96 protein-coding genes and 2 pseudogenes (1 of these 98 running past the window's edge) are annotated in these 115,343 nt (G+C 67.0%); 55 read left to right on the forward strand and 43 right to left on the reverse strand.

Annotated features, from left to right (window positions below; translation table 11 throughout):
- Positions 1-167 precede the first annotated feature (167 nt).
- The 3 genes from VL15_RS17500 to VL15_RS17510 are packed head-to-tail and all read left to right on the forward strand — an operon-like array spanning position 168 to position 3,167.
- Positions 168-1,406 (forward strand): ABC transporter substrate-binding protein, encoded by a 1,239-nt coding sequence (locus tag VL15_RS17500; RefSeq protein WP_048247173.1) that lies wholly within the window; start codon positions 168-170, stop codon positions 1,404-1,406.
- A gap of 34 nt (positions 1,407-1,440) precedes the next feature.
- A complete protein-coding gene (locus VL15_RS17505) occupies positions 1,441-2,310 on the forward strand; it encodes a carbohydrate ABC transporter permease (protein ID WP_048247175.1) in 870 nt (289 codons plus the stop codon).
- Complete coding sequence (locus tag VL15_RS17510; RefSeq protein ID WP_048247177.1) at positions 2,307-3,167, forward strand: carbohydrate ABC transporter permease; 861 nt, start codon at positions 2,307-2,309, stop codon at positions 3,165-3,167. The genes VL15_RS17505 and VL15_RS17510 overlap by 4 nt, the downstream gene beginning before the upstream one ends.
- Before the next feature lie 30 nt (positions 3,168-3,197).
- Here VL15_RS17510 and VL15_RS17515 read toward each other — a convergent pair whose 3' ends face one another.
- Entirely contained in the window at positions 3,198-4,220 is a 1,023-nt protein-coding gene (locus VL15_RS17515) for a LacI family DNA-binding transcriptional regulator (RefSeq protein WP_048247179.1), read from the reverse strand.
- A 6-nt stretch (positions 4,221-4,226) separates the two neighbouring features.
- Between VL15_RS17515 and VL15_RS17520 the strand changes: the two genes are divergently transcribed.
- Positions 4,227-5,147 (forward strand): phosphatidylinositol-specific phospholipase C, encoded by a 921-nt coding sequence (locus VL15_RS17520; protein ID WP_155420247.1) that lies wholly within the window; start codon positions 4,227-4,229, stop codon positions 5,145-5,147.
- On the opposite strand, the gene VL15_RS17525 is transcribed toward VL15_RS17520, so the two are convergent.
- The 3 genes from VL15_RS17525 to VL15_RS17535 all read right to left on the reverse strand — a co-directional run bounded on the left by VL15_RS17525 (position 5,144) and on the right by VL15_RS17535 (position 7,171).
- On the reverse strand, positions 5,144-6,100 hold the full coding sequence (locus VL15_RS17525; protein WP_048247181.1) for an alpha/beta hydrolase family protein: 957 nt from the start codon (positions 6,098-6,100) through the stop codon (positions 5,144-5,146). The genes VL15_RS17520 and VL15_RS17525 overlap by 4 nt on opposite strands.
- Before the next feature lie 81 nt (positions 6,101-6,181).
- Positions 6,182-6,520: a hypothetical protein gene (locus VL15_RS17530; RefSeq protein ID WP_048247183.1), complete on the reverse strand. Its 339-nt coding sequence runs from the start codon at positions 6,518-6,520 to the stop codon at positions 6,182-6,184.
- Between the two features lie 39 nt (positions 6,521-6,559).
- Complete coding sequence (locus tag VL15_RS17535; RefSeq protein WP_048247185.1) at positions 6,560-7,171, reverse strand: LysE family translocator; 612 nt, start codon at positions 7,169-7,171, stop codon at positions 6,560-6,562.
- An 87-nt stretch (positions 7,172-7,258) separates the two neighbouring features.
- On the opposite strand from VL15_RS17535, the gene VL15_RS17540 reads away from it, so the two are divergent.
- Entirely contained in the window at positions 7,259-7,786 is a 528-nt protein-coding gene (locus VL15_RS17540) for a GNAT family N-acetyltransferase (RefSeq protein WP_048247187.1), read from the forward strand.
- A gap of 18 nt (positions 7,787-7,804) precedes the next feature.
- Here the strand turns inward: VL15_RS17540 and VL15_RS17545 are convergent, their stop codons facing one another.
- The 3 genes from VL15_RS17545 to VL15_RS17555 all read right to left on the reverse strand — a co-directional run bounded on the left by VL15_RS17545 (position 7,805) and on the right by VL15_RS17555 (position 9,834).
- Positions 7,805-8,866 (reverse strand): alkene reductase, encoded by a 1,062-nt coding sequence (locus tag VL15_RS17545; RefSeq protein WP_048247188.1) that lies wholly within the window; start codon positions 8,864-8,866, stop codon positions 7,805-7,807.
- Between the two features lie 82 nt (positions 8,867-8,948).
- Positions 8,949-9,257 (reverse strand): ArsR/SmtB family transcription factor, encoded by a 309-nt coding sequence (locus VL15_RS17550; RefSeq protein ID WP_048247190.1) that lies wholly within the window; start codon positions 9,255-9,257, stop codon positions 8,949-8,951.
- 235 nt (positions 9,258-9,492) lie between these two features.
- On the reverse strand, positions 9,493-9,834 hold the full coding sequence (locus tag VL15_RS17555; RefSeq protein ID WP_048247192.1) for a hypothetical protein: 342 nt from the start codon (positions 9,832-9,834) through the stop codon (positions 9,493-9,495).
- Between the two features lie 220 nt (positions 9,835-10,054).
- On the opposite strand from VL15_RS17555, the gene VL15_RS17560 reads away from it, so the two are divergent.
- The 3 genes from VL15_RS17560 to VL15_RS17570 are packed head-to-tail and all read left to right on the forward strand — an operon-like array spanning position 10,055 to position 13,014.
- Positions 10,055-10,873, forward strand: a complete 819-nt coding sequence (locus VL15_RS17560) for a MipA/OmpV family protein (RefSeq protein ID WP_048247194.1) — start codon at positions 10,055-10,057, stop codon at positions 10,871-10,873.
- A 10-nt stretch (positions 10,874-10,883) separates the two neighbouring features.
- A complete protein-coding gene (locus VL15_RS17565) occupies positions 10,884-11,615 on the forward strand; it encodes a response regulator transcription factor (protein ID WP_048247196.1) in 732 nt (243 codons plus the stop codon).
- Between the two features lie 43 nt (positions 11,616-11,658).
- Complete coding sequence (locus VL15_RS17570; RefSeq protein ID WP_048247198.1) at positions 11,659-13,014, forward strand: sensor histidine kinase; 1,356 nt, start codon at positions 11,659-11,661, stop codon at positions 13,012-13,014.
- Between the two features lie 15 nt (positions 13,015-13,029).
- Here the strand turns inward: VL15_RS17570 and VL15_RS39090 are convergent, their stop codons facing one another.
- Together VL15_RS39090 and VL15_RS17580 are read right to left on the reverse strand one after the other, a co-directional pair.
- Positions 13,030-13,353: a YdhR family protein gene (locus VL15_RS39090; protein ID WP_053077668.1), complete on the reverse strand. Its 324-nt coding sequence runs from the start codon at positions 13,351-13,353 to the stop codon at positions 13,030-13,032.
- A 50-nt stretch (positions 13,354-13,403) separates the two neighbouring features.
- The gene (locus tag VL15_RS17580; protein WP_048247200.1) at positions 13,404-13,946 is read right to left on the reverse strand and encodes a carboxymuconolactone decarboxylase family protein; all 543 of its coding nucleotides are present in this window, start codon (positions 13,944-13,946) and stop codon (positions 13,404-13,406) included.
- Positions 13,947-14,149: 203 nt separating this feature from the next.
- Between VL15_RS17580 and VL15_RS17585 the strand changes: the two genes are divergently transcribed.
- The 5 genes and pseudogenes from VL15_RS17585 to VL15_RS17605 all read left to right on the forward strand — a co-directional run.
- A complete protein-coding gene (locus tag VL15_RS17585) occupies positions 14,150-14,461 on the forward strand; it encodes a winged helix-turn-helix transcriptional regulator (protein ID WP_230684477.1) in 312 nt (103 codons plus the stop codon).
- Between the two features lie 83 nt (positions 14,462-14,544).
- On the forward strand, positions 14,545-15,237 hold the full coding sequence (locus tag VL15_RS17590) for an HAD family hydrolase (RefSeq protein WP_048247202.1): 693 nt from the start codon (positions 14,545-14,547) through the stop codon (positions 15,235-15,237).
- A 52-nt stretch (positions 15,238-15,289) separates the two neighbouring features.
- On the forward strand, positions 15,290-16,642 hold the full coding sequence (locus tag VL15_RS17595; RefSeq protein WP_196319599.1) for an MFS transporter: 1,353 nt from the start codon (positions 15,290-15,292) through the stop codon (positions 16,640-16,642).
- Between the two features lie 109 nt (positions 16,643-16,751).
- Positions 16,752-17,897 carry an alpha/beta fold hydrolase gene (locus VL15_RS17600; protein ID WP_048247204.1) on the forward strand — a complete coding sequence of 382 codons (1,146 nt, stop codon included), beginning with the start codon at positions 16,752-16,754 and terminating at the stop codon, positions 17,895-17,897.
- Positions 17,898-18,019: 122 nt separating this feature from the next.
- A pseudogene (locus tag VL15_RS17605) lies at positions 18,020-18,988 on the forward strand (D-2-hydroxyacid dehydrogenase family protein); the annotation flags it as partial.
- 274 nt (positions 18,989-19,262) lie between these two features.
- On the opposite strand, the gene VL15_RS17610 reads toward VL15_RS17605, so the two are convergent.
- The 4 genes from VL15_RS17610 to VL15_RS17625 all read right to left on the reverse strand — a co-directional run bounded on the left by VL15_RS17610 (position 19,263) and on the right by VL15_RS17625 (position 22,374).
- The gene (locus VL15_RS17610; protein ID WP_048247208.1) at positions 19,263-20,402 is read right to left on the reverse strand and encodes a patatin-like phospholipase family protein; all 1,140 of its coding nucleotides are present in this window, start codon (positions 20,400-20,402) and stop codon (positions 19,263-19,265) included.
- Positions 20,403-20,510: 108 nt separating this feature from the next.
- Complete coding sequence (locus VL15_RS17615) at positions 20,511-20,972, reverse strand: cupin domain-containing protein (protein ID WP_048247209.1); 462 nt, start codon at positions 20,970-20,972, stop codon at positions 20,511-20,513.
- Between the two features lie 94 nt (positions 20,973-21,066).
- Entirely contained in the window at positions 21,067-21,408 is a 342-nt protein-coding gene (locus VL15_RS17620; protein WP_048247211.1) for a plastocyanin/azurin family copper-binding protein, read from the reverse strand.
- A 21-nt stretch (positions 21,409-21,429) separates the two neighbouring features.
- Positions 21,430-22,374, reverse strand: coding sequence for a metallophosphoesterase family protein (locus VL15_RS17625; protein WP_048247213.1), 945 nt, complete (start codon positions 22,372-22,374; stop codon positions 21,430-21,432).
- 257 nt (positions 22,375-22,631) lie between these two features.
- Here VL15_RS17625 and VL15_RS17630 point away from each other — a divergent pair, with 257 nt between their 5' ends.
- From VL15_RS17630 to VL15_RS17640, 3 genes are all read left to right on the forward strand, one after another.
- Positions 22,632-24,221, forward strand: a complete 1,590-nt coding sequence (locus VL15_RS17630; protein WP_048247216.1) for an inorganic phosphate transporter — start codon at positions 22,632-22,634, stop codon at positions 24,219-24,221.
- Positions 24,222-24,301: 80 nt separating this feature from the next.
- Positions 24,302-26,056 carry an ABC transporter permease gene (locus tag VL15_RS17635; RefSeq protein WP_048247219.1) on the forward strand — a complete coding sequence of 585 codons (1,755 nt, stop codon included), beginning with the start codon at positions 24,302-24,304 and terminating at the stop codon, positions 26,054-26,056.
- Between the two features lie 11 nt (positions 26,057-26,067).
- Positions 26,068-27,405 (forward strand): AAA-associated domain-containing protein, encoded by a 1,338-nt coding sequence (locus VL15_RS17640; RefSeq protein WP_048247221.1) that lies wholly within the window; start codon positions 26,068-26,070, stop codon positions 27,403-27,405.
- 27 nt (positions 27,406-27,432) lie between these two features.
- Here the strand turns inward: VL15_RS17640 and VL15_RS17645 are convergent, their stop codons facing one another.
- Positions 27,433-28,311, reverse strand: a complete 879-nt coding sequence (locus VL15_RS17645; protein ID WP_048247222.1) for a MurR/RpiR family transcriptional regulator — start codon at positions 28,309-28,311, stop codon at positions 27,433-27,435.
- 360 nt (positions 28,312-28,671) lie between these two features.
- On the opposite strand from VL15_RS17645, the gene ggt reads away from it, so the two are divergent.
- Complete coding sequence (gene ggt, locus VL15_RS17650) at positions 28,672-30,423, forward strand: gamma-glutamyltransferase (RefSeq protein WP_048247224.1); 1,752 nt, start codon at positions 28,672-28,674, stop codon at positions 30,421-30,423.
- Positions 30,424-30,583: 160 nt separating this feature from the next.
- Entirely contained in the window at positions 30,584-31,912 is a 1,329-nt protein-coding gene (locus VL15_RS17655; RefSeq protein ID WP_048247225.1) for a dicarboxylate/amino acid:cation symporter, read from the forward strand.
- A gap of 2 nt (positions 31,913-31,914) precedes the next feature.
- Here the strand turns inward: VL15_RS17655 and VL15_RS17660 are convergent, their stop codons facing one another.
- Both VL15_RS17660 and VL15_RS17665 read right to left on the reverse strand, forming a co-directional pair.
- Positions 31,915-32,304, reverse strand: a complete 390-nt coding sequence (locus tag VL15_RS17660; RefSeq protein ID WP_048247228.1) for a DUF3331 domain-containing protein — start codon at positions 32,302-32,304, stop codon at positions 31,915-31,917.
- Positions 32,305-32,348: 44 nt separating this feature from the next.
- A complete protein-coding gene (locus VL15_RS17665) occupies positions 32,349-33,641 on the reverse strand; it encodes an NAD(P)/FAD-dependent oxidoreductase (protein ID WP_048247229.1) in 1,293 nt (430 codons plus the stop codon).
- 148 nt (positions 33,642-33,789) lie between these two features.
- Here VL15_RS17665 and VL15_RS17670 point away from each other — a divergent pair, with 148 nt between their 5' ends.
- Entirely contained in the window at positions 33,790-34,443 is a 654-nt protein-coding gene (locus tag VL15_RS17670; RefSeq protein ID WP_048247230.1) for a TetR/AcrR family transcriptional regulator, read from the forward strand.
- Between the two features lie 21 nt (positions 34,444-34,464).
- Here the strand turns inward: VL15_RS17670 and soxR are convergent, their stop codons facing one another.
- Positions 34,465-34,944: a redox-sensitive transcriptional activator SoxR gene (soxR, locus tag VL15_RS17675; protein ID WP_034180419.1), complete on the reverse strand. Its 480-nt coding sequence runs from the start codon at positions 34,942-34,944 to the stop codon at positions 34,465-34,467.
- Between the two features lie 80 nt (positions 34,945-35,024).
- Here soxR and VL15_RS17680 point away from each other — a divergent pair, with 80 nt between their 5' ends.
- The 6 genes from VL15_RS17680 to VL15_RS17705 all read left to right on the forward strand — a co-directional run bounded on the left by VL15_RS17680 (position 35,025) and on the right by VL15_RS17705 (position 44,117).
- Entirely contained in the window at positions 35,025-36,251 is a 1,227-nt protein-coding gene (locus tag VL15_RS17680) for an efflux RND transporter periplasmic adaptor subunit (protein WP_048247231.1), read from the forward strand.
- A gap of 13 nt (positions 36,252-36,264) precedes the next feature.
- Complete coding sequence (locus VL15_RS17685) at positions 36,265-39,438, forward strand: efflux RND transporter permease subunit (RefSeq protein WP_048247232.1); 3,174 nt, start codon at positions 36,265-36,267, stop codon at positions 39,436-39,438.
- On the forward strand, positions 39,435-40,946 hold the full coding sequence (locus VL15_RS17690) for an efflux transporter outer membrane subunit (protein ID WP_048247234.1): 1,512 nt from the start codon (positions 39,435-39,437) through the stop codon (positions 40,944-40,946). Before VL15_RS17685 ends, VL15_RS17690 begins: the two co-directional genes overlap by 4 nt.
- Positions 40,947-41,104: 158 nt before the next feature.
- Positions 41,105-41,560 carry a MarR family winged helix-turn-helix transcriptional regulator gene (locus VL15_RS17695; RefSeq protein ID WP_048247236.1) on the forward strand — a complete coding sequence of 152 codons (456 nt, stop codon included), beginning with the start codon at positions 41,105-41,107 and terminating at the stop codon, positions 41,558-41,560.
- A gap of 189 nt (positions 41,561-41,749) precedes the next feature.
- Positions 41,750-42,397: a glutathione S-transferase family protein gene (locus VL15_RS17700; RefSeq protein WP_048247240.1), complete on the forward strand. Its 648-nt coding sequence runs from the start codon at positions 41,750-41,752 to the stop codon at positions 42,395-42,397.
- A 202-nt stretch (positions 42,398-42,599) separates the two neighbouring features.
- A complete protein-coding gene (locus tag VL15_RS17705; protein ID WP_048247242.1) occupies positions 42,600-44,117 on the forward strand; it encodes a purine-cytosine permease family protein in 1,518 nt (505 codons plus the stop codon).
- Between the two features lie 115 nt (positions 44,118-44,232).
- On the opposite strand, the gene VL15_RS17710 is transcribed toward VL15_RS17705, so the two are convergent.
- From VL15_RS17710 to VL15_RS17720, 3 genes are all read right to left on the reverse strand, one after another.
- The gene (locus tag VL15_RS17710) at positions 44,233-44,988 is read right to left on the reverse strand and encodes a glucose 1-dehydrogenase (RefSeq protein WP_048247244.1); all 756 of its coding nucleotides are present in this window, start codon (positions 44,986-44,988) and stop codon (positions 44,233-44,235) included.
- A 43-nt stretch (positions 44,989-45,031) separates the two neighbouring features.
- Complete coding sequence (locus tag VL15_RS17715; protein WP_048247542.1) at positions 45,032-45,568, reverse strand: VOC family protein; 537 nt, start codon at positions 45,566-45,568, stop codon at positions 45,032-45,034.
- Between the two features lie 182 nt (positions 45,569-45,750).
- A complete protein-coding gene (locus VL15_RS17720; RefSeq protein WP_048247246.1) occupies positions 45,751-46,668 on the reverse strand; it encodes a LysR family transcriptional regulator in 918 nt (305 codons plus the stop codon).
- Positions 46,669-46,986: 318 nt separating this feature from the next.
- On the opposite strand from VL15_RS17720, the gene VL15_RS17725 reads away from it, so the two are divergent.
- From VL15_RS17725 to VL15_RS17740, 4 genes are all read left to right on the forward strand, one after another.
- A complete protein-coding gene (locus VL15_RS17725) occupies positions 46,987-48,303 on the forward strand; it encodes a citrate-proton symporter (RefSeq protein WP_048247248.1) in 1,317 nt (438 codons plus the stop codon).
- Positions 48,304-48,451: 148 nt separating this feature from the next.
- Positions 48,452-49,276: a hypothetical protein gene (locus tag VL15_RS17730; protein WP_048247249.1), complete on the forward strand. Its 825-nt coding sequence runs from the start codon at positions 48,452-48,454 to the stop codon at positions 49,274-49,276.
- Between the two features lie 200 nt (positions 49,277-49,476).
- Positions 49,477-50,727, forward strand: a complete 1,251-nt coding sequence (locus tag VL15_RS17735; protein ID WP_048247251.1) for an MFS transporter — start codon at positions 49,477-49,479, stop codon at positions 50,725-50,727.
- A gap of 175 nt (positions 50,728-50,902) precedes the next feature.
- Positions 50,903-51,514, forward strand: a complete 612-nt coding sequence (locus VL15_RS17740; protein ID WP_048247253.1) for a cysteine hydrolase family protein — start codon at positions 50,903-50,905, stop codon at positions 51,512-51,514.
- A gap of 19 nt (positions 51,515-51,533) precedes the next feature.
- Here the strand turns inward: VL15_RS17740 and VL15_RS17745 are convergent, their stop codons facing one another.
- The 3 genes from VL15_RS17745 to VL15_RS17755 form a co-directional block, all read right to left on the reverse strand.
- The gene (locus tag VL15_RS17745; protein WP_048247255.1) at positions 51,534-53,159 is read right to left on the reverse strand and encodes an amidohydrolase; all 1,626 of its coding nucleotides are present in this window, start codon (positions 53,157-53,159) and stop codon (positions 51,534-51,536) included.
- Positions 53,160-53,574: 415 nt separating this feature from the next.
- Positions 53,575-54,390, reverse strand: a complete 816-nt coding sequence (locus VL15_RS17750; RefSeq protein ID WP_155420249.1) for a helix-turn-helix transcriptional regulator — start codon at positions 54,388-54,390, stop codon at positions 53,575-53,577.
- A 229-nt stretch (positions 54,391-54,619) separates the two neighbouring features.
- Positions 54,620-55,096, reverse strand: coding sequence for a nuclear transport factor 2 family protein (locus tag VL15_RS17755; RefSeq protein WP_048247259.1), 477 nt, complete (start codon positions 55,094-55,096; stop codon positions 54,620-54,622).
- 333 nt (positions 55,097-55,429) lie between these two features.
- Here VL15_RS17755 and VL15_RS17760 point away from each other — a divergent pair, with 333 nt between their 5' ends.
- Positions 55,430-55,816, forward strand: a complete 387-nt coding sequence (locus tag VL15_RS17760; RefSeq protein ID WP_048247261.1) for a winged helix-turn-helix transcriptional regulator — start codon at positions 55,430-55,432, stop codon at positions 55,814-55,816.
- A gap of 503 nt (positions 55,817-56,319) precedes the next feature.
- Here VL15_RS17760 and VL15_RS17765 read toward each other — a convergent pair.
- Positions 56,320-56,691 carry a YXWGXW repeat-containing protein gene (locus VL15_RS17765; RefSeq protein WP_048247262.1) on the reverse strand — a complete coding sequence of 124 codons (372 nt, stop codon included), beginning with the start codon at positions 56,689-56,691 and terminating at the stop codon, positions 56,320-56,322.
- A 606-nt stretch (positions 56,692-57,297) separates the two neighbouring features.
- On the opposite strand from VL15_RS17765, the gene VL15_RS17770 reads away from it, so the two are divergent.
- On the forward strand, positions 57,298-58,416 hold the full coding sequence (locus tag VL15_RS17770; protein WP_048247264.1) for a porin: 1,119 nt from the start codon (positions 57,298-57,300) through the stop codon (positions 58,414-58,416).
- Between the two features lie 179 nt (positions 58,417-58,595).
- On the opposite strand, the gene VL15_RS17775 is transcribed toward VL15_RS17770, so the two are convergent.
- Positions 58,596-58,994 (reverse strand): GreA/GreB family elongation factor, encoded by a 399-nt coding sequence (locus VL15_RS17775; protein ID WP_048247266.1) that lies wholly within the window; start codon positions 58,992-58,994, stop codon positions 58,596-58,598.
- Between the two features lie 512 nt (positions 58,995-59,506).
- Between VL15_RS17775 and VL15_RS17780 the strand changes: the two genes are divergently transcribed.
- Positions 59,507-59,836: a DUF4148 domain-containing protein gene (locus VL15_RS17780; RefSeq protein WP_048247268.1), complete on the forward strand. Its 330-nt coding sequence runs from the start codon at positions 59,507-59,509 to the stop codon at positions 59,834-59,836.
- 154 nt (positions 59,837-59,990) lie between these two features.
- Here the strand turns inward: VL15_RS17780 and VL15_RS17785 are convergent, their stop codons facing one another.
- Positions 59,991-60,452: a CBS domain-containing protein gene (locus VL15_RS17785; RefSeq protein WP_048247270.1), complete on the reverse strand. Its 462-nt coding sequence runs from the start codon at positions 60,450-60,452 to the stop codon at positions 59,991-59,993.
- 168 nt (positions 60,453-60,620) lie between these two features.
- On the opposite strand from VL15_RS17785, the gene ribA reads away from it, so the two are divergent.
- Complete coding sequence (ribA, locus tag VL15_RS17790; RefSeq protein ID WP_048247273.1) at positions 60,621-61,271, forward strand: GTP cyclohydrolase II; 651 nt, start codon at positions 60,621-60,623, stop codon at positions 61,269-61,271.
- A gap of 151 nt (positions 61,272-61,422) precedes the next feature.
- Positions 61,423-61,989 (forward strand): GNAT family N-acetyltransferase, encoded by a 567-nt coding sequence (locus VL15_RS17795; protein ID WP_048247275.1) that lies wholly within the window; start codon positions 61,423-61,425, stop codon positions 61,987-61,989.
- Between the two features lie 21 nt (positions 61,990-62,010).
- On the opposite strand, the gene VL15_RS17800 is transcribed toward VL15_RS17795, so the two are convergent.
- From VL15_RS17800 to VL15_RS17815, 4 genes are all read right to left on the reverse strand, one after another.
- Positions 62,011-62,397 (reverse strand): VOC family protein, encoded by a 387-nt coding sequence (locus VL15_RS17800; protein WP_048247277.1) that lies wholly within the window; start codon positions 62,395-62,397, stop codon positions 62,011-62,013.
- A gap of 292 nt (positions 62,398-62,689) precedes the next feature.
- Complete coding sequence (locus VL15_RS17805) at positions 62,690-63,454, reverse strand: hypothetical protein (RefSeq protein ID WP_048247279.1); 765 nt, start codon at positions 63,452-63,454, stop codon at positions 62,690-62,692.
- 51 nt (positions 63,455-63,505) lie between these two features.
- Complete coding sequence (locus VL15_RS17810; RefSeq protein ID WP_048247281.1) at positions 63,506-64,114, reverse strand: acyl-homoserine-lactone synthase; 609 nt, start codon at positions 64,112-64,114, stop codon at positions 63,506-63,508.
- Positions 64,115-64,324: 210 nt separating this feature from the next.
- Positions 64,325-64,768, reverse strand: coding sequence for a DUF4902 domain-containing protein (locus tag VL15_RS17815; protein ID WP_048247283.1), 444 nt, complete (start codon positions 64,766-64,768; stop codon positions 64,325-64,327).
- A 73-nt stretch (positions 64,769-64,841) separates the two neighbouring features.
- On the opposite strand from VL15_RS17815, the pseudogene VL15_RS17820 reads away from it, so the two are divergent.
- Positions 64,842-65,559 (forward strand): annotated as a pseudogene (locus tag VL15_RS17820) (autoinducer binding domain-containing protein).
- A 45-nt stretch (positions 65,560-65,604) separates the two neighbouring features.
- Here the strand turns inward: VL15_RS17820 and VL15_RS17825 are convergent.
- The 6 genes from VL15_RS17825 to VL15_RS17850 all read right to left on the reverse strand — a co-directional run bounded on the left by VL15_RS17825 (position 65,605) and on the right by VL15_RS17850 (position 72,725).
- Positions 65,605-66,312: an MgtC/SapB family protein gene (locus VL15_RS17825; protein WP_048247285.1), complete on the reverse strand. Its 708-nt coding sequence runs from the start codon at positions 66,310-66,312 to the stop codon at positions 65,605-65,607.
- Between the two features lie 307 nt (positions 66,313-66,619).
- Positions 66,620-68,164, reverse strand: coding sequence for a TolC family protein (locus tag VL15_RS17830; RefSeq protein ID WP_048247287.1), 1,545 nt, complete (start codon positions 68,162-68,164; stop codon positions 66,620-66,622).
- Entirely contained in the window at positions 68,151-70,193 is a 2,043-nt protein-coding gene (locus VL15_RS17835) for an FUSC family protein (RefSeq protein ID WP_048247289.1), read from the reverse strand. Before VL15_RS17835 ends, VL15_RS17830 begins: the two co-directional genes overlap by 14 nt.
- Positions 70,174-71,223 carry a multidrug transporter subunit MdtN gene (mdtN, locus tag VL15_RS17840; protein WP_048247291.1) on the reverse strand — a complete coding sequence of 350 codons (1,050 nt, stop codon included), beginning with the start codon at positions 71,221-71,223 and terminating at the stop codon, positions 70,174-70,176. Before mdtN ends, VL15_RS17835 begins: the two co-directional genes overlap by 20 nt.
- Positions 71,220-71,513 carry a hypothetical protein gene (locus VL15_RS17845; RefSeq protein ID WP_048247293.1) on the reverse strand — a complete coding sequence of 98 codons (294 nt, stop codon included), beginning with the start codon at positions 71,511-71,513 and terminating at the stop codon, positions 71,220-71,222. Before VL15_RS17845 ends, mdtN begins: the two co-directional genes overlap by 4 nt.
- A gap of 309 nt (positions 71,514-71,822) precedes the next feature.
- A complete protein-coding gene (locus tag VL15_RS17850; RefSeq protein WP_048247295.1) occupies positions 71,823-72,725 on the reverse strand; it encodes a LysR substrate-binding domain-containing protein in 903 nt (300 codons plus the stop codon).
- Between the two features lie 188 nt (positions 72,726-72,913).
- Here VL15_RS17850 and VL15_RS17855 point away from each other — a divergent pair, with 188 nt between their 5' ends.
- Complete coding sequence (locus VL15_RS17855; protein ID WP_048247297.1) at positions 72,914-74,062, forward strand: metallophosphoesterase; 1,149 nt, start codon at positions 72,914-72,916, stop codon at positions 74,060-74,062.
- Between the two features lie 10 nt (positions 74,063-74,072).
- Here VL15_RS17855 and VL15_RS17860 read toward each other — a convergent pair whose 3' ends face one another.
- Positions 74,073-74,660: a malonic semialdehyde reductase gene (locus tag VL15_RS17860; RefSeq protein ID WP_048247298.1), complete on the reverse strand. Its 588-nt coding sequence runs from the start codon at positions 74,658-74,660 to the stop codon at positions 74,073-74,075.
- Positions 74,661-74,896: 236 nt separating this feature from the next.
- On the opposite strand from VL15_RS17860, the gene VL15_RS17865 reads away from it, so the two are divergent.
- The 8 genes from VL15_RS17865 (at position 74,897) to VL15_RS17900 (ending at position 97,377) form a co-directional block, all read left to right on the forward strand.
- Positions 74,897-75,493, forward strand: a complete 597-nt coding sequence (locus VL15_RS17865) for an alpha-ketoglutarate-dependent dioxygenase AlkB family protein (RefSeq protein ID WP_048247300.1) — start codon at positions 74,897-74,899, stop codon at positions 75,491-75,493.
- A gap of 302 nt (positions 75,494-75,795) precedes the next feature.
- Complete coding sequence (locus tag VL15_RS17870) at positions 75,796-76,002, forward strand: hypothetical protein (protein ID WP_048247302.1); 207 nt, start codon at positions 75,796-75,798, stop codon at positions 76,000-76,002.
- A gap of 320 nt (positions 76,003-76,322) precedes the next feature.
- A complete protein-coding gene (gene gspI, locus VL15_RS17875) occupies positions 76,323-76,754 on the forward strand; it encodes a type II secretion system minor pseudopilin GspI (RefSeq protein ID WP_048247304.1) in 432 nt (143 codons plus the stop codon).
- Entirely contained in the window at positions 76,738-77,400 is a 663-nt protein-coding gene (locus tag VL15_RS17880; protein ID WP_048247306.1) for a PulJ/GspJ family protein, read from the forward strand. Before gspI ends, VL15_RS17880 begins: the two co-directional genes overlap by 17 nt.
- 188 nt (positions 77,401-77,588) lie before the next feature.
- The gene (locus VL15_RS17885) at positions 77,589-79,811 is read left to right on the forward strand and encodes a tetratricopeptide repeat protein (protein WP_048247308.1); all 2,223 of its coding nucleotides are present in this window, start codon (positions 77,589-77,591) and stop codon (positions 79,809-79,811) included.
- A 42-nt stretch (positions 79,812-79,853) separates the two neighbouring features.
- Entirely contained in the window at positions 79,854-82,097 is a 2,244-nt protein-coding gene (locus VL15_RS17890; RefSeq protein WP_048247310.1) for a tetratricopeptide repeat protein, read from the forward strand.
- On the forward strand, positions 82,094-84,334 hold the full coding sequence (locus tag VL15_RS17895; RefSeq protein ID WP_048247312.1) for a tetratricopeptide repeat protein: 2,241 nt from the start codon (positions 82,094-82,096) through the stop codon (positions 84,332-84,334). The genes VL15_RS17890 and VL15_RS17895 overlap by 4 nt, the downstream gene beginning before the upstream one ends.
- Before the next feature lie 311 nt (positions 84,335-84,645).
- The gene (locus VL15_RS17900; protein WP_048247545.1) at positions 84,646-97,377 is read left to right on the forward strand and encodes a filamentous haemagglutinin family protein; all 12,732 of its coding nucleotides are present in this window, start codon (positions 84,646-84,648) and stop codon (positions 97,375-97,377) included.
- A gap of 127 nt (positions 97,378-97,504) precedes the next feature.
- Here the strand turns inward: VL15_RS17900 and VL15_RS17905 are convergent, their stop codons facing one another.
- Together VL15_RS17905 and VL15_RS17910 are read right to left on the reverse strand one after the other, a co-directional pair.
- A complete protein-coding gene (locus tag VL15_RS17905) occupies positions 97,505-98,836 on the reverse strand; it encodes a substrate-binding domain-containing protein (RefSeq protein WP_048247547.1) in 1,332 nt (443 codons plus the stop codon).
- A gap of 162 nt (positions 98,837-98,998) precedes the next feature.
- Entirely contained in the window at positions 98,999-100,330 is a 1,332-nt protein-coding gene (locus VL15_RS17910) for a substrate-binding domain-containing protein (protein ID WP_048247314.1), read from the reverse strand.
- 642 nt (positions 100,331-100,972) lie between these two features.
- Here VL15_RS17910 and gspF point away from each other — a divergent pair.
- On the forward strand, positions 100,973-102,190 hold the full coding sequence (gene gspF, locus VL15_RS17915) for a type II secretion system inner membrane protein GspF (RefSeq protein ID WP_048247316.1): 1,218 nt from the start codon (positions 100,973-100,975) through the stop codon (positions 102,188-102,190).
- Positions 102,191-102,198: 8 nt separating this feature from the next.
- Here the strand turns inward: gspF and VL15_RS17920 are convergent, their stop codons facing one another.
- Entirely contained in the window at positions 102,199-102,645 is a 447-nt protein-coding gene (locus VL15_RS17920; RefSeq protein WP_048247318.1) for a type II secretion system protein N, read from the reverse strand.
- Positions 102,646-102,709: 64 nt separating this feature from the next.
- Here VL15_RS17920 and gspG point away from each other — a divergent pair, with 64 nt between their 5' ends.
- The 8 genes from gspG (at position 102,710) to VL15_RS17960 (ending at position 108,605) form a co-directional block, all read left to right on the forward strand.
- On the forward strand, positions 102,710-103,189 hold the full coding sequence (gene gspG / locus VL15_RS17925; protein WP_048247549.1) for a type II secretion system major pseudopilin GspG: 480 nt from the start codon (positions 102,710-102,712) through the stop codon (positions 103,187-103,189).
- A gap of 4 nt (positions 103,190-103,193) precedes the next feature.
- Positions 103,194-103,697 (forward strand): GspH/FimT family pseudopilin, encoded by a 504-nt coding sequence (locus VL15_RS17930; RefSeq protein WP_048247320.1) that lies wholly within the window; start codon positions 103,194-103,196, stop codon positions 103,695-103,697.
- Positions 103,698-103,725: 28 nt separating this feature from the next.
- On the forward strand, positions 103,726-105,135 hold the full coding sequence (gspL, locus tag VL15_RS17935; protein ID WP_048247322.1) for a type II secretion system protein GspL: 1,410 nt from the start codon (positions 103,726-103,728) through the stop codon (positions 105,133-105,135).
- Positions 105,099-105,611 (forward strand): type II secretion system protein GspM, encoded by a 513-nt coding sequence (gene gspM / locus VL15_RS17940; RefSeq protein WP_048247324.1) that lies wholly within the window; start codon positions 105,099-105,101, stop codon positions 105,609-105,611. The genes gspL and gspM overlap by 37 nt, the downstream gene beginning before the upstream one ends.
- Positions 105,612-105,775: 164 nt before the next feature.
- Positions 105,776-106,522: a secretin and TonB N-terminal domain-containing protein gene (locus VL15_RS17945; protein WP_048247327.1), complete on the forward strand. Its 747-nt coding sequence runs from the start codon at positions 105,776-105,778 to the stop codon at positions 106,520-106,522.
- 6 nt (positions 106,523-106,528) lie between these two features.
- The gene (locus VL15_RS17950) at positions 106,529-107,080 is read left to right on the forward strand and encodes an RNA polymerase sigma factor (protein WP_048247329.1); all 552 of its coding nucleotides are present in this window, start codon (positions 106,529-106,531) and stop codon (positions 107,078-107,080) included.
- A gap of 11 nt (positions 107,081-107,091) precedes the next feature.
- On the forward strand, positions 107,092-108,087 hold the full coding sequence (locus VL15_RS17955) for a FecR family protein (RefSeq protein ID WP_048247331.1): 996 nt from the start codon (positions 107,092-107,094) through the stop codon (positions 108,085-108,087).
- Between the two features lie 257 nt (positions 108,088-108,344).
- Positions 108,345-108,605 carry a FecR/PupR family sigma factor regulator gene (locus VL15_RS17960; RefSeq protein ID WP_226800344.1) on the forward strand — a complete coding sequence of 87 codons (261 nt, stop codon included), beginning with the start codon at positions 108,345-108,347 and terminating at the stop codon, positions 108,603-108,605.
- 214 nt (positions 108,606-108,819) lie between these two features.
- On the opposite strand, the gene VL15_RS17965 is transcribed toward VL15_RS17960, so the two are convergent.
- The gene (locus VL15_RS17965) at positions 108,820-109,644 is read right to left on the reverse strand and encodes a hypothetical protein (RefSeq protein WP_048247551.1); all 825 of its coding nucleotides are present in this window, start codon (positions 109,642-109,644) and stop codon (positions 108,820-108,822) included.
- Between the two features lie 164 nt (positions 109,645-109,808).
- On the opposite strand from VL15_RS17965, the gene VL15_RS17970 reads away from it, so the two are divergent.
- A complete protein-coding gene (locus VL15_RS17970; protein ID WP_048247335.1) occupies positions 109,809-111,458 on the forward strand; it encodes a type II toxin-antitoxin system Phd/YefM family antitoxin in 1,650 nt (549 codons plus the stop codon).
- A 311-nt stretch (positions 111,459-111,769) separates the two neighbouring features.
- On the opposite strand, the gene gspK is transcribed toward VL15_RS17970, so the two are convergent.
- The gene (gspK, locus tag VL15_RS17975; RefSeq protein WP_048247337.1) at positions 111,770-112,765 is read right to left on the reverse strand and encodes a type II secretion system minor pseudopilin GspK; all 996 of its coding nucleotides are present in this window, start codon (positions 112,763-112,765) and stop codon (positions 111,770-111,772) included.
- 33 nt (positions 112,766-112,798) lie between these two features.
- On the reverse strand, positions 112,799-113,365 hold the full coding sequence (locus VL15_RS17980; RefSeq protein WP_048247339.1) for a hypothetical protein: 567 nt from the start codon (positions 113,363-113,365) through the stop codon (positions 112,799-112,801).
- 804 nt (positions 113,366-114,169) lie between these two features.
- Here VL15_RS17980 and VL15_RS17985 point away from each other — a divergent pair.
- Positions 114,170-115,343, forward strand: the 5' portion of a protein-coding gene (locus VL15_RS17985) for a ShlB/FhaC/HecB family hemolysin secretion/activation protein (RefSeq protein WP_230684478.1). 470 nt of this gene lie beyond the right edge of the window; the window shows 1,174 of its 1,644 coding nt (coding positions 1-1,174); its start codon is at positions 114,170-114,172; its stop codon lies off the right edge, out of view.

The raw sequence follows: 115,343 nt of genomic DNA on the forward strand, positions 1-115,343 counted from the left end.
GGGCGGGGCGGCCGGGCACGGCGGCGGCCTGTTCCGCCGTGTGCCATAAATTCTTAACGATCGGCGTGAACAATGGCGTACGCTTCAGGCAGCCAGAAGCGTCGCCCGCGTTGCACACGTGTGCAACGCCTGGCCGTCCCGCCACCACGCCGAACGAGAGAGACCTCATGACCCTGCTGAGCCGCCTGCGCGCGCTGTCCGCCGTCCTTGCGCTGTCCTTCGCCGCCACGCACGCCGTTGCCGCGGATCTCGTCATCACGGGCCGCGACGACATTTACGGCAAGGGGCTGGCCGACGCCGTCGCCGGCTTCAACAAACTGCACCCCGGCACCGAGATCGAGCTGCTCAAGCTGCCGAACGCGAACCTGTACCAGAAGCTGAAGCTGTCGATGCGCGAAGGCACCGGCGCGTACGACCTCGTGATGATGGACGACACCTGGGCGCCCGAGTTCATCGGCAACGGCTGGCTGAAGCCGCTGCCCGCGTCGCTCGTGGACGCCGACCTCGTGCCGTCCGCCGTCGCGCTCGGCCGCAACGCGGCCGGCGCGCTGTACGCGCTGCCGATCGTCGGCAACGTCGAGATGTTCGCGTACCGCAAGGACCTGCTCGCGAAGTACAAGCTGCAGCCGCCGCGCAATTGGGACGACGTGCTGAAGATCGCGCAGACCGTCGGCGGCGCGGACAAGAGCGTGTCGGGCGTGGTGTTTCGCGGCACCAAGGGCAACCCGGTCGTGACGGGCTTCCTGCCGATCCTGTGGGCCTACGGCGGCGACGTGTTCGACCATGCCGGCAACGTGACGATCGATTCGCGCGAGGCGCAGGCCGCGCTGAAGACCTTTCTCGCGCTGAAGGCATCCGCGCCGAAGGACGTCGACGTGTACGGCGCGGCGGAAGTGCGCGATGCGCTGCAGCGCGGCACGGCCGCGCAGTCGATCGAAGTGTGGCCCGCGTGGGTGCCGGCGCTCGACGATCCGAAGCAGTCGCGCGTGGTCGGGCAGATCGCGCTGCAGCCGCCGCCCGGGCAGACCGCAGGGCCGGCGCCGATGCTCGGCATCTGGCAGATGGGCATTCCGAAGGATGCGCCGCACGCGAAGCTCGCGCAGGACTTCCTGGCGTACCTGACCAACCGCGACACGCAGACGCGCCTCGCCGCGATCGGCATTCCGCCGACCCGCCGCAGCGTGTTCGCCGATCCGGCGCTGGTACGTCAGTACCGCTGGTATCCCGATCAGCTGAAGGCACTCGAAGCCGGCCGGGCGCGGCCGCGCGTGAAGGACTGGCAGCAGGTCGAGAGCATTCTCGGCGACCAGCTGCAGCTCGCGCTGACCGGGCAGTCGGCGCCGGACGCCGCGCTGCGCCAGGCGCAGCAGAAGATCGCGCAGGCGATGGCCACGGCCGGCAAGTGACGGCCCGCCTCGACTCGCAGCCCGGAACCCGCGCATGAAAGCCCTCGGCCGCAGTCTGCCGTTCGTCGCGCTGCTCGGGCCCGCGCTGCTGGTGCTCGCCGCGCTCGCGCTGTATCCGGTCGCGCAGGTGCTGATCGACTCGTTCTGCCAGGTCGACTATGCGGCCGGCCGCCGTGCGTTCGCGGGGCTCGCGAACTATCGCGCGGTGCTCGGCGACGACGCGTTCACCGCCGGCTTCGGCAACACGCTGCGCTTCACGATCGTGGCCTCGCTCGCCGAGGTCGCGCTCGGCTTCGGCCTCGCGCTGCTGTTCGTGCGCGCGTTTCCGGGGCGACGTATCGCGCTGCCGCTCGCGATCCTGCCGATGATGCTGTCGACGCTCGTGTGCTCGGCGATCTGGCGCAACTGGCTCAACTTCGACGGCTTCCTGAACGCGCTGCTCGCGACGTTCGGCATCGAAGGCGTGCGCTGGCTGTCCGATCCGCATCTCGCACTGTGGTCGCTTGCGCTCGTCGACGTGTGGCAGTGGACGCCGATGGCGTTCCTGATCGTGCTGGCCGGGCTGCAGTCGATTCCCGGCGAACTGTACGAAGCCGCGCGCACCGACGGCGCGAGCGAGTGGCAGTGCCTGCGCGACATCACGCTGCCGCTCGCGGCGCCGCAGATCGGCCTCGCGCTGCTGCTGCGCTCGATCGACACGTTCAAGCTGTTCGACAAGGTCTATGCGCTGACGGGCGGCGGCCCCGGCAACGCAACGCAGACGCTGTCGACCTATATCTACGACACGGGCTTCCGCTTCTTCAACGTCGGGCCGGCGAGTGCCGCGTCGGTGCTGATGCTTGCGGCGTCCGCGCTGCTGGTCTCGGGGTATGTATGGCAGACGGTTCGCAAACGGCGCGCATGACGGCGCAACCCGCGGGCATCTCGCGCGCGCGAACGGGCGCAGCATTCGGTCGTGCGATGCCGTGGGCGCTGCGTGTTGCCGCGCTCGCGCTGTTGCTGCTGCCGTGCCTGTGGATGGCCGGCGCGGCCTTCATGCCGACGCTCGAGCGCCTCGATCATCCGTTGCGGATCTGGCCGGCCGCGCCGACTTTCGAGCATTTCGCGTCGGTATGGTCCAACGGCATCGGCGCGCCGCTTTTCAATTCGCTGCTGGTCGGGTTCGGCACGACGCTGCTCGCGTTGGCGCTTGCGTTTCCGGCCGCGTACGCGCTCGTGCGGCTGCGGTTTCCGGCGCGGCTCGACCTGCTGTTCCTGGTGCTGGTGCTGGCGTTGAAGCTGATGCCGCCGATCACGATCGCGGTGCCGCTGTTCGCGCTCGCGAAGCGCTTGCACCTGCTCGATTCGACGCTCGGCCTGATGCTCGCGTATCAGATCTACGCGTTGCCGATGGCGATCTGGATGCTGCTCGCGTTCGTGCGCGACGTGCCCGTCGAGTATGAAGAAGCGGCCTGCATCGATGGTGCGGGGCTCGCGCGGCGGCTCGTGCAGATCGTGCTGCCGCTGTGCGCGCCGGGGCTGATCGCGACCGCGATCTTCGTGTTCATCGCCGCGTGGAACGAATTCCTGATCGCGCTGCTGTTCGTGTCGACGCCGAGCCGCTTCACGCTGCCGCTCGCGATCGCCGGCTACGTGACGGAGAACGGCATCGACTGGGGCGACCTGATGAGCGCGGGCCTGATGGCGTCGCTGCCCACGCTGGCCGTGGCCGGTTATGTGCAGCGCTACCTGTTGCGCGGATTCGCGGGCGGGTTGAAGTGACGCGGCAACGCCGCGCCCGATTTCACCGTGTCATGCGCAGCTATGCCGCACCACCTGCGTGACCGGCACGACGCGCGTGCGCGACGGGCCGTCGAACGTCTGCATCCGGTCGGCGAGCAGGTCGATCGCCGCGTGTGCGAGGCCGCGCGTGTCCTGCCGGAGCGTCGTCAGCCGATACGCGTCGTATTCGGCGGCCGGGATGTCGTCGAAGCCGATCACGCGCAGGTCGTCCGGCACGCGCAACCCGAATTCGCTGCGCGCGACGTCGATCACGCCGAGCGCGAGCAGGTCGGACGAACAGAACACGCCGTCAGGTCGCTCGCCGGCCGCGAACAGCTGCCGCGCGGCGTCGATCCCGCTTGCATGCGTGTCGGACGGCGTGTCGAGCACCCGCGCGAGCGTCGCGTCGAACGCGTCGCCGCGCCCGATTGCCTGCTCGAACGCCGTGGCGCGCGACTGCGCACTGTAGCTCGCGCCGCGCGGCCCGACGAACGCGAGCCGGCGCGCGCCGGCCCGCACGAGCCGCTGCGCCGCATGGACGGCGCCCGCCGCGTTGTCGCTGACGACGACATCCGCGCCGGGCAGGTTCGCCTCGCGGTTGATCATCACGACGGGAATCCGATGTTCGAGATACTGTTGCGCCACCGACAGCGGCGGCGACGCGGACGTCATCACGAGGCCCGCGATCCGGTAGCTGAGCAGCTGTTCGAGCGATTGCCGGACCTGGCGCGGATCTTCCGCATTGGTCACGAGCGGCGTGAGCCCGCGCTGTCCGAGCGTGGCCATCAGGTCCGACAGCAGCCGCGCGCGGAACGGGTTCTCGAAACCGGCCGTCACGACACCGATCATGCTGCTGCGCTGCGTGATCATGTCGCGCGCGATCAGGTTGACCTGGTAGCCCAGCGCGCGCGCGGCGACCATCACGCGCTCGCGCGTTTGCGGCGCGATGCTCGCGGTCGGCGAGAACGCGCGCGACACCGCGGAGCGCGATACACCGGCGCGCGCCGCGACATCCGACGCCGTCACCCACGGTTTTCTTTCCTTGTCATTCATTGATTGATGATCCCTTCGAGCCACGAAACGTGCACGCCGCTCGCCGACTGGATGTCGGCGCTCGACGATGCGCGGCTGCTGCATACGCTGACCCTACCGGGCAGCCATGACACCTGTGCGTATACGGTCGACGACCGGCTCGTGCGCACGCAGCGCGCGCCGCTCGATGCGCAGCTCGCTCATGGTGTGCGGCTGCTCGATATTCGCTGCCGGCACGTGCGCGACGCATTCGACATCCATCACGGCGGCGTCGCGCTCGGCATGACCTTCGACGACGTGCTGGCAACCTGCACAAGCTTTCTCGATGCGCATCCGCGCGAATGCATCGTGATGTCGGTGAAGGACGAGTGGCCGGCGCACGCGTGCACGCGCGGTTTCGACGCGACGTTCGACGCGCATCGCGCGCGGCACCCGCAGCTGCGCTGGCATGCCGGCGGTACGCTGCCCGCGCTCGCCGACGTGCGCGGCGCGGTCGTGCTGCTGCGGCGCTTTCGCAGCGGCCGGCCGCTCGGCATCGACCTTACTGCGTGGCCCGACAACGCGACGTTCACGATCGATCATCCCGATGGTGCGTTCGTGATCCAGGACGAGTATCGCGTGCCCGTTGCCGCGTCGATCGGCTGGAAGTGGCGCGCGATCGACACACTGCTGACGCACCTGCCATTGCTGCACAGCGGCCGCTGGGCGCTCAATTTCTGCAGCGGGACCGGGATGGGCGCGAATCCGTCGGTGGTCGCGCATGGCGACGGCCGGGTACAGGGCATTCATGCGCGGCTGGCCGAACGATTGCGCGAGCAGCGCGGCCAGTACGGCGCGATGTTGCTCGATTTCTGCGATGACGACGACTGGGCGCTGGTGCGCGCGCTGATCGCGTGCAACGACCATGCTCCGGCGTCAGGTGTCTGGCGCAAGGCGTTTCGCTGTTAGCGGAGATTCGCGCTGAAGAACGCGAGCGCCTTTGCGTCGAATGCCTGGTGAAAGGCGACGCGATCGAATTCGCCGGCGTCGACGCACACGCGCGGCGCCTTTTGTTTCAATGCGTCGGAGCAGGGTGCGACGAACGCGAAATGGGCGGCATGCCGAACGACGTGGAATTCCGGGCGCTGCGGCAACAGGCCGGCCAGCGCGGGGAGGGTGGCCGGCTCGACGCCGTCGCCGCCTTCCTCAGACGCCCAGAGCTGGATCGGGGCATGAACGTCCTTTACCGTGTCGGCGGTCGGGAATTCGTCGAGCGGATCGGCCAGCACGTAGGCCTTGATGCGCGGGTCGTGCGTCGGCGGTGGGAGGACAAGGTCGCGGTCGCGAATCTGCCGGCAGATCAGCAAGGTCGCGTCCGTGCACGCGACCTGCGCATGCACGTAATCCGGATTGCCGCCGGCCAGCACCAGGCCGGTATAGCCGCCGCGCGAGAAGCCGAAGAAGCCGATCCGTGCGGGATCGATTCGGGCGGCGTCGGATGCATTGGCCAGCATGTAGTCGACCAGGCGCTTGATGTCGACGGGGCGTTCGACGAACTCCTGAATGTCGGCCGCGTGGCTCATGTCGGAGAACGTGTCGCCCGGATGATTGATCGCGGCGACGACGAAGCCCGCGTCGGCGAGCGTTTCCGGGAGATCGTGGTGGTCGAGGAACGTGCCGCCATGACCGTGCGAGATCACGACGAGCGGCAGCTTGTCGCCGGCGGTCGGGCAATCGCGCTTCCCTTTCAGCTCGTAAGGGCCAATCGTGAGGGCCTGCGCGGCGTCCGCGCAGGGTGTCCACACGATGGCCTTCAGCTCGGGGCCGCCGGCATCGGCCGGAATCCGGACGAACTTGACGCCGGCCGCGTGCGCGACGGTGACGGACAGGCAGAGCAGGACAGCCGATAACCAGGTTTTCACGGTGAATCCCTCCGGGGCAATGATCGGATTGCCGTTGCGGATCGCCGGCCGGGTGTCGGCGCGATTGCACGGATACGGCGATCAGCGTGCGTCGCCGATCGTGATGCAGAAATGGAGCCGGTCGGTCGTTTCGGGGTACTCGTCACGCCACGCCTGTGCGTCGGACACCATCGTGCGGCGGCAGAACGCGGCGGCTTCTTCGAGCGGCAAGTCTTCAAGACTTACGGTGCCCTGCGGCGCACTGCCGTGTCCGACCCGTCCGTCGGCAGTCAGCACCCAGCCTTCCCACCCGTAGATCGGAATGCGATGACGCACGCAATGATCGATGCATTCGAGCGCGGCGTCGAGCGGAAGCACGATCTCGCGATGGGAAATCGATTGTGCGGCGAGTGCGGCAGGAATGTTCCCGAGTTGCGACATGACAGGTGGCAGGCGGTGGTGTGGCGCGCGACCGGCGGGCTAGCGCGTCGCGATCGCCACCGCCGCACCGGCCATCGCCGCCGCACTCGTGCGGTTCGCGATCCGCTTCGCGCGGGCCGACGTCAGGAAGGCCCGTGCCCGCGACGCGAGCAGCGACCAGACGCAGTCGGTGGCGATCAGGATCGCGAGCATCGTGCCGACCAGCTCGGCCCAGGCCGTCACGCCGACGTGCGTGAGGTCGACGATGGTCGGCAGCAGCGCGAGATAGAACACCATGATCTTCGGATTGCCGAGTGTGACCAGCATGCCTGCGACGAACATGCGCCACGGCGACTGGCCGCGCGGCAGGTCGTCCGCACGCGTGTCGGTCGGGGCGGTCCACATCTTCCACGCGAGGAACAGCAGATACGCGACGCCGAGCAGCTTCAGCACGATCAGGCCTGCCGCGAACGTGCGTGCGAACGCGGACAACCCGGCGACCGCGAGCGTGAGCCACAGTGCTTCGCCGAGCCACATGGCCGCGAGGAACGGCAGCACGTCTCGCACGCCGTTCGTCAGCACGCGCGAAACGAGCGCGGCGACGCTCGGGCCGGGCGTGCCGGAGGTGACGAGCAGGGCGAAGGCGAAGACGGCGAGCGCGGACAGCGTCATGACGGACCTCGGGGGTGGGGCGTTCGAAACGTATGAGGTTTCGATTATAGTGACGGCCGTTCCAGACTGCCTGCCTGAATTGCCTTCATGTCAGCATCGATCCTGATTCGCCCCGCCACGCGGGAAGACGCGGCCGCGATGGCCGCCGTGGAAGTCGCCGCCGCGCAGCGGTTTCGCGAGATCGGCATGACCGATATCGCCGATGCCGAGCCGACCGATGCGGCCGACGTGCTCGCGCGCATCGACGGCGGTCGCGCGTATGTCGCGGTCGACTCGCAGGGCGCGTGCGTCGGCTTTGCGTTCTACCGGCTGCTCGATTCGCAGCGGCTTTATCTGGAGGAACTGGATGTCGCGCCGTCGCATGCCGGACAGCGGATCGGCGCGCGCCTGATCGAACAGGTGACCGCGCGCGCGGCGCAGGAACACATCGCACAGGTCGTGCTGTCGACGTTCCGCGATGCGCCGTGGAATGCGCCGTACTACGCGCGCCTCGGTTTCCGGATCGTCGACGATGCCGCGCTCGACGACACACTGCGCGCGATTCGCGCGCACCACGTCGAGCGCGGGCTCGACGAGACGCAGCGCGTGTTCATGCGCGCTGACGTGCGCGCCTGAACACGTGCTGCCCGGCCGTCAGGCCGCGTCGCTCAGCGCCGGGTAGTCGGTATAGCCCGTTTCGCCTTCCGCGTAGAACGTTTCCGGCACCGGCTTGTTGAGCGGCGCGCCGAGTTCGAGGCGGCGCGGCAGGTCGGGGTTCGCGATGAACAGCTTGCCCCATGCGATCGCGTCGGCGTTGCCGTCCGCGAGTGCGGCCTGCGCGGTGTCGAGCGTGAACTGCTCGTTCGCGATCAGCGGGCCGCCGAACGCTTCCTTCAGGCGCGGGCTCAAATGGTCGCCCGAATACGATTCGCGCGTGAAGATGAACGCGATCTTGCGGCGGCCGAGTTCGCGCGCGACATAACCGAACGTCGCTGCAGGATCCGAATCGCCCATCGTGTGCGCGTCGCCGCGCGGCGCGAGGTGCACGCCGACGCGGCCGGCGCCCCACACGTCGATCGCCGCGTCGACCACTTCGAGCAGCAGGCGCGCGCGGTTCTCGATCGGGCCGCCGTACGCGTCGGTGCGGCGATTGGTGCTGTCCTGCAGGAACTGGTCGAGCAGGTAGCCGTTCGCGCCGTGGATCTCGACGCCGTCGAAGCCGGCCGCCTTCGCGTTCTCGGCACCCTTGCGGTACGCGGCGACGATGCCCGGAATCTCGTCGAGTTCGAGCGCGCGCGGCGTCACGAACGGACGCTGCGGACGCACGAGGCTCACGTTGCCGCCCGCGGCGATCGCGCTCGGCGCGACCGGCAGGTCGCCGTTCAGGAACATCGGATCGGAGATCCGGCCCACGTGCCACAGTTGCAGCACGATGCGCCCGCCGGCCGCGTGCACGGCCTGCGTCACGCGCTTCCAGCCCTCGACCTGCTCGTCGGACCAGATGCCGGGCGTGTCCGCGTAGCCGACACCCTGCGGCGTGACCGACGTCGCTTCGGTAATGATCAGGCCGGCCGATGCGCGCTCGGCGTAATAACGCGCCATCAGTGCGTTCGGCACGCGCGTCGAGCCCGCGCGGGAGCGGGTGAGCGGCGCCATCACGATGCGGTTCGGCAGGGTCAGGTCGCCGAGGGTAACGGGGTCGAACAGCGTGGGCATGGCAGATAACCTCTTCACGAAAGGCGGGCGCGCCGTCGCGTCATGTGCAACGCGCGCCCGCATGGCCGATACGGCCGGTTGATTAGAGATCGCGGCGCAAAGCGTCGTGAAATGCGTTGATGACGGCCTCGTTGCGCCGGAAGAACGCCCACTGGCCGATCCGTGTCGACGTGACGAGCCCCGCGCGCTCCAGCGTCGCGAGGTGCGCGGAGACGGTCGACTGCGACAGCCCGCAGCGTGCGTCGATCTGGCCCGCGCAGACGCCCTGTTCGTGCGGCAGCGTCTGTGCCGGAAAGTACTCGCCCGGCGTTTTCAGCCAGACGAGGATCTCCCGGCGCACGGGGTTCGAGAGCGCTTTCAGGATCGCGTCGATGTCGAGTTCGGTCGGCATGGATGGAGCAGGTGTTTCGGTCGGGCAGACGGGTATCGTCGATGGGCGAATCTTATATCGTGATTCGACGATATGTTGGAAAGCACTGCTGGCTATGGGGTTGATAGGGTGGTGGTCCTGCCCTCGTTTCGGTTGGCACCGAAGTCGAGCGGGTTGGCGGCTATCTTCCGCGAGAGCGGCTCAGCTTTGCGACGCGCCGGGAGGTCGATGACACCGCGGATACCTGCCGTCGACCTCATTCGCCGCAGCGCAGGCCTCGCAGTTCGAGATGCAACTGGACGAGCCATGCGCGAGGGCAATCACGGGCGATCAGCGCCGCGAACGGGCCTGTCGGCGTGAGCCGGATTTTCCGCGCCTGCAAGGCCGAACGGAACGCCCGCCGTGCGCACCAGCGCAGCCACAGCATCACGAGCGCCGCAAGCACGACAACGCCGGCCCGATACGATGGTTCGAACGTACCGCCGCCGAACTGTCCCGGCAGCAGGGCAATGCCGAAACACGGAACCATGGCAATTGCCGACGAGATGGAAAGCAACACGACATGTGCACGCAATGCTTCCGAGATGCTGCCTTTCATGAAATGAGATCCAGCTGCCCGATGACCCCCGGCTCATGTTGGGCGCCCATGACTTACCCGGCACTTACCGGTTCTTCACGAAACTGTCATGGGGCGGCGACGCGACGGTCATCGCGACGTCGGGGCCCCTGGTTGTCGTGGTCCGTGGTGTTTCGAGTAAGTAACGAGTAAGTCGCCGTGACCTACAGTCGACCCCGCCTCATCCATTTCAGGAGCGACTGTGAAGAAGATTATTCGCCGCGGAAACCCGCTCGTGCTGGCCGTCGCCTCGGCCTGCCTGTATTCGGGCGCTGCCTGGGCGGACGGCGCGAGTGCGGATCCGCCGAGTGTGGACGACTCGGGTTTTACCGTGCTGAGCAATGCCACGAACGTGACCCGCTGGGGCCTCGGAGCCGGGGCCGGCATCGAGGAGGCGCCCTATAAAGGCTACGGCACCCGGTTCACGCCGATTCCGCTGATCTTCTTCGAGAACAAATGGGTGCATGCGTTCGGCACGTCGCTCGACCTCAAGATCGGCAACTGGAATGGCGTGAGCGTCTCGCTGCGCGGCCAGTACGCACTCGGCGACGGATACAAGCAGTCCGATGCACCGATCCTCAACGGCATGCAGGACCGCCACGGCGCGTTCTGGTATGGTCCGGCGCTCTCCTGGCGTACCGCATTCGGCACGCTCTCCGGCGACTTTCTTGCCGGCGGCAACAAGGGCGAAAGGGCCAGCATCGACTTCGGCAAGTCGTTCGAGTACGGTCGATTTTCGATCGAGCCGCACGTCGGCGCCGAGTGGCTCAGCAGCAAGTACGTCGACTACTATTACGGCGTGCGACCGTCGGAAGTGCGCGCGGGGCGTCCGGCCTATTCGGGTAAGTCGACGTTCGACGTGTCGGTGGGCGCGCGCGTCGACTACAAGTTCACGCGTCATCAGGCCGTGATTCTCGACGTCGGCGCGTCGCGTTCGGGAAGCGGCATCACCGACAGTCCGCTGGTGGGGAAGCGGTTCACCCCGCAAGCGAGGATCGGCTACCTTTATCAATTCAATTGAGCGCTGCATCATGTCGCGAATTGCACTGATCGAAGACCACGAGCGTCTCGCAGGCTTGGTTCGCAAGGCACTGACGGAAGCGGGTATCGAGGCCGATCACTTCCAGAGCGTCTCCGAGGCGCGCTACGGCGTGAGCCGTGCCGATTACGCGGTGCTGATCATCGACCGCGGGTTGCCGGACGGGGACGGGCTCGCATTGCTGCGCGAATTGCGCGCCACGGGCCAGATGACGCCCTGCCTGATGCTGACGGCTCGCGATGCGCTGCACGATCGGGTCGACGGTCTCGAAAGCGGCGCCGACGACTACGTGACCAAGCCGTTTGCGATGAGCGAACTGGTCGCACGGGTGCGCACGCTGATGCGTCGGCCGCCGGCGCTCGAGGAGCTGGTGCCGTCGTTCGCCGACGTCACGGTGGATCCTCGGCAGCGTGTGATGCGCAGCAGCACAAGGTCGGTACGGCTGGCCCCGGCCGAATTGCAGATCATGCTCTGTCTCGCGAAGGCGGCCGGCGCGACGGTTCGGCATGCCACGCTCGAACATGCCGCGTGGGGTTTGGGTGACGCCGTGACGCCCAATGCGCTTGAAGTGACGGTACACCGGTTACGCAAGAAGCTGGCGGCGATGGGTACGGCCGCGCAGCTCGTGAATATTCGCGGGGCGGGTTTCGCGCTGTACCTGCCGCCGGCGTCGACGGATTCGCAGGAGTCTGTCGATTCGTCCCGGCGTCAGCCGAACCGCTGACCGGCCGACCGCGTCGTTCGCGGCCAACCCATACGATCTCATCATGTTCGATCACTGGATCCGAAGTCTGTCCGCACGGCTGTGGCTGACCAGCGTGGCAGCGCTCGCGCTCAGTCTGACGCTGCTGGCCAGCGTCGTCATCTATGCGTTCGACCACTTTCCCGAACAGACGCTCGCGCGGCACGAACAGATCGAAGGCGTTACGGACGTCGCAAACGGGATCGTCTTCGACGCAGCCGGACATCCGGTCTCGGTCCGGCTGTCGGACGAGCGGGCATGGCTGTTCTCGGTGGTGCGCACGGAGCTCATGTACCGTGTGCTCGACGGCCAGGGCCATGTGCTGCTCGCATCCGAGGGCGTGCGGGATGGCGCCCCCTGGGTGAACGACGAGTGGCCACGGCCTGTCGGCGAGACGGTTGGCGCGACGATCGGCGGCAAGGCGTTCGATGTCGTGGCGCTGCCGGTCCGGCATGGGGATTCGATGTATTACGCGCAGACCGCGATGAGCAAGCGCCTCGTCGACGTGATGATCGGCGTGAAGGTCAAGCAGATTCCGGCGATCGTCAAGGTAACGATTCTGGTGGCGACGATCATCTTCGGGCTGACGCTCACGATCACCGTGTATCGGGTACTCAAGCCGCTGAGAGAAGCGTCGAATGCCGCGGCATCGATCACGCCGCGCAACCTGACGACACGGCTGTCGCTGCGCGGTATCCCGAGCGAGATCAAGCCACTGATCAATGCCTTCAACGATGCGCTTGCCCGACTGGAAAACGGTTTTGCCGTGCAGCAGCAGTTTCTCGCGTCGGCCGCGCACGAGTTGCAGACGCCCCTCACGTTGATCCGCGGTCAGATCGAACTGCAGCCCGGGATCGACGACAAGGAGTTGCTGTTTCGCGAGATCGACCTGATGGCCCGGCAGGTCCGGCAGTTGCTGCATCTTGCGGAGGTCAGCGAATCGCAGAACTACACCTTCGAGGCGGTGAACTGTGCCGAGGTGATGCAGGACGTCGTGTCGTATCTGGAACGGAAGGCTGACAAGAAGGGCGTCGAGATTCGACTCGACGTTGCCGTTGCACCGGCATCGATCTGGGCAGACAGGGGGGCGCTGTTTATCCTGCTCAAGAATATCGTCGAGAACGCGATCAATATCTCGCCGCCCGATAGCGTCGTATCGCTGATTGTGGACAACGTTTCAATTCAGGTTCGCGACGAAGGGCCGGGCATCAGGCAGGAATACCTTCCGTTCCTCTTCAAGCGGTTCTGGCGCGCACCCGATACCAGGCACGACGGTGCAGGCCTCGGGCTGGCCATCTGCAAGGAGATCGCGCTCGCTCATGAATGGCGGCTGACGGTAAGCAGCTTGTTGCCGGGTACGAGTTTTGTCGTCTGGCTTTAGTACCCTAAAGGCAATTCAGTCCGTCTTCCCGACGATCTCGTACCGCCCCTGCGTCGCATCGACATGCGCGAGCGTATCGAGCACGCGTATCACGGGCGGGTGGCCGTATACGCGTTCGACCATCGCCTTGTACTCGGCGCCGTGCCAGCGCGCCGCGGCTTCACGCGTGCGCCACACGTACACGCCGCCACCTTCGTGCGTTTCCGCGTCGTGGAAGTACCACTTGTGCAGCAGGTCCGGGTTCTGCGCCCATTTCGCCGCGGTACTTTCATAGCGCGCCTGCAGCGTGGCGACATCGACGTCGGGTTGCAGCTTGAAGAAGACAATTTCGGTAATCACGGCACATTCTCCATGGGCACATCGCAGGAATGAAACGCTCGCAGCGTCGCTCACGCCGGAAAGCGTGCGGCATGTTCTTCGAGCGGCAGACGCAGCGCGTTCGTGAGATAGCTGACCGTCCGGTAGAAGCCCGCGAGCATCAGCAGTTCGAGCAACGCCTCGTCGCTGAAGTGCGCACGCAACGCATCCCACAGGTCGTCGTCGATGTCGCAGCGCTCGTGAAGCACATCGCACATCCGCACGAGCAACCGTTCTTCACCGGTCCAGCAATCGTCCTGCGCGGAACCGCGTGCCAGCGACAGGATCTGCGCATCGCTGAATCCGGCCGACTGCGAGAACACCGCAACATGTACACCCCATTCGTATTCGGACCGGCAAAGCGCGGTGGTGCGGTCGATGACGATTTCGCGCTGCCGGATGTCGAGATGGCCTTTGTCCAGCAGGCCCGCCGCAAAGAATTTCGTGAACAGGCGCGCATCGCGCGCCAGCGTGGTGAAGAGGTGCAACGGTGGCCGCCCCCGCATGATCCGGTCGATCGAAGCCGCGATGTCGGGCGCGAATGGCGGCGATGCGCAGGCAATACGCTGAGTCATGCGAACTCCGGTGCGTGAGCGATGTATGCGTGATAGCGTAGGCATCATGCTTTAAAAAGTAAAGCAATGAGGTGATCACGAAAACCTCGCTTCGCCATCACGGCGACGCATTGACACTGCCTGATTCTTGCTTTAAAAAGTAAAGCATGACCACACCAAGAATCGGACAACGCGTTCGCGGATCGAAGACGGGACGACCCATCATGGTCGTGCTGGATCTGCTCGGGCGGCGCACCGCGCTGCGCATCCTGTGGGAACTGCGCGGGCCGCCGCTCACGTTTCGCGCGCTGCAGGAGGCCTGCGAAACGAATGCGCGCCTGCTCAACACGCGGCTGGCCGAGCTTAAGGCGTCGGGCCTGGTCGAGCATGGCGACGGCGGCTACGGCATGACCGCCGAAGGCCGTCGGCTGGAAGCGGCACTTCAGCCGTTGCTGGGGTGGGCGAGGCAGTGGGCAAAGCGCGATCCGGACGGTTTCGACGCGGCCGATCGCGAGCAATCGGGTCAGGAGCGCTGACCGGTCGGCAGACGGGCGCGCGTTGCAACATCATTCCGGTTCATGCGTCATGCGTGAGCCACTTTTGTTTGCGGAGTCCTTTCATGTCTGTTCGAGCCGTCATATTCGATTTCGATCTGACGCTGGCGGATTCGTCCGCCGCGATCATCGAATGCACGGAGTACGCGCTGCATCAGCTTGACGCCGCCGGCGCGACGCCTGCGCAGATCGGCGTCGTGATCGGCTTGCCGCTGCACGAAATGTTCCGTTCGTTGACCGGTGAAACCGACCCGGCGCGGGCCGATGCATTCGCGCGGCACTTCGTGGCGCGCGCCGACGAGATCATGGTGCACGGCACCCGCATCTATCCCGAAGTACCGCCGCTGCTCGCGCGTCTGCGCGAACAGGGTCTCGCGGTCGCGATCGTGTCGTCGAAGTTTCGTTACCGGATCGACGCGATCCTCGCATTGAACGGATTGCAATCACTGGTCGACGTGCTGATCGGCGGGGAAGACGTACAGCGTCACAAGCCGGATCCGGAAGGGCTCGTGCTGGCACTGGCGCGGCTTGGCGTGCCGGCCGGCGCGGCGATCTACGTCGGCGATCATGCGGTGGACGCGCAGGCGGCCGAGCGCGCCGGCATGCCGTTCGTCGGCGCGGTGAGCGGCATGACGTCGTTCGATGCATGGGCGCGCGCGGGCAAGCAGGCCGTGAACACGCATATCGGCGAGCTGGCCGAGATCGTGCAGCGGATACAGCACAACACGGCCGACGCGCCGGATCGGCGTGACGCCTGACGGCGCGCACCGCGCCTCCTCCTGAATCGGGAATCGCACGATGCCGCGCCACGTGAACCATCTCCGCTGGAAGATCGTCGCCTTTCTGGTCGCGCCGCTGACCTTCGTGATGACGCTCGATCGCGCGGCGATGGCCGTGGCCGCACCGACGATCCAGGGCGAACTCGGCCTGTCGATCGTCGATATGTCGATGATCCTGACGGTCTACTTCTGGGCCTATGCGATCGGACAGATTCCGGCCGGGCGCGCGGCCGAACGCTTCGGATCGCGCAGGGTGCTGTTCGGCACGAGCACGCTGTGGTCGCTGATGATGATCGTCACGCCGTTCGGCGGGTCGTTCGCCTGGCTGTTCGGCTGCCGGCTGGTGCTCGGCGCCGCGCAGTCGGCCGACTGGTCGAGCAGCGTCGTCGCGCTCAAGCGCTGGTTTCCGACCGGCGAACGCGCGAAAGGCAACGCGGTGCTGCTCGCGGGGCTGTATCTGGGCCCGATCGTGTCGGCGCCGCTCACCGCATGGACCATCGTGCGGTTCGGCTGGCATGCGGTCTTTTACGGGTTCGGCGCGCTCGGCCTGCTGCTCGGCGCGATCTGGTGGCTCGGCTATCGCGATGCGCCGGCGTCGCACCCGCTCATCACGCAGGCCGAGGCCGACACCATCGCGGCCGATCAGCCGCCCGACCACGTGGCCGAGTCGGGCTCGCTTGTGCGCTGCCTGCGGTTGTGGCGTTTCTGGATCTTCGGCATCCAGTACTTCCTGCTCGTGCTGATCCAGAGCTTCTACACGACCTGGCTGCCGACCTACCTGATGCGCGCGCGCGGATTGTCGCTGAAGGCGATGGGGCTGTACGCGTCGCTGCCGTGGGTGGCCGTGTTCGCGGCGGTGTTCGTCGCGGGAACCGTCAGCGACCGGCTGCTCCGGAAAACGGGCTCGATCTACTGGGCCCGCACGCCGGTCGCGATCGCCGGATTCGTCGTGAGCGCGCTCGCGCTGGTCGCGGCGTCGCGCGCGGACGCGATGGCGGCGGTCATCGGGCTGCTGTGCCTGTCGTTTGCGGCGGTCGGGTTCGCGCAGGTGGTCGTGTGGTCGGCCGCGCAGGATCTCGGGCGGCCGTTCGCCGGCGTGATGTCGGGCTGGACGAACGTGTGGGGCGCGCTGTCGAACGTCGCGGGCCCGATGACGCTCGCGCTGGTCGTCAAGGTCACCGGCAACTGGGGCAGCGGGATGATCGTGATCGGGGCCGCGGCGGCCTGCGGCGCGGTGTTGTGGCTGTTCGTGCACCCCGAGCGGCCGTTGCTTGCCGTGGCGACGGACGGCTTGCCGCCGCCGGAGGGTGGCGCGAACGCGCCGCGCGGCGACGGGCGAGCATCCCGCGCCGATGCCGGGCGGGTGTCCGAACCGGCCGGCTGAACCGTGTTCCGCAACCGGTCGGCAGCGCGCGACGGATTCTGCGACCATCGCCGTTAAAGTCATATCAGCCACCAGGTCAGCCACCAGGTCAGCCACCAGGTCCGCCACCATGCCGCTCATTTCCGTCGCTCTTGCCCGAATCCGGTCCTCCCGCATGCTGTCATGCGCCATTCCTCTCTTGGTAGCCTGCGCCACGGCCGGCGTGCTGGGCGGCGCGCGTCCGGCCGAAGCCGCCACACAGCGCGAACGTCTCGAAGCGCCGGTCAAGGCCGTTGCCGACCAGCGCGTGGCCGTCGAGACGCCGCAGGGCAGCGCGGTGCTGCCCGTCTATGCCGACCATCCGCTCGACCAGCCCGCGCCCGACGTCACGCGCGTCTTCATCGTGATTCACGGCACGCTGCGCAATGCGGACGCGTATTACGCATCCGGGCTCAAGGTCGTCGAGAAGGCCGGCGCGGCCGGCAAGGGCACGATGGTCGTCGCGCCCCAGTTCCTGACGCGCGCCGATACGCGCGCATTCTCGTTGCCGGCCCAAACGCTCGCGTGGACGCAGGAAGGGTGGAAGGGCGGCGAGCCGGCCCGCCAGCCGGGCCCGATCAGTTCGTTCGCCGCGCTCGACGCGTTGCTCGCGCATTTCGCCGATCGCAGCCTGTACCCCGCGCTGTCGACGGTGGTCGTGATCGGCCATTCGGCCGGCGCGCAGTTGCTGCAGCGTTACGCGGTGGCCGGGCACGGCGGCGACGCGCTGGCGCGCGCCGGTCTTGCCGTGCGCTATGTGGTCGCGAATCCGTCGAGCTACCTGTATTTCGACGACGAACGGCCGGACGGCCAGGTGCTCGCGGGCGGCGCGTGTCCGAGCGCGACGGAATGGAAATACGGCTTGAAGTCGGCGCCGCCCTACGTTGCGTCGCAGGACGTGGGTGATCTCGAAGCGCGCTACGTCGCGCGCAACGTCGTGTACCTGCTCGGCCAGGCCGACACGAACCCGTACACGCATTTCATCGACCGCTCGTGCGCGGCGATGGCGCAAGGCCCGTACCGGCTCGCGCGCGGGCTCGCTTACTTCGATTACCTGAAGAAGCGGCACCCGGCCGGTCTTGCGCAGCAGGTCGTCGAAGTGCCGGGCATCGGGCACGACAATCTGGGCATGTTCACCTCCGCTTGCGGGCTGGCCGTGCTGTTCGACCAGGCGTTGCCGCAATCGTGTCCGGTTGTCGCCGGCACGGCGCCGGTCGTGCGCGCGGCGGGGCAGTGAGCGTGTGCCATCCGTGGTGGCGCCACTGGATCGATCAGAAAAATGCAGGAATCGGCAAGATAAATTCATTTCCCGATTGATCGCTCGCGGTTCAGGATGACGGCGTTGCCAGGAGCGCCCCCATGAACATCACGATCCTCGACGATTATTTCGACACGCTGCGCACGCTGCCGAGCTTCCGCAAGCTGGACGGGCACGCGGTCACGATCTGGAACGATCACGTGCAGGACGTCGACGCACTGGCCGAACGCCTGCGCGACACGGAAGTACTGGTGCTGATCCGCGAGCGCGCGCAGATTCGCGCGCCGCTGATCGCGCGGTTGCCGAAGTTGCGGCTGATCAGTCAGCGCAGCGTCTATCCTCACATCGACATCGATGCGTGCACCGCCCAAGGCGTGATCGTGTCGTCGAACCAGCATGCAGGGACACCTTCCTATGCGGCCGCCGAGCTGACGTGGGGCCTTGTGCTTGCGGCGATGCGTCAGATTCCGCAGCAGATGCATGCGCTGCAAACCGGCCACTGGCAGATCGGCGTCGGACGCACGCTGCGCGGGCGCACGCTGGGCATTTACGGTTATGGCCGGATCGGCGCGGAAGTCGCGCGATACGGCGCCGCGTTCGGTATGAACGTGCTGGTCTGGGCGCGCGAAGCGTCGTTGCAGCGGGCGCGCGACGACGGCTGGGAGACCGCACTGGACAAGCGATCGTTCTTCGAAACATGCGACGTGCTTTCGCTGCACATGCGGCTCGTGCCGGCCACGCGCGGCATCGTGACGGCAGAGGATCTGGGCCGGATGAAACCCGACGCGCTGCTCGTGAACACGAGCCGCGCGGGCCTCGTCGCACCGGGCGCGCTCGAAGCGGCCTTGCAGGCCGGCCGGCCCGGCATGGCGGCGGTGGACGTCTACGACACGGAGCCGCTGCGCGACCCTTGGCATCCGTTACTGCGTTTGCCGAATGTCGTGTGTACGCCGCATATCGGCTACGTGACCGAGGACGAATACGAGACGCAGTTCTCCGATGTGTTCGACCAGATCGTGTCCTATGCGGCCGGGGAGCCGATCCATGTGGTCAACCCGGACGTGCTCGCGCGCGAAGCGGCGTCGATCGAGCCGTTGATCCTCGATTTGCTCGAATGGATCGGGCCCGGCGCGCGGCCGTACGACGAGGTGATCGATGCATGGCGCACGTCGTGCCCGCGCCTGCCGGTGTGGGAGGAAGCCTGCGCGCGCGGCTACGTGATCCGGCACCATGCGCCCGGCGGCGTGGCCCAGGTCGAGGTGAGCACGGCCGGCCGCGCGCGCCTTCAGGCCGATCGCGCGTGATCGCGCCGAGGCGATCGGAGCACGGCTGCGGCGCCGCGCGTCATGCCGGTTTCTCGGCGACGGGCGGTGCGTCCGGGTCGAATACCGTCAGGCCTTCCGTCGGATCCGTCGGCTGGCCCCACGGACGGGCCGCGATGGCCCGTTTCGCGGCCTCGTAGCCGGCTTGCCGGCGGGCTGCGATGCCGCCCGGCGTGAAATCGATGTCCTTCAACTGATTGTCGCCGGCGAGGCGCGGCGCCGCGAGCTTGATCAGGTGCATCGTGGTCTCGCATCCCCACGCGGCGAGCCGGCGCACGGCCGGCGACGCGCGTTCGGCTTCCGGCACGTGCCGGGCCAGTTCGCGGATCACGTGGCGTAGGCGGTGGATCTGCTGCTGGCGCGCGATGTGACTGTCGGTGCGGCTCGCGTACTGGATGTCCTTCTGCCGTTCCGACACCTGCCAGATGCTCTCGGGCTCGGGGCCGGCCGGATTCCACATCTGCACCGAGAAGATGATCGAGCTGCGGCGCGGATTGTCGTCGAGTACGACCTCGACCGGCGTATTCGAATACACGCCGCCATCCCAGTACGGCTCGCCGTCGATCCGGATCGCCGGGAACGCGGGCGGCAGCGCGCCCGAACTCATGATGTGGTCGATCCCCAGCTGCGTATCGCGCGAATCGAAATAGCGCATCGCGCCCGTGCACGCATTGACCGCGCTGACGGTCAGGCGCGGGTGGCCCGCGTTCAGCAGGCCGGGCTCGATCAGTGATACGAGCGTGTCGCGTAGCGGCGCGATCCGGTAATACGACGCGCGATCGACGCCGAGGCGGACCATCGGCCCGAACCACGACGCCGGATTGGGCTGGAAGAACCCCGCGATGCCGCCGCCGATGATCATCATCTCGGCCAGCGTCCGGTCCCAGCCGGGCAGCAGCGCCGGGACGTCGAAACGGGTCCGTTCGGTCACGCGCTGCCAGAACGCCAGCAGCTTCTCGTAGCGCTGTTCCGGCGGGTTCCCGGCGATCAGCGCCGCGTTGATCGCGCCGATCGACGTGCCGACCACCCAGTCGGGCCGGATGCCAGCTTCGTCCATCGCCTGAAAGACGCCGAGCTGGAACGCACCCAGTGCGCCGCCGCCCTGGAGCACGAGCACGACTTGCCCGGGGAGGTCCATTCGTGCCGGCTGGCTCGCGGTCATGGCTTGCCTCGCTGCGTGTGACGGTGGGTCGGATCCGAACAGTTCGATTCAGTGTAGGCGATCGGCGGCGCGGCAATGCCCGCTGCGCCACGCGCGCGAGGATGTGCGTCAGGCGTCCGGGTACGGCGTGCCGTCCTTGTGCAGGAACCGGCCGTCGCGGCTCGGGCTCATCATGTCGATGTCCGGGCAGGTGATCACGTCGTCCGGCGAGCGCGAGCCGACCTCGAGATAGATGGCGACCGCATCGGACCGGTTGACCAGGTGATGGCCGTTGCCCGAGCCTTTCGGAAACGCCGCGCAGTCGCCCGCGCGCAGCACGGTCTCGCCGCCGTCCTCGATCATCACGAGTTCGCCTTCGAGCACGTAGACGAATTCGTCTTCGTCGGAATGCCAGTGGCGCTGGCTCGACCAGCCGCCCGGCGGCACGCGCATCAGGTTGACGCCGAAATCGCGCAGCCCGCCGGCGTCGCCGAGGCGCTGGCGGATGCGCTGCGCGCACGGCGCGTCGAATGGCTTCGGATAGCCGCTGCCCGGGCGTTCGGGCACGGCGCTGACGTCGATCCTGGGCATGGGCGGCTCCGTCTGCCACGTGGGCGAATGGGACGGGGCTCATTGTAGGCGGCCGCCGCCCGCCGTTCGTCCGCGCGTTTCGTGGGAGGCCGCGTCATTCGACGGTGATCGTCTCCTTCATGTACGGATGAATCCCGCAGAACACTTTGTAGACGCCCGGCTTGTCGAAGCGGAACGAGTACGTGTCGCCCTGGTCGAGCGCCGACGAATGAAAGATACCGGCGTCGTTGACGACGGTGTGCGGCTCCCCGTCGAGGTTCTTCCACGTGATCGTCGTGCCGGCCTTGATCGTGGTCGACATCGGCGAAAACATGAAATTGTGGATCGTCACGAGTGGGCCGGCCGGGCCCTGTGCGAACGCGGCGAGCGGGGTGCCGGCGGCGGCCGCGCACAGGATCAGCGCCGCGATGATTTTCGGTTGCTTGAAACGGGTCATGTCGGTCTCCTTGCGTATGGGTCAGGCGAGCGTCGCGTCATGCAGCGACGATGCGGTGGGGTGGCCCGCGAATTCGACGGTCGTCACGCCGAGCATCGACGGCAGCCGGTCGCGCGGTACCGTGAGCGGCACGGGGCCCGGGCCGTTGCCGGCCGTCGGCTGCGGGAACGCGGTCGAGCGCGCGGTATGGAACGTGATGTTGCCCTCGACTTTCGACACGATCTGGTGGATATGCCCGTTCAGCACGGTGACCGAGCCGAAGCGGCGCAGCAGCGCCATCGTCTGCGGCGCGTCGCCGGTGCCCCAGCCCCACGGTTCGTAGATGGTCCACATCGGCATGTGCGAGAACACGACGATCGGCGTGCTCGACGAGCGGCCCTTGAGATCCTGCTCGAGCCACGCGAGCTGATCGTCGCCGAAGCTGCCGAGCCCGTTCGGCTTGAAATGCATCACGTTGACGAGGCCGATGAAGTGCACGCCCGCATGATCGAAGCTGTAATAACCGCGGTTGTCCGACGCCTTGCCGAAGCGGCCGAAATATTCGGCGCCCGAACCGTCGGTGACGTCGTGCTCGCCGGGCACCGTGTGCAGTTCCGGCACGCGCAGCGCCGACAGCAGTTGCGACGCGTGGTCGAATTCCTCGGGCTTGGACAGGTGCGTGATGTCGCCGGTATGGATGGCCAGCGCGGGCATCGCGGGCATCTGGTTGACGAGATCGATCGTCTGCCGCAGCGTGGCCGACACGTCGGGATTGGCTTCCTTGTTGAAGCCGATGTGCGTGTCGCTGATCTGCACGAACAGCGGCCGGCCCGCACCGGCCGGGAGTGCGTCGCCGGTCTGCGCGAGCGCGAGGTCGAACGGCGTCAGGATGCCGCCCGACAGCGTAAACAGCGTGCCGAGGCCGCCGAAGGCCATGCATTGCAGGGCCTTGCGGCGCGACGGGCGGGTGGGATTCGATGAAGACATGGGAGCCTCGCAATCGTATGACGAAACGGGACGGCCGGATCGTCCTGGAATAAACCGGCGCCTTCGCGTGCCATACCGGCGCGACGACGGTTTTATTCCCGCGATCCGCAAATTCGCGCAGGGGAGCTGGGAGCCCGCGAGGCGGCCGTCCGGATGCCGGGCGATGACTTGTTAATGTCCTGTAAGTGACACGTCACATTTGCGTCACGACCGCCCGATAGCCTGCGACACCGAGTCACCTATCCGGAGCCACCTTCATGCCGAATCTCGCGGCAACGGAAACCAGCGGCGCGGCCAGTCACCGCACGCGCACCCTCAGCTTCGCTCTGTTTTTTCTGATCATTGCCTGCGGCATCGTCTATATCGCGATCCACCTGAGCGCGGATCTCAGCCCGGTCAAGGAAAGTTCGGTCCTGCCGTTCGTACTGCTCGTCGTTGCGCTGCTGATCGCGCTCGGCTTCGAGTTCGTGAACGGCTTTCACGACACCGCGAACGCGGTCGCGACCGTCATCTACACGCATTCGCTCGACCCGCACCTGGCAGTCGTCTGGTCGGGCCTGTGGAACCTGTTCGGCGTGCTCGTCTCGAGCGGCGCCGTCGCGTTCGGCATCCTGCAGTTGCTGCCCGTCGAGTTGATCCTGCAGGTCGGCAGCGGCTCGGGCTTCGCGATGGTGTTCTCGCTGCTGATCGCGGCCGTCACGTGGAACCTCGCGACCTGGTATTTCGGGTTGCCGTCGTCGAGCTCGCATACGCTCGTCGGGTCGATCATCGGCGTCGGCCTGATGAACCAGATCGTCAGCGGCCCGTCGGGCACGAGCGGTGTCGACTGGAACCAGGCGCTCGGCGTTGGCAAGGCGCTGCTGTTCTCGCCGCTGATCGGCTTCGTGCTGTCCGCGCTGGTGCTCCTGCTGCTGAAGGCGCTCGTGCGCGTGCCGGCGCTGTACCAGGAGCCGAAGGGCAACAAGCCGCCGCCGTTCTGGATCCGCCTGCTGCTGATCCTCACCTGCACGGGCGTGTCGTTCGCGCACGGCTCGAACGACGGGCAGAAGGGCATGGGCCTGATCATGCTGATCCTGATCGGCGTGATGCCGACCGCGTATGCACTGAACAAGGCCGTGACGCCGGACCAGGCGAGCACGTTCGTCGCGGTCGCGCGCCACGCGTCGACGACGCTCGGCAAGTACATGGACCCCGCGGTGCAGTCCGCCGACCCGCGCGCCGACGTCGAGGCATACGTGCGCACGCACAAGCTGACGCCCGTGACGCTCCCCGCGCTGGGCAAGCTCACCGACACGATCGCCGACCAGGTCGCGCAGGCCGGCGGCATCTCGAGCGTGCCGCAGAACCTCGTCGACAACGTGCGCAACAACATGTACGTCGCGTCCGAGGCGATCCGCCTGATGGAGAAGGCGAAGGCGCCGGCATTCTCGGTCGAGGACGCGAGCGTGCTCGACGCGCTCAAGAAGCAGATGGACCGCGCGACCAAATTCATCCCGACCTGGGTGAAGGTCGCGGTCGCGATCGCGCTTGGCCTCGGCACGATGGTCGGCTGGAAGCGGATCGTCGTGACGGTCGGCGAGAAGATCGGCAAGTCGCATCTCACGTACGGGCAGGGCGCGTCGGCCGAGGCCGTCGCGATGCTGACGATCGGGATGGCCGACGCATACGGGCTGCCGGTATCGACGACGCACGTGCTCGCGTCGGGCGTGGCCGGCACGATGACGGCGAGCGGTGCGGGCCTGCGCTGGGACACGGTGCGCAATCTCGTGCTCGCGTGGGTGCTGACGCTGCCGGCATCGATCGCACTGTCGGCCGGCCTGTACTGGGCACTGCACGGGCTCTTTTGACCCGAGCCTGCTGATGTAACGCCGGCCGCGCGGCACGCGGCCGACCCCATCGAATTTCAATCCGATACAAGACGCTACCGATGGATATCAGTTTCTTCAATCCGAACCGGACCGCGAACGCGTCCGCGTGGCGCGTGCTCCCCAATCGCTGGGATGCCATCGCGTTTCCGCTGATCATCTGCCTGCTGGCAATGGCGATCGTCGGCTTCCATCAGACGATGGCGCCGATCGGTGTGCTGCAGACGCAGAAGATCACGCTCGATCCGTCGAACCTGCCCGAATACGCGTTGCGTACCACGCTGCGGATGCTCGCCGCGATGGTCGCGTCGCTCGTGTTCACGCTCGTCTACGGCACGCTCGCGGCCAAGAGCCGCCGCGCGGGCATGGTGCTGATCCCGATCCTCGACATCCTGCAGTCGGTGCCGGTGCTCGGCTACATCTCGTTCACCGTCACGTTCTTCCTCGCGCTGTTTCCGGGCCGCGTGCTCGGTGCCGAACTGGCCGCGATCTTCGCGATCTTCACGAGCCAGGCGTGGAACATGACGTTCAGCTTCTACCAGTCGCTGCGCACGGTGCCGCGCGATCTGCACGAAGTGTCGCGCGGTTTTCACCTGACGTCGTGGCAGCGCTTCTGGAAGCTCGAGGTGCCGTTCTCGATGCCGGGCCTGATCTGGAACATGATGATGTCGATGTCGGGCGGCTGGTTCTTCGTCGTCGCGTCGGAGGCGATTACCGTCGGCAACCAGACGATCACGCTGCCGGGGATCGGCGCGTATCTCGCGCAGGCCATCTCCGACAAGAACCTCGGCGCGGTCGGCTGGGTGATCGTCGCGATGACGGTCGTGATCCTCGCGTACGACCAGTTCCTGTTTCGTCCGCTCGTCGCGTGGGCCGACAAGTTCCGGATGGAAAACACGGCGTCCGGCGATGCGCCGCAGTCCTGGCTGCTCGACATGATGCGCCGCACGCACCTGATCCACCAGTTGCTGGTGCCGGCCGGCTGGCTGCTGTCGCAGGCGGCCCGCGTGCCGCTGCGCGTGCCGTCGTTCAAGGGCGTTGGCGCGCGCGTCGCACTGAGCCGCCGTTCGTCGCGGATCGGCGACATCATCTGGGGCGCGCTCGTGATCCTGCTGACGGCGTACGTCGTGTGGCGCGTCGTCACCTTCGTGTCGACCGGCGTGACGATGGCCGAGGTCGGCCACGTGCTCGTGCTCGGGCTCATCACGCTGCTGCGCGTGATGTTCCTGATCCTGATCGCATCGGTCATCTGGGTGCCGATCGGCGTGTGGATCGGGCTGCGCCCGGCGCTCGCCGAAAAGGTCCAGCCGATCGCGCAGTTCCTGGCCGCGTTCCCGGCCAACCTGCTGTTCCCGGTGTTCGTGATCGTGATCGTGCGCTTCCACCTGAACGCCGATATCTGGCTGTCGCCGCTGATCGTGCTCGGCACGCAGTGGTACATCCTGTTCAACGTGATCGCGGGGGCGATGTCCTATCCGAACGACTACAAGGAAGTCACGAAGAACTTCCGGATTCGCGGCCGGCAGTGGTGGCGGCAGGCGATCCTGCCCGGCATCTTCCCGTACTACGTGACCGGCGCGATCACCGCATCGGGCGGCGCGTGGAACGCGAGCATCGTGTCCGAGTTCGTGCAGTGGGGCGACACGAAGGTCGTTGCGCACGGCCTCGGCGCGTACATCGCGCAGACGACCGCCGCCGGCGACTTCCCGAAGATCATCCTGGGCATCGCCGTGATGTCCCTGTTCGTCACCCTGTTCAACCGTCTGCTGTGGCGTCCGATGTACGCCTATGCGGAAGCCCGGCTCCGTCTCGATTGAGAGTTCACGCGATGCAAAATTCGACCGTTATCAACGCCCCTGTCCAGACGTCCCAGCCGCCGCGCCTCGGCGACGAAATCCTGCGCGTCGATCACGTCTGCCGCGGCTTCAACAAGTCGCAGGGCGAGCTGCTCGTGCTCGACGACGCGAACCTGTCGCTGCGCGAAGGCGAGATCGTCGGGCTGCTCGGCCGCTCGGGCTCGGGCAAGTCCACGCTGCTGCGAATCATCGCCGGCCTGATCGAACCGACCGGCGGTGAAGTGACCTATCTCGGCAAGCCGCTGAGCGGCCCGGCCGAAGGCGTCGCGATGGTGTTCCAGACCTTCGCGCTGTTCCCGTGGCTCACCGTGCTGCAGAACGTGGAAGCCGGTCTCGAAGCGCTCGGCGTCGGCGCACGCGAGCGGCGCGAGCGGGCGCTCGCAGCCATCGACCTGATCGGCCTCGACGGTTTCGAAAACGCGTATCCGCGCGAGCTGTCGGGCGGCATGCGCCAGCGCGTGGGCTTTGCGCGTGCGCTGGTCGTCGATCCGACGATCCTGCTGATGGACGAACCGTTCTCGGCGCTCGACGTGCTGACGGCCGAGACGCTGCGTACCGACCTGCTCGATCTGTGGACGCAGGGCCGGATGCCGATCAAGTCGGTGCTGATCGTCACGCACAACATCGAGGAAGCCGTGTTCATGTGCGACCGGATCCTCGTGCTGTCGTCGAACCCGGGCCGCGTGATCGCGGAGATCAAGGTGCCGTTCAAGCATCCGCGCAACCGGCTCGACACGGATTTCCGCAAGCTGGTCGACGACATCTACGCGAAGATGACCGCGCGTCAGACCAATGAAGCGACGAAGAAGGGGCTTGAACCCGGCAGCTGGCTGCCGCGCGTGTCGACCAACCTGATGGCCGGCCTGATCGAAACGCTCGCGATGGCGCCGTACCACGGCCGTGCCGACATGCCGGAAATCGCGCGCACGCTGCATCTCGAGGTCGACGAACTGTTCCCGATCGCCGAAGTGCTGCAGCACCTCGGCTTCGCGGACGTGCGGGAAGGCGACGTGTTCCTGACGCCGCCCGCGCGCGTGTTCGCGGAATTCGGTACGCAGGAGCGCAAGCTGATGTTCGCGGATCACCTGCTGAAGCACGTGCCGTTGGCTGCGCGGATCAGGAAGGTGCTGAACGAGCGTCCGGGGCACCGCGCGCCGCGCGTGCGCTTCGAGCAGGAGCTGGAGGATTTTCTGTCCGACGAAGCGGCCGAGGAAACGCTCGACGCGGTGATCGACTGGGGCCGTTACGGCGAAGTCTTCTCGTACAACGACAAGACCGAAGTGTTCAGCCTCGAGGACGTCGAGAGCTGATGCCCGCGCCCGAATGGCGAGCGATCGTCATTCGGGCAAATCGCGCCGGTTGGTGTCCTGCTCGATGCCGCTCGTGCTGAGATGCTCGATCTTTGCCATCCGCTGCCGCGCGAGTTCCGGCAGCTGGTTCGTCACGCCGATCACCAGCGCTTCGGCGAGCGCCAGCGCCGGCACGTTGGTCTGCAGCATCGCGAAAGGGCGCCCCTGGATCCGCAGCACGATCTCCGCGAATTCGCCGATCGGCGACACCCATTCGTCGGTGATCAGCAGGATCCGCGTGCCGAGCCGGTGCGCGGCCTGCGCGAAGCGGATGCTGTCCTTCTGGTAACGGCGAAAGTCGAAGATGACGAGCACGTCGCCGCGCCCCATGTCGGCCAGCGCGACCGACGCGAGGTTCACGTTGGGTTCGACGTACTGCACATGCGGGCGTGCGTAGGCGAGCGTGAACGAAAACAGCGACGCGAGCGGCGCCGTGTAGCGTCCGCCGCCGCAGAAGATGCGGACGTCCGGATCGGCCAGCTGCGCCACGGCGGCATCGAACGCGGCCGCGTCGAGCCCGTCGATCGTGGTCGCGAGCGACTCGGACAGCCGCTGGAAAATCGCCGCATGGTTGTCGCGCATGCCCGATTCGGAGTGGAACGCATCCATCCGCGCGAGCGGTGAATTCATCGCGGTATCGATCTCGTCATGCAGCGCCTGCTGGAACGACGAGTAATTCGGAAAGCCGATCCGGACGACAAAGCGGAACACGGTGGGATCGCTGACTTCGGCCTGCTTGGCGACGCTCGCGATCGGCCCGAGGCCGAGGCTCGGATAGCGATCCAGCAACGCATGCGCGACCTTCTGTTCCGACGGCGTGAAGCTATCCATCTGGGATAACAGCAACGCCCTGATGCTCGTCCCCATCGGGCACTCCAGCTCTCTTATCTGAATGACAAACGGCAGACGGGTGTCTGCCGGGACTCCATGCATGTTAGCCGATTGACGTGCGGCGGGCCGCGCACGGTCCGGAATTAGAGGGACGTATCACTCGGGAGCGCGTCCGCCCAGTAATGTAATGAAACGAACATTTCTCGAAAACCCTTTCCGTGCGCATTCGCCTTGAATTCAGTAATAACCCTAGGTTTTGGCATAAAAAAGTGAGTGCTATGATCGCGGCCTCGCCGGAATGTATTGTTTATTACATGACGGATTGGCAGCGTCGGCACGCGATGGCGTGGCGGTGCATCCCGGCCTGACCCGGCCATTTGTCTGGAGGATTCCGTCATGAGGCGGCTCGTCATACTCACCCTGTTGTCGGCCATGAGCGTGTGCGCGTTCGCCGCTTCGGACCCCGCGGTCGAAGCGAAGAACGGCATGGTCGTGTCGTCGCAGCACTTCGCGTCGCAAATCGGCGTCGACATCCTGAAGGAAGGCGGCAACGCGGTGGATGCGGCAGTGGCGGTCGGTTATGCACAGGCCGTGACCAACCCGTGCTGCGGCAATATCGGCGGCGGCGGCTTCATGACGGTGCACCTGGCCGACGGCCGCGACCGCTTCATCAATTTCCGCGAAACCGCGCCGGCCGCGGCGACGGCGAACATGTATCTCGACGCGTCGGGCAACGTCCGCGCGGGCGAAAGCCTGTACGGTTATCGCGCGGTCGGCGTGCCGGGCACGGTCGCCGGCCTCGATCTCGCGCAGCGCAAGTACGGCAAGCTGACGCGCCAGCAGGTGATGGCGCCGGCAATCCGGCTCGCACGGGACGGCTTCGTGCTGACGCGCGGCGATACGGACATCCTCGACACGACGATCGAACGTTTCAGGAAGGATCCGGACGCGGCGCGCATCTTCCTGCGGCCCGACGGCACGCCGCTGCAGCCGGGTGATCGCCTGGTGCAGAAGGACCTGGCCCGCACGCTCGAGCGCATCGCGCAGCAGGGGCCCGACGCGTTCTATCACGGCGAGATCCCGAAGCGGGTCGAGGCGGCGTCGAAGCAGGCGGGCGGCCTGATCACGGCGGCCGATTTCGCGTCCTATCGTGCCGAAGACATGGCCCCGCTGAAGTGCACGTACCGCGGCTACGAGTTCGTGTCGGCGCCGCCGCCGAGCTCGGGCGGCGTGACGATGTGCGAGACGCTGAACATCCTCGAAGGGTATGACCTGCGCAAGCTCGGTTACCACTCCGCGGCGTCGATCCACACCATGACCGAAGCGATGCGCCACGCGTACGAGGACCGCAATACGCTGCTGGGCGATCCGAACTTCATCGACAACCCGATCGCGAAGCTGACGAGCAAGGACTACGCGGCGCAGATCCGCAAGAGCATCCACGCCGATACGGCGACGCCGTCGGTCGACGTGCAGCCCGGCGTCGGCATTCACGAGAAGCCGGAGACGACGCATTACTCGATCCTCGACCACGACGGCAATGCCGTGTCGACGACCTATACGGTCAACGGCCGCTTCGGCGCCGTGGTCATCGCGCCGGGCACGGGTTTCTTCCTGAACGACGAGATGGACGACTTCACGACGAAGGTCGGCGCGCAGAACCTGTTCGGCCTCGTGCAGGGCACGCGCAATTCGATCGCACCGGGCAAGCGCCCGCTGTCGTCGATGGCGCCGACCATCGTGACGAAGGACGGCAAGGTGTTCATGGTGGTCGGCTCGCCGGGCGGGTCGCGCATCATCACGATCACGCTGCAGACCGTGCTGAACGTGATCGACTACGGGATGACGCCGCAGGATGCGGTCGCCGCGCCGCGTATCCACCACCAGTGGCTGCCCGACGAGGTCTATTACGAAACCTACGGCCTGTCGCCCGACACGCTCGCGATCCTGCGCAACATGGGCTACAAGATGGTCGAGCAGACGCCGTGGGGTGCCGCCGAACTGATCATGGTCGGCCTGCCGGGCACCGAAGCGGCGAGCCGCCAGAGTTCCGGGAACGATTCGTCGGTATCCGGCAACGTGCGCGCCGGCTTCATCTACGGCTACAACGATCCGCGCCGCCCGGCCGGGTCGGCGATCGGCTACTGATCCGATCGCTTCACGCTGAACCGCTGCCGCCCGCGTTCGCCCTTGCGCGAATGACGGTGCGGCGGCAGCGCGTCCGTTCGCGGACATTCGCAGGCCCGACAGGCCCCCGGGCCGCGCGCCTTTCGTCCTTCAACACCTTCACCGTGCGTCGAATCCCGTTATGAACAAACGAATGTCCGCTGCAGGCTGGATCCTGCTCGCGATGGCGGCCGGCATCTTCATCGGCTACCTGATCTACACGCAGCTTCCCGACAAGCAATCCGCCGCGGAAATCGCCGGCTACATCTCGCTCGTGTCCGATGTGTTCCTGCGGCTGATCAAGATGGTGATCGGCCCGCTGGTGTTCTCGACGCTCGTCGTCGGCATTGCGCACATGGGCGACGCATCGTCCGTGGGGCGCGTGTTCGTGAAGGCGCTCGGCTGGTTCGTCACCGCGTCGCTGATCTCGCTGCTGCTCGGGCTGCTGATGGCGAACCTGTTGCGCCCCGGCGAGAACCTCGGCCTGCCGCTGCCGGACATCGGCGCGTCCGCGCATCTCGCGACGTCCAAGTTCACGCTGAAGGATTTCGTCGGCCACATGGTGCCGAAGTCGTTCGCCGAGGCGATGACGAACAACGAGATCCTGCAGATCGTCGTGTTCTCGATGTTCTTCGGCGTCGCGCTGTCGGCGCTCGGCGAGCGCGGCAAGATCCTCGTCGCCGCGATCGACCAGCTGGCGCACGTGATGCTCAAGATCACCGGCTACGTGATGAAGCTCGCGCCGCTCGCGGTGATGGCCGCGATGGCGTCGACGGTGGCGATCAACGGGCTGTCGATCCTGCTGAAGTTCGCGGTGTTCATGGGCGACTTCTACGTGAGCCTCGTTCTGCTGTGGGGCACGCTCGTCGCTGCCGGGCTGCTGTTCCTCGGCCGCCGCGTGTTCAAGCTGCTCGTGCTGATCAAGGAAGCGTTCATGCTGTCGTTCGCGACCGCGAGCTCGGAAGCCGCGTATCCGAAGATCCTCGACGCGCTCGATCGCTTCGGCGTGCGCCGCAAGATCTCGAGCTTCGTGATGCCGATGGGCTATTCGTTCAACCTCGATGGCTCGATGATGTACTGCACGTTCGCGTCGCTGTTCATCGCGCAGGCCTACAACATCCACCTGTCGCTCGGCACGCAGATCACGATGCTGCTGATCCTGATGCTCACGTCGAAGGGGATGGCCGGCGTGCCGCGCGCATCGCTCGTCGTCATCGCGGCGACGCTGCACCAGTTCAACATCCCGGAAGCCGGGCTGCTGCTGATCCTCGGTGTCGATACGTTCCTCGACATGGGCCGTTCGGCCACGAACGCGGTGGGCAACTCGATCGCGAGCGCGGTGGTCGCGAAGTGGGAAGGCGAGTTGATGTCGGAAGCCGAAGCGCAAGTGCATGCCGCGCATCTCGACGCCGAACTGGAACGGCAGGCTAGCGATCCGGCTCAAGGCGCGGGCCGCGCGAACCCGGTCTGACGCTAGACCGTCAATGCTTCGTCGATGCACGCCGCCAGCACCATCGCGGCGGCGTTGCCCGGCGTCGAACCGAGCAATTGCGGCGCATAGACGCTGTCGCCGATCGCGATCGGCCGCCCCGACAACGCGCAGACGCCGCGCTTGCGCGTCGTGAACAGCCGCCACTTCTGGTAGCCGTAGTGCCCGGTGCAGGCGTCACGCCATGAAATCATCACGGTGTCGGCCGTGGGCCGTTCGAGCACGCTGATGGTCGGCCGGCTCGTCGCATCCCATGACGGCAGCCGGTCGCGCGTCACGCTGCGCCGCCGGGGCTCGCCCCACGAGACGGACGGCATGTCGAAGCTGCCGATCGCGGCAACGGTCATGAGCCAGGGCGCTATACGGTTATTCATGTCGGTTTTCCTTGAAACGTTACGCGGTGCCGCGACGCCCGGCATCACGACAGGCGGATGCGCGGCTGCACGCAGCCGTTGATCCGTTCGGCGAGCCACAGCAGGGTTGCCTTCGAGAAGCCGTGCAGCGCCTGCTGGTGCCGCCGGTAGAGCATCAGGTGGCTGAGCTGCGCGAAGCGCCCCTGGATGAAGCCGCCGCGGAAGAACCCGAACTGCCCGAGCGTGCCGAACGCGTCGTAGTCGCTGATCGACACGAGCGCGCCGAAATCGTGGAACGCGAACGGCGGAATCGGCGTGCCGTCGAGCCACGCGGGCAGGTGCTTCGCGAGATGCTCGGCCTGCTGCGTCGCGACCTGCGCGGTCGGCGGCAGCGGCCGTTCGTGGCCGTCGGGCAACAGGCTCGCGCAATCGCCGATCGCGAACACGTGCTCGTCGGTTGTTGCCTGCAGCGTGGGCCCGACGACGATCTGGTTCGCGCGGTTGGTGTCGAGCCCGTCCAGCGCCTGCATGAGTTCGGGCGCCTTCACGCCGGCCGCCCAGACCATCAGGTCCGCTTCCGCGAACGACCCGTCGCCATAGTGGAAGCCGTTCGCATCCGCCGCCGTGACACGCGTCGACGTCAGCACGCGAAAGCCGATCTGTTCGAGCCGCCGCTGCGCCGACGCGGAAATCTTCGGCGGAAACGCGGCGAGGATGCGCGGGCCGCTCTCGAGCAGCGTGAGCTGCAGCCGCTCGCGCACCGTCGCGTCGCCGTATGCCTGCGCCACTTCCAGCAAGCGGCTCAGTTCCGCCGCGAGTTCCACGCCCGTCGCGCCAGCACCGACGATCGCGACGCGAAACGGCTCGTCGCGCGCGATGCTGCGGAACACCCGCATCCGCAACGCTTCGTTGAAGGTCTCGGCCTGCTGCTGGCTGTCGATGAAGTAGCAGTGCTCGCGCACGCCCGGCACGCCGAAATCGTTGGCCTGGCTGCCGAGCGCAACGATCAGCACGTCGTAGTCGAGTTCGCGCGCCTCGATCACCACGTCGCCGCTCTGCGAGCGGATCTCGCCGAGCTGCACGCGACGGCGCGCGCGATCGAGCCCCGTCAGTTCGCCGGGCTGGTACGTGTAGCCGTGGTCGCGTGCATGGGCGAGGAAGATCACCTGCTGCTGCTGCACGTCGCGCGTGCCGGCCGCGATCGTGTGCAGCATCGGCTTCCAGATATGGGTCGGGCTGCGGTCGACGACGGTGACCTGCGCCCGACCGGACCGGCCGAGACGCTCGCCCAGGCGGGTCGCGAGCTGCAGTCCGGCGATCCCGCCGCCGACGATGACGATGCGTTTAGGGGTTGTCATGGATAAATCATCACGTGATGAATAAGGTATGATCCTAGCGCTTCCCGGCTCCGCATGTCAACGGAGCGGGGCAGGCAGCCCGGTTCCGGCGACGTGAAACCGGGGCCCGAACACGGGCATTCGAACCATTCAAGGGGAGCAGGAAAACGTGGCTGAAGTCACTGAGCGCGCGCCGTCGAAGCGGCGTACGCGCGGGCGGCCGCTGGCGGATGCGTCCGTCGGTCCGGACGTGATATTGCGGGCCGCGCGCCGCACGTTCGCGAAGCGAGGCTACGACGCGACGAGCGTGCGCGAAGTCGCGCGCGAGCTGGGGATCGACGCGGCGCTGATCGCCCATCATTTCGGTACGAAGGAAACGTTGTGGCTCGCGGTCGTCGAGCAGATCGTCGACCTGGCCACGCCGATGTTCGACGCGCTGCGTGCGTTGCACACGTCGTCATTGCCGCATCGCGACCGCGTGCGGCGTGCGCTCGAGCTGTGCGTCGATCACGAGTTCGACGAGCCCGACATCGGGATGTTCTTCTCGACGGCGGCGACCGAAGTGGGCGGGCGGCTCGACCGGCTGCAGGAGCGGATCGTGCGGCCGTATTACGAGGTGATGTTCCCGCTGCTGTCGGACGCCGTGCAGGCCGGCGCGATCCGCGCGGTCGATCCGAACGTGCTGTTCTTCATGCTCGCGAGCGCGATCGGCACGACGGTGTCGTACAGCCACATGATGCTGGAGTACACGTCGCTGCCGACGCAGCGGGACGCGTTCCGGCAGGCCGTGCTCGACGCCGCGCTCAACCTCGTCGGCGACTGAGCGCCGCGCGCGGCCTCCGCATCATTCGACGTCCGTGGGCGGCTTGTCGCCGAGCCAGCGCCGCGCGCCGGGCCCGTTGCGGCCCGCGCGATCCTCCGGGTTGGTCAGCTTGCAGCGCTTCAGCGACAGGCAGCCGCAGCCGATGCACTCGTCGAGGTTGATGTAGAGCCGCTGCAGTTCCTCGATCCGGCTCGCGACGCGCTGCTTCCAGCCGCGCGACAGCCGCTGCCAGTCCTTGTTGCTGGGTGCGGTGTCTTCAGGAAGGCTGACGAGCTGCTCGGCGATCTCGTCGAGCGAATAGCCGATCTTCTGCGCGAACACGATGAACGCGATCAGCCGCAGCACCGCGCGCGAATAGTGGCGGTGACTCGAGCCGTTCCGGTGCGACTTGATGAGCCCGCGCGTCTCGTAGAACCGCAGCGTCGACGCCGGCACGCCGCTGCGTGCGGCCACTTCGCGGATCGACATCAGCGGCCATTTCGGTTCTTCCGGGGTACCCATGACGTTCTCCGGGAAAAGCTTGACTTGAAGTTAACTTCAACTTTTATGCTACGCGGCAGTTTAACCCGTCGCGAGGCATCATGCTCTCCTTATCCCTACGCAGGACGTCGCCTTTGGGCGCCGCTTGCGCACTACTGCTGGCGTTGTCGGGCTGTCACGACGGCAAAGGCGCAGCGTCAGCGTATTCTGTTCCCGAAGTCGGCGTCGCAACCGTCGCGCCGCGCACGGTCCGCCTCGCCGACGAATTCAACGGACGCGTCGAAGCGGTCGACGCGGTCGATTTGCGGCCGCGCGTAAGCGGCTATCTGCAGCGTGTCGCCTACAAGGAGGGCGACCTCGTTACGCAGGGCACGTTGCTGTTCGAGATCGATCCGCGCCCGTACCGCATCGCGCTCGATCGCGCGAACGCGCAGCAGCAACGGGCCCGCGCGGCCGCGAGCCTCGCGAACGTGCAGCTCAAGCGCGTGCAGACGCTGATCGATGCGCATGCAACGTCGCAGGAAGAACTCGACAACGCGCGCGCCACCGCCGAGCAGGCACGCGCGGACCTGCAGGCGGCCGACGCGGCCGTTGCCGACGCGAAGCTCAATCTCGGCTTCACCGAAGTGCGCGCGCCGATCGCGGGCCGCGTCGGCCGCGCGGTCGCGACCGTCGGCAACCTCGCCCGCGCGGACGACACGCTGCTGACGACCGTCGTGTCGCAGGATCCCGTCTACGTGTATTTCGACTGCGACGAGCAGAGCTACCTGCGCTACAACGCGCGCCGCGCCGATCCGAAGCATCGCGCGATCGGCGCCGATCCGGTGCGCGTGGGCCTCGCGAACGAGACGGGCTTCCCGCATGCGGGCACCGTCGACTTCCTCGACAACCGGCTCGACCCGCAAACCGGCACGATCCGCGCGCGGGTGCGGTTGACGAACGCGGATCACACGTTCACGCCGGGCCTGTATGCGCGCGTGCAGCTCGTCAGCGGCCGCGACCAGGATGCGCTGCTCGTCGACGACAAGGCCGTGCTCACCGACCAGGATCGCAAGTACGTATACGTGATCGGCCCCGGCGACAAGGCGCTGCGCCGCGACGTGACGACCGGCCGCGAGTTCGAGGGCGAGCGGATCGTCGAGAAGGGGCTGCAGGCGGGCGACCGCGTGGTCGTCGACGGCGTGCAGCGGATCTACTATCCGGGCGCGCAGGTGAAGCCGAAGGCGCTGCCCGCACGGGCCGATGCCGGTACCGGCAATGGCAATGGCAATGGTGGCACCGGCGGCTCGCAGGCCGTGGCCGATGCCGGCGCGCCGGCCGCGCAATAACGGGAGACATGCGATGGATTTCTCCCGATTCTTCATCGACCGGCCGATCTTCGCGATCGTGCTGTCGATCGTCATCTTCGCGATCGGCCTGATCTCGATCCCGATGCTGCCGGCCGGCGAATATCCGGAAGTCGTGCCGCCGAGCGTCGTCGTGCGGGCGACGTATCCGGGCGCGAACCCGAAGGAAATCGCCGAATCGGTCGCCGAACCGCTGGAAGAGGCGATCAACGGCGTCGAAGGCATCATGTACATGAAGTCGGTCGCCGGGTCGGACGGCAGCCTGCAGGTCGTCGTCACGTTCCTGCAGGGTGTCGATCCCGACACGGCAGCGGTGCGCGTGCAGAACCGCGTGAGCCAGGCGCTGTCGCGCCTGCCCGACGAGGTGCGCCAGTACGGCGTGACCACGCAGAAGCAGTCGCCGACGCCGCTGATGTACGTGAGCCTTTATTCGCCGGACAACAGCCGCGATTCGCTGTACCTGCGCAATTACCTGACGCTGCACGTGAAGGACGAGCTGTCGCGGCTCACCGGCATCGGCGACGTTGGTGTGTACGGCTCCGGTGATTATGCGATGCGGCTGTGGCTCGACCCGAACCGGCTTGCGTCGCGCGGGCTGACCGCGAGCGATGTGATTGCCGCGGTGCGCGAGCAGAACGTGCAGGTGTCGGCTGGCCAGCTCGGCGCGGAGCCGTCGCCGAAGGCCAACGACTTCCTCGTGTCGATCAACGTGCGCGGCCGGCTGCGCACAGTGCAGGAGTTCAGCGACATCGTGCTGCGCAACGGCGACGACGGCCAGGTCGTGAAGCTGTCCGACGTCGCGCGCATCGAGCTCGGCGCGGGCGACTACACGCTGCGCTCGTATTTCAACGACAAGCATTCGGCCGTGGTCGGCATCTTCCTGTCGCCGGGTGCGAACGCGCTCGATGTCGCGAAGGCCGTGTATGCGAAGCTCGACGAACTGTCGAAGCGCTTCCCGCCCGGCGTCGCGTACCGCCCTGTGTGGGACCCGACGGTGTTCGTGCGCGAATCGATCCGCGCGGTGCAGCACACGCTGATCGAGGCCGTCGTGCTGGTCGTGCTCGTCGTGATCCTGTTCCTGCAGACCTGGCGCGCGTCGATCATTCCGCTCGTCGCGGTACCCGTATCGGTGGTCGGCACGTTCGCGTTTCTCCATCTGCTCGGCTATTCGATCAACACGCTGACGCTGTTCGGGCTCGTGCTCGCGATCGGGATCGTCGTCGACGATGCGATCGTCGTCGTCGAGAACGTCGAGCGCAACATCGCACAGGGGCTGAGCCCGCGCGATGCCGCGCATCAGGCGATGCGCGAGGTGTCGGGGCCGATCGTCGCGATCGCGCTCGTGCTGTGCGCGGTGTTCGTGCCGATGGCGTTCATGTCGGGCGTTACCGGCCAGTTCTACCGGCAGTTCGCGGTGACGATCGCGATTTCGACGGTGATCTCCGCGATCAACTCGCTGACGCTGTCGCCCGCGCTCGCCGCGAAGCTGCTGCGTCCGCACGGCGCGCCGAAGGATGCGCTCACGCGTGCGCTCGATCGTGCGTTCGGCTGGCTGTTCCATCCGTTCAACCGCTTCTTCGAGCGCAGCTCCGGCCGCTATCACGGCGTCGTCGCGCGCACGCTGAAGCGGCGCGGCGCGGTGTTCGCGGTCTATGCGGCGCTGCTCGCGGCCACCGCGCTGCTGTTCAACGCGGTGCCGGGCGGCTTCATCCCCGTGCAGGACAAGCTGTACCTGTTCGCGGGCGCGAAGCTGCCGGAAGGCGCGTCGCTCGCGCGCACCAGCGCGGTGACCGAGCAGATGACGAAGATCGCGCTCGGCACCGAGGGTGTCGAGATGGTGCCGGCGTTTGCCGGGCTGAATGCGCTGCAGGGCGTGAACACGCCGAACATCACGAACTCGTACGTGATCCTGAAGCCGTTCGACCAGCGCCACCGCAGCGCCGCGCAGATCAACGCGGACCTGAACGCGCGCCTCGCGGCCATCGGCGGCGGCATTACCTATGCACTGATGCCGCCGCCGATCCAGGGCCTCGGCAACGGTTCGGGCTACTCGCTGTACCTGGAGGATCGCGGCGGGCTCGGCTACGGCGAATTGCAGAATGCGCTCACCGCGTTCCAGGCGGCGGTCGCGAAGACGCCGGGGATGAGTTACCCCGTCAGCTCGTACCAGGCGAACATCCCGCAGCTCGAGGTGAAGGTCGACCGGCTGAAGGCGAAGGCGCAGGGCGTCGCGCTGACCGACCTGTTCAACACGCTGCAGGTCTACCTCGGCTCGATGTACGTGAACGACTTCAACGTGTTCGGCCGCGTGTACCGCGTGATGGCGCAGGCCGATGCCGGTCACCGGCAGACGGCCGCCGACATCGCGAACCTGCGCACGCGCAACGCGAAGGGCGAGATGGTGCCGATCGGCTCGATGGTGACGGTGGGGCCCGCGTACGGGCCGGATCCGGTCGTCCGCTACAACGGTTATCCGGCTGCCGACCTGATCGGCGACGCCGATCCGAAGGTGATGTCGTCGTCGCAGGCGATCGCGAAGCTCCAGCAGATCGCGAAGGAGGTGCTGCCGCCCGGCATCACGCTCGAATGGACCGACCTCAGCTACCAGCAGGTCACGCAGAGCAACGCGGCGATCGTCGTGTTCCCGCTCGCGGTGATGCTCGTGTTCCTCGTGCTCGCATCGCTGTACGAGAGCTGGACGCTGCCGCTCGCGGTGATCCTGATCGTGCCCGTGTGCATGTGTGCGGCGCTGTTCGGCGTGTGGCTGTCGGGCGGCGACAACAACGTGTTCGTGCAGGTCGGTCTCGTCGTGCTGATGGGGCTCGCGTGCAAGAACGCGATCCTGATCGTCGAGTTCGCGCGCGAGCTCGAAATCCAGGGCAAGGGCGTGGTCGACGCGGCGCTCGAGGCCTGCAAGCTGCGGCTGCGTCCGATCGTGATGACGTCGGTCGCGTTCATCGCCGGTTCGGTGCCGCTGCTGATCGGCAGCGGCGCGGGCAGCGAGGTGCGCGCGGCCACCGGCGTGACCGTGTTTGCGGGGATGCTGGGCGTCACGCTGTTCGGGCTGTTCCTGACACCCGTGTTCTATGTGGCGATCCGCAAGCTCGCGGGCGGCACACCAGCCGTCTGGAGCGAACAGCACGGCACCCTTGAAGGAGAAAACCGATGAGCGCCGCTTTCCGTCTTTCCGCGCTCGCGATGTCGGTGACGCTCGCCGCGTGCGCGGTCGGCCCCGATTTCAAGCGGCCCGACACGGCCACGGTCGCGCGGTTCGCACGCGACGCGCATCCGGCCACACAGCGCGATGCGTCGCCGTCCGAAACGCCGCCCGACGCGTCGGCCGATGCCGATGCCGCGTTCTGGCGCGGCTTCGGCGATCCGGCGCTGACGCAGTTGATCGATGCGGCGCTCGCGGCGAACCAGGACCTGCAGGTTGCCGTGTCGCGCTATGACGCGTCGAATGCCCTGCTGTCGCAGGCGACCTTCGACCGTTATCCGACGATTACCGCGAGCGGCCAGATCGGTCATCAGCTGATGAGCAAGGACCAGGCGTTCGGCGCGCCGCGCAGCCAGCGCGATACGCCGACGTCCAGCATCGGGATCAATGCCGCGTGGGAGCTCGACCTGTTCGGCCGCGTGCGCCGCTCGATCGAGTCGCAGCGTGCGGAAACGGCTGCCAGCGCGGCGGACGTGCGTGCGGTGCGGGTCGCGATCGCCGGCGAGGTCGCGAGCACGTACGTCGACCTGCGCGGCTCGCAGGAGCGGTTGCGGATCGCGCGCGAGAACGCCGACAACCAGAAGCAGACGCTCGCGCTGATCAATGCGCGTGTCGGCGCGGGGCGCGGCTCCGAGCTCGATGCGGCGCGCGCGCGGGCGCAGTACGAATCGACGACGTCGCGGATTGCGGTGAACGAAGCCGCGATCGGCGTCGACGAGCACCGCCTCGCGGTGCTGACCGGGCAGACGCCGGATGCGCTGATCGGCCGGTTCGACATGCCGAATGCCGCCGCGACGGCGGGCACGCCCGTGCCGCTGCCGGCGCTGGCCGCCGACATCGATCCCGGCACGCCGGGCGACCTGCTGCGCCGGCGCCCGGATGTCGCGGCCGCCGAAGCACGGCTGCACGCGGCGACCGCGCGCATCGGCGTTGCGACGGCGGACCTGTTTCCGCGCTTCACGCTGTCGGGGCTGCTCGGCAGCGCGACGAGCAGCTACGGGTTCTTCCGCGCGGGCAGTGACACGAACCTGATCGCGCTCGGCATCGACTGGTCGTTCCTCGACGTCGGCCGGGTGCGCGCACGGATCGCCGCGAGCGACGCGGAAGCGGCCGGCCAGCTCGCGCAGTACCGGCAGACCGTGCTCGGCGCGCTGGAGGAGACCGAGAACGCGCTGCTGCGCGTCGCGCGCACGCGTGACGAGACAACGCACCTCGTGCGTGCGGCGGACGACAGCGCGCGGGCCGCGCAGCTCGCGCAGACCCGTTTCTCGGCTGGCGCGATCGACTACTACGAAGTGCTCGATGCGCAACGGACGCTGCTGCAGGCGCAGGATGCGGCCGCCGACGCCCGGATGCGCAGCGCGGCGTCGACGGTCGCGCTGTACAAGGCACTCGCGGGCGGCTGGCCGTCGGGAACGGGGCAGGGGGCGCAAGGCGCGCTCGCGCAGTCGGGGCAGTAGTGCGGGCAGGGCGGCGCGAAATCGCGCCGTCGTCGACGAACACGCGGATCTGCCCGCCGACGGGTGTGCATGCCCCTGCAATGGCAACGACGGGGAGGGAAATCGTATCGAGGTAAAATTTAATTGCAACTGCAATTAAATGAAAGGAACGACCTGACATGAGCGCACCCGAACCCGATCTGTGGTTCTCGTTCGTCCGCGCGCACCGGACGATGATTCGCGAGATCGAGCGGCGCCTCGCGGATGCCGGCCTGCCCGCGTATGCGTGGTACGACGCGTTGTGGGGTCTCGAAAGCGGGCCCGACGGCACGCGCCGCATGCACGAACTGGCCGACGTGCTCGCGATCGAGCGCTACAACCTCACGCGGCTCGTCGACCGGCTCGAGCAGGAGGGGCTCGTCACGCGTGCCCGTTCGGCCGACGACGGCCGCGCCGCTTATGCGAGCATTACCGACAAGGGGCGGGCACTGCGCAAGAAGATGTGGAAGGTGTACCAGTCGACGGTTGCGGAACTCTTTCTCGGTCAGTTCTCCGGCAAGGATCGGGCGGCGTTGACCGCTGCGCTCGATCGGGTGACCGCCGCGGCGCGCGAAGCGGCGGCCGACGCCAGGTAGCGGCGTCCGGCACGCGCGTCGGACGCGCGCCTGCCGATGCATCGCCTGCGCGGCCCGGCCCGCCCGGATCGCGCAATCTGCATATCCCTCCTTCGAGTATTGGCATGTTGCCGAAGCCGCCGGTCCCGGCATAGGATTGCAATTGCAACGATTGCAGTTGCAACGCTAACCGAATGACAAGGACCCGACATGACCTCGACGCACTCCCTTACGTTCTATACGGCCGACACGCCGAACGGACACAAGATCGCGATCTACCTGGAAGAGGCCGGACTCGCGCACGACCGCGTGCACGTGAACCTGTCCGCCGGCGAGCAGCGGAGCCCGGCGTTCCTCGCGATCAACCCGAACGGCAAGATTCCGGCCATCGTCGATCACGACACCGGGCTGGCCGTGTTCGAATCCGGCGCGATTCTCAGCTATCTCGCCGCGAAGACGGGTTGTCTGCAACCCGAGACGCTGGCCGAGCGCACGGCGGTCCAGCAATGGCTGCATTTCCAGATCGGCGGCATCGGGCCGATGCTCGGCCAGCTCTGGTGGTTCCTGCGTGCATCGAAGACGGTCAATGCGGAGGCGATCGATCGTTACCGGAACGAGGCGCGGCGCCTCTATGGGGTCGTGAACGGCCGCTTGTCGGCATCGGCGTATCTCGCGTCGTCGCGGTATTCGATTGCCGACATCGCCGCGTTTCCGTGGCTGCGCACGGCGTCCGAACTCGATCTCGATCTCGCCGCATACCCGCACGTCGAGCGTTGGCTCGCCGATCTCGAGGCCCGGCCGGCGGTTCAGCGGGGCCTGGCCGCATGCCGCGCGCCGGCGGCCGAGCAGGTGCACTGACATTGCATCGCCCGCGCCGCACGGGCGGCGCGGCAACCGGCCGGTTGCTCGCCCGGAAACATTGTTCTCCTTCGTCGTAAACGTCTCGAATGCGTGATATTTGCGCCCCTCGATCCGGTTTAGAGTGGCCGCGAATCGATGACGATGTGTCGCATGGCCGCAGCCTCGGGCCGTGCAGACGCACCAGAGGAGTGGGAGACAAATGGGTGAAGGCAGGATTACGCAGGTCGAGTCGTTCGGTTTCGAGCGCATTCCCGATGCATCGCGCTATGCGCGGCCGATCGATCTGTTCAGGTTGCTGTTCGGCGGTTGCAATACGTTTTCCACATCGGTGCTCGGCAGCTTTCCCGTGCTGGTCGGGCTGTCGTTCAAGGCGGGCGTCGCCGCGATCGTGCTCGGCGTGCTCGCCGGCACCTGCATTCTCGCGCCGATGAGCCTGTTCGGCCCGCGCAACGGCACGAGCGACCCGGTGTCGTCCGGTGCGCATTTCGGCATCCACGGCCGGATCGTCGGGTCGTTCCTCGCGCTGCTCACGTCGATCGCGTTCTTCTCGCTCGCGGTGTGGAGCTCGGGCGACGCGCTCGTCGGCGGCGCGCACAACATGATCGGCGTGCCCGTCAACGGCTTCACGCTCGGCGCGGCCTACCTGGTGTTCGCGGTGCTCGTGCTGATCGTCTGCATCTACGGCTTTCGCTTCATGCTGTGGGTCAACAAGATCGCCGTGTGGGCCGCGAGCATCCTGTTCGTCGCCGGGCTGTTCGCGTTCGCCGGCCTGTTCGACATGAATTACGCCGGCACGCTGCAACTCGGCAGCGCGGGCTTCTGGGCCGCATTCGTCGGCGCGGTGCTGGTCGCGCTGAGCAACCCGGTGTCGTTCGCGTCGACGCTCGGCGACTGGGCGCGCTACATCCCGCAGCACACGCCGAAGCATCGCGTGATGGGCGCCGTGTTCGCCGCGCAGATCGCGACCTTCGTGCCGTTCTTCTTCGGCCTCGCGACTGCCACGATCATCGCGGCGAAGGCGCCCGCATTCATCGCGTCGAACGACTACGTCGGCGGGCTGCTCGCGGTCTCGCCGCGCTGGTTCCTGCTGCCGATGTGCCTGATCGCGATCATCGGCGGGATGTCGACCGGCACGACCGCGCTGTACGGCACCGGCCTCGACGTATCGAGCATGTTCCCGCGCTTCCTGAACCGCGTGCGCGCGACGTTGCTGATCGGCACGATCGCGATTGCATTCATCTTCGTCGGCCGCTTCTGGTTCAACCTCGTCGAAAGCGTCGCGACGTTCTCGACGCTGATCGATACGTTCAGCTGCCCGTGGATGGCGATCATGGTGATCGGCTACGTGACGCGCCGCGGCTACTATCTCGGCGACGACCTGCAGGTGTTCAACCGCGGGCTGCGCGGCGGCCATTACTGGTTCACGCACGGCTGGAACGTGCGTGCGATGGGTGCATGGCTGCCGGCCGCGTTCGTCGGGCTGTCGTTCGTGAACCTGCCGGGCCAGTTCGTCGGTCCGCTCGGTTATCTCGCGGGCGGGCTCGACCTGAGCGTGCCGGTGTCGCTGGCGGTCGGCGGGATACTGTATTTCGTGCTGCTGACGCTGTATCCGGAACCGGACGGCGTGTACGGCCCGCACGGGCGCCGCTTCGTGCGCGGTGGCAAGCAGGCGGCGCGCGGCGTCGGCGCATCGTCGATCCAGCCGAAGGGCTATTGAGCGACGCGCGGCGCCTGGCCTCGGAACGACAACGCCGCCGGTGGCTAGGCCCGCACGGCGGCGTTGTCGTTTCCGTTTCCGGCAGAGCGACGGCCTGCCGGCGTGTCGAGCCGGATCAGTGGAACGTGCTGCCCGCGAGCATCCCGCCGTCGACGATGAATTCCGATCCCGTGCAATACGTGGATTCGTCGGACGCGAGGAACAGCACGAGACTGGCCACTTCGTTGGGCTTGCCGATGCGCGCGATCGGCAGGCCGCTATAGATGGAAGAAGGATCGAAATCCGAGAATTCGGGCGGGCGCGCCATCACCGTATCGATGCCGCCCGGATGCACCGAATTCACGCGAATGCCGTGATGGCCGAATTCAAGCGCGGCAGCCTTCGTCATCCCACGCACCGCGAACTTGCTCGACACATACGCGCTGCCGCCCGCGACGCCTTCCATCCCGGCCGTCGACGACACGTTGACGATCGAGCCGCCGCCCGCGTCCTTCAACGCGGCAAGCACCGACTTCATGCCGAGCCAGCAGCCGACCTGGTTCACGTCGATCACCTTGCGATAGTCGTCGAGCGAACACGATTCGATCGGCACGAGCTTCAGGATCGCCGCGTTGTTCACGAGGATGTCCAGCCGGCCGAAATGCGCGAGTGTTGCATCGACGGCGGCCTGCCAGTCGCCTTCGTTCGTCACGTCGAGATGCTGGAAACGTGCCGCGTCGCCGAGTTCGGCCGCGACGCGCTGGCCGGCTTCGTCCAGCACGTCGGCGATCACCACGCGCGCGCCTTCGGCGACGAACCGGCGTGCCTCCGCTTCGCCCTGGCCACGGGCGCCGCCCGTGATCAGCGCCACCTTGCCTTCGAGTCGTTTCATGCTGCTTGCTCCTGTAAGTGAGAAGGGACGCGCGCGGGTCCGCTCACGCGGAGGTGGCCGCCGCGTCGATGATGCGGACCGGATCGGTGCCGTCCCATGCGCGGGCTTCGGCGATGCCGAACGCGATCATGTCGCGCATGCCGGCGCCTTCGATCACTTCGACGCGCACGCCGGGATCGTCGGCGTCGTCGAGATACGCGACGCGCGTAGCCGGGTTGCGCGCTTCGAACACGACGCGCAGGCCGCGCGCCGTGAGCCGCGCCACCGCGGTATCGAGATCGTCGACGACCCACGCGACGTGATGCAGGCCGACGAGCGCTTGCCCGTTCGCATCGCGGTACGGCGACGGCGTGTCGTTCGTCACGTGGATCAGTTCGATCTGCAGACCGCCGCGATACGCGAGCCCGACATCCATCGTGACCGTCGCCGGTTCGCCGAGATGGCGGCCGTCGAGGCGGACGTTGCGGAACACGGTCCACGGGCCGATCTCGTGGCGTGCGCGCCAGCGCGCGATGCTGCGATCGAGGTCGGCGACCACGTAGCCGATCTGGTCGATGGGGCCGAGGACTGGGTCGTTCATGTCGTCTCCGTGGCGCGGCGCGCGTGTGCGTGCCGCGCGCTGAATGACGGTCATGATCGCAACAAAGCGCGCGCTTCGTGCCGTCCGAACGGACTAGCGCGCGGTGTTTGCATCGCGCCGATGCGGATGCGTGAGATGGAAGGAAGGTGGGGAAAGGCGAGGGTTGCGGATCGACCCGCGCGTCACCGCGCGTTCGGCCCCTTGACCGTCAACCGGCACACGGTCGCGAGCGCGAGCAGGTTCGGATCGCGCTCGCGCCGGTGCAGGAAGCTCAGGCCGATCGTCTGGCGGATCGTGGGCCCGGCGAGCGGCACGAGCGCGATCTTGTGCGCGAACAGGTCGCGCACGCGGCCGGGCAGCAGCGAGCAGCCGACGCCGCCCGACACGAGGTTGATCAGCGAGAAGATGTCGCCCACCCGCATCACGATATTCGGTGTGACACCGGCCGTGCGGAATGCCTCCGTGAACCCGTGGTGCGTCGCGAAGCCTTCGCCGAGCGACACGAACGGCTCGTCGCGGCACGCGCCGAGATCGATCGCATCGCGCTGCGCATACGGCGAATCGATCGGCGCGGCGAAGAACATCTCGTCCTCGAACAGCGCGATCGATTCGATCTCGGCGTCCGGTTCGGGCAGCGCCATCAGCGTCGCGTCGATCGCGCCCTGCCTGAGCTTGTCGAGCAGGTCGGCGTTCGAGCCGAGCACGAGCTCGGCCTGCAGTTCGGGGCGGCGCTCCTTCAGCGCGATCACGACCTCGGGCACGGTGCGGATCGTCAGCGAATAGAGCGAGCCGATCTTCAACTGGCCGGCGCCGTAGCCGGCCGCCTCGCGCGTCGAGCGGATCCCGTCGGTCATCGTCTTGAGCACTTCGCCCGCCACTTCGGCGAGCACCAGCGCGGCGTCGGTCGGGATCAGGTTGCGCCCCTCGTGGCGGAACAGCGCGCAGTGCATCCCTTCCTCGAGCGTATGCAGCGCACGATGCACGCTGACCGTGCTGACGCCCAGCGCCTCGGCCGCCTTCGCGAGGCTGCCGGCTTCCATGAAGGCGAGCAGCACCTCGAGCTTGCGGAACGTGATCTCTTCGTTGATGCGGTTGCGCATGATGCGGGCGACGGGAAGGGCGGCCGTCGATTCTGCCGCAGAACCCCGGCCGCAACAATGCGCGAATTTCCGGGGTTTTCGCGCGGCAGGGCCAGCCGGGGAAACATTTAATCTCCGGCTAATCATCTACCGCAGGCGTTAATTGATGCGGGATTTCGGCGTCCCTATCATCGGTTCACGCCGGTCGTGCGCGCGGGCCGAGAGGGTCCGTCGGGCCTGTCTCGCATCGGCCGGCGATACGAACAGCCGGTTCGCCCATGCCTGCCGCGGAACGCGGCAGCCATGCGGCGCGGCACCATGAGACTGCAGGAGACAAGCATGCGCGACTCACGTCGGAACTCGCGGCATCGGCAGGTGGTTGCCGCTGTCGTCGGCAACACCCTCGAGTGGTACGACTTCATCGTTTACGGTTTCTTCTCCGGCATCATCGCGCGGCTGTTCTTTCCTGCCGACAGCCAGTACGCATCGCTGCTGATGTCGCTCGCGACATTCGGCGTCGGCTTTTTCATGCGCCCGGTGGGCGGCATCCTGCTCGGGCTCTATGCGGACCGCAAGGGCCGCAAGGCCGCGATGCAGCTGATCATCCTCCTGATGACGCTGTCGATCGCGCTGATCACGTTCGCGCCGTCGTACGCGACGATCGGCCCGGCGGCGCCGATCCTGATCGTCGTCGCGCGGCTGCTGCAGGGTTTCGCGACGGGCGGTGAATACGCGAGCGCCACTGCATTCCTCGTCGAAAGCGCGCCCGCGAACCGGCGTGGCTTGTACGGATCGTGGCAACTGATCGGCCAGTGTCTCGCGGTGTTCTCGGGCGCGGCGATGGGCGCATGGGCCACGCAGTCGCTGTCGGAGGCCGCGTTGCACAGCTGGGGCTGGCGCGTGCCGTTCGCACTCGGGCTGCTGATCGGGCCGGTCGGCCTGTGGATCCGCCGGCACATGGAGGAAACCGAGGCGTTCCTCGACGCGAGCAAGTCGACGGTCGAGCCGCCGGCGAGCGTGTCGCGGGTGCTGCGCGACAACCTGCGCGGCGTGCTGGTGTCGATGGGGCAGACGATCACCGGTACGGCCGTGTTCTACGTGATGCTCGTCAACTTGCCGACGTTCGCGCACAAGACCTTCGGGCTGCCGCTCGATCAGGTCTTCAAGGTGCAGATGGTGGCGGTCGCGCTGCTGACGGTGACGATTCCGGTCGCCGCGATCGTGTCCGACCGCATCGGCCGGCGGCCCGTGCTGATCGCCGGCATGCTGGCGCTGCTGACGGTCACCTATCCGCTGTTCTCGTGGCTGGCCGCGGCGCCGAGCATCGGGCGCCTGCTCGTGATGCAACTCGTGATCTGCACGATCATCGGCATCTGCTACGGCCCCGCGCCCACCGCACTCGCCGAACAGTTCGCGACGCGCTCGCGTTCGACCGGCATCGCGCTCGCATACAACGTCGCGGTGATGATCTTCGGCGGCTTTGCACCGTTCATCGTCACGTGGCTGACGCACGCGAGCGGGTCGCCCGTCGCACCCGCGTGGTACGTGCTGTTCGCGGCATCGTTCGGGCTGCTCGCGAGCGTGTTCATGCACGACGGCGCGCCGTGCGTGCTCGCGCGCCGGCAGTTTCAGGGCGAACCGGTGAGCGTCAAGTAGCGACGGGCGGCTGCTGCCGCTCGATTCCGGCGGGCAGGCAAGCGCTGCCCGATCCGGATGCTGTCGTCGAGTGCATCGACGCGTTCGTCCCCGTGCCATCGCAGGCCGCTATGATGGTGGCACGCAAGCTCAGCGTGGGGGATGGCAAATGTTTTCAAGGTTGAAGAAACTGCTCGATGGCGGCACGGCACGCGCGGCCGTTTTGCTGCAATCCGGCCGACGGGCCGCGTGGTCGGGCGAAGCGCCGGTGCAGCCGCGCCATGTGCTGTGCTTTCTCGGCCGGGATCGAGAACTGCAGCATCTGCGCGATGCGGCGAACGCGGCGATTGCGGAATTCGCGACGGGGTTCGGCATCGATGACGCGTATTCCGTCGCCGAACCGGACGAGCGGATGAGCCGTTCGTTTGAGGTCTGCCGCGACCGCGCCGCAGCGGATGCGTGGACGCCGGCCGACGACGAAGCCGTCGGCACGCACCAGTCGGTGCTGTATGTGCTCGGCCCGCGCATGACGCGGGAGAATGCCGTGCGTGCGTCGATCGGCGCGCTGTTCCTGGTCGATCGGCTGATCGACGCCGGCGCGGTGGCGGTCAAGGGCGAGAGCGCGGGTGTGGCGCACGGGCTGCACCGGTGGCGGGAGCTGATCCGGATGGGCGCGGTCGCGACCGACGCCGACGACGCGCTTGCGCAGAACCGGGCGTGCCGGCTGGCATTCGCGTTGCGCCCGCTGGCATCGGACGGATACTTCGAAAGCGTGGGTTTTCATCTGGCCGGCCTGCCGGACGTGCAGGTGCCGCGTTCGCGCGGAAGCGATCGCGAAGCGGTTGCCGTCATCGACGGCGTTGCCGACGAGATCGTGCGGCACGGGATCGACGCGACGTTGCACGCGCACGGTGCATTGCTGATCGACGACGCGTCTCACGACGAAGACGACTTCAAGTTCAATCCTAACGGGATCGTCCGGCTGTCGACGTGAAGGTCGATGCGTGCCGCCGGGTCTGATCGGACCCGGGCCGGGCGCCAGGAGCTGGCGTCGGGCATCGCGGCGATCGATCGGTTGCAGCGTCGGGGCGGGTATCGGCACGGCCGATGATTAGCATCGCGGGCGGCGGCCTACCGCGGCGGCCGCCCGATCATTACGCTTGGGCGATCATCCACTCTGTCCGGAAGGTCGCCATGTCCCGGCTCGACTACAAGCTGCTCGGCCCCTGCCTGCTCGCCATCGCGATCGACGCGATGGGGTTCGGGCTCGTTTATCCGATGATGTCCGCGATCTTCAGCGATCCGCACGCGGGCATCCTGCCGGCCGACGCCGGTGCGCATGCGCGCAATTTCTACCTCGGTCTCGGCTACGGGATCTACCCGCTGTGCATGTTCTTCGGCTCGTCGCTGATGGGCGAACTGTCCGATCGCTACGGCCGCCGCAGAATCATGCTGTTGTGCGTGCTCGGTCTCGCGGCCGGCTACGCGATGATGGCGGCCGGCGCATGGCATGCGAGCGTCGCGCTGCTGCTGGCCGGACGCGGGCTCACCGGCCTGCTGGCCGGCTGCCAGGGCATCGCGCAGGCGGCGATCACCGACCTGAGCACACCCGAGACCAAGGCGTACAACATGAGCATCATGTCGCTCGCGTTCAGTGCGGGCGTGATCGTCGGCCCCGTGCTCGGCGGCGTCACGTCGGACCGGACGATCTCGCCACTGTTCGATTACGGCACGCCGTTCGTGCTGGTCGCAGTGCTGTCGCTGACTTGCGCGTTCTGGACCTGGGCGTCGTATCGCGATTCGGCCGCGCCGCGCGGCGATACGCGCATCGATCCGCTGCTGCCGCTGCGGATCATCCGGGAGGCCGCGCGCCAGCGCAATGTCGCGTTCCTGTCGGCGGTGTTCTTCCTGATGCAGGTCGGTTACGGGCTCTACCTGCAGACCATCATGTTGCTGCTGCAGGCGAAATTCGGCTACACGAGCGCGCGGCTCGGGCTGTTCAGCGGCGTGATCGGCCTCTGTTTCGTGTTCGGCCTGCTGTTCGTCGTGCGGCTGATGCTGCGCGTGTGGCGCGTGATCGATATCGCGAAGACGGGCCTGCTCGTTGCCGGCGTCGGCCAGATCCTGTCCGCGCTGTTTCCGCACGAACCTGTGCTGTGGGTGCTCGCGATGGTCGTCGGCTGTTTCGACATGGTTGCGTACACGACCATGTATACGGCGTTCTCCGATGCCGTCAGCGCGGACCGGCAGGGCTGGGCGCTCGGCGTCGCGGGCTCGGTGATGGCCGTCGCGTGGGTCGTGACGGGTGCGCTCACGAACCTGCTGCCGGTGTTCGGCGAGATCGGCCTGCTGCTGATCGGCGGCGCGGGCTTCCTGCTCAGCTTCGTGATGATGGCCGCGTACGGACGCACGCAGCCGGGTGCGCGAACGGCCGCGCTGTCGTAGGCGCTCGCGCACGTTGGCCCGATCCTGTCGGACGTTGTCCCGCGCGCCGCTGTCGCGCGAAGCCGCGCGGCCCGACACTGGCGCCTCGCGGTCGGGGAGGCCCCAGGCCGCGTCCGGCGGCGCCGGCAGGCCCGGCGCGCCGTTCCGTTCGATATGCCAACCGAGAGAGCGACCCATGCAACACCCGACCATCCGTACCCTGGCAGGCGCGACGGCGCCGACGTCCATCGACGCCGCCCGCACCGCGCTGCTGGTGATCGATTTCCAGAACGAATATTTCAGCGGCCGGCTGCCGATTCCGGAAGGGCCGCGCGCGCTGGGCAATGCGCGGCGCGTGATCGCGTTCGCCGATCGCGCGGGCATTCCGGTGTTTCACGTCCAGCACGTCGATACGGCCGACAGCCCGATCTTCGCCGACGGCAGCGACGGCTTCCGCTTTCATGCGGACCTGCAGCCGGCGCCGCATCACGCGGTCGTGAAGAAAACGACGGTGAGCGTGTTCCCGACGACGGACATCGACGCGCGCCTGAAGGCGGCCGGCGTCGACACGTTGATCGTCACGGGCCTGATGACGCATGCGTGCGTTGCCGGCGCGGCACGCGATGCGGTGCCGCTCGGTTATGCGGTGATCGTCGTCGACGACGCATGCGCAACGCGCGACCTCGATGTCGCGGACGGCGGCACGGTGCCGCACCGCGACCTCCATCGCGCGACGCTGGCCGCGCTGTCTGACACGTTCGGCGACGTGCTGACGACCGAGCAGGTGCTCGCGCTCGGCGTCGCCTGACGGTCGCCCGATCCGCGCTTCAGTCGGCCCAGCCCGGCGCGGCGTACACGACTTCGCCGCGGAAGCACGTCTCGATCACGCGGGTTTGCGCGAACGTCTCGACCGGATGCGCGAACGGATTGCGGTCGAGGATCGCGAAGCTCGCGTCCTTGCCCGCTTCGAGCGAGCCCGTGCAGTCGTCGAAGCGCAGCGCATACGCAGTGTTCACCGTATAGGCTTCGAGCATCGTGAGCAGGTCGAGGCGCTCGTGCGGATTCCACGGCGGGCTGTCGGGCTGGTCGATCAGCAGGTGCGTGACGCCGGTCTGGATGATCTGCATCGGGTCCATCGTGCTGACCGACCAGTCGGATCCGGCCGCGAGCATCGCGCCCGCGTTGCGCAGGCTGCGGAACGGATAGTTGCGGGCGGTGCGCTCGGCGCCGAGCAGGTCGCGATAGAGCTGTTGCTGCTCCTCGCGAGCAGCCGTCCACAGCGTCTGCACGCTCGCGATCGCGCCGAGCCGGTTGAAGCGGCTCATGTCGGCCGGATCGACGAGCTGCAGGTGCGCAAGCTGCGCGCGCCGGTCGCGCATCCCGTTGCGGCGTTGCACGTACTCGAGCGCGTCGAGCGTCATGCGCACCGCGCGGTCGGCGAGCGTATGGAAGTGCAGGTCGAAGCCGGCCGTATCGGCGAGCAGGCAGATCTCGCTCAAGGCGTCCTGGCTCCACAGCGCAAGGCCGCAGTCGTCGGTGCCGGCGTATGGCTCGAGCAGCGCGGCGGTCTTCGATTCGGGCACGCCGTCGACGAAGATCTTCACCGTATGCAGACGCAGGTTGTCGCACTCGTATTCGCGACGCCACGCGACGAAGCGTTCGACCTGCTCGCGCGGGTCGCGGCGCGGGTTCGCATAGAGGCCCGCGCTCATGTAGGCCTTGAGCGTGCCGGCGCGCTGCGCGGTGGCGTAGGCCTTGAGCTCGGCCTCCTCGACACGCGCGTCGAACCAGCCCGTGATGCCGAAACCGTGCGCCATCGCGTGCGCTTTCGCGAGCGATTTCGGGTAGCCGGCCGGGCTCAGTTGCGGAATGATCGGGCAGATCCGGTAGAACGCCGCTTCATGCACGACGCCGTTCGGCGCACCCGCCGCGTCGCGCTCGTAAACGCCGCCGGTCGGATCGGGCGTATTGGCGTTGATGCCGGCCGCTTCGAGCCCCTTCGTGTTGAGACAGCCGCTGTGCACGTCGAAGCCGACCACGAGCAGCGGTCGGTCGGGCACGATCCGGTCGAGCAGCTCGCGGGTCGGATACGCGCCGAACGCGGCGAGGTTGGCGCCGCCGAGATAGACCCACGGTTCGTTCGGCGTCGCATCGGCGCACGCGCGGATGCGCTGCAGGATCGCGTCGGGATCGTTGATGCCGGACAGGTCGAAGTCGCCGAGGATCTGGTGGCCTTCGAGCGGGTGCACGTGACCGTCGATGAGGCCCGGCAGCATCAGCCGGCCGGCCAGGTCGACCATCCGCGTCGCGGGGCCGGCCAGCGGGCGGATGTCGTCGTCGCGGCCGACCGCGACGATCTTGCCGTCCGTCGTGGCGAGCGCCTGCGCGAAGCGGCGCTGCGCATCGCCCGTGTAAAGCAGGCCATTCAGATAGATGGTATCGGCGTGTTGCATGTGTCTCCTCCGGATCGGGGGCTGATCGACGGGCGCACGTGTCCCGCGGGCGGGCCGTCTGGCTCGTCCGGTCGCGTGTACCCGGTCGGGTTGGAATGGGGTGTGGCGTTAGGTGCCGGTGCTGCGCGGCGGGGACGGCGGTGGGCCCCGGCGAATGCCGGCCGCCGCCAGCGCGTCATGCCGGTTTCGCCGAGGCGTCCGCATCGGCAAATCGATGGGCGGCGCGCTTGCGGCCGTGCGGGCCGGCGTCCATCCGGTATGCGGCATTCCGTGTCTCCGTGGCATCCGACGCGTTCCTGTCGTCGGGTGAGTCAGATACTAGGAGCGGGGCGGCCGGCTGTCTGTCATCGTTTTGAGGACAACCCGCGACAAAGGCGGCGGGGGGATGGGTGCTGCGATGACGCGGTGGCGTCGTCTAGTGACTACGGTCTTCCAGCGGCGCTTCTTCGGTCACGCACCACGCGAACAGCCCGGCCCGGTTCGGGACACCGAGTTTCGCGAGCGCGCGCCCGAGATAGGTGCGCACGCTGCTCGGCTTCAGCGCGAGCGTGTCGGCGATCTGCGGGACGGGTTGGCCCTGCAGCACGGCGCGGCACACGAGCCGTTCGCGCTGCGACAGCGCTGCACCGCTGGCCGACAGCCGCTGTTCGAACCGCTGCAGCAGCGCGCCATCGTCGGAACGCGGCGTCAGGCGCGCGAGCCGCGCATGCTGGATCAGGAGCGGCAGCACGAAATCGCCGAGCTGCCGCAGCAGCGCCAGTTCGGCCAGCGTGTACGACGGCTGGCCGCGCCGGCGGAACAGCGAGAACGCATAGACGTAGTCGCGCTCGCTGCCGAGCAGCGTGCAGTCTTCGCCGAGCTCGCCGAGCGCGAATTGGCGGCCGTACTCGGTCGCCGTGTCGACTTCCTCGTTGCACGAGAACACGAGCTGCGAATCGGTGGTGCGCTCGATATGCGGGAGCAGCGTGTCGGTGCGCCACTCGCCCTGTGTATACAGATCGAGCGCATGGCGCGTGCCGTCGGGGTCGTCGCCGCCGGCGAAGAACAGCACGTCGACGCCGTCGACCGATTTCGACGGCGCGTCGCGCCGGTAACGCGTCGCGACGCTGTAATGGGACTGCGGGTCGACGGTTTCGCGCAGCCACGCCCAAAGCCGGGCGGGAAACTGCGGACTGCCGAGGCTGGCGATCAGGTCGCCGGCGTTGCTCAGGGAAATGTGGGCGGGGCTCATCGTTGACACCGTCTTCGCGAACGGCCGCGTGTGCCGGCCGTGCTTCGTGTGCGGCCGCGCGCTGGCGGGGCGGCGGCCGGCGGTGCGGTCAGGCGAGACGGAGGCCGGTGCGGCGGCGATGCTCGATTGTAGGGGAGTTCGCCGGCGCGGGGCAGCCGCACCTGGCCGGTGCGGCTGCCGGATCTGCCGTCAACAGGCGGCGCGCTTCGTCGCGCACCGGCCCCGCGTGTCAGAACATCGTGTTCTTGTTCGCGGCTGTTTCGGGCACCGGCTGGATCACGTCCCAATGCTCGACGATCTTGCCGTCCTTCACGCGGAAGATGTCGACGACTGCTTCGCCGCGATCGCCCGGACGCTCGGTCGCATGCACGTGCAGGTAGACGAGGTCGCCGTCGGTCGCGCTGCGGACGATGCGTGCGCGCGATGCGGGGTTCTTCTGGAAGGCGCCGACGAAGTACGACACGAACGGCTTCTTGCCGTCGGGCACGTGCGGGTTGTGCTGCTTGTAGTCGTCCGCGACGACGGCGGCGGCCTGGATTGCTTCGTGCTTGTTGAAGAAGCGGTCGTAGAACGTCAGCACGAGCTGGCGGTTCGCTTCCTCGGCGGCGAGGTCGCGCGGGGCCGGGCCGGCGGCCAGCGCGGCGGCCGATGCGGCCAGCAGGACGAATGCGGCTACGGCGCGAACGGGGGAGCGGAGCGATGACATGTAGCGTTTTCCTTGTCTGATGGTTCGTGGGTCGGTGCGCGATGCGCGACCGCGGGTTGCGCCGATCGTGATGATCGGTGAGGCATGCGGGCGTGGCTGCAGGCACGCATGCGCCGCAGCGATGCAAAGGGTTCGCCGTGAAGCCCGTGGCGTCGCGGCTACTGGAATCGCGACGCCGCGCGGCATCGTCATGCTTCGTTGAACTGGCGAATCCGGGCGGCTGCCGGGCCGATCGAATGGTACAGTTGCCGCGAACCCGTCACAAGAAGTCACCGCGGTGTGAACAGGTCACACCGCGATGACCGTGCGTTGCCCGTGAAAGAGAATCCCGCCATGCCGTTGCCGTCCGCCGACGAAACCGTCGAACTCGATCAGCCGTGCCCGATCCGCGATGTGCTCGACCGCATCGGCGACCAGTGGAGCCTGCTCGTGCTCGAAGCGCTGTCCGGCGGAACGATGCGCTTCAACGAACTCGGCCGCGCGATCGGCGATGTGTCGAACCAGATGCTGTCGCGTACGCTCAAGCGGCTCGAGCAGGACGGCTTCGTCAGCCGCACGCTGTTCGCCGAAGTGCCGCCGCGCGTCGAATATGCGCTGACCGACCTCGGGCGTTCGTTCCTGACGCCGATGCAGGCGATGATCCAGTGGGCCGACGAACATCATCGCGCGATCTGCGCGGCGCGCCGTCGTGCGCGGGAGTCGGAGGGCGGCGGGCGCTGAGCGGAACGCGTGCACCGTTTCGTTGATTGGCGGTGTGCCGCAGATGGCGCGCGATGCGACGAGAGATGGCCGGATGCATACGCATCGGCATCGCATGATTTCGTTATCCGAAGGGTTTCGTCAGGATCGAAGGCCTGTCGATGCTTTGCCGTGTTGGTCGGACATGCGGCGATGCGCTTGCGACGCGACGCCCGGATCGATGGCTTGGCATCGGGGCGAACGAAACATGCAACCCTTTGTTGGCCGGCGTGCGATCAGGGAGCGGCAGGAATCCGGTCGATGCAGGATTGCGCGCCGGGGATCGGCGGGCATGTTGATTGTCGACGCGTTGCCCGATTGAGGCTTTGGCGTCGGTTTGGGCGGCCGGGATCGTCCCTGAGAAGGGCAGGCTGCGCAGGATTCGCGCGCACCCGGCCAGGCGCCATGATTCCATGCCCGAACGGCGCGGGTTCGCGAGCGCTGTCAGGCTCCGGACCTTCCATCGGCCGGAGCCGGCCGACTGCCTAGCGCCACGAACCGTCGACGTAGACCCACACCTGCCCCTGGCGGCGCCAGTAGCCGGGAACCCACCGACGCCCCGGGCGCCGTGCGACCCAGCGGCCGGACACCCATATATAGCGGCCGCGCTGCCAGCTCCAGTAACCGTCGGCCCATATATAGCCATGCGGCCGCGGCGGTGGCGGTCGGCGGTCGTGCCGGGCCGCCGGCGGCCCGAAGCCCGGGCGGTCGGCGTAGGGCGGCCCGCCGGGCACGCGGTTCGGGCCGGACGGCCGGTACACGGGCGGCGCGGGCTGGGCCGAGGCGGCGCGGAGCCAGCCGCTGCCGACAAAGGCGGCGGTCAATCCGATGGCGCGCAACAACGAGCGTCGATTCATGGCGTGTCCTATTCTGAAATCGGGTTCGCCTTACATTAGCCTGCCGGTCGGCGGGCCGGGTTACGCAGGCGGTTAAGCCTGTTACCGCATGTCACGGTCGATGGCCGGGCCGGCTGCCGCCGTCGCACGGGGCGTCCGGGCATGCCGCGCGGTAGCGTGACGTCGGCTTCGTCCGACCGACCGGATGTTTATCCTCTGTCCGCCCCGTTTCAGGAATCCGGAACCCGCCATTCGAGGTCGGATTAGGTAAAAATTGCCGATTTATGGGGTTTGCCCGGAGTGGTTTGTTGTTTCTATGCAACCGTCAAGACGATGACACGAAAGAATGGTGCGATGAAAGCCTCCAAAAAGCTGCCGTCAAGAAGCCAAAAACAAACGTTAAAACAAATACTTATAACTCGGCCCCACTTTCATTATTTCTAGTTCTGGAAAAGCTTATTTCTTTATTCGCGGATCGCGCCCCTAGGGTACACCCCTAAACTCACGGTTCCCAAACGGGCAACTATCCGGGCGCGGCCAGCAGGACCGATGGCGTTCCCGGGCGGTTGAGACCGTTTATGAAACAAGGTCGCGAGACCTGCCTCTTTTTAGAAGGGAGCTCCACGAATGAACAAGACTCTGATCGTTGCAGCAGCTGCAGCATCGTTCGCTACCGTCGCTCACGCGCAAAGCAGCGTCACGCTGTACGGCGTGCTGGACGCAGGCATCACCTACCAAAGCAACGTCCAACCGGCACTGGGCCAAGCTGGCAAGTCGCGTTGGTCGATGGGTTCGGGCATTGACCAGAGCCGTTTCGGCCTGCGTGGCTCGGAAGACCTGGGTGGCGGCCTGAAGGCAATCTTCACGTTGGAAAGCGGCTTCAACATCGGTAACGGCAAGTTCGCGAACGGCAACGGCGGCATGTTCAACCGTCAAGCTTTCGTCGGCCTGTCGAGCCAGTACGGCACGGTCACGCTGGGTAAGCAATACGACGCAACGCAAGACTACCTGGCGCCGCTGACGGCAACGGGCTCGTGGGGCGGCACGTACTTCGCGCACCCGCTGAACCTTGACCGTCTGAGCACGAACGGCGATGTCGCACAGAACAACACGGTCAAGTTCACGAGCGCGAACTACGCTGGCCTGCAATTCGGCGGCACGTACTCGTTCTCGAACAACACGAACTTCGGCAACAACCGTGCGTACAGCGCGGGTGCTGCATACCAGTTCCAAGGTCTGAAGCTGGCTGCTGCATACTCGCAAGCGAACCTGGGTGACGGTACGAACGCAAACGGCGCAACGTCGTCGGCGATCGGTGGCATCGCTAGCCAAGGCCGCGTCCGCACGTACGGTGCTGCTGCTGGTTATGCATTCGGTCCGGCACAAGTCGGCGCGGCATGGACGCAAGCGCGTCTCGACAACAATGCAGTCGGTAGCCTGGGCTCGGTGCGCACCGACAACTACGAAGTCAACGCAAAGTACAACCTGACGCCGGCTCTCGGCCTGGGTGCTGCTTACACGTACACGAACGCGAAGATCAACAACGGCAGCACGCACTGGAACCAGTTCGGTCTGCAAGCTGACTACGCACTGTCGAAGCGCACGGACGTCTACGCACAAGCTGTGTACCAGCGTGCAGCGAAGAACGGCATCGGCGCATCGATCTACAACGGCGACAACTCGGTTCTGCCGAGCTCGTCGATCAACCAAACCGCAGCAACGGTTGGTCTGCGTCACCGCTTCTAAGCGTGACGGCGGGGTAACCCGCTTCGCAGCATCGAAAAAGGCGCCTTCGGGCGCCTTTTTTTTCGTCAGCAGCATGCGATGACGACAAGCCGGATCGTCCGGACGCAAAAAAGCGAGGCCTGTGCCTCGCTTTTTTCGTTCTGCGCCCGGTGCGGCGCGGTGCTGGCCCGCCGGCGGCGTCAGCGCGTGTATTCGCCGTTGGCTTCCGGCTGGAACACGATCGCGGCGACCTTCATCAGCTTTTCGGCGCCGCTCGGCTGCATCACCTTGACCATCTGGCCGCGTTGCGTACCCAGCAGTGCCATGCCGACAGGCGAGAACACGTTCAGGCGGCCGAGTTCAAGATTGGCGGCGTCCGGATAAACAATCGTCCAGGTGGCCTGTTCCTGGGTCGCTTCGTCGAGCAGCGTGATCTGCGAGTTCATCGTGACGACGTTTGCCTTGATGGTGTCGGGCTCAACGATGTCGGCGCGCTCGAGCAGCGTGTCGAGCATCGTCTGGAAGCGCGGGTTGTGTTCGGCGTGCTTCTCGAGGCGAGCGACGTCGAGTTCGGTCAACTGGTAAAGGCGTTGTTTCATGGAAGTTCTCCAAATGATCGGCAGGGGCAGGCGTGGCGTGCCTATGAGGATCGCCCGGAGCCTGTCTGACCTGGCTCCGGGAGGAGACCGAACCGTCAGATCAGGCGCCGGGCAGGGGCGAGCGGCACCTGGGCCGTGCGTCGAGCGAGAGGATGCGCCGGATGGCCGGCGTGCGCGCGCACGCCGGCCGGGCCGGACGGCGAAACCGAAAAGGGCGTGTGCGCGTACATGGTGGATGGAATATCGACAGGCGAATATAAGCTTACGATTCTACAACACAACCTTCCGGACATGTGACCTGCCTGTTGGCGTTTCGTCAGCGATTGTTGTGTAGATGAAGTAAGTGAGAGGGGCTCGGTCCAGAAACAGTGGGCAATTTTTGTCAAAATCGCAACGCTGTATGTTCAAACTAAGGGTTTCCCCTCGGAGTGACGAGCACTACACTGGATTCATTCGCTTCAGACAGTCCTGCCGAGGCGACGTCAAAAGAGAACATATTCCGGAGGTAAATCATGAAGTCGATCATCTACGCAGCCATCGCCGCATCCGTCCTTGCCGCTCCGATCGCATCGTTTGCGCAGTCCGAACAGGGGCTGACGCGCGATCAGGTCAAGGCCGAACTCGTGCAACTCGAACAGAATGGCTACAAGCCGCTGGCGAGCGATTCGCAATACCCGAACAACATCCAGGCCGCCGAACAACGGATCCAGCCGAATCAGCCGATGCTCGCGCAGGCCGATACGAGCGGCTACGGTGCCGTGGCGACGGGTGCCGGCCAAGCAGGCCGTCGCATGACGCGGGAAGCACCGAACCCCGTGAACTCGGTCTATTTCGGTAACTGAACGTCCCCGGATCTGCCCGAGCGCACCAGTTAATTGACGAGACGCGCGCCAGCCGCGCGCGTCGTTCGCCCGCAGGAGCAGAACCTCCGTCGCCGCATTCCGGCGGCTTTCCGCCCAGACGCTAACGCGTTTGGGCCTTTTTTGCTGGAGCGGGTCAGACGGACGTGACTGCGGGCGTGCCGTGGATATAGTGTTCGAGCTGGCTGATCGTGAACTGCTGATCGGCAATCACGCTCTTCACGAGGTCGCCGATCGAGATGAGGCCGATCAGCTTGCCGCCGTCGAGGACGGGCAGGTGGCGCATCCGGTGCTCGGTCATCAACGCCATGCACTCGTCGGTGGATTGCGACGGTTCGACGTAGCGCACCTTCGCCGTCATGATTTCCTCGACGCGGGTGGCTTTCGACGAACGGTCCTGCAGGACGACCTTGCGCGCGTAGTCGCGCTCGGTGACGATGCCCGCGATGTCGTCGCCGTCGACGACCAGGAGCGCGCCGATTCCCTTCTCCGCCATCAGCTTGATGGCGTCGTAGACGTAATCGGTTTTCTTGACGGTGTAGATGGTGCGGCCCGAATCCGGCTTGGCCTTGAGAATCTGCGCGACAGTCGTGCTCATTCGCTTTCTCCGTGTGCAGGTCGATGCGAGGCGTGCTGCGTGTCACCCGATGAGCCCAGTATAGCCGGGCGGGCGGCGGCAGTCGCGTGACGTTTCCAGATTAGCGGTAAACTCCGGTCACGCACTATCCACACAACTCCTACATTCCTGAACGTTTCGATTGAATTCATGATGTCTTCGCGTCCCCAATCGCCCACGCCGGGCAATGGCCAGGCCGACGAGTGCGTGACGCTCGTCGCCACGGCGTCGCTGCCCACGCGCTACGGCACGTTCACGTCATACGCGTTCCGCGTATCGGGCAGCGATGCCGAACATCTCGCGCTCGTGATGGGCGACGTGGCCGGCGAGCAGTCCGTGCTGACGCGGCTGCATTCCGAATGCCTGACCGGCGACGTGTTCGGCTCGTACCGCTGCGATTGCGGCGAACAGCTCGATCTCGCGTTGCGCTACATCGCGGCAGAAGACCGCGGCGTGCTGCTGTATCTGCGCGGCCATGAGGGTCGCGGGATCGGCCTGAGCAACAAGATCCGCGCGTACGCGCTGCAGGAGCAGGGGCGCGACACGGTCGAGGCGAACCTCGACCTCGGCCTGCCCGACGACGCCCGCGAATACGACTCGGCCGCCGCGATCCTCAGGATCCTCGGCGTGACGTCGGTGCGGCTGATGAGCAACAACCCGGAGAAGTTCGATACGCTCGCGAAGCACGGCATTCCTGTCTGTGAGCGCGTGGCGCTTGCAGTGCCGGTGCGTGAGGAAAACGAGCGTTATATCCGCACGAAGCAGATGAAGTTTGGGCACTACTTCGAAGAAAACGAGTAACCGCAGCGGGCGCCCAGGCGCCCGTTTTTCGCTACTTGCTCCTCCGATCGCCGCCTCCCGAGGCGGCGATCGCGTATTTTCCCTTCATCCGTTCGCAGCCGGGTTCGTGACGTTGCCCGCGTTGCGTCGCCGTCCGTCGTCGGGATCACCCATGACCACGCCAACGAAGATCGAAACCGAACGTCTGACACTGCGTCGCTGGCGACCGTCGGACGCGGGTGCGCTTTCGGCGATGCATGCGCATCCGGACGTCACGACGTGGCTCGCACGCGGCCCGATGTCCGTCGATGAAGCGAGCGACTTCATCGCGCGCTTCGAAGCGCATTTCGATGAGCACGGGTTCGGTCCGTGGGTGGTCGAGCGTCGCGCCGATGCGATGCTGATCGGGCTTTGCGGCCTGTCGCACGAAGCGCGCGCAACGCATCCGATGGCGCCATGCGTCGAGGTTATGTGGCGGCAGGCGCGCCACGCATGGGGGCGCGGCTACGTTGCGGAAGCAGCGGCCGCAGCACTGGCCGACGGATTCGACCGGATCGGACTCGGTGAAATCCTTGCGTGGACGGCCGACACCAACCTGCGATCGCAGCACGTGATGCAGCGGCTCGGCATGCAGCGTCAGCCCGCGCGCGATTTCGATCATCCCGCGTTGCCGGAAGGGCATGCGCTGCGGCGGCACGTCGTATATGTCGCGCGCCCCGGCGGCTACGCCGGCGCTTGACGACTCACGCGCGTCTGCCTGTCAGCGCCATGTGCCGTTCTGCAGCACGATCCGGTAGCCGTCGGCATCCTCGAAGGTCTGGCCTGATATCTCCCAGTACGGATTGAACGACGTCACCGGCATGAAGCCGTGTGCGGCCGCGCGCTCGCATGCGGCTTCCCATTCCGGGCGATCGGGCAGGTAGAACACGATCAGGTCCTCGGGTGTCGGGGACGGTGCGATCGGGTGGTCTGGACAGTGCGTGAATTCGAAGTGGTAGTCGAGACCTTCGCGTCCAAGCATCACGCCGGAGAAGCCATCGTGATCTTCGAAGCGCGCGAGCACCGACAAGTCGAGGGCGTCGCGATACATGCGCTCGGTTCTGGCGAGGTTGCCGACCGGGCGGGCAATGCGCAGATGTGCGTGCAAGATGGCCTCGGGGGAGCGTGGCGGACTCGCCGATGATAATCCGGCCGATCGAGATCGTGGCGCGCCGGAATGCTCAAGCAGGCAGGCGGCGAAGGAGGAGGGTGGTATGGCCCCGCAATCCGCGCAGGCAATAAAAAAGCCCGCTGCTTGAGCGGGCTGAATCCATGTTTGGAGACATGGAGGAGACAGGCGTAAATTTAAGGGAAAACCCGAAGCTTGGCAAGCCCCCCGTTGTAACCATGCAACTCGCTGCGATACCGTCCGCCTCGCATCGACGCGGCCGTTGCCGCACTCACATGCCGGCGGCCCGCGCGTGCGCCGCAAACGCGCTGAATCGTTCCTGCGCGACCGGCAGTGCGTACTTGTCGCGCATCTCCGTCTCGATCCAGGCACAGGCCTCGCGCGCGCAGTCGGTCAGCGCGTGCCGCGTCGTGTGCCCGTCGATGTCGTAGACGAAGCGCACGCCGACCTCGTCGTCGGCAACTTGTCGCTCGAGCTGATTGAGATGCAGTTGCGGCCCGTGCTGATGCGACAGCGCACGCAGCTCGTCGAAGTGATATTCGAGCCAGTCCGCGAAGAACAGTGCATCGCTATGGCACGGCAGGCGGAAGGCCGCGCTGCGCGACGGGCGCGGTCCGGTCTCGCCGGCCGCCGCGTGCGGTTCGCCGTCGGTGGCGATGGGCGTGTCGACGGGCGCGAGCGGGTGTTGAATCCGCCGGTAAGGTTCGTGATCGCGCAGTGCATGCCACAGCAATTCGTCGCCGGCGGCGCCGGATGGCTGCATCGTCAGGTCATGTCGGCCGTCGCCGGTCGGGGCGATGTCGCGGATCACGAGGCGCAGCGAGCAGAGCGGCTCGTCCGCGACCAGCAGCGTCGCCGCACGCGGCAGCCCGCAGACGAGCGGCGCGGCGCCGGCGGCACGAAATACGAGCCCGCGGCGGTCGAGCCGCACGAGCGGCAGCGGCCTGGGGAACGACGGATAGGCGACCGCGATACGGGCGCCGTTGGCGCTCGTCAACCCGGGCATCATCGCGCGAAAGACCTGAGACTGGTCCACGTTGGTTCTCCTTCGTTACGATGCCGCCCGGCCGGAAACGCGCGTTCCGGCTCAGGCGGCGATGGCTTGCCGGGCAGCCTGCCCCGGCTCGATTCCTAGTGCCGCAAACGTTTGCTGATCGATATCGATCCAGCACGCGACCACCAGACGCCCGTCCACCTGTTTCGGCGGGCCTGCCCGGTGCGCGTGTATGCCGATCCGGCGGAACAGCCGCTCCATGCTCGCGAACGTCACGCCGATCAACTGCCGCGCGCCGAGCTGCGCCGCGCATTCGACGACGGCCGCGAGCATCGGGCGCACGGCCCACTCGGCATTGCCCGATCCGCCTTCGTCGTCGGTCGCCGCGAACCTGGACAGCTCCCAGACCGCGGCCGATTTCGGCAGCGGCATGTCCTCGGCGATCAGTTCGGCGAACAGCGACTCCAGCAGATACGGGCGCGTCGTGGGCAGCAGGCGCGCACATCCGCACATGTCGCCGTCGGCGTTTCGCGCGAACACGTAGACGGTATCGTCGCGATCGAACTGGTCGCGCTCGAAACATTCGTTCGCCGACGGAAGCGTCCAACCGAGCTGTTCGATGAACACGCGGCGCCGATAGCGCCCGAGATCCGCTGCAAGTTCGTGTGGCAACCGTCCTTCCTCGTGAACGAAGGTCTGCATGGTGTCCTCGGATCTGTGCTTTTGTATGCATGCATTACATCGCGCAGCACGAGGAGGCTGTAACTGGTAACTCTTACAGGTTGGCGGCGCAAAAACGCCATTTAGGACGTGGTAACGGTTTCTTGATCGACGGGATTGAAAACCGGGCCGCTTTTGCTTATAAAGAGCCCCAGCGTTGCTGAATTAATCCGAGGAATGCTCGACCGGTTGTCACTGGAGCGTGGGACCGGCATGATAGGCGTCGTTGCGATCAAGCAGGGCCGACGCGACGGCGGCGGGCCAGTCGATGCGGGCGAGCCGCGCGGCGAGCGCGGCGGCCGTGCGGAACATGCCGATGTCGGTGGCCGTCGCGTCGACGACCATCACGTTGCTGCGGATGTCGCCGCCCGCGACGACGAACATGCCCGTTGCGCGTTCGAGGTACCAGTCCCAGCCGACCGTCACGTAAGGGACGCCGGCACGGGCCGCGCGATGCCATTCGGTATAACCGGCGAGGCGCGCGTCGATCGCGTTGTCGCGCAGTTCGGCAAGCAGCGATGCATCGAGGCCGCTTGCGACATGGTCGAGCGCAAGCACGGCGAGTGAGCCTTCTGACAGGCGCACATAGCCGTCCGCGGACGGGCCGGCGACCGGATGCAGCAAAGGTGAAGTCATGCGCGGAATGTAGCAGCCCCAAACGGGTGCTGAAACCTGACAAGTATGACAGCGTGACGTTGTCGGAGAACGAATGGAACTGCGCTGGCAGGATGCCTATCAACAATTCAGCGCCGCGGAAGACGAGCAGCAACTCTTCCAGCGGATGGCTGCCTATTCAAAACGCCTGGGGTTCGAATACTGCTGTTACGGCATTCGCGTGCCGCTGCCCGTATCGAAGCCGGCGGTCGCCATCTTCAATACCTATCCGGACGGCTGGATGGCGCACTACCAGTCGCGAAACTACATCGATATCGATTCGACGGTTCGCGACGGCGTGCACAGCACCAACATGATCGTCTGGCCGGACGTCGACCGGATCGACCCGTGTCCGCTGTGGCAGGACGCGCGCGACTTCGGGCTATCGGTGGGTGTCGCGCAGTCGAGCTGGGCGGCCCGCGGTGCGTTCGGTCTACTGAGCATCGCGCGCCATGCCGACCCGCTGACGCCGGCCGAGATCAACATGCTGACGCTGGACGAACTGGCTCGCGAACCTGTCGCATTCGCTGATGAGCCGCTTCATGGTGCCGAAGCTGTCGCCCGCGGCGGGTGTCACGCTGACCGCGCGCGAGCGCGAGGTGCTGTGCTGGACGGCCGAGGGCAAGACCGCGTGCGAAATCGGCCAGATCCTCAGCATCTCGGAGCGGACGGTCAACTTCCACGTCAACAACATCCTCGAGAAACTGGGCGCGACGAACAAGGTCCAGGCGGTCGTCAAGGCGATCTCGGCGGGGCTTATCGAAGCACCCTGACGCGGCCGAGAGGGGCGGCGCCGAATACGGCCGCCGCCATGCCGCTCACTCCATCAACGGCTCCGCTTCCTTGGCGGTCCAGCTCACGCTGGAAATGCTCTTCTCCATGCTCATCCGGCTCGCGATCTGCTCGAGCTTCTGCTGATCCTTCGGATGCAGCTTCAGCGTCGCGGTCACTTTCAGCCGGTCCGGCTGGTCGGGCACGTCCTCGCTCGTGAGGCTCTGGAACGACAGCGGTTTCGCGTACATCGAGTTCGACAGCAGCGTGCGGATGTGTACCTCGTCCGAGGTCAGGCAGATCACGGTGATCTGGTATTCGCGCACGAGATCGGCATTCGACACCGGTGTCGCGTTGATCGCCTGGCTGACGCCGCGCAGCACCGTATTGGTGAGCAGCACGACGCCCGTGCCGGCGATCGCGGGCGCGAAATGACCGGAGCCGGACAGCACGCCGACGGCGGCGGAGCACCACAGCGTCGCGGCCGTGTTGATGCCCTGGATCGAGCCCTTGTCGCGCATGATCACGCCGCCGCCGAGAAAGCCGACGCCCGATACGACGTACGCGGCGATCTGCGTGACGCCTGCGACGCCGTTGCCGGTCAGCACGCCGAGCGTGACGAACAGGCACGCGCCGCTCGCGACGAGCGTGATCGTGCGCAGGCCGGCCGTGCGCTGGCGCATCTGGCGCTCGAGGCCGATGGCGACGCCGCAGGCGAACGCGGTGAAAAGACGGAGTGCGAAATCGAAAGTCATGGTTGTCCTGCCGTGCAAGGAGCGCATGCCGGCTCGCGTCGCCGCGGCGTTATGCCGGAGGCGACGCGAAGATAGCCGTCATCGCGCGGTACTGTACCGCGCGAATGCGTCATTCAGTGTGAAACGGTAGGCGTGCGGGCTCGCGGAACGCGAGCCGGGGCAGGAGAACTGCGGCGGACAGGCGTTCAGGCGGCAAGCGGCGCACGCAACGGAGTGCTGCAACTGTCCACGATGGTTCCTGAAGGAAGAATGGGCGGCATTCTAGTAGGCGGCGCGCGCATGCGTCAACCGCCTTGCGGCGGTTGCGCTACTGCGCCGAGCCGATCGTCCCCGTCGCGAGCGCGAGCGCGGCGGCCGCCGACAGTGCGCCGGCGTAGCTGTCGACCTCCGCGTTGCGGGCCGCGAGCAGCTGGCTTTGCGCGATCGTCGCATCGGTTACCGACCCGACGCCGTTGCGGTACGCGGTCAGCGCGGCATCGTAGCTCGTCTGCGCGGCGTCGACGAGCGCCTTGGCGGCGTCGTGCGACGCGAGGCTCGTTTGCACCGCGTTCTGCGCGGCGACGACCTGGCGGACGGCTTCTTCCTTGGTCCGCGTGAGACGCGCGGAGGCGCTTTCCGCATCGTTGCGCGCCTGCATCAGCACGGCCGAGCGCAGGCCGCCGTCGTACAGCGGGATCGTCACGCCGAGGAAGACGCCGCCGCCGTAGCGGCTGCCGTTCAGGTTGACGGTCGGCGCCTGGTCGCCGATCGCGGGCAGCGCGGAGATGGCCGTGCCGCCGCTCGCATACGACGTCGACGCGGACAGGAACACCTTCGGCATGAAGGCGGCCTCGGCGGCCTTGATCTTCGCGCGATTGGCCTTTTCGAGCGCAAACGCGCCCTGCAGGTCGGGGCGGCGCGCGATCGCGTCCGACACGATCGAATCGACCGACGAACCGAGCGCGGGCGGCAGCGGCCGCTTCGGCAGCGCGGCGATCGTCGGCTTCGACAGCGGCGAGATGCCGAGCGCGGACACGAGCGCGAGGTAGCTGTCGTTCTGCGCGCCGTTCGCCTGCACGAGCGCGAGGTTCGCCTGCGCGCGGTTTTGGGTCGCCTGAGCGAGTTCGACGACCGTGCCGACGCCGTGCTTGAGCCGGGCGCGGGAGGCCGCGAGGATCGCATCCGCATTCGAAAGGCCCTGCTGCGCGCTGAGTGCGCGCGAGCGTGCGGCTTCATAACGGTAGTACCCGACCGTCACGTCGTGGATCACCTGCTGGTGCACGGCCGTGAACGCGACGTTCGACGCGATCGATGCCTGTTCGGCCGCTTCGACGCGCGCCGCGCGGCCGCCGAAATCGAACAGCAGCCATTGCAGCGACAGCGCCGAGATCGTGCCGTGCACGGTGGTGTCGCTCGACGAATCGCCGAGGATCGTCGACGTCGAGCCGTGGCTCGCCTGGTATGCACCCATGGCCGTGGCCGACAGCCGCGGCAGGTAGGCGGCCTTGGCAAGGCCGACCGCGAGCGCCGCGTTGCGCGCGTCGTTCCATGCGATGCGGGTCAGCGGGTTCGCCGATTCGGCGAGGTCGATCAGCTCGGGCAGTGTGTATGCATGCGCGGAATCGAGCGCGGCCGGCGGCGATACCGACGCGAGCGCCGGGGACGCGGGCAGCGTGTAGTCGTGCGCGCCTTGCGCGGACGCGCGCGGCGGGCCCGGCACGATGTCGCCCGCGGCCGACGTTTGCGGCTGCCACGGGCGGTCGGACGCCTCCGGCGCCAGATCGATCGACGACGTCGCGCAGCCGGCCAGCGCGACGGCGGTCGCGAGGGCGGCGGCGGCGATCGAGGCGGCCGGCGGTTCAGGTAGGCGCATGAGGGACAGGCTCCTTCGGTGTGGCTTGACGGGCGGCGTCGGCGATGTGCGCGAGCCGCGTGTCGATCAGGTTCAGCAGCGCGTCGCGTGCGGGGTCGGTGGGGGTGGTACTCGGCGGCGGGGCCGGCGGCGCGGGTGAATCCGCATGCGGTGTGGCTTCGTCGTCGCGCGGTTCGACCACGCGTGCGAGCCTCGCGCCAATCGCCGCGTCGCCCGGTGCGCGTTCGGCGAGCAGGAACAACGGGCCTTCGAGGGCGCCGAGTTCCGCGAGCGCGCGCCGTCGCGCGGCGAGCCACGTCGCGGCCGGCCGCACCCATGACGGTTCGTAGTGGATCAGGCCGAGTTCCTGCGAGATCGCGCCGTGGCGCGCGAACGCGTCGGCGGCCAGCGCGCGCCGCTCGGCCGGCTGAGCGATCTGTGCGAGGCGCCGCCATTGGTCGAGCAGCGCCGCGAGCGCCGTGTCGATCTGCTTGCCGATGCTGACGGGCCAGATGCGCGTGAACACGAGATACACGACCACGTTGCCGAGCAGGATGCCGATCGTGCGATCGCGCGCGAGCGTCAGGTCGAAGCCGGGGCCCGCGCCCTGGATCACGCACAGGAAGAACGCGAATGCGACCTGGAAGCCCGCGTACGCGATGCGCGGCGACCCGAAGGCGACCCATGCGGCCAGCCACGCGCCGGCGAACACGAGCGCCATCAGCTCGCCGATCGATGACAGCGACGGCACGACGAACACGAGCGCGGCGGTGCCGAGCAGCGCGCCGACGATGCAGCCGGCGATGCGCAGCGTGAGCTTCTCGACCGTTTCGGCCGTTGAGCCGAGCGACACCATGTAGCAGGTGATGAAGCAGGTATGGATGCCCGACCAGTCGAGCTGCGAATACAGCAGGTAGCAGAACATCGCCGCTGCGGTGGTTTTCAGCGCGTAGCGGATGTGGTCGGGGTTGCTGCGCGCATCGGGCAGGAAGAACCCGCCGCGTGGTGCGGGTGGTGCAGGAGGCGCGGCGGGGGCGGCTGCAGCCTCGGCCGACCCGTCGGTCGCGGCCGATTCCGCGAAGTGCGTGATCGCCGTGTGCAGGTCCGTCGCGACGACGCGCGCAAGCGGCGCCAGCGCATCGGCGGCCGGCAGCGCGAGCGTCACGTCGACCGGATAACCGCCGTGTTCGAGGATGACGGCCATGTCGTCGAGCGTCGTCGCGATCGGCTCGACGAATGCATCGGGCAGCCGTGCGTCCGGTTCGCGGTCCGCGAGCGCGACCGCCACGAGCAGCGCGGTGCTCGACGCGATGGCCTGCCGCAGCGCGACGACGTCGGCGGCCGACGACGAGCCCTCGAGCTTCGACAGCTTGAGCCACGTGAGCAACTGCTTGTCGCCTTCGCGCAGGCTCGCGTCGAACGCGGTGCGCGTGTCGCCGTCATCGTCGTCATTGCTACGCAGCCGCCGCGCGGCGAGCCGCAGCCGCTTCGCGAGCTGCGCTTGCGCGAGCTTGCGCGGCGACGGCGCGATCAGCAGGTTGACGACGATCGCGACGCCGACCGGGATCGCGACCATCAGCCACGCATAGAGCAGCGCGCGCGTTGCAGCTTCGCCGAATGGCGCGAGGCCGAGCTGGTCGAGCCCGAAGCCGACGATCATCGCGAGGATCGCGCCGACCGGGCGCAGCTTGCTCGCCGACGTCAGGTAGAGCAGGCCGACCGACAGCACGGCCATGCACGCGACGCGGAGGATCGAATAGTCGATGCTGAAGATCGCGACGCCCATCACGAGCGCGATCACGACCGTGACGAGCAGCAGCATCGCGACCGCGAGCACGACGCTCGTTACGCGGTCGGCGCGGTTCAGGAAGAACACGACGTACACGGAAATCGCGGCTTCGGGCGTGCCGTACCCGCTCGTCACGAGCACGACCAGCGCGCAGATCAGCGCGACCCGCACGGCCATCGCCGCGCGCCCCGGAAACGGCACGAGCAGTCGCAGGACTTCGCGCGGGCCCGGCGAGCGGACGTCAGCGGCAGGCTGAGCCATGCCGGACCTCGACGATCGCGCTCGCGCCGACGCGCACGAGCTTGCCGTCGGGTTCGTCGAGCTTCACGCGCACGGGGAAGCGCTGCGCGACGTGCACCCAGTTCACGGAGTTCTGCACGATCGGCAGCGAGCGCGGCAGGTTGATGCGCGCGCTGTCCGCGATGCCCGCGCCGATGCCGACGACCTTGCCCGTCATCGGGCTGCTGCGGTCGATCATCGAATAGACGGTCGCGCAGTCGCCGAGCGCGATGCGATCCAGCGACGTCTCGCGGAAATTGCCGACGGCGAACCATTCGCTCGCGTCGATCAGCGTGAAGATCGACTGGTTCGGCGCCAGGGTTTCGCCGGCGAGGACGCTGAGGCCCGTCACGAGGCCATCGTGCGGCGCGCGCACGACCGTATCGTCGAGCGCGTGCTGCGCGCGGGCCAGCGCGGCTTCGCGCGCATGCAGCGTCGCGATCGCGTCGGCCTCGTCGCCGATCGTCTGCGCGGACGCGCGCTGCTGTTCCTGCGCCTGCGCGAGCGACACGGCCGCGTCGCGTTGGCGCACCTTCGCCTGATCGAACTGCTGCGCGCTGACATAACCCTGCGCGGCGAGCGGTGCGAGCCGGTTCACGTCGCGCGTCGAGAGGTCGGCGTTCTGCGTCGCGCGCTTGACCTGCTCGGCGGCGACCGCCGCGTTCGAGCGCTCGCCGATCAGCGAACGGCGGCGCGTGTCGAGCGATGCGCGTGCGAGCTCGAGGTCGGCCTGCGCCTGCGCCACCGTCAGCCGGTACGGCACGGGATCGATTTCATACAGCAGGTCGCCTTTCGCGACGCGCTGGTTCTCATGCACCGCGAGCCGTACGATGCGACCACCGACGGGCGACGCGACGTGCACGACGTCCGCGTCGATCGACGCGTCGTCGGTGGACGGGTAGGCGGTCGTGCGGTGGTACGCATACGCGAGCGCCGCGATGCCGAGCGCGACGATTGCCAGCGCGATCACGCGGCCTTTCATGGAGGGGCGGGCGATTCCGGCGGCTTTCATGCGAATGGCCCCGTGCCGGCGAGCCAGACGAGCACGGCGACCACGAGCCCGATCGCGGTGCAGACGGCCAACTGGTAGGGCACCGTGGCGGCCCAGCCGGTCGCGACGAACACGCGGTGCGCGATGATCGCGCCGACGATGCCGACGATCGCGCTGACGAGCCAGAGCGGGAAATACGCGCCGAACAGGACATACGACGGTGCGCCGCGCGATGCGCAACCCGCGAGCGGCAGGGCTGGCGCCAGGACGGCGGCGACGCGCAGGGGCGCACGCGGCATTGTTTTTCTCATGGTGTGACGAGCTCGACGATGGGGGAGGATGCCGGGCGCGGCGCAATGCGGTGCGTCGCCGCGACGACGATTCCGCGATACGGAGCCGATAATAAATCAGCAGGATGCGGACCGCCAGCGGTCCGTCCGGCAGCGCGTTTCGGCAGCGGCGACCCAGTCGTCACGATTCTGCCAGCGCAAGCTCGTATAGGGTTGCTAACAGACTGTAAAGCATCGTCAGACAAAAGCAGGGTGACGGACTTTGTCATGCCGATGCCGTGGAATCGGTGCGGAAGCGGCCGATTGCCGCTCGAACGCATGGGAATCCGGTCAGTCTTGCCGGTTGCGGGCATCCTCGACGAGCAGGTCGACGAGGTCGCGTGCGAAGCGCGGCAGCGCGTCGAGATCGGCGACGCAGATCTGCAACTGGCGTTCGGCCCAGTCGTCCTCGAGCGCGACGACGCGCAGCGCCATCGTCTTCGCATGGCGGCGCGCGGTTCCTTCGGGCAAGACGCCGACACCGACGTTCGCCTCGATCATCCGGCAGGCCGTCTCGAAGTTGCTGACCTGGATGCGCCAGCGCAGCGTGCGCTGCACGTCGGCGGCCGCGCGCTTCAGGAAATTGTGGAGCGCGCTCGCTTCGGGCAGGCCGATGAAGTCGTGGTCGAGCGTCGCGACGAACGGCGTCGATGCCAGGCTGGCGAGCGGGTGCCCGAGCGCCGTGGCCAGCACGAGGCGGTCGCTTCGGTACGGCATCGCCTGCAGCCCTTCGGTGCGCACGTCGCCGGCGACGATGCCGATGTCGACCACGCCCTCCTGCACCGCGCGCACGATGTCGGGGCTCAGCCGTTCCTGCATGTCGATCGTCACGTCGGGATGCTTGACGAGATAGTGGCGCAGCACGGCCGGCAGGAACTCGCTCATCGCCGTGGTGTTCGCGAACACGCGCACGTGGCCTTTCACGCCCGACGCGAATTCCTGCAGGTCGCCCGTCAGTTGCTCGAGCTGGCGCAGCACGCGGTGCGCATGCGTGAGCAGCGTCTCGCCCGGCGCGGTCAGCGTGACGCCCTGGCTCGTGCGGCTCAGCAGTTTCACGCCTACCTGCTCCTCGAGATTCTTGATGCGCATGCTGGCCGCGGGCACGGACAGGTGCGCGCGTTCGGCGCCGCGCGTCAGGCTGTTCGCCTCCGCGATGTGCGTGAAGAGTTTGAGGTCGACGAGATCGAAGCGCATGGCAGTGGCGGCGGGAGGATGGCCGATTATCGCGCGAAGCCGCGCGAGGCTCCACCGGCGGCCGCGACCGGTCGTCGCGGCCGGGATCTGTGTACCATCGTGCGTATGACGCAAAGCGCGGCACGGGGCGTCACGGCCCCGTGCGATGCGCGTCGCGGAAGCGGTATCGCAACGAAGGTGAGCGTTCCATGCGAAGTTTCTTTGTCCGGTTCATTGCAATCGGCGTGCTGTTCCATCTGTACGTCGGGATGCGGATCATTCCCGATGCATTCGCGTTGCCGGTCGCGCGCACGATCGCGGCGCTCGTGCTGGCGAGCTTCGTCGTGCTGATCCCGGTCGGCATGTTCTCGCGTCGTTTCGACGAAGGCTGGGCCGCGACGCTGGCCGGCTGGGTCGGCTCGCTCGTGATGGGCTTCTTCTCGTCGCTGCTCGCGCTGACGTTGTTGCGCGAATTCGTGCTGCTCGGCGTACTCGCATGGCGGCATCTCGGGCACGACGGCGCGTGGAGCGGCGCCGCGGCCGACACGGCACTCGGCGTGCTGGCGGGCGCGGTGCTCGTTACCGCGATCGGGTTTGTCGGCGCGCGCCGCACGGCGGCGGTCAAGCGCGTGTCGATTCCGGTCGCGGGGCTGCCGGCCGCGCTCGACGGGCTGTCGATCGTGCAGCTGTCCGACATCCACGTCGGGCCCACGATCAAGCGGCCCTATGTCGAACGAATCGTGCGTGCGGTCAATGCGCTCGATGCCGACCTCGTCGTCGTGACGGGCGACGTGGTTGACGGCTCGGTCAAGCGCCTGCGCGAACATACAGCGCCGCTCGGCCGCATGCAGTCGCGGTACGGCAGCTTCCTCGTGACCGGCAACCACGAGTATTACGCGGGCGCGCATGCGTGGATCGACGAATTCCGCCGCATCGGGCTGACGGTGCTGCTGAACGAGCACGTGCTGATCGAGCACGGCGGCGCGCGCGCGGTGCTCGCGGGCGTGACCGACTTCACGGCGGGCGGGTTCGATCCCGCGCATCGCAGCGACCCCGCGCAGGCGCTGGCGGGCGCGCCGCACGACGTCGGCACGAAAATCCTGCTCGCGCACCAGCCGCGCAGCGCGGAAGCGGCAAACCGCGCAGGTTTTACCGTGCAGTTGTCGGGACATACGCACGGCGGCCAGTTCCTGCCGTGGCCGCCGTTCGTGCGGATGCAGCAGCCGGTGGTCGGTGGGCTCAGCCGCTTCGGCGATCTGTGGCTCTATACGAGCCGCGGCACCGGCTACTGGGGGCCGCCGAACCGCTTCGGCGTGCCGTCCGAGATCACGCTGATCCGGCTGACGCGCGGCGGTTAGGCTGCTGCCGTCACTCGATGCGGGCGATATCGTCGAAGTCGAAACGCGGGCTGCGCGGGAACAGGCCGGCCGGATCGCCGTAGCCGAGATTCACGAGGAAGTTGCTCTTGATCGCGGTGCCCGCGAAGAACGCGGCATCGACCTTCGCGCCGTCGAAGCCGGACATCGGGCCCGCGTCGAGGCCGAGCGCGCGCGCGGCCAGGATCAGGTACGCGCCTTGCAGCGACGAGTTGCGGAACGCGGTGGCCTCGATCAGCGCATCGTTGCCGGCGAACCAGCTGCGTGCGTCGGCGTGCGGGAACAGGCGCGGCAGGTGCTCGTGGAACGCGAAATCCATCGCGACGATCACGGTGACGGGGGCGGCCATCGTCTTCGCGAGATTGCCTTCGGACAGCGCGGGTTTCAGGCGTGCCTTCGCTTCGGGCGACTTGACGAATACAAAGCGAGCGGGGCTCGAGTTCGCCGACGTCGGGCCGAATTTCGTCAGGTCGATCAAGCGGTGCAGCAGCGCGTCGTCGACGGGTTTGTCCTGCCACGCGTTGTGCGTGCGCGCGGTGAGGAACAGTTGATCGAGGGCGGAATCGGAGAGGGTCGTCATGATGGGATCCGGGAAGAAGGCGGCCGGGTCGCGCCGGCCGGCATGGCGAAAGAAAGCGGCGCTCCCGGCAGGGCGCGCCGCGACACGCCGCGATGATAGCGTGATGCGCGAAAGCGTATCGCGGCGCGCGGCGGTTTCCTTTCATCGTCGAATGAGAGCGCATGGCGGCGCGCGGCGCCGTTGGCTAGTATGCAGGCATGCACTGTTCGCCCCGTTCATCATCCGTTCCTTCCGACATGTCGACGCCCGATCTCTTTGCTGACACACCCGCGCCCGACGTGGACTGGTACCCGGACTGGCTCGCGCAACCCGATGCCGATCGCGTGCTGGCCGCGCTGATCGGCGAGGTCGCGTGGCGGCAGGACACGATCCGCACGCCGCGCGGACGCATTCCGTTGCCGAGGCTGACCGCATGGCAGGGCGAGCCGGATGCCGTGTATGTGTATTCGGGGATCCGCAACGTGCCGGCACCGTGGACGCCGGCCGTGCTCGACCTGAAGCGCGCGGTCGAGGCGACCTGCGGTGCGCGATTCAACAGCGTGCTGCTCAACCGCTACCGCAACGGGCAGGACAGCCTCGGCTGGCATGCGGACAACGAGCCGGAACTCGGCGACGCGCCGGTGATCGCGTCGGTGAGCCTCGGCGCGATGCGCGTGTTCGATCTGCGCCATCGCGCGACCGGCGTCACGCATGCGTATCGGCTCGTGCACGGCAGCCTGCTCGTGATGCGCGGGCGCACGCAGGCCGAATGGCAGCATCGCGTGCCGAAGGCGCCGAGCGTGCAGGGCGAGCGCGTCAACCTGACCTTCCGGCGCGTAATGCCGGCCGGATAGATCGCGCCCCGTTTCCAAATCCACGAATGACCGATGCAGGCAATCGATCTCGCGTGCGGCACGTTGCCGCATGAATGCTGAATGGTGTGGCCCGATATGGCCCGGAGGCCCGTGCCATATGGGTTTCAGGCAGATTCGATCGACCGCCCGGTTCCGATAGATGAGTGAAACCTCTGATGGTGCGTCGCAACAATTATTGACTAGACTGTCGAATGGCAGAAACGCGTCGCATCCCGGCGCGACCCTTTCGACATGCCCCGTGTGTTGCCGATGCAACGCGTAAGGGGGCAGGAGCATAACGCGTGACCGTATTCGACCCTTCCTTCGAACCCTCGCTGCACGTCTTTGAACAAGACGGCGGATGGCAATGGGCGCTGACGGTGAAGCGGGCGACCGGCGTCGGTGTGAAAGTCGTCGCATTCAGCCAGGAAGGCTTGCGCGGCGAAGCCGAGGCTTACGCCGCCGGCCAGCTTGCCCGCGCCGAGTATGACGCCGCCGTGACGGCCTGACGCCGTCGCGGCGATCCCGCCCGAGGATCGCCTCTCCCGCCCACCGCCCACCGCCCGTTGCCGGGCGGTTCTCCTCCGATCGTTTTCCGTTCTCCGTTGGCGCGATGCATGCATCGCGCGACACCGCACGTCGCACGCGGTGCGCCGGCGCGCGTGTCCGCCCGCGCTTGTCGCGCCAAATGGTCCGTACCATTCGACACGTGTGTGCCATACGCGGCGCTTAACGTCTTCGCACGGCGTCCGTCGCGCCGGCGATGCGGCCTGTGCCGCAGTCTGGACGCTGGATGCCGGGCGGCGACCCATCGACAAGAACGCAGGTCATGTGCGACGACAGAACCGACTACAACCGCGATGCGCGCGGCGGATCGCGCATCGCGCGGGCGCCGGAACGGGGATTCACGCTGATCGAGGTGCTGATCGCGCTGGTGATCGTGGCGGTCGCGCTCGGCGCCGTGATGCGCGCGATCGGCGCGCTCGCGTCCGATACCGATACGGCCCGCATGCGCCTGCTCGCGTTATGGAGCGCCGACAACGCGCTCGGCGAGATCCGCATCGCATCGACCTGGCCATCCGTCGGCACGAACACGTTCGCGTGCCCGCAGGGCCGCTATCGGTTCGTGTGCCGACAGTCGGTGGCCGCGCTGCCGAGCCCGCTCGTGCGTCGCGTGACGGTGAGCGTCTTTCCGTCCGCGTCGAGCCGCAACGTGCTCGCCGAAGTCGTCACGGTGATCCAGAATGAAGCGCGCCGCTGAACCGCGCGCGGCGGTGCGCGCCCGCGGCTTCACGCTGATCGAGATGCTGGTCGCGATCACGCTGCTTGCCGTGATCGCGTTGCTGTCGTGGCGCGGCCTCGACGCGACGATCCGCGGCCGCGACGATATCGCGTCGAATCTGGCGCAAACGCGTCTGCTCGGCCGCTATTTCTCCCAATTGCAGTTCGACCTGACGAACCTCGTGACGGCCGACGAAGTGTTCGGGCCGCCGCTGCGCATCCGCCCGAACGAACTCGTGATGGTGCGCCATCTCGGGGTCGGTGGCGGGCCGACGCAGATGCAGGTCGTGCGTTACCAGCTCAAGGGGCGCGAACTCGTGCGCAGCGCGTCGCAGCCGCTCGCGTCGCTGGCCGAGGTCGACGACGCGCTGCATCACATGGATGCGTTCGCGCGTGTCGTCGTCAGCAATGATGCGCGCTCGATGCAGCTTTCCGTGTGGATTCCGCCGGGTGGATGGACGACGAGCCAGACCGTTATCGAACAGGCCTACGCGCAGTTTCTCGCACAGCACGGCATCAGCAACTCGACGTCGATCGGCGCGCCGGTGCCGCGCGGCGTCCGCTTCACGGTCACGATGGGTGCGCCGGCGGTTGAATTCGTGCGGACCATCCCGATCGGTCAATGAAAGCGCGATGCCGTCCGGCGCACGCGGCCACGCCTGGAAAGCCGTTCCGTCCCCCGGACAAAATGGTCCGTAACTTTCGTCATACGTCTGTTATTGGCTGTCCATTAGTCTCGTGACGAGCATGACCGCCGCGACCGGTTCCATCGACCGGTTCAGCGGCGGCATCGGCAAACGGGAAGGGGGCGAACGTGACGGTCGAGCACCGGCATGATGCACACGCGGGCGCGTCGGGGCACGACGCGCGCGGGCAATGGCAATCGGCGGCGATCCTGAGCCGCGCGCAGCAATGGCACGGCGCAGGCCGGTTCGACGACGCGGCACGCGAATATCTCGCGGTGCTCGCGAACGAGCCCGATCATCCGCAGGCACTCCATCTGTACGGGGTGCTGCAATTCCAGCGCGGCGCGGCCGACCATGCCGAAGTGCTGCTGCGCCAGTCGATCGCGATCGAGCCGGACGCGCGTGCGCTGTCGGATTTCGGCGCGATCGCCGGCGAGCGCGGCCGCATCGACGAGGCACTGGACCATTTCGCGGCCGCGCTGCGCGCGGCGCCCGACGACGTGCAGACGCTCGTGCGCCGCGGCAACGCATTGATCGGCCTGCGCCGCTACGACGACGCGCTTGCGTCGTTCGACCGTGCGCTTGCCGTGTCACCGCTCGTGCTCGATGCGCTCTGCAATCGCGGCGGTGCGTTGCGCGCGCTCGGCCGACTCGACGATGCGCTCGACACCTACGACCGCGCGCTGATGGTCGATCCGCATTCGTTCGAATCGTGGTTCAACCGCGGCCTCGTGTTACGCGAGCTGCGGCGCGCAGCCGATGCGCTGCACTGCTTCGATCGCGCGAACGCGATCCGGCCGGGCGTCGCCGCGATCATGGCCGAGCGCGGCCGCACGCTCGCCGGGCTCGACCGTCTCAACGAAGCGCTTGCCGCGTTCAACGAGGCGATCGCGGCCGATCCCGCGCGGCTCGACGCGCTCTGCGACAGCGCGACCGTGCTCGAACGGCTCGGCCGCGCGGACGAGGCGCTCGCGCGTTGCGAACGCGTGCTGGCGCTCGAGCCGGATCACGTCCGTGCACTCGCGAGCCGCGGCAATGCGTTGCTGCAGCTCGAGCGTCACGATGAAGCGCTCGACAGCTACGACCGTGCGCTCGCGCTCGATCCGCGCTCGATCGACGCGCTGTGCAATCGCGGCACCGCGCTGCGCGAGATGAAGCGCTTCGACGCGGCGCTCGCCAGCTACGATGCCGCGTTGGCGCTCGACGCGCGCTTCGCCGAAGCGTGGACGAACCGCGGCAGCGTGCTGCAGGACCTGCACCGCTACGACGAAGCGATTGTGTCGCTCGATCGTGCGCTCGCACTGCGCCCCGATCAAGCGACGCAGTGGCTTGCACGCGGCAAACTGCTGGCCGACATGGGGCAGGTGGACGTTGCACTGGCCGCCTACGACCACGCGCTCGCGCTGCAGCCCGATTTCGCCGGCGCGCATTGCGCGCGTGCAGCGCTGCACCTGACGGAAGGCGACTTCGCGCGCGGCTGGCACGGGTACGAATGGCGGCTGCGCGATGCGCAGTTCGCGCGGCATGCGCGGCCGTTCACGCAGCCGGCGTGGCGCGGCGACGAACCGCTCGACGGCAAGACGATCCTGATCCATGCGGAGCCGGGCCTGGACGACACGCTGCAATTCTGTCGTTATGTGCCGCTCGTCGCCGCGTGCGGTGCACGTGTGGTGCTCGAGGTGCAGCCGTCGTTGCGCGCGCTGATGGCGTCACTCGCCGGTGCGGCCCACGTGATCGCGCGCGGCGAGCCGCTGCCCGCCTTCGACTGCCATGTGCCGCTGCCGAGCCTGCCGCATGCGTTTCGCACCGACGCCGACACGATTCCGAGCCCTGCCGCGTACCTGCATGCGGACCCGCAGCGCACGCGCCAGTGGGACACGTTGCTCGGCGAACGGCGCAGGCTGCGCATCGGGCTCGCCTGGGCGAGCGATCCGGCACGACGGAACGACGCCGGCCGGTCGATCGATTTCGCGTGGCTCGCGCCGCTGTTCGATCTCGACGTCGACTGGATCAGCGTGCAGAAACCCGTTCATGCACACGACGAAGCGCTGCTGGCGGACACGCCGGTACGCCGCGTCGACGACGAACTCGGCGACTTCGCCGATACGGCCGCGTTGATCGGCGCGCTGGATCTCGTGATCGCGGCCGATTCCGCGGTCGCGCATCTGGCGGGCGCGCTGGGCGCAAACGTCTGGGTGCTGCTGCCCGACCCGCCGGCCTGGCGCTGGATGCGTACGCGCGGCGACAGCCCGTGGTATCCGTCCGCGCGGCTGTTCCGGCAGCCTGCGCCCGGCAACTGGGCGGATGCGATCGGCGCGGTGCGCGCCGTGCTCGAACCGATGACACGTTAGACACAACGCGCGATACGAACAGCGACCAGTGGGGGCCACACGATGACACCAAACGGGGAAGGGACGTCCTTTGCGAGCGCGCCGGTCGCGCCGGATTGCCGTCCGCCCGATTCCGCGCAGCTCGAACGGCTGCTCGTGCGTGCGCGCAAGGCGCATCACGAGGGCGCGCTGCAGCATGCGGAGAATGCGTATGCGGAACTGCTGGCGCTCGATCCCGAGCATCCGGAGGCGCTGCACCTGCTAGGCGCGGTGCGTTTCCAGCAGGGGCGGCTCGACGATGCCGAGCCGTTGATGCGGCGCTCGGTCGAGCGCCAGCCGGTGCCGCTCGCGCTGGCGAACTACTCGGCGGTACTGGCCGGGCTCGGGCGCGAGCACGATGCGCTTGCGCGCCTCGACGAGGCGCTCGCGATCAATCCGGTGCATCAGCGCGTGCTGTTCCAGCGGGCCGGCCTGCTCGCGCAACTCGCGCGGTACGACGAGGCGTGCGCGGTCTACGATCGCCTGCTCGAACTGACGCCCGGTTTCGCCGACGGTTATGTGAAACGCAGCGACATGCTGCGCGCGCTCGGCCGCTTCGATGATGCGCTCGCCGACTGCGACCGCGCGATCGCGCTCGCGGGCCGCACGTTCGACGCGATGCGCGGGCGCGGGCTTGCTTTGCGTGAACTCGGCCGCTTCCGCGACGCGGCGGACAGCTATGGCCACGCGCTCGCGCTGCGGCCGGGCAGCGCCGATGCGCTGTTCCTGCGCGGCGTCGCGTATCTCGACCTGCACGACCCCGAACACGCGCTGGCGGATTTCAATGCGGCGATTGCGGCGAGCCCCGCGTTCATCGACGCGATCTTCAACAGTTCGGTCGCGCTCGAACAGCTCGGCCGGCACGATGAAGCGCTGATGCGCTGCGACCGTGCGATCGCGATCGATCCGCGTCATGCGCGCGCGCTCGCCAATCGCGGCAATGCGGCGAGCCACCTGGGCCGTTATGCGGATGCGGTCGACAGCTATGCGCGCGCGCTCGATGCCGAGCCGGGCAGCACGGGCGTGCTGTGCAACTACGCGAGCGCGCTGATACGTGTCGACCGTCACGACGACGCGCACGACATGTGCGATCGCGCGCTGGCGATCGATCCGCACTACGCGCCGGCGTCGTTCACGCGTGCGCGCGTCCGGCTCGAAACGCATCGTTACGACGACGCGCTCGACGATCTCGCGCGCGTGATCGCCGCGACGCCGCGCGACAAGTTCGCGCATTTTCATCGCGGCAGCGCATTGTCCGCGCTGCGGCGGCACGAGGATGCGCTGCGCGCGTATGCGGAAGCGATCGACATCGATCCGGACTACGCGCACGCGCATTGCATGCGCGCGTTCCTGTGCCTGTCGATCGGCGACTTCGCGGCCGGCTGGGCCGAATACGAATGGCGCTGGCGCGACAGCCAGCTCGACGGCAGCCGGCGCGACTTCGCGCAGCCGCGCTGGACGCACGGGATGCCGCTCGACGGGCAGACGATCCTGCTGTATCCGGAGCAGGGGCTCGGCGACACGCTGCAGTTCTGTCGTTACGTGCCGCTCGTGAAGGCGCTCGGCGCACGCGTCGTGCTCGAGGCACCCGTCGAACTGAAGGCGCTGTTCGCGACGCTCGACGGTGTCGACGTGCTCGTCGCGCGCGGCGACCCGCTGCCGCCGTTCGACCTGCATTGCCCGCTGTTGAGCCTGCCGCTCGAATTCCGCACCGATCTGTCGTCGATACCGGCGGGCGCGCCGTACCTGCGCGCCGATCCCGTGCGCGTCGAGCGCTGGCGTGTGCGCCTGGGTGCGGCCGACCGGCCGCGTTTCGGCCTCGTGTGGGCCGGCAACCCGCTGCACCTGAACGACCGCAACCGGTCGATCACGCTCGCCGACCTGCTGCCGCTGCTCGACGACCGCTACGAGTGGATCAGCCTGCAGAAGGTGATCCGCGACGAGGACCGTGCGGCGCTCGACACGAGCGCGATCCGCTTCGTCGGCGACGAACTGACGGATTTCGCCGAAACGGCCGCGCTGATCGATGCGATGGATGCGGTGATCAGCGTCGATACGTCGGTTGCGCACCTGGCCGGCGCGCTCGGCCGGCCGCTCGCCGTGATGCTGCCGCACACGCCCGACTTCCGCTGGCTGCTCGATCGCGACGACAGCCCGTGGTATCCGGGCGCGCGACTGTTCCGCCAGCCGGAGGGCGGTCAGTGGGCGCCGGTCGTCGAGCGGATTCGCGACGCGCTGCCGGCGCTGGTGACGGGAGCGCTGCGATGAGCACGGCGCAGGCACCGGCGTATGGCGCGGGTGCCGCGCCGCTGCGGGCCGCCGTCGACGATGCGCTGCGCAATGCGCGCGCAAGACTCGAGCAACGCGATTTCGCGGGGGCGGGCAGGCTTTACGAGGGCGTGCTGGCGATGATGCCCGACCATGTCGAGGCGCTGCATCTGCTCGGGTTCGTACATCTACAGCGCGGCGATCCCGTGCGCGCGGAGCCGCTGATCGCACGGTCGATGCGGTCCGGGCTGAACCAGCCGTGGAATTTCGCGAATCATGCGGCGGCGCTGACAGGCACGGGCCGTCATCGCGAAGCGCTCGAGGCGGCCGCACAGGCGCTCGCGCGCGATCCCGGCCATGCGCCCGCACAGGCGGCGCGCGGCGACGCGCTGCACGCGCTCGGCCGGCATGGCGAAGCGGTCGGCGCCTACGATCTCGCGCTGACGCGCGAGCCGGGCCGCGTGTTGACGTGGGTCCGGCGCGGCGAGGCATTGCGCGCGCTCGGCCGGCCGGCCGACGCGCTGATCAGCATCGAACGTGCGCTGCGGATCGATCCGGATGACCCGGCCGCGCTCGCCGAACGCGGCCATGCGTTGCGCGCGCTGGGTCGCGGCGACGAGGCGCTGCATTGCTTCCAGCTCGCGATGGTCGTGCGCGGCAAGACGCCCGATCTCGTCTATGCGTGCGGCTACACGCTGATCGAGCTCGGTCGCCCGGCCGAGGCGCTGGCGTGTCTCGACGAAGCGCTCGCGCGTCTGCCGGACGACGCGCAACTGCTGTTCGTGAGCTGTGTCGCGCTCGACCTGCTGCATCTGCGCGACGAGTTGCTGAAGCGCAGCGACCGGCTGCTTGCGCGTGACCGCGACAACGTCGGCGCGTGGGTCGGCCGCGGCAACGCGCTGCTCGGGCTGAGGCGCCATGAGGAGGCCGCGCACGCGTACGGCGAAGCCCTCGTGCGCGCGCCGGCGGATTTCGACGCGCTGCGCAATCGGGCCGGCGCGCTGCGGGCGTTCGGCGCGTACGACGAAGCGCTCGCGCATTACGACCGTGCGCTCGAAGCGCGCGGCCCGCACGCGGAAGTGCTGTGCAATCGCGCGATCGCCCAGCAACTGCTCGGCCGCTACGACGATGCGCTCGCGAGTTACGCGGCGGCGGCCGGCGCGCAAGGCCGGACGGCGCAGGAGATCTACACCCGCGCGGTCGCGCGCCAGCAGCTCGGCGACTACGACGCCGCGCTTGCCGATTTCGCGCTTGCCTGCGTGCGCGATCCGAATCACGGCGTCGCGCGCCGGTCCGAGGCGTTCTCCCGGTTGGTGATGGGCGACTTCGATGCCGGCTGGCGGCAGCACGAAGCGCGCTGGGATGCCGCCGACGTGATGCTGCACCGGCGTCATGCGGACCGCCCGCAATGGACGGGGGACGAACCGCTCGCGGGCCGCACGCTGCTGCTGCATGCGGAGCAGGGGTTCGGCGACACATTGCAGTTCTGCCGCTACGCGAGCCTCGCGCACGAGCGCGGCGCGACCGTGCTGGTTGATGTGCCGGCCGCGCTGGCCGACCTGCTCGGCACGCTGCGCGGAGTGAGCCGCGTCGTCGCCGACGGGCAGCCTGCACCGGCGTTCGATCTTCATTGCCCGATGATGAGCCTGCCATTCGCGTTCCGCACGACGCTCGGCACGGTACCGGCCGACGTGCCGTATCTGCGTGCCGACCCGCGGCGGCGCGCTGCGTGGATCGAGCGGCTCGATGCGATCGCACCGGCGCGACGCTTGCGGGTGGGGCTCGCGTGGTCGGGCAATCCGGATCACGCCAACGACGAAAACCGGTCGATGACGTTCGCCGCGCTTGCGCCGCTCGTCGCGCTCGATGCGACCTTCGTGAGCGTGCAGGTCGGGGTGCGTACGCGCGACGCCGAAGCGTTCGCGGCAAGCGGCGTGCTGTCGTTCGAGGCGGAACTGAAGGATTTCGCGGAAACGGCCGCGCTCGTCGACGCGCTGGATCTCGTGATCGCCGTCGATACGTCGGTCGTGCATCTGGCCGGTGCGCTCGGGCGCCCCATGTGGGTGCTGCTGCCGCGCGTGCCGGACTGGCGCTGGCTGCTCGAACGCGCAGACAGCCCGTGGTATCCGGGCGCGACGCTGTTCCGGCAGCAGCGGCCCGGCGACTGGCCGGCGCTGGTCGAACGCGTGGCGGAAGCGTTGGCGGACCGCATCCGTGCGCACCGCGAAACGGCGTGACCGGCCGACTGTGACAAAAGCTACGGACCTTTCACGCGCGGCCGGAATGGTCCGTAACACCCGCCACGCCACTGCCATCGGGCCTTCGTATGTTCTTGTGATTCCAGCGTCCGGGTTCGTGCCCGGGCGCAACGACGAAGCGCGACAACGGATCGGCGCCGCTTTCGGCGCGATCGTCGTCAAGCGCAATTTCATAGGATTCGGGGTGAAGAATGGCAGCACGCGCACGCACGGCACGACAACCTGACGCGATGGGTTCGCGCCCGGTCCTGAAATCGGAACTGCGGCCGCTGGTCCGGGCCGTGGCCCTGATGCTGCTGGCGGGCGTGTCCGCGCACGCGCAGGCGGCCGGCATCATGAACCTCGGCGCGGCGACCGCGCGCGCATCGGGTGGCGGTGCAGGCGGCGCCGGTGGCGCGCCGGGCATGCCGAATCTCGGCGTGTCGCCGCAGCAGGCGCAGCAGGCGAGCCAGCCGTCGATCCGCAACCTCGGTTATGCCGCGCATGCGATTGCCGCGCAGATCGCCGCGCAGCAGAACGCGGCCGCGGCGGCGGCCAAGCTGCCGTCGACCGTGCCGAACGGGCTCGCGCCGGGCGGGCTGCAGGTGGCGGCCGGCGCGACGAGCGACACCAACAATCCCGTGCTGTGGTTCAACGCGAACGCGCCGACGCAGAACGTCGACGCGAACGGGCATGTGAACGTCGACGTCAAGCAGACCGGGCAGAACGCGGTGCTGACGTGGGAGACGATGAACGTCGGCCGGCAGACGACGCTGAACTTCGACCAGTCGGCCGGCACGCAGACGAACGGCGCGAACAACTGGGCCGTGCTGAACCGGATCAACGACCCGAGCGGGCGGCCGAGCCAGATTCTCGGCAACATCACCGCGCAAGGGGCCGTGTATGTGATCAACCGGAACGGCGTGCTGTTCGGTGCGGGGTCGCAGGTCAATGTGCATTCGCTCGTTGCGTCGTCGTTGAACCTGCTCGATATGAAGAATCAGCTCGTGCCGACGCCGGCGGGTATCGTCGCGAGCAATCAGCAGTTCTTGAGCATGCCGGCGGGGACGACGGGTGGGCTCGCTTATCCGGAGTCGGGGAGTTCGAACGGGGTGACGGGGTCGGGCAATCCGAACGAAGTGCTGGGCCTCGGCAACAAGGTGTCGCTGACTGGCGCGTATCAGGCGCCGGGCGACGTCACGATCGAGCAAGGTGCATCGATCACGACGCACACCAACGGCACGGCAAGCGATGGCGGCTTCGTGCTGGTTGCGGCGCCGAACGTGACGAATGCGGGCAGTATCTCGGCGACGTCCGGGCAGGTCGTGCTCGCCGCGGGCGTGGGGGTCAGCCTGCGGCCCAACGCAACTGGAGCGACGGGCAACCCGCAAGTCCTGCTGCCGGAGTTGAGCGGGCAGATCGTGACGGTCGATCCGGTCACCGGGGCATCGATCGACGTGACACCCGCCGGCACGCTGACGAACACGGGCATCGTGCAAGCCGCGCGCGGCAACGTGAACCTGCTCGGCAGCCGCGTTGCGCAGAACGGTGTGGTCGGCGTGACGACGAGCGTGAACACGCCGGGCACGATCACGATTTCGACGGCGGACGAGTTCGCGTCGAACAATCCGCTGGGCAATCCGTATACAGGTACGACCCCGGTCACGGGCGGTACAGGTGGCGGCGACAACATCAATCGTGCCGGGTTGCTGAGCTTCGGGCCGGGATCGGTGACGACCGTGCTGCCGGACAACAACGGCCAGACCGCGACGTCGACGCCGGGCACGACGTTCACGCCGGGCGGCATCACGATGACGGCCGGTTCCGTGTGGCTCCAGGGCGGCTCGCTGATCGAGGCGCCGGGCTCGAACGTGTCGGTGACGGCCTACGCACCGTCGATCGTGTCGAACAAGGTGCCGGGCCAAACCGCGGTGCCGGGCCGCATCTACGTAGATGACGGCGCGACGATCGACGTGTCGGGGCTCGCAAACGTGCAGGCGCCGATCTCGCAGACGCTCGTGACGGTCGACCGGATCGGCCAGAACGAACTGGCGGATTCGCCGCTGCTGCGCAACAGCTTTCTGTTCGGGTTGAAGGGCGTCGTCGTCGACAGCACGCTGACGGGCACGCGCAGCGACGGCGTGCAGTGGGTCGGCAGCCCGATCCTGAACCTGTCGGGTTACGTGAACCTGATTCCGCGCACCGTCGATCAACTGCTGACCAACGGCGGCACGATCACGCTGTCGGGCAACGAGGTGATGACCGCGACCGGCTCGTCGATGAACCTGAACGGCGGGTATGTGCATTACAACGGCGGGATGGTCAACACGACGCGGCTCGTCGATGCCAATGGTGCAATCGTGCCGATCGGGCAGGCGAGCCCGTACGACCGCTATGTCGGCATCGCCGGGCAGTTCGTCGAAAGCCATCCGCGCTGGGGCGTGACGAAGTCCTGGTTCAACCCGCTGCAGACGAGCGGCACTTACCAGTCCGACTACATCGTCGGCGGCAATGCGGGCACGCTCGATCTGTTCGCGTCGCAGGCGCTGGTGCTCGACGGCGACATCAGCGCGCAGGCGTTCGGCGGCGCGAAGCAGATGCAGGGCAACAGCCTGCCGTCGGGCGGCACGTTCAACCTCGGCGCCGATCCGAAGCTGGCCGGCGGGGTGCTGGCCGGGATGACGTGGAACGTTGGCGCCAACCCGACAAGCACGTTCAACGGCATCTCGGGCTTTGCGATCCTGCAGGACGATGCGCCGCAACTCAGCGCGTTGATGCCGGGTTTCTCGATCGGTACGCCGATCGACAAGACCGCGTACCAGTCGCTGGCCGCCAACGATCCGAACAACCTGCCGACGACGCAGGTCGTGCCCGTCAAGAAGCTGAACAACGGCGGTTTCGCGAACCTGAACGTGTCGGAGGACAAGAACGCGGGCAAGGGCATCACGGTCGCACAGGGTACGCAACTGAACCTGCAGCCGGGCGGGTCGATCTCGCTCAACAGCACGGCGATCGGTGCCGACGTGAATGTCGCGGGGCGACTGTCCGCACCCTCCGGTTCGATTTCGATCACGAGCGGCGGCAATGTTGTCGTCGGGCCGCAGGGCGCGATCAGCGCGGCTGGCCAATGGGTGAACAACGACGTGCAGGCCGCGCCTGGCACGACGCCCGGCAACAGCCAGTTCATCAACGGCGGGAGCATTGCGCTGTCGGCGACGCAGGGATCGACCGTCGTGAACGGCGGCAACGTGGACACGACGGGTTCGATCCTGCTGCAACCGGGCAGTGTGCTCGATGTGTCGAGCGGCGGCGAAATGCTCGCGAACGGCCAGTTGCTGATGCAGAACGGCGTGCCGGCCGGGCGTGGGGGAAACGTTGCGCTGCAGACGTATGCCGCTCCGCAGTCGACACAGCAGTTCGGTCATACGCGCGACAGCGGTTCGGCCTTGCCGACTTCACAACCCACGGCGGGAACGATCGCGATGGGCGGTACGATCCTGAGCGAAGGTTTCTCGGGGGGCGGCACGCTGACACTGGAGGCGCTCGGCTTCCGGATCGGCGGAGACCGCGCGGCAGCGTCGCCATGGGATGTGTATCTGCCTGAAAACTTTTTCTCGCAACAGGGCTTCGGCAAGTACGTGCTGAACGCGTACTACGATTCGACCATCGCACCGGGTGCAACGGTCGCATTGACGCAGTTGAATCGCATTCCGGATGCGTTGGCGCTCCAGCAGGCCGGCTCGGGGACGAATCTGTCGGCTGGCGGTCTGACGACGATCGGTCAGCTCGACTCATATCACCGGCAACCGACGAACCTCGTGTTGACGGGCGGGAATTACGGCGTGTGGCTCAGCACGCCAGACGGCCCGTCGCCGTCGTATTCGGGCGTGACGGGTGCGGTCACGCTGGCGGCGGGGGCGTCGATCAATGCGGACGCCGGTGCGAGCGTCACGCTCGCGTCGCCGAAGCAGGTTACCGTGCTCGGCGCGGTGGTCGCGCCTGGCGGGTCGATCATGCTGAGCGCCGATACCGGGACCATGACTGCTCAGCCTGGGCAACTCAATGTGTTCGCACCGAGCAACAGCCGTTCCGTCTGGCTCGGGTCCGATGCGACGCTCGACGTGTCGGGTGTCGCGCTTGCCAATCCGCTTGCCGCGCCGGTCAAGGTCGGCGGAACGACGATCGTGCCGAATACCGGCAAGGTTCTGCCGGGCGGATCGGTGACGTTGTCGAGCGATTCGGGCTACGTGGTTGCGCAAGCCGGCTCGAAGATCGATGTGTCGGGCACATCGTCGAACTTCGACCGGTTGCAGGCGAACGGCATCTATGCGTCGCAGCCCGTGTGGAGCGATGCCGGGTCGATCACGCTGTCGGCCGCATACGGTCTCTTCGCGGATGGGACTCTGGCTGGCCACGGCGGAGCGTCGCAGGCGCGCGGCGGCACCTTGTCGATCCTGCCGCATCAGAACGACGGGTCGGCCGGTGCAACGGCGCTCGTCGTACGGCAGAGCGGAACGCTCGTTCCTGCCGGGTTCGCACCCGGCCAGGATTTCTCGACCGCGATCGATCCGACCACCGGACAACCGATCGGCCAGCCGACCGGCGTGATCCAGTTTGCCGCCGATCGCCTGAACGATTCGGGAATCGCGAATCTCGTGCTAGGCGACAGTACGCCATCTCCGTTCGCCGTGCCGCCGATCGCGTTCGCCGGCAACGTCAACCTGACACTCCCCGAATCCGTGACGCTGAATACCGGCCGGATCGCGGCGATCGGGATGGATCAGCTTTCGACGCTGCTGTCGACGCCGGCCAAGCCGGCAGGCGGCAGTTCGGTGTTCGCGGACCTGCTCGCGCAACCGCCGGCCCATCCGCTCGGCACGACGGTGGCGATCAACGCGCCTTATGTCGCGCTGGTCGGTCCGACGGCGCCCGCAGCGACACCTGCATTCACGCCCGTCGCGACGCGCTCCGATGCGACGTTGAGCGTGAACGCGTCGTTCGTCGATCTGCGCAACCAGTTCCAGCTCAACAACTTCGGCCAGGCGAATTTCAACAGCAGCGGCGACATCCGTCTGAGCTCGACCAATCAGTCGGGCAATCTGCTTTCGCCGGGCATGCTGTATACACCCGGCAACGTGACGTTCAACGCGGCGAACCTGTATCCGGCCACCGGCAGCACGTTCATCGTCGATGCGGTCGGTCCCGTCGACCCGGTGACGGGCAAGCCCGCGCCGACTACCGTGACCTTCGGAACGACCGGCTCGTCCGGCACACCGCTGTCGGCGGGCGGCACGCTGCTCGTTGATGCAACGAACATCGTGCAGGGCGGCACCGTGCGTGCGCCGTCGGGCTCGCTCGTGTTCGGTGTCGGCGATCCGGCCAATGCTGCGACACAGAAGCAGTTCGGCAATCTGCCGCTCGTTGCGACCGATTCGGTGACGTTCGCGAACGGCAGCGTAACGTCGGTTTCGAACGGTGGATCGATCATTCCTTATGGCACGACGATCGACGGCGTCGAATGGCAGTTCAATCCGCTCGCGGGCACGAGTGTGCCCGACCTGAATGCACCGCCCGCCAAGTACATCGGCGTGAACGGCACCAGTGTCGCGCTCAACAAGGGCGCGACGATCGACCTGTCCGGCGGCGGCGACCTGCAGGCCGCCGAATGGGTGCCGGGCACGGGCGGCACGCGCGACGTGCTGTCGCAATACAACGTGAGTTATGCAAGCGGCAAGGGGGCGACGGCGGTGCCGGTCAATGCGGGCGCCGGGAACGTCTACGCAATCGTGCCGGGCGCGCAATCGCCGGTTGCTGCGTACGATCCGCTGTTCGCGCAGACAGTGCAGCCGGACATCGCCAGCAACGGTACGGCGACGACCAAGACCGTTGCGCTTGGTGTCGGCCAAGCCGGGATGAACGACGCGATCGGCAAGGCCGTGTACCTGTCCGGCGTGCCGGGCCTTGCGGCTGGCTACTACACGCTGCTGCCGGGCAAGTACGCGACGCTGCCGGGTGCATACCGCGTGACGGTGTCGGCGACGACCGGCAACGTCGTGCCGGGCGCATCGCAGGTGCTGCCGGACGGCACTGTCATGACGGCCGGGTACTTCGCCGATGCGGTGACGGGCGGGCGCAGCGCGACGCCGACGCTCTTCAACGTGCAGTCGGGCGCGGTGTGGCAGCAGTACTCGCAGTACACGCTGAAAGGCGCGAATACCTTCTTCACCGCGCAGGCCGCGAAACAGGGCAACGTGACGCCGCCGCTGCCGGTGGACGGCGGCCAGCTCGTGCTGGCCGCGACGAAGGCGCTCACGCTCGGCGCGACGCTGAACGCGGCGGCCGGTGCGGGCGGCGCACCGGCCGAGGTCGACATCGCGTCGCAAGACATTCAGATCACCGGCAACGGCAGCGGGGCGCTGCCCGGTTATCTGCAGATCGGCGGTGATGCGCTCGATTCGCTGAACGCGGGCAGCCTGCTGATCGGCGGCACGCGTGCTGCGACGACGAAGGGTGTGACGATCACGCCGATCGCGAACAGCGTGGTGGTGTCGAACAACGGGAACTCGTCACTGAAGGGCCCGGAAATCCTGCTCGTGACGAAGACCGATGCGAGCGGCACGGACCTGAACGCGGCGAACGGCTTGCGCGTCGACGCAGGCGCATCGATCGTGGCGGCAGGCGACTATCCGGCTGCGAAGGATCAACCGATCACGATCGCCGGCGACGGCGCGCTGCTGCGCGTGTCGAACGGCGCGATGGCGCCGCTCGCGCGCACGGGCGGCACCGGCACGGGGCTGCTGACGGTCGGCGCAGGCGCGACGCTGTCGGGTGGCCAGGCGCTGATGCTCGACTCGTCGGGCAATCTGAAAGTCGACCCGAGCGCGGTGCTGTCGGCGAAGGCGATCACGGCGGACGGTTCGGCGATCACGGTCACCAATGCGACTGGCGCGGCCGCTGTGAACCTGCCAGGCTTCGTGATCGATCAGGCAGGACTTGCGCAGCTCGCCAACGCGGATCTCGTTTCGCTACGCAGCTACGGCGCGATGGGTTTCGTCGGCGACGTGAACGCGACGTTCGGCAAGAGCGTCGACCTGAGTGCGGGCACGTTCACCAGCGATGGCGGCCGCGTGACGCTGAACGGGCAGCAGATCGCGTTCACGAACGAGACGGGTGCGCCTAACGGCACGGTCGTGCCGGGCAACGGCACGCTGACGGTCAACGCGAAGGAGATCGACTTCGGCACGGGCACGAAGACGTTGAGTGGATTCTCGTCGGCGAACATGACTGCGAGTGGCGGCATCGTCGGGCAAGGCACCGGGACGTTTGATTTCGGTGCGCTGCCGGTGACGCTCAATGCACCGGTGTATTTCGCCGATACGAGTTCCGCGTCGACCGTGAAGACGACCGGCGCGTTGACGCTGAACGGCGCAGCGGGCACCGCGTTGACGAAAACGCCGGTGGGTGGCGCATGGCATTTCGTTGGCGGCACGCTCGCCGACAACGGCGCGACGATCGCCGCACCGGCCGGCAACGTGAGCCTCGAGGCGACCACCGGCAACCTGACGATCGGCAGCGGCTCGACGGTCAGTTCCGCGGGCGTGTCGAAGCAGTTCTTCGACGTGACGCAATACGCGCCGGCCGGTTCGATCGTCCTGACCGCCGATGCGGGGACGGTCGATGTGCAACCGGGCGCGACACTCGATTTCTCTGGCGCGAAGGGCGGCGGCGCGGCGGGCAGCCTGACGCTGTCGGCGCCGAAGCAAGTCGTGAATCTCAACGGCACGATCAAGGGCGGCGCGACGAACGGCTATGCAGGCGGGTCGCTGTCGCTCGACACGGCGGGTGCAACGGATCTGGATTCGCTCGCGAAGACGCTCGCATCGAGCGGCGTGAACCAGTCGATTGCCGTTCATACGAAATCGGGCAACCTGACGCTGTCGGCCGGCAATGCGCTGACTGCGCGTTCGGTGTCGCTGACGGCCGATGGCGGCGCGGGCAATGCGTCGGATACGGCGAACGGCAACGTGAACGTGCTGGGGACGATCGATGCGTCGGGCAATGCTGGCGGGCAGATCAGCCTGTTCGGCAAGAGTGGTGTCGATATCGAGGGCTCGCTGCTCGCGAAGGCAACCAATGCAAGCCAGCGCGGCGGCAAGGTCGTGATCGGCACGAGCGCGACGTTCGATCCGACCGCGCCCGATCCGTACAACGCGACTTACGGTTACGAGAACGTGTCCGCGGCGCAGTCCGGATTGATCCGGCTCGGTTCGAACGCATCGATTGACGTGTCCGGCGGTACGCCGGGCGGCACGCTCGACGGTACGGTCAATTTCCGCGCACCGTTGTTGCGGGACGGCACGGTCAACGTCGTGCTCGATGGCGCCGGCGTGCATGGTTCGCGCAAGACGACCGTCGAAGCGTACGCGGTGTGGAGCTCGGCGGATGCGACAACCGGTTCGCAGCATTTCGACGGCCTCATCGATCCGGCCGGCTGGTACGACGGCAGCGGCCACCTGCTTGCCGGTACGTTCACGGTGCCGGGCAAAACGCCGGTCACGTACAGCTACGCGCCGGGTGGCGCGGGCGGCGGGACGCTGACCAACAACGCGACCGGGCAGTCGACGGCGGTGACTGAGGATCAATTGCGTAACGGGATTTCCGGCAGCAGCTTTGCGGGCCTGACGGGCGCGTATTTCGCTCCGGTGACCGCGAACGCCGATCATGTCGCGTTCTATGGGTATCGGGCCAACGGCACCGGAACGTCGCCGGGCACGCTGATGGCGTTCGTCCAGCATGGTCCGGATGGTGTTGCCGGCCAGTTCGCCAATGCGTCGCTGCAGAACTTCAACGTCGTGCCGGGGATCGAGCTCGACAACCCGGGCACGGCGGTCAACGGCGGCAATATTTCGGTGGTGTCGAACTGGAACCTGGGTGCGGGGGCGCCGAACAACAGCGGCAGCATCACCCCCGATTTCCGCTATCGGTCGACGATCGCGCCGACGCTGACGTTCCGCGCGGCGAACGATTTCAATGCGTACGCAAGCATCTCGGACGGGTTCTATCAGAGCCAGGTGGCGTCGATTCTCGGCGGGTCGGGGCCTGCTACTGCGACCGGCACTTATACGGACTCAAAGCAGAAGTTCGATCAGCTTGTGTCGATTGATGACCCGACGCAGGTGACGGTGACTTTTACGAATGGAGATACGGCGAGCCTGACGTCGCTCGATCCGAATGCAACACTTGCCTCGCCGTTGTTGGGGCAGACTGCCGGCTACTACTCGGCATATCTGTCATATACCGGAGCGTGGCAAAAGGATATTGAAGCGTGGACATCACCGGACTCGGCGTCGGCTTATATCGGACACATTTTGCCGGTCAAGCCGTCGGTTAAGCCCCCGCCGGCGCTTGCCAATTTTGCGACCTACACGGACTATCTGACCGCGTACTGGGGTGCAGACCTCACCGTTGCTTCTGCACCCGGCTCTTATATGAACGGGTACAACCGCGTGACGGTCACCCGTTTCGGTACCCCTGCTGCGCCGACTCCGCCGACCAGCCTCGCAGCAAACGCGCCATTGTCCGAACAGAATGCATACTTGGCCAAATACGCAAGCTACATGCTTGCTTATGCGGATTATTTTGGTAATCGGCAATCGAGCGTGATCGGGCCTCCGCGATTTGCGTACAACCTGTTCTATGCCCCAATCGCACCGGGATCGGTGCCGGATTCGGGTGTCGTCAATATCGGCGTGTTACCAGGCAATACGGCAGCAAACGTGCCGACCGCAAACAACCCGTTGCCGGTAGCATTTGCGACGTTGCTCGGTGGTGAAAGCTCCTCGTATCGGGTCGTGTCCGGCGCTGACGTGCGGAGTTCGAACCCGTTCGCGTTGCAACCCGTTTCAATGCTTACGAATGCAGGGGGCCGGCCGGCCGGTACCGGCAATGTGATGCTGAGCGGACATGCCAGCTATGTCGACAGCAACGGATTGACACTCGTCGAACCGGTGACGATCCGTACCGGTACGGGCTCGATCGACGTCGTGGCCGGCAACGACGTGTCCTTGTTCGACGCGACGAAGGTTGCCGATTCGTCCACCTTGATCATTCCTGGCGTGATCTATACGGCCGGCGCACCTGCAGCGGGAGCGCCGCCGGTCGGCGCCGCGACCGCGATTGCGCATGGAGCGGGCGGCACACAGGACGTTCTGGTCACGCCGGCAGTGAATCCCGATTCGGCGGGCGACATCACGATTCATGCCCAAGGCGACATCACCGGCATGCAGAACGTGATCGATACGACCGGAGCGGTAACGGGAGGGGCCGGAAACAGCATCAGCCAGTACTGGTGGCAGTGGATGCAGATCACTGGAGCGAAAACGTCGGACGGATTTTTTGTCCTTGCCCCGTTGACCCGGACCTCGATCGATTTCGGTGCATTCGATCAAGGCGTGATGAGCGTCGGTGGCAACGTATCGATCAGTGCTGGTGGCAATATTTCGGACCTCGCCGTGTCGTTGCCGACCACGTGGTACCTGAATGGAAGCGGCAAACCGGTCACGGTCGGTGGCGGAAATCTGACGGTGCGGGCGGGCGGGGACATTTTGAGCGGTGACTACTTCGTTGCGAAGGGAACGGGGGCGCTATCGGCTGGAGGGAGCATTGGGTCGGATATTTCTGCAACATCATGGACGGTCGGGCGAACGCCGATCGCGGTGTCTACCGTGCTTGCTACACAGGACGGGATATTCGATGTTGCCGCGCGCCAAGGTGTGGATGTCGGTGCGGTACTGAATCCGTCTTATGCGAGCAGCTATACGCCGAGCGCCGGGCAGCCGACTAGTGTCGTCAATCTTTCCAGTTACGGTCAGTATCCTGACAACCAGAGTTATTCGCCTACTTCTGCAGTCAACGTGCTATCCACGACCGGCGACGTCCGGCTCGGTACGCTCGGAGGCATGTTGACTGGTGCGAACGGCGTGCTGCCCGCTAGCGTGAATCTGACCGCGTTCAACGGAGCGATCGATATCCAATCCGGAGGGGCACTCTTTCCGTCGGCAGTGGGGCAACTGAATTTGGTCGCAGATCAGTCGGTGTACCTTTCCAACGTATCGATCACGCGAACCAACGTTGCTTTGCCCAATACGTTCGGTTTATCCGACGCCGATCCATCGCAGATGCCTTCGCCGACTAACCCGAAACTGACGGCGAATATCCCGGTGTTGACGGATACGACGCTCGCGGCACATGCGCTAAATGCACTTCACGGCGACGACATGCAGCCGGCGCGCCTTTACAGCCTGAACGGAAGCATCGTCAACGGCACTGTCGATACTCCCGGCGTGAGTGACGGTTTCTATCGGAATCTAGTCACACTTTCGATCGATAAGCCGGCGCTCGTGCAGGCCGGACAGGACATCGTGAACCTTGCGTTCTGGGGGCAAAATTTGCGCAGTTCGGACGTGACGCGAATCGTTGCCGGTCGGGACATTTTCGACACGCCGGTTCCGCTCAACGGAGGCGGCGCAGTTCCGGTTCTGTCGCTTGGTGGGCCGGGTTGGTTCGATATTCAGGCCGGACGCAATATCGGCCCGCTGACGAGCCAGGCCGAGTTGTATAACCAGAAAGCCAACACGGTTGGAATCACGCACCCGTTCACGGGCATCGACGCAGTCGGCAACGCAAACAATCCGAACCTGCCGCATGAAAGCGCGAACGTCAATGTGCTGTTTGGTGTAGGCCCAGGCGTCGATCTGCCGGGGTTCGTCTCGACCTATATCGCACCGGGCAGTTCGGTTGCCGGCGTGCCGAGCGCAACGCCTGCATTGATCGCGTTCATGGAGCAGTACGACGCGGGGCTTGGCGTCGATACGGGCTTGCAGGCGGACAAGGACGCCGCGCTGGCGAAGGTTGGACGGTTGACGGCCGACGACGCTTGGAAGCAATTCCAGGCGTTGCCGTCATACGTACAGCAGCTCTTCGCGGAAAAGGTGCTGTTCGGCGTGCTCGCGCAAGTCGGTGCCGACTTCAATGATCCGGCGAGCCGATACAGCGGCCAGTATGCGAGAGGTTATCAGGCGATTAATACGCTGTTCCCGGCTTCGTTCGGCTACACGGCGAACAATCTGGGTGGCGGTTCGAATGGCTCGAACAAGCAGGTCGCCACGGGCGATCTCGATATCCGCAGCACGACGATCCAGACGCAGCAAGGCGGCAATGTGACGATCCTCGGGCCGGGCGGGCAGGCACTCGTCGGCAGCACGACGGCGCCGCCGCAGATCGTGGACGCCAGCGGAAACGTGGTGGCAGGCCCGGGCACGATGGGGATCCTGACGCTCGAAAAAGGCAACGTCGATATCTTTACCGACCAGAGTGTGCTGCTTGCGCAGAGCCGGATCTTCACCGAGCAGGGCGGTGACATGACGATCTGGAGCTCGAACGGCGACATCAACGCGGGCAAGGGCGCAAAGACGTCGGCCGATACGCCGGCGCCGCAGTATGTATGCGATGCGAACCATTACTGTACGGTCGACTCACGCGGGCAGGTGACGGGAGCGGGTATCGCGACGCTGCAGAGCATTCCGGGGGCGCCGAAAGGCACGGTCAACCTGATCGCGCCGCGCGGGACCGTCGATGCGGGCGATGCCGGCATTCGTGCGGGCAACCTGAACGTTGCGGCATTGCGAGTGGTGAATGCGGACAACATTCAGGTGACGGGTAAGGCGACCGGCATTCCGCTCGTACAGGCGGTGAACACGGGCGCATTGACGGCTGCAAGCTCCGCAGCATCGGCGGCGAGTCAGATCGCGCAGGACGTTGCGAAGAACAATGCATCAGGTGTGGCGCCGCGTCGCTGGACGATCAGCGTGCAGGTCGAGGGCTTCGGCGATAGCGGTCCGGATGGCGGTTCGAAGCGGCGCAGGTCGGAACAGGTTGGCTACGATTCGTCGAATGCGGTTTCGTTGCTGGGGTTCGGCGCAGCGGGGCCGACGCAGAAGACGTTGCTCAGCAAGGAGGAGTTGGGGAAGTTGAACAGGTTCTGAATTGCGTTGGAAGGAATGTTGAAGGATGAAGACGTCGAGAGTCGACGGCGCTTGTTAGCGATGGAGAACGATAAACCACCGGATCTCCCCGGTGGATTATCCGATTCCATCGGGCTAACGACGCTTTCTAGCGTCCGGAAAATATGCCTGGACCGCAAACGTCAGGGTTGCCGATATCGAGAACATTGTAGCTTCGATTGCTAAGGAAGTTCGCGGAGATGGCGGTTTGGAGACGCGACGGCACTGTGTCGAAACCATTGCCACGGATGACCGAAGCATAGCTCGCGTTTGTGTAGTGGTAGTTCAGGAAGTCAAGAATAGTCATCGTCACTGCGGAACTCGCGTAGCACTGGCTCAGGATGATCTGGCTCATACCCGAAACCGGATAACCGGACGATGGGTTGGCCAGAGCTACATATGACCAGCCGGAAACCGGAGCCCATTTGGTCGGATCGGCCAGGTCGGTGCCGATGGGGGCAGCAATCGTCCCCAGAGCCTTCGTCGCGTTCGCGTACGTCGGAGCGTAGTACTTCGTGTCCTTCGTGTTGTACAGGCTGGCGATCGGGAGCTGCAGCGCGCCCGATGACGTCACGACCGCGCTTTGCGACGCGAGGAACGTGTTCGTATACGCAGGGCTCAAATAGGCGACGGCCGCCGTGCCGGCTGAATTCAGCGACGCAAGTGAGTTGCGAACGCCACCGTCACCCGAAGTCGCGACGAAGTTCGATGGCACGCCGGTCGGGAATGCCCAAATATTCGCGAACGTCAGCGAATCGACGAACGTCACGCCGGCCTTCGTGTTGGCCGTCGTACAAACCGCAGCCAGGTGTCGGGTCAGCAATTCGGTCGTGCCACTGCCATCCCTGCGATAGACGACCGTGATCGGCGCGTTCAGCGAATAGTAGCCGCCGTCCGGATTGGCGACCTGATTCCAGTTCGTGATCTTGCCCGAGAAGATGCCGCACGGATCGTCATCGTTCAGCGCGATGCTGTGCGCCTGACCCGGCGTCGTCTGCGGCGTCGTCGAGCTCGTCACGGCCGGGCCATTGACGATCGGCACCGTGATGGCCGTCACGATGAACGGGATCTGGATCAACGGGCCGTCGGTGGTGCCGCGGCCGGTGTTGTTGTACGCCGTGACCTGAGCGGTCGTGAGTGCGGCGTCGCTATTGGCGAAATGAACTGCGCCTGTAACGCCGGCACCAAAGAACGTCGGCTGGTTGTTCAGGAACGCGTATTGGCCGGCTCCCGAGCCGACCGAATAGTACGTGAACGTGCCTTCGGACGTGCCGAACAGGCCGATTTCGGTCGCCGGGTTCGCGGTGCTGCCGAGCAATGGTGCGACAAGCGACGAGCCGCCGCCCTGGATGATCGGGCCCGCAGCGAATACGTGCTCAGCGTTCATGCCCGAAACGACGAGAGTCAGAGCCTGACAGATTTTTCGTTTGATGGAGTTCATGATGAGTTGTCTCAGTGCCGCCGGGTTCGCGTGCATCCATCGAGACATCGAGGACATCGGTTCTGTCAGGAGGGGGCGCGCATAGTCGGTGGCTTGAAATAAAAAAACCGCCTCGATTGCTCGAGGCGGTTTATCAGGACGTTGATTCAGAAACGATCCAGCTTACCGGCCGGCGAAACCGCCTGCACCGCAGATGCTCGAATCGTTGATGTCGAGGAAGTTGTTGCTCGAGTTGCTCAGGAAGTTCGCCGAAATCGCGGTCTGGAAGCCCGACGGCACGGTATCGAACCCATTGCCATGAACGACCGAGGCGTAGCTTGCGTTCGTGTAGTGGTTGTTCAGGAAGTCGTGAACAGCCGTTGCTGCCGCGCCGTTGGCGTAGCACTGGCTCAGGATGATCTGGCTCGTGCCCGAGACCGGATAGCCGGATGCGGGGTTCGCCAGGGCCGTATAAGCAGCACCGGAAACCGGAACCCACTTGGTCGGATCGGCAGCGTCGTTACCAGACGGTGCGGAGATCGTACCCAGTGCCGTCGTCGCGTTCGCGTACGTCGGGGCGTAATACGCCTTGGCAACCGTGTTGTACAGGCTGGCGATCGGAAGCTGCAGCGCGCCCGACGACGTCACGACCGCGCTTTGCGACGCGAGGAACGTGTTCGTATAGTCCGGGCTCAGATACGCGACAGCGGCCGTGCCAGCCGACGACAGCGAAGCGAGCGAACCGCGAACGCCGCCGCTACCCGACGCAGCGATGAAGTTCGCCGGCACACCCGACGGGAACGCCGACGAGTTCGCGAACGTCAGCGAATCGACGAACTTGACACCCGACGCCGTGTTGGCGGTCGTACAGACTGCAGCGAGGTGGCGGGTCAGCAGTTCGGTCGTACCGCTGCCGTCCGCGCGATAGACAACCTTGATCGGCGTGTTCAGCGAGTAGTTGCCGCCTTCCGGATTGGCGACCTGATTCCAGTTCGTCAGTTTGCCCGAGAAGATGCCGCACAGATCATCATCGTTCAGCGCAATGCTGTGCGCCTGACCCGGCGTCGTTTGCGGCGTGATCGAGCTCGTCACGGCCGGGCCGTTGACGACCGGCACCGTGATCGCCGTCACGATGTACGGGATCTGGATCAGCGGACCGTTCGTGGTGCCGAGGCCCGTGTTGTTGTACGCAGTGACCTGAGCGGTCGTCAGCGCGGCATCGCTGTTGGCGAAGTTAACCGTGCCCGAGACACCCGAGCCGAAGAACGTCGGCTGGTTGTTCAGGAATGCGTTCTGGCCGGCACCCGAGCCGACCGAGTAGTACGTGAACGTGCCTTCGGACGTGCCGAACAGGCCGATTTCGCTGCTGGCGTTGCTGACCGAGCCGATCGTCGGCGCGACGAGCGACGAACCGCCACCTTGAATCAGCGGGCCTGCGGCCATCGCGAGCGATGCGCCCATGCCCGAAACGACGAGAGCCAGGACCTGACAGATCTTGCGCTTGCTGGATTTCATGAGAAATTTCCTTGGACGAAGATAAACGGGAACCCCTGAAACAGCGGTTGGAATACTTGTGAACCGCCGGGTAAATGTAGGGGGAAATCCGTATGATGCGTGTGAATTTTTAATAACGAATGGTACGTAACATTTTTATCGATATCGTCAATGTGTTATCCGGATTGGCGGGGCAATAAATCGAGGTCGATTCACGGGATTGGCGATTCCCAGATGTTGGGAACTTGGTCGCGCACGGTGGCGGAGCCTTGTGCCTCGGTGCTGTTGGCGCAGGAGGCAGCGCTATCGCAACATCAAGTCAGTTTCGTGGCGAATGCTACGGAACATTTCTTCCAGAAACGGATGGGGCGTCCTGGGGAGATATTCCTGAAATTGACCGGATGGTTTTGATAAGCGGGCATCACTTTATGATTGCGAGATGGTTAATGCTTGAATAATTGATGGTGTCGATCAAGATGAAATCGTTTCCCCGATATAAGAATAACGACCAAAAGTAATAAGACCGGAAAAGAACAAAAAAGGTAGCCCAACATCCGTCACAAATTTGCGCCGGTTCGCTCCTTAGTCTTCCCCGGCGACTCCGTCCGGCGCGTTGCGCGACGTCGTCGGAAAAAGTCCTATGCGTGACACGAGGGCACAGACATGTCGGCATTCCGCTACGAAGCGATCGATCCCACCGGCCGCACGCTGAAAGGCGTGCTCGAAGCCGACAGCGCGCGCGCCGGGCGCAGCCATCTGCGCACGCAGGGGCTCACGCCGCTCGTCGTCGAATTGGCCGCGCAACGCCTGCATGGCGCGCGCCAACAACGTCTGTCGTTCGGCCGCAAACTGTCGCAGCGCGAGCAGGCGATCCTCACGCGCCAGCTCGCGAGCCTGCTGGTCGCGGGGCTGCCGCTCGACGAAGCGCTGTCGGTGCTGAGCGAGCAGGCCGAGCGCGAATACCTGCGCGAGCTGATGGCGTCGATCCGCGCGGAAGTCGTCGGCGGCCACTCGTTCGCGAATGCGCTCGGCCAGCATCCGCGCGATTTTCCGGAGATCTACCGCGCGCTCGTGGCGGCCGGCGAGCACACGGGCAAGCTCGGCATCGTGCTGTCGCGTCTCGCGGACTACATCGAGCAGAGCAACGCGCTGAAGCAGAAGATCCTGCTGGCGTTCACGTATCCGGGCATCGTCACGCTGATCGCGTTCGGCATCGTCACGTTCCTGCTGAGCTACGTGGTGCCGCAGGTGGCGAACGTGTTCACCAGCACGAAGCAGCAGTTGCCGACCCTGACGGTGATGATGATGGCGTTGTCCGACTTCGTGCGGCACTGGTGGTGGGCGTCGTTCCTGGCGACGATCGCGATCGTCTTCGCGATCCGCAAGGTGCTGTCGCGGGAAGGGCCGCGGCTCAGGTTCGATCACTGGCTGCTGACCGCGCCGCTCGCGGGCAAGCTCGTGCGCGGCTACAACACGGTGCGCTTCGCCAGCACGCTGGGCATCCTGACCGCGGCCGGCGTGCCGATCCTGCGCGCGTTGCAGGCGGCCGGCGAGACGCTGTCGAACCGCGCAATGAGCGCGAACGTCGACGATGCGATCGTGCGCGTCCGTGAAGGCTCGGCATTGTCGCGCGCGCTGGCCCACACGAAGACGTTCCCGCCGGTGCTCGTGCACCTGATCCGCTCGGGCGAGGCGACCGGCGACGTGACGACGATGCTCGATCGCGCGTCCGAAGGCGAATCGCGCGAGCTCGAACGCCGCACGATGTTCCTGACGAGCCTGCTCGAACCGCTGCTGATCCTGGCGATGGGCGGCGTGGTGCTCGTGATCGTCCTCGCGGTGATGATGCCGATCATTGAGTTGAACAACATGGTGCAGTGACGCGCGGCTCAGCGCACGAACGCATTCGCCTTCTGTACGGCGGGCAGCGCGATCTCGCGTTGCAGGCCGTTGCGGTCGACGACGATCGAGCGCGCGCGCACCTCGGCGAGCTTCGCGGCTTCGCCGATCGCCGAGCCGATGCGCACGACGCGCGCGGCTTCGCCGCCGACGCTGACGATCGCGGCCGCGCGGCGTGCGTCGAACGCGAGCACGCCGAGCAACTGGATTGCATCGCGGCCGTCGTCGGGTTTGGCACCGAAAAGCTGCGCGCTGGCCGTGACGTCGAACGGCGCGGGCGGTGCGGTACGGGCGGGTGCCGGCGCATCGGGCGCATTCAGCAGGCGCGCGGCCCATATCGATATGGCGACGAGCGCGGTGCCGGCGACAAGGGTCGCGACGAGCGGCAGGAGGTCGACGCGGGACGGAACGGTGCGGAGCAGGGCGAGCGGTTTCATGGCGACGGATCGGTTCGATGAACAGGGAACGGTTTCCATTCTTTGACGCAAGGGTGAATGCATGATGACGACGCACGACGAAGCGCGAACATCGCACGCAAGACCGGCGCATGAACATGCACGCCGCCGCATGCAACGCGGCTTCACGCTGATCGAGATCATGGTGGTCGTCGCGATCCTCGGGATTCTCGCGGCGCTGATCGTGCCGAAGATCATGAGCCGCCCCGACGAGGCACGGCGCATCGCCGCGAAGCAGGACATCGGCACGATGATGCAGTCGCTGAACCTGTATCGCCTCGACAACGGCCGTTATCCGTCGCAGGAGCAGGGGCTCGCTTCGCTGATCCAGAAGCCGACCACCGATCCGGTGCCGAACAACTGGAAGGACGGCGGTTATCTGGAGCGGTTGCCGAAGGATCCGTGGGGCAACGCGTATCAATACCTGAACCCGGGCGCGCACGGCGCGATCGACGTGTTCAGCTACGGCGCGGACGGCAAGCCGGGCGGCGAGGGGAACGATGCGGACATCGGCTCGTGGCAGTAACGGCATGACGATCGCGCACGTCAGGAAACGTCGCCCGCTCGCGGCCCGGAGCGCTGCCGGCTTCACGCTGCTGGAGATGCTCGTCGTGCTCGTGATCGTCGGGCTGCTGGTCGCGGTCGTGACGCTCGCGCCGTCGCGCAATCGCCGCACGGATCTGGCCGAGGAAGCGCAGCGGCTCGCGAACCTGCTCGAATCGGCCGGCGACGAAGCGCAGGTGCGCTCGATGCCGATCGCGTGGCAGCCGGTGGGCGGCGGCTACCGGTTCGTGCAGCGCACGGAAAGCGGCACGTGGGCGCCGATGACGGACGACCTGTATCGCGCGCGCCGCTGGGGCACCGAGGTGACGGGCGTGTCGGTGCGTTATACGGGCGGCGGTGAAACGCCGTCGCGTATCGTGCTCGGCAGCGAAAGCATCGACGTGCCGGTGACGATCACGCTGTGGTCCGGCGACGTGCGGATGGCCGTGGTCGGTACGGGCATCGGCAACTTCATCGTCCGTCGGCCATGAGCGGCGCGCACAGCGCCCGGGAGGCGCGATGTCGAGCCTGATCGTGCTGCTGCCGTCGATCGGCACGTTCGATGCGGAAAACTGGCAAGCAGTCGCGATGCCGTACGCGCTGTTCGACCGGCGCGGGCAGTTCGTCCGTGCGGGACGAGTGCATCGCGATGCGTGGCCGAAGGCCGCATCGACGGTGCTCGTGCTTGCCGCGCGCGATACGTTGCTCGTCGACGTGACCCTGCCGCCGGTGACGGGCACGAAGCTGCGGCGCGTGCTGCCGCATGCGGTCGAGGAATATCTGATCGGCGATGCGCAGCAGAGTCACGTCGCCGTCGGACCGGCCGCGAGCGGCAATGCGGCGCGATCCGTGGCGGTTGTCGATCGCAAGCGGTTCGGCGAAATGATCGACTGGTTCGACACGGCCGGCCACCGGCGCGTGCGTGCGGTGCCGTTGATTCATTGCATGGCGATGAGCGGCGGCGAACCCGCGGATGGAGGAAGGCAGGGCGATACGCTGCCAACGATCGCGGAAGACACAGCGCCCGCACTTGCAAAGCCGGATAGCGACGCCAATGAAGCGGCGGCGCCCCTGCGCCGCGAAGCCGATGTGCTGATCGTCTGCCCGCCCGAGCCGTACGCTATCGCAAGCGAAACGACCTTCGACCCGGCGCGGCTCGAACTGGCTGTCAAACGCGGAACGTCGGGGTTCGGCCTTGAAACGCGCGCATCGGCGCTGGACGTCACGATTGCCGAGTTGTCGAAACACGAATCCGTTCGGGTGCGCGTGCTGGTCGTTGACACTCGTGACGATGTCGAAAGCAGCGCTGCAACAGCATCGGACATGCTCGAACGAGCGGCCGGGCATTTGGCGATACCGCTCGTCGCATGCAAGTTGCCATGGGAAGGGCTCGCACGCAGCGCGCTTGCTTGCCCGTTCGACCTCTGTCAGTTCGAATTCGCACGCAAGACGCGCACCGACAGTGGTGGAGCGCGTCGCTGGCGCGTGCCCGCCGGTCTGGCGCTTGCGTCGGCCGTCGTCGCGATCGCGACGATCAACGTGCAGTGGTTCCAGCTGCGTCATCGCCAGGATGCGTTGAATGCGCAACTGACTGCCAGCGTGAAAGCGGCTTTCCCCGACACGACGGTGATGCTCGATCCGCCGATGCAAATGCGGACCGGGCTCGAACGCCTGCGCACCGCGGCCGGCGAGCTACGTGCAAACGATTACCTGGTGCTGTCGGCATCGTTGTCGCGTGCGCTTGGCCCGATCCCGTCCGATGCGATCGCGACGCTCGACTATCGCGACGGCGCGCTGGCGGTCGCATTCCGTCCCGGCACCGCCGTCGATGGCGACGGATTCCGCCAGCGCCTGCAGGCGCAGGGCGTGACGGCCAACGAGGAGGATGCGAAATGGATGCTCGGCTCCACGCGGCCCGCGCCGCGCTGACGCAGTGGCTCGACGGCCGTTCGCCGCGCGAGCGCGTGCTGCTGGCGGGCGGCGGCGCGTTGTTGTTCGCGGCACTGGTCTACAACGTGATGTGGGAGCCCGCATACACGGGCCGCACCAGGATCGCGGCACACCTGCCCGCATTGCAGATGCAGGTGGCCGAAGCCGGCGGCCAACTCGCGGAGGCACGGCGGCTGCGTGCGGCCGCCGCGATCCGGCCGCCTGCCGGTGCTGCGCTGCGGGACGCGCTTGCCGCGTCGCTCGTGCAGGCCGGCATCGCGAAGGCGCAAGTCGCGGTGCTGGGCGAAGGCATCCAGGTGGACGCAAAGGGCGCGTCGTTTTCCGCATGGATGGACTGGCTCGACCGCATGCGCCACACGCACCACGTTCGTGTCGTGAGCGCTCACGCGAGCGCGGACGGCAAGCCCGGCGTGACGTCCGTTTCGGCGCTGCTGCAGCCGCAGACGGTCCGTTGAATGCGTGCTTCATGAAAGCCGAGGAAGTATTGAGTCGCTTCGCTGCACGGTTCACCTGACTGTCATAGTGCCCGCTCACAATCTGTCGTTCGTTTGCCACGGAACCGCTCACGGGGGTGCGCGTTTCGCCGGCAACGTGCAACTCCACTTCCGTCCAGGGATTCATGACTCGTTCACGGGCGCCGACCGGTGTCCTGGCGCTCGTTGCGTGGCTCGCGTTCGTCGTGCTGTGCATGCGCGGCGTGCAGGCACAGGAGACCGGTTCCATCGGCCGCCAGCCGGGCAGCGTGGTGCGTTTCGATCTGCCCGCGCAGCCGCTCGCGAAGACCTTGCAGGACTTCGCGCGGATCACCGAGCTGATCGTACTGGCGCCGGCGCCGCTGCTCGACGGGCGCACGAGTGCGCCGGTCCAGGGCGAATTCGCGCCGCGCGACGCGCTCGAGCGGATGCTGGCCGGAACGGGGTTGCGTGCGGAATTCTCGCGTCCGGACGAAGCGATCATCGTCGCGCAGCCGGCTGTCGAGATGGCGCCCGCCACGGCCGACACGCCGGCGGATGCGGCCTTGCCGATCGACGGGATCGGCGATTCCGGAGACCGGCACGCGTTCGCGGGCCTGCTGCAGGCGCATCTGATCGATGTGTTGTGCGCGCAGCCTGCGGCGGTACCGGGCAGCTATCGACTCGTCGCGCAGGTGCGCATCGACAACAGGGGGGCGGTGGTGGCGGTCAACATGGTGGCATCGAGCGGCTCGGCCGCCCGCGACGCGGCGGTGATGCGCGCGCTGCGTGCGTTGAAGCTGGACGATGCGCCGCCGGCGGACCTGCCGCAGCCGGTCACGATCCTGCTGCGACCGGCCGGCAACGGCGTGCATTTCCGTTGTCCGGCACCGCAGCCGGCCGTTCGGGGCTAGGCCGCCATGTCCGACAGCAACCGCACCGGGCTCAGGAAGCTGCTGGCGACGCGCTACGCGTACCTCGTCAGGCGCCTCGAGCGCGTGACGGGGTCGAAGGACGGCGCCGCCGACGCGCTGCATGAAACGTGGCTGCGCCTCGAGAACGCGAACGTCTCCACGCAGGTGACGAATGCGGACGCTTATATACTCGGGATGGCGAACAATGTCGCGATCGACCAGCACCGCCGCGAACGGCGGCATCTGCACGACGACGATGTCGAGACGCTGCTCGAGATGCCCGACGAACTGGCCGACCCCGAGCGCATCGTCGCGGCGCGCCGCAAGGTCGAGACGCTGAAGGATGTGCTGCGCGGCCTGCCGCCGCGGCGCCGCGCGATCCTGCTGGCCGCCCGCGTCGACGGCCTGCTGAACCGCGAGATCGCCGAGCATTTCGGCATTTCGCTGCGGCTGGTCGAAAGCGAGCTGAGCGCGGCAATGAAGTACTGCCTGCAGCGCATGCAGGAAGAAGACGGTGATTCGTACACGGGTGCGCGAGGCGGCCCGCGTAAATTTTGAGCATCCGGACGATGACGAAAGCCCAGGCCGAACCTGCCCACGACGAACTCGACGAAGCGAGTGCGTGGCTGTTGCGTCTGCGCTCGGGGGACGCGAGCCAGGCCGAAGCCGATGCGTTCGAGCGCTGGTGCGCCGATCGTCCGCAAGCCGCCGATCTGCTGCGCGACACCTGGAGCTCGCTGCGCACGGCTGCGACCGAACTCGCGCACGAGGAGCGCGCGGCCGCTGCCTGGGCAAACGTTGCAAAGCGCGAGCGCACGATGCGCACCGGGCGGCGCGCGTTCATCGGTTTCGCGGTCGCGGCCGGCGGGTCGTGGCTCGCGCTGCGCCCGCCGATGCAGTTGTGGCCGTCGCTCGGCGATCTCGCGGCCGATTACCACACGGGCACCGGCGAGCAGCGCAGCGTCGCGCTGTCGTCGCGCGTGACGGTGGAACTGAATACGCAGACGCGTCTCGACGTGTTGGCCGCGAGCGATGCCGCGCACGGCGTCGAAGTCGTCGCGGGCGAAGCGGAGATCGACGCGGCCGCACCGCCGGCCGACCGCGCGACGCCGATCCAGCCCGTTACCGTGGTCGCGGGCGGCGGCCGCATGCTGGCGAGCGTCGCGCGCTTCAACGTGCGGCGCACGGGTTCGCAGGTGTGCGTGACCTGCCTGTCTGGCACGGTCGCGCTCGAGCATCCGCGCGGCGCGCGCACGCTGAAGGCCGACGATCAGGTCGTCTACGACGATCGCGGCGTGCAGCCGGTGGCGCGGATCGATCCGGGCGCGGTCAGCGCATGGCGGCGCGGCATGTTGGTATTCAACGGCGTGCCGCTCGCGGACGTCGTCGACGAGATCAACCGCTATCGGCGCGGCAAGGTGATCCTGCGCAGCGCGTCGCTCGGCACGAACCGGATGCAGGCGCAGTTCCCGATCACGCGGCTCGACGACGTGATCGACATGGTCGGCCGCCTGTATGGCGCGCACATCACGCGCCTGCCCGGCAATATCGTGCTGCTGAGCTGACCGGCTTCCCGCGCTTAACTTCCCCGTCTTCCTTCTGTCGGCGATTCATTCGCTTCCTTTCCGGCTGTCCGCGCACTGCGGGTTACGGCCGTCCGATACGACTTGATCAATGAGGGCCGGCAAACGCCGGGCTGTCTGTCATGGCGGCCCGGTGGAGCGTCGTCGGACCCGAGGCGTGGGTGGCAAGCGCCCCGGCCGCGCAGCGATGTGCGGTGCGGGGGATGTGTGTCGATGGAGCTTCGGGCGGTGGCGTGATCATGAACGAATCGCAACGGGATGCGGATTCCGGCGACGCGAACACGCGCGCCGACGCGATCCGCGAGGGCGCGGTGCGCTGGCTGCTGTGGCTGCGCGCCGGCGACACGACGGAACAGGAACTCGACGCTTTCGCACGCTGGCGCGCGCTGAGCGACGAGCATGCGCGCACGGTCCGCGAGCTGATCTGGATGTGGGCCGTGCTGGAGACGGTCGGCCGCCAGGAGCCGGGTGAGCCGGGCGGGTCGACGCGCACGCATTGATACGGCAAGGCGGTGTCGCAAGAAAGTCTGCGGGTTAGGCGCGCTCGCTTCGACCTTGTATATGAGAGAACGAGGGGGCCGTGAAGAGGGGCCGTAGAGCGGGACCGGGGGGCGGCTTGGCCCCCGGATCACCGCTGACGCGGCGGGGCGGCGTGCGGCGAGGTGTTGCCGGCCGAGCCCCGGATACCCGGATTCACGCGTCGGGATTCAGGATTCAGGATGGCGCCCCGTGCTGCAGGCCGGCGCGTGCGCCGCTCCACGCGGCGTCGAGCGGATCGCCGGCGTCGCGCAGCGGCTCGCGCAGAAACGGAAAGCGTTCGACGAACGGTGCGGATTCTTGCAAGGCCACGATATGGTTGACCATCCATTGCAGCAGATCGCCGCCGTGCCGGACCTGTTCCGCGCGCCAGTCCGGCATCGTCGAGAAGAGTGCCGAGAAGCCGCTCCAGCGCGACGGACGATCGTTGTCGCCGGGCCGGAAATAGGTGTTCATCGCGACGTCGTGCGCGTCGGTCAGCGTGCCGACGAACAACCCGTGCGTCGTCGGCACGCCGATCTGCTGCCAGCCTTCCGCGAGTGCCAGAGAGCGCATCACGCGCGCCGCGACGAACGCGATGCGCGTTTCATGTTCGATTTCCGCGAGCGACATCACGCCGTTGCGCTGCATGCAGCGCGCGACCGCGTGCGGCCGGATCGCGTTCGACGCGAAGCTGCACAGCACGAGGTCGGGCACTGTCAATTGCAGCTGAAATTCGCGCAGGCCGTGCTCGGCGCTCATCGTCGAGAAGTTGACGAACAACCCTTCGGCATGACCGAGCGCGCCGACGTACGGTTCGAGCCCGAGGCGCGCGAGCTTCGGCGCGATCTGGCGTTCGAGCAGACGCATCAGGTTGCGGCGGTTGCGCACGCCCGTGAAATCGTCGATGCCGCGCGTGACGATGTCGCTGATTTCCCAGCGGCGCTCGTCGGCGACGAGCCGCGGAGAGCCGCTCAGGTCGAACCGGGCGCGGCCGTGCGCCACGCGTGGATCTACGTACATGCCGGTGCCTCGTGCATCGATTGCGGGCGGACCGCCGCGACGGCGCGGCGTCGCGCGGATCGGGTCGCCCACGATGCTGCGGCGTCGAAAACGCTTCGTCAAGTGCGATTGCGCCGCGCCGCGGTCACGCGAGTGCAGCCGGACGAACAGTATGGAGTGAACAGATGATGCGCACGATCGTGGAACGCTTCGTCGAACAGAGCCCGATGACGATCATGACGCGGCTCGTGCTGCAATGCGCGCTGCATGACGACTGGATCGACAGCGCGGCCGAAGCCGACGAAGAACCCGACGACGAGTCGATCCGCGAGACGCTGTTCGCGCTGGCGGTCGACGCGATCGCGGCGCTTGCCGCGCGGACGCAGACGCCGCAGGCGGTGGCCGGAAGCGCGCTGTCCGCGTCCGGCGCCGCCGTGGCCGCGCTTCACGACGGCATGAGCCGGTGGCGGGCAGGCTGGGGGCGCGCGCTCGTCAGGGACAGCGTCGACCTGCTGTTGCCCGTCGCGACGGCGCGGGCCGACGAACGTGCGCGCGCGCTCGGCGGGATGCGGCTGCGCGTGCTGGACGGCGCGGGCGACGGTTGCGCAACCGGTGCCGGCTGTGGGTGCGGCCGTGCCTGCGACGACCCGGCACGCGATGCGGCGATCGGCCTGACCGGCGCACGCGTGCTGCCGGTCTACGATCCGGATCTCGCGATGATCGTCGATCTGCTGCCGGTCGAACGCGGCCGCTCGCATGAACGGGCGTTCGTCGGCGCGCTGCTGGAAACGGTGAGGCCCGGCGAGCTGTGGATCGTTGATGGCCGTTTCGATACCGATGCGATCGTGTCGGGCTGGCCGCGCCGCGGCGGCGCGTTCGTGCTTCGCGACTATGGCAACCCGGCGGCATGCCGGCCGCTCGGCGGCTGGCGCGATGCCGGTCGGCTCGATACCGGGTACCTCCGCGAGCAGGCCGTCGGCATCGCGGGCGACGGCAACGTGGCCGGTACGCTCAGGCGGATCGAATGGCGCGATCACACGCTCGACGGCAGTCCGGGTACGACGATCGCGGTGCTGACGAACCTGCCGGTCGAACAGTTCGACGCGTGCCAGGTCATGCAGTTGTCGCGCCGTCGCTGGCGCGACGCGCTGCCGTTGCCGCTCGCCCCCGTGCTCGGCGCCACGCTGTTCGGCGGCGTGCCCGCGCGTGCGTCGTTGCTCGCGAGCGGCATCGCGGCATTCGCGTACAACGCGTTCAGCGTGATGACGCGTGTCGTCGTCGGTGCGCTCGGCCTTGACGAACGCGACGCGGAACGCGTGCCGGTGCATATCGCCGACAGTGTCGCGGCAACCTATGCGGGGATGATGATCGCGCTGCCGCCGGGCTGGTGGCGGCGCTACGATCAGCTACCGGCGACGACGCTCGGCCAGATCGTGCGAATGCTTGCCGTGCACGTCGATCCGCGCAGCGAGCGGCGCAAGCGTCGCGACAACCGGCTGTCCGCGAAGTCGCAGGCACTGCTGCGCGCGGCGACGCTCGAACACCTGCTGCACGACGACGGCGGCGATCCGGCCGCGAACGTGTTCAGCCTGCGCACGATCGCGATGGCGACGCGCGACTTCAGCAGCAATCCGTCGAAGGCGTTGCGGCATGCGGGCGAAGCACTCGTGATGGTCACGAAGTACAACCGGCCGATCGCGCTGCTCGTGTCGATCGACGACTGGAACCGGCTGCTGGGCGAAGTGCGTGAGACGAATCTCACGCGGCTGTCGTTCGACTGCGCGGCGGCGCAGGGCGTACGTTCCGTCGCGTTGAGCGAATCGTCGCTGAACTAGCCTGCGGTCCGCGCTGGCCAGGGCCTGTTCACGCTAATAACGGGCTTGCGCTGGTCACCAGAAGGGCCGAGCGCAAGGAATGCGACGAAGCGAATACTCGACGTATTCGCAAGGAGCATGACGCAGCGATCGGCCCTTCTGGTGGCCAGCCCCACGAATGATTTTTTCCAAACAGGGGAACGTGCCTTGCCGGCCGCATTGCGGCGTCGCGCGTCGCTTGTTTGGCTCGGCCAAACGGCGCTCCTTGCTTCTTGCACTGCAGCCGGCAAGGCACGTTCGCAAGCCCGTTATTAGCGTGAACAGGCCCTGGTTCAACTCGTGAGCCGATGGACCCAGATCACCGACGTCCACGTGAAATTGCCGCTGCCGTAGCGCGCGATCAGCGTGTCGACGCGCGCATTGATGCGTGCCGAATGCACGCGGCAATGCACGAGGAAATAGATGCTGTTGACGCCGACGGTCGATCCGTCCGGCAGTGTCGGATTGCCGCCGCGCGCGGGCAGCAGGTATTCGGCGATGTCGCCGGTGCTGACGAAGTACGCGGTGCCGCGCCGGTTGACCAGCCGCTTGGCCTGGCTGGGCGACAGGGTCGGAATCGCGGCGACCAGCACGGGCTCGGCCGCGGTATTGGCGTTGACGGTGGTCAGGTCCGGCAGGATCGTCGCGAACGGCGCCAGCGTGTCGATCGCATGCGCGTCGTAGCCGGGGATGCGCGCGAGATCGTCGATGGAAACGAGTTGCAGCGGCCAGCCGTCGGGGCCGTTCGTGTCGCGCAGCGAGCGCAGCATGTAGTCGGTCGTCAACTGCGCGAGCGCGGGATCGAGCGATAGCTGACCGAGCAGCCGCCGGTACGCCAGCACGCCTTCGCCATTGGCCTGCCACGGCTTGCCGGGCGCGACGCGCGACACGAGGTTCGTCAGGTTGAAGCGGGCCTGCGCATCCTCGACATGGCCGGAAATCCACGCACGCGACAGCTCCGCGTTGACGGCCGCGGCGTCGGGCGGCAGCAGGTCCGCGAGCTGCACGTCGGCGGCCGGCGACGACCACGGCTGGCCGACGAACGTGACGTTCGACGTCGCGCTCTGCGCGCGCAGCGTCGCACGCGCCCATTCGACCGCCGCGCGCTCGACCCACATCGTCTGCGTCGCGAGCCGCTGGTTCTCCACGTCGCGCGTCGCGACCTGCTGGCGCCACAGCACGCTTGCCGCGAGCGTGGCAGCCAGCGCGACGACGAGCAGCACCGTCACGATCGCGATACCGCGTTCGCGCGGCGCTCGCGCGTTCCCGAATCTTCCGTCTCGATGCATTCGCTTGGCTCCCGCAATGGCGCGCGACGGCGCTCAGTCGACGAACGCCAGCCACGCGTGTGCGATGCTCGCATGCGCAGATGACGTGACGCCGAACATCGCGGTGAGCCCGGCCACCCAGAACGCGAGCGTCGCGGCATGCGTGCCGTCGGCGCTCACCGCGAGCGGGCCGACCAGCGACGCGATCGAATGCGAGCGCCACAGCAGCAGCACGAACAGCGCGCAGCCGACCGCCATCGCGACGAAGAACAGGTAAAGCGCGACCGTCGAGCGCCGCGTGAACGGCGTGCGGTGATGCCGCTGGTTCGCCGCGACGATCGCGGCGCCGTTCGCGACCGGCACGATCGCCATCGCGAGCATCCAGAACAGCGGCTGATCGCTCGACGCGTTGATCAGCAGCAGCGTGCCGATCGTCCAGATCGGCGGCGCGAGCAACGTGAGCACGACCCACGACACCAGATGCCAGGCCAGCCAGGGCGCGCGCCAGCGCAACGGGCGCCGCGCCGCGGCGAAGGCGGCGGACGACCGCCGGCCGGCGGTCGCGGCTTCGCCGGACAGGCGCCCGGCGAGCCACCGTACGAACATCGTGGCGAATGACATGGAGGAATCCTGGCGTTGACGTGTTTGGTTTTTACCCAATAGCTAGGACGAAGCGAGCGGCCACAAACCGCAGGATTTCGCATGACCGGGACGTTTCCTGCGGCGCCGCATCACGAAGGCGGTGCGCGGAAACGGTCTCGCACGCATCTCGTGAATATCTTCAGTGGAATGTCACAAAAACTTCCCGGTTGAAACCTGAGGATTGTCGTGCCGCACGAAAGGGCAACGCGCCAGGCGCGTCGCCTTCGGAGCGGCAACACGTTTGCCGGCGATCGCGCACGAGCGCGACGTCCACGAGCCTTGACGGCCATGGCGGACGAAACGCACACGAAACGGGGGCCACGCACATTCCTGCGCAACGTCCCGCGCGATTCGCGCGGGCTGTCGTTGCGCGCGCATTGCAGGCCGCACGCTGGCGGCCGTGTCTCGCTTCGGGCGTCGCGTCGGACGGCCCGCAAAAAAAGTTTGCGGCAATGCGCGCCCGGTTCCGTCTAGGTAGGTGAGAGCGGCGATTCGAGCGCCGCACACGATCGTCGTTGCCGACCGACGCAGCAGTGCCGCTGCGTCGCCAGGTGGCCGATCGTGACGATGCGCGCCGGAGGTTGCGGGTTTTCCGGATTCGCTTCGTCCTTTCCGGTAGATGCGTCGAGCGCACCGGGTACGGGAATCGGGAAAAGCATCGAGCAAATCATGCTAAGGATGACGAATAAATCGTCATCAAAGTGAAACAGGCATTTGATAGCGGAGCAAGCGACTGGCGCGGTGCGCTTCGTTGCGATCCGGAACAACAAAGGGGAATGGCGCATGCCGCCGAGAGTAGACCGCAAGTCACGCGAACGATGGCGGCTGAAGTGCCGATGCCTGGCCGGCGCCGTGCTGGTCGGAGGGCTGGGCCTCGCGCCGGGCATTCATGCGCAGGAAGCCGCACCGGCCGCGAAGACTGCTCCGCAGACGTTCGACGTGAATGCCTTCGTGGTGCGCGGCAACACGACGTTGCCGACGCTCGAGATCGAGAAGGCCGTGTATCCGTTCGAAGGGCCGGGCCGCACGCTCGCCGACGTGAATGCGGCACGCGACGCATTGCAGAAGGCGTACCAGGAGCGCGGCTACCAGTCGGTCGTCGTCGAGCTGCCGCAGCAGCAGGTGAAGAACGGCGTGATCCTGCTGCAGGTGGTCGAGGCGAAGGTCGGCCGGTTGCGCGTCGACGGCGCGCAATACAACTCGCCGCAGAACATCCGCGATGCGGTGCCCGCGCTGGCCGAAGGCCAGGTGCCCGATTTCAACCAGGCGCAGCAGCAGCTCACCGACCTGAACCGCTCCGCGGACCGCCAGGTGATCCCGGTGCTCAAGCCGGGCGCGATGCCGCAGACGGTCGACGTCGACCTGAAGGTCGACGATCACAGCCCGCTGCACGGCACGCTCGAACTGAACAACGACAACAGCCCCGGCACGTCGACGCTGCGCACCAGCGCGAGCCTCAGCTACTCGAATCTGTGGCAGCTCGGCCACGTGATTTCCGGCACCTATGTGCTCGCGCCGCAGCATCCGAACGACGCGCGTGTCTACGCGTTCTCGTATCTCGCGCCGATCAAGGATTCGCGCTGGAGCTTCCTCGCGACGGTCGTGCACTCGGACAGCAACGTCGCGTCGGTCGGCAATACCAACGTGCTCGGCAAGGGCACGACGTTTGGCTTCACCGCGATCTATTCGCTGCCGGCGTCGGAAACCTACGCGCATTCGGTCAGCGTCGAGATCGACCGCAAGCATTACGACGAGAACGTGTCGCAGCCGGGCCAGGGAGTCTCGACGGCGCCGCTCACCTACGTGCCGGTGACGCTGTCGTACAACGGCCAGCTGAGCCTGAAGAACTCGCAGACGTCGTTCTCCGCGTCGATGACGACGAACATCCGCGGCCTCGGCAGCGACTGGGGCGCATGGGACAACAAGCGCTACAACGCGACGCCCGATTTCGTGTACG

The sequence above is a fragment of the Burkholderia cepacia genome (assembly GCF_001039005.1).
GTDB classification, from domain to species: domain Bacteria; phylum Pseudomonadota; class Gammaproteobacteria; order Burkholderiales; family Burkholderiaceae; genus Burkholderia; species Burkholderia theae.

Excerpts from the sequence above, each read along its gene's own strand:
- VL15_RS17770 (WP_048247264.1), top strand. The coding sequence starts at position 57,298 with ATGAACAAGACTCTGATCGTTGCAGCAGCTGCAGCATCGTTCGCTACC.
- VL15_RS17815 (WP_048247283.1), bottom strand. The coding sequence starts at position 64,768 with ATGACTTCACCTTTGCTGCATCCGGTCGCCGGCCCGTCCGCGGACGGC.
- VL15_RS17865 (WP_048247300.1), top strand. The coding sequence starts at position 74,897 with ATGTCGACGCCCGATCTCTTTGCTGACACACCCGCGCCCGACGTGGAC.
- VL15_RS17580 (WP_048247200.1), bottom strand. The coding sequence starts at position 13,946 with ATGACTCAGCGTATTGCCTGCGCATCGCCGCCATTCGCGCCCGACATC.
- VL15_RS17855 (WP_048247297.1), top strand. The coding sequence starts at position 72,914 with ATGCGAAGTTTCTTTGTCCGGTTCATTGCAATCGGCGTGCTGTTCCAT.
- VL15_RS17710 (WP_048247244.1), bottom strand. The coding sequence starts at position 44,988 with ATGAAACGACTCGAAGGCAAGGTGGCGCTGATCACGGGCGGCGCCCGT.
- VL15_RS17530 (WP_048247183.1), bottom strand. The coding sequence starts at position 6,520 with ATGTCGCAACTCGGGAACATTCCTGCCGCACTCGCCGCACAATCGATT.
- VL15_RS17785 (WP_048247270.1), bottom strand. The coding sequence starts at position 60,452 with ATGAGCACGACTGTCGCGCAGATTCTCAAGGCCAAGCCGGATTCGGGC.
- VL15_RS17625 (WP_048247213.1), bottom strand. The coding sequence starts at position 22,374 with ATGTCTTCATCGAATCCCACCCGCCCGTCGCGCCGCAAGGCCCTGCAA.
- ribA (WP_048247273.1), top strand. The coding sequence starts at position 60,621 with ATGATGTCTTCGCGTCCCCAATCGCCCACGCCGGGCAATGGCCAGGCC.
- VL15_RS17565 (WP_048247196.1), top strand. The coding sequence starts at position 10,884 with ATGTCGCGAATTGCACTGATCGAAGACCACGAGCGTCTCGCAGGCTTG.
- gspI (WP_048247304.1), top strand. The coding sequence starts at position 76,323 with ATGTGCGACGACAGAACCGACTACAACCGCGATGCGCGCGGCGGATCG.
- VL15_RS17585 (WP_230684477.1), top strand. The coding sequence starts at position 14,150 with ATGGTCGTGCTGGATCTGCTCGGGCGGCGCACCGCGCTGCGCATCCTG.
- VL15_RS17700 (WP_048247240.1), top strand. The coding sequence starts at position 41,750 with ATGACCTCGACGCACTCCCTTACGTTCTATACGGCCGACACGCCGAAC.
- gspM (WP_048247324.1), top strand. The coding sequence starts at position 105,099 with ATGGATGCTCGGCTCCACGCGGCCCGCGCCGCGCTGACGCAGTGGCTC.
- VL15_RS17615 (WP_048247209.1), bottom strand. The coding sequence starts at position 20,972 with ATGCCCAGGATCGACGTCAGCGCCGTGCCCGAACGCCCGGGCAGCGGC.
- VL15_RS17775 (WP_048247266.1), bottom strand. The coding sequence starts at position 58,994 with ATGAAACAACGCCTTTACCAGTTGACCGAACTCGACGTCGCTCGCCTC.
- VL15_RS17550 (WP_048247190.1), bottom strand. The coding sequence starts at position 9,257 with ATGCCGACCGAACTCGACATCGACGCGATCCTGAAAGCGCTCTCGAAC.
- VL15_RS17745 (WP_048247255.1), bottom strand. The coding sequence starts at position 53,159 with ATGCAACACGCCGATACCATCTATCTGAATGGCCTGCTTTACACGGGC.
- VL15_RS17970 (WP_048247335.1), top strand. The coding sequence starts at position 109,809 with ATGATGCGCACGATCGTGGAACGCTTCGTCGAACAGAGCCCGATGACG.
- VL15_RS17665 (WP_048247229.1), bottom strand. The coding sequence starts at position 33,641 with ATGACAACCCCTAAACGCATCGTCATCGTCGGCGGCGGGATCGCCGGA.
- VL15_RS17535 (WP_048247185.1), bottom strand. The coding sequence starts at position 7,171 with ATGACGCTGTCCGCGCTCGCCGTCTTCGCCTTCGCCCTGCTCGTCACC.
- VL15_RS17640 (WP_048247221.1), top strand. The coding sequence starts at position 26,068 with ATGCAAAATTCGACCGTTATCAACGCCCCTGTCCAGACGTCCCAGCCG.
- gspL (WP_048247322.1), top strand. The coding sequence starts at position 103,726 with ATGTCGAGCCTGATCGTGCTGCTGCCGTCGATCGGCACGTTCGATGCG.
- VL15_RS17965 (WP_048247551.1), bottom strand. The coding sequence starts at position 109,644 with ATGTACGTAGATCCACGCGTGGCGCACGGCCGCGCCCGGTTCGACCTG.
- VL15_RS17755 (WP_048247259.1), bottom strand. The coding sequence starts at position 55,096 with ATGTCATCGCTCCGCTCCCCCGTTCGCGCCGTAGCCGCATTCGTCCTG.
- VL15_RS17610 (WP_048247208.1), bottom strand. The coding sequence starts at position 20,402 with ATGACCGCGAGCCAGCCGGCACGAATGGACCTCCCCGGGCAAGTCGTG.
- VL15_RS17850 (WP_048247295.1), bottom strand. The coding sequence starts at position 72,725 with ATGCGCTTCGATCTCGTCGACCTCAAACTCTTCACGCACATCGCGGAG.
- gspK (WP_048247337.1), bottom strand. The coding sequence starts at position 112,765 with ATGCATCGAGACGGAAGATTCGGGAACGCGCGAGCGCCGCGCGAACGC.
- ggt (WP_048247224.1), top strand. The coding sequence starts at position 28,672 with ATGAGGCGGCTCGTCATACTCACCCTGTTGTCGGCCATGAGCGTGTGC.
- VL15_RS17740 (WP_048247253.1), top strand. The coding sequence starts at position 50,903 with ATGCAACACCCGACCATCCGTACCCTGGCAGGCGCGACGGCGCCGACG.
- VL15_RS17635 (WP_048247219.1), top strand. The coding sequence starts at position 24,302 with ATGGATATCAGTTTCTTCAATCCGAACCGGACCGCGAACGCGTCCGCG.
- VL15_RS17890 (WP_048247310.1), top strand. The coding sequence starts at position 79,854 with ATGACACCAAACGGGGAAGGGACGTCCTTTGCGAGCGCGCCGGTCGCG.
- VL15_RS17765 (WP_048247262.1), bottom strand. The coding sequence starts at position 56,691 with ATGAATCGACGCTCGTTGTTGCGCGCCATCGGATTGACCGCCGCCTTT.
- VL15_RS17760 (WP_048247261.1), top strand. The coding sequence starts at position 55,430 with ATGCCGTTGCCGTCCGCCGACGAAACCGTCGAACTCGATCAGCCGTGC.
- VL15_RS17545 (WP_048247188.1), bottom strand. The coding sequence starts at position 8,866 with ATGCCCACGCTGTTCGACCCCGTTACCCTCGGCGACCTGACCCTGCCG.
- VL15_RS17570 (WP_048247198.1), top strand. The coding sequence starts at position 11,659 with ATGTTCGATCACTGGATCCGAAGTCTGTCCGCACGGCTGTGGCTGACC.
- VL15_RS17950 (WP_048247329.1), top strand. The coding sequence starts at position 106,529 with ATGTCCGACAGCAACCGCACCGGGCTCAGGAAGCTGCTGGCGACGCGC.
- VL15_RS17895 (WP_048247312.1), top strand. The coding sequence starts at position 82,094 with ATGAGCACGGCGCAGGCACCGGCGTATGGCGCGGGTGCCGCGCCGCTG.
- VL15_RS17860 (WP_048247298.1), bottom strand. The coding sequence starts at position 74,660 with ATGACGACCCTCTCCGATTCCGCCCTCGATCAACTGTTCCTCACCGCG.
- VL15_RS17680 (WP_048247231.1), top strand. The coding sequence starts at position 35,025 with ATGCTCTCCTTATCCCTACGCAGGACGTCGCCTTTGGGCGCCGCTTGC.
- gspG (WP_048247549.1), top strand. The coding sequence starts at position 102,710 with ATGACGACGCACGACGAAGCGCGAACATCGCACGCAAGACCGGCGCAT.
- VL15_RS17520 (WP_155420247.1), top strand. The coding sequence starts at position 4,227 with ATGATCCCTTCGAGCCACGAAACGTGCACGCCGCTCGCCGACTGGATG.
- VL15_RS17725 (WP_048247248.1), top strand. The coding sequence starts at position 46,987 with ATGCGCGACTCACGTCGGAACTCGCGGCATCGGCAGGTGGTTGCCGCT.
- VL15_RS17500 (WP_048247173.1), top strand. The coding sequence starts at position 168 with ATGACCCTGCTGAGCCGCCTGCGCGCGCTGTCCGCCGTCCTTGCGCTG.
- VL15_RS17695 (WP_048247236.1), top strand. The coding sequence starts at position 41,105 with ATGAGCGCACCCGAACCCGATCTGTGGTTCTCGTTCGTCCGCGCGCAC.
- VL15_RS17795 (WP_048247275.1), top strand. The coding sequence starts at position 61,423 with ATGACCACGCCAACGAAGATCGAAACCGAACGTCTGACACTGCGTCGC.
- VL15_RS17780 (WP_048247268.1), top strand. The coding sequence starts at position 59,507 with ATGAAGTCGATCATCTACGCAGCCATCGCCGCATCCGTCCTTGCCGCT.
- VL15_RS17980 (WP_048247339.1), bottom strand. The coding sequence starts at position 113,365 with ATGTCATTCGCCACGATGTTCGTACGGTGGCTCGCCGGGCGCCTGTCC.
- VL15_RS17960 (WP_226800344.1), top strand. The coding sequence starts at position 108,345 with ATGAACGAATCGCAACGGGATGCGGATTCCGGCGACGCGAACACGCGC.
- VL15_RS17810 (WP_048247281.1), bottom strand. The coding sequence starts at position 64,114 with ATGCAGACCTTCGTTCACGAGGAAGGACGGTTGCCACACGAACTTGCA.
- VL15_RS17845 (WP_048247293.1), bottom strand. The coding sequence starts at position 71,513 with ATGAGAAAAACAATGCCGCGTGCGCCCCTGCGCGTCGCCGCCGTCCTG.
- gspF (WP_048247316.1), top strand. The coding sequence starts at position 100,973 with ATGTCGGCATTCCGCTACGAAGCGATCGATCCCACCGGCCGCACGCTG.
- VL15_RS17945 (WP_048247327.1), top strand. The coding sequence starts at position 105,776 with ATGACTCGTTCACGGGCGCCGACCGGTGTCCTGGCGCTCGTTGCGTGG.
- VL15_RS17720 (WP_048247246.1), bottom strand. The coding sequence starts at position 46,668 with ATGCGCAACCGCATCAACGAAGAGATCACGTTCCGCAAGCTCGAGGTG.
- VL15_RS17705 (WP_048247242.1), top strand. The coding sequence starts at position 42,600 with ATGGGTGAAGGCAGGATTACGCAGGTCGAGTCGTTCGGTTTCGAGCGC.
- VL15_RS17540 (WP_048247187.1), top strand. The coding sequence starts at position 7,259 with ATGTCAGCATCGATCCTGATTCGCCCCGCCACGCGGGAAGACGCGGCC.
- VL15_RS17835 (WP_048247289.1), bottom strand. The coding sequence starts at position 70,193 with ATGGCTCAGCCTGCCGCTGACGTCCGCTCGCCGGGCCCGCGCGAAGTC.
- VL15_RS17685 (WP_048247232.1), top strand. The coding sequence starts at position 36,265 with ATGGATTTCTCCCGATTCTTCATCGACCGGCCGATCTTCGCGATCGTG.
- VL15_RS17660 (WP_048247228.1), bottom strand. The coding sequence starts at position 32,304 with ATGAATAACCGTATAGCGCCCTGGCTCATGACCGTTGCCGCGATCGGC.
- VL15_RS17690 (WP_048247234.1), top strand. The coding sequence starts at position 39,435 with ATGAGCGCCGCTTTCCGTCTTTCCGCGCTCGCGATGTCGGTGACGCTC.
- VL15_RS17750 (WP_155420249.1), bottom strand. The coding sequence starts at position 54,390 with ATGAGCCCCGCCCACATTTCCCTGAGCAACGCCGGCGACCTGATCGCC.
- VL15_RS17955 (WP_048247331.1), top strand. The coding sequence starts at position 107,092 with ATGACGAAAGCCCAGGCCGAACCTGCCCACGACGAACTCGACGAAGCG.
- mdtN (WP_048247291.1), bottom strand. The coding sequence starts at position 71,223 with ATGAAAGCCGCCGGAATCGCCCGCCCCTCCATGAAAGGCCGCGTGATC.
- VL15_RS17830 (WP_048247287.1), bottom strand. The coding sequence starts at position 68,164 with ATGCGCCTACCTGAACCGCCGGCCGCCTCGATCGCCGCCGCCGCCCTC.
- VL15_RS17515 (WP_048247179.1), bottom strand. The coding sequence starts at position 4,220 with ATGAATGACAAGGAAAGAAAACCGTGGGTGACGGCGTCGGATGTCGCG.
- VL15_RS17930 (WP_048247320.1), top strand. The coding sequence starts at position 103,194 with ATGACGATCGCGCACGTCAGGAAACGTCGCCCGCTCGCGGCCCGGAGC.
- VL15_RS17880 (WP_048247306.1), top strand. The coding sequence starts at position 76,738 with ATGAAGCGCGCCGCTGAACCGCGCGCGGCGGTGCGCGCCCGCGGCTTC.
- VL15_RS17620 (WP_048247211.1), bottom strand. The coding sequence starts at position 21,408 with ATGACCCGTTTCAAGCAACCGAAAATCATCGCGGCGCTGATCCTGTGC.
- VL15_RS17555 (WP_048247192.1), bottom strand. The coding sequence starts at position 9,834 with ATGAAAGGCAGCATCTCGGAAGCATTGCGTGCACATGTCGTGTTGCTT.
- VL15_RS17730 (WP_048247249.1), top strand. The coding sequence starts at position 48,452 with ATGTTTTCAAGGTTGAAGAAACTGCTCGATGGCGGCACGGCACGCGCG.
- soxR (WP_034180419.1), bottom strand. The coding sequence starts at position 34,944 with ATGGGTACCCCGGAAGAACCGAAATGGCCGCTGATGTCGATCCGCGAA.
- VL15_RS17590 (WP_048247202.1), top strand. The coding sequence starts at position 14,545 with ATGTCTGTTCGAGCCGTCATATTCGATTTCGATCTGACGCTGGCGGAT.
- VL15_RS17910 (WP_048247314.1), bottom strand. The coding sequence starts at position 100,330 with ATGAAATCCAGCAAGCGCAAGATCTGTCAGGTCCTGGCTCTCGTCGTT.
- VL15_RS17655 (WP_048247225.1), top strand. The coding sequence starts at position 30,584 with ATGAACAAACGAATGTCCGCTGCAGGCTGGATCCTGCTCGCGATGGCG.
- VL15_RS17600 (WP_048247204.1), top strand. The coding sequence starts at position 16,752 with ATGCCGCTCATTTCCGTCGCTCTTGCCCGAATCCGGTCCTCCCGCATG.
- VL15_RS17825 (WP_048247285.1), bottom strand. The coding sequence starts at position 66,312 with ATGACTTTCGATTTCGCACTCCGTCTTTTCACCGCGTTCGCCTGCGGC.
- VL15_RS17905 (WP_048247547.1), bottom strand. The coding sequence starts at position 98,836 with ATGAACTCCATCAAACGAAAAATCTGTCAGGCTCTGACTCTCGTCGTT.
- VL15_RS17900 (WP_048247545.1), top strand. The coding sequence starts at position 84,646 with ATGCTGCTGGCGGGCGTGTCCGCGCACGCGCAGGCGGCCGGCATCATG.
- VL15_RS17715 (WP_048247542.1), bottom strand. The coding sequence starts at position 45,568 with ATGAACGACCCAGTCCTCGGCCCCATCGACCAGATCGGCTACGTGGTC.
- VL15_RS17920 (WP_048247318.1), bottom strand. The coding sequence starts at position 102,645 with ATGAAACCGCTCGCCCTGCTCCGCACCGTTCCGTCCCGCGTCGACCTC.
- VL15_RS17630 (WP_048247216.1), top strand. The coding sequence starts at position 22,632 with ATGCCGAATCTCGCGGCAACGGAAACCAGCGGCGCGGCCAGTCACCGC.
- VL15_RS17505 (WP_048247175.1), top strand. The coding sequence starts at position 1,441 with ATGAAAGCCCTCGGCCGCAGTCTGCCGTTCGTCGCGCTGCTCGGGCCC.
- VL15_RS17510 (WP_048247177.1), top strand. The coding sequence starts at position 2,307 with ATGACGGCGCAACCCGCGGGCATCTCGCGCGCGCGAACGGGCGCAGCA.
- VL15_RS17735 (WP_048247251.1), top strand. The coding sequence starts at position 49,477 with ATGTCCCGGCTCGACTACAAGCTGCTCGGCCCCTGCCTGCTCGCCATC.
- VL15_RS17645 (WP_048247222.1), bottom strand. The coding sequence starts at position 28,311 with ATGGGGACGAGCATCAGGGCGTTGCTGTTATCCCAGATGGATAGCTTC.